Source organism: Henriciella algicola, from assembly GCF_003576245.1.
GTDB lineage: Bacteria > Pseudomonadota > Alphaproteobacteria > Caulobacterales > Hyphomonadaceae > Henriciella > Henriciella algicola.
The window spans coordinates 690,587-802,990 of the sequence record NZ_QWGA01000003.1 but is presented as its reverse complement, the minus strand read 5'-3'; the positions used below and the strand labels follow the sequence as shown (position 1 = coordinate 802,990).

103 protein-coding genes, 1 tRNA gene, 1 other RNA gene and 1 pseudogene (1 of these 106 running past the window's edge) are annotated in these 112,404 nt (G+C 61.0%); 39 read left to right on the top strand and 67 right to left on the bottom strand.

All coding sequences use genetic code 11. The features are described from left to right. Positions 1 to 286 carry the 5' portion of a P-II family nitrogen regulator gene (locus D1222_RS04325; protein WP_119452975.1) on the bottom strand. The gene continues 59 nt to the left of window position 1, outside the view, so only the first 286 of its 345 coding nucleotides appear in the window; the start codon lies at positions 284 to 286; its stop codon lies off the left edge, out of view. Between the two features lie 21 nt (positions 287 to 307). Further along, the gene (locus tag D1222_RS04320) at positions 308 to 1,126 is read right to left on the bottom strand and encodes a class I SAM-dependent methyltransferase (protein WP_119452974.1); all 819 of its coding nucleotides are present in this window, start codon (positions 1,124 to 1,126) and stop codon (positions 308 to 310) included. A gap of 43 nt (positions 1,127 to 1,169) precedes the next feature. On the opposite strand from D1222_RS04320, the gene gloB reads away from it, so the two are divergent. Beyond that, a complete protein-coding gene (gloB, locus tag D1222_RS04315; RefSeq protein ID WP_119452973.1) occupies positions 1,170 to 1,931 on the top strand; it encodes a hydroxyacylglutathione hydrolase in 762 nt (253 codons plus the stop codon). A 2-nt stretch (positions 1,932 to 1,933) separates the two neighbouring features. Next, positions 1,934 to 2,374 (top strand): cupin domain-containing protein, encoded by a 441-nt coding sequence (locus D1222_RS04310; protein WP_119452972.1) that lies wholly within the window; start codon positions 1,934 to 1,936, stop codon positions 2,372 to 2,374. A 154-nt stretch (positions 2,375 to 2,528) separates the two neighbouring features. Here D1222_RS04310 and D1222_RS04305 read toward each other — a convergent pair whose 3' ends face one another. Both D1222_RS04305 and D1222_RS04300 read right to left on the bottom strand, forming a co-directional pair. Further along, on the bottom strand, positions 2,529 to 3,323 hold the full coding sequence (locus D1222_RS04305) for an SDR family NAD(P)-dependent oxidoreductase (RefSeq protein WP_119452971.1): 795 nt from the start codon (positions 3,321 to 3,323) through the stop codon (positions 2,529 to 2,531). Positions 3,324 to 3,578: 255 nt separating this feature from the next. Then, a complete protein-coding gene (locus D1222_RS04300) occupies positions 3,579 to 4,475 on the bottom strand; it encodes a hydroxymethylglutaryl-CoA lyase (protein WP_119452970.1) in 897 nt (298 codons plus the stop codon). Positions 4,476 to 4,504: 29 nt separating this feature from the next. Here D1222_RS04300 and D1222_RS04295 point away from each other — a divergent pair, with 29 nt between their 5' ends. Genes D1222_RS04295 through D1222_RS04285 form a run of 3 tightly spaced genes read left to right on the top strand, consistent with a single transcriptional unit; the run spans position 4,505 to position 7,074 of the window. Then, a complete protein-coding gene (locus D1222_RS04295; RefSeq protein ID WP_119452969.1) occupies positions 4,505 to 5,698 on the top strand; it encodes a CaiB/BaiF CoA transferase family protein in 1,194 nt (397 codons plus the stop codon). Further along, positions 5,698 to 6,087: a phosphoribosyl-AMP cyclohydrolase gene (gene hisI, locus D1222_RS04290; RefSeq protein ID WP_119452968.1), complete on the top strand. Its 390-nt coding sequence runs from the start codon at positions 5,698 to 5,700 to the stop codon at positions 6,085 to 6,087. Before D1222_RS04295 ends, hisI begins: the two co-directional genes overlap by 1 nt. A 45-nt stretch (positions 6,088 to 6,132) precedes the next feature. After that, positions 6,133 to 7,074: an N-acyl homoserine lactonase family protein gene (locus D1222_RS04285; protein WP_119452967.1), complete on the top strand. Its 942-nt coding sequence runs from the start codon at positions 6,133 to 6,135 to the stop codon at positions 7,072 to 7,074. Positions 7,075 to 7,100: 26 nt separating this feature from the next. Here the strand turns inward: D1222_RS04285 and D1222_RS04280 are convergent, their stop codons facing one another. Beyond that, positions 7,101 to 7,958 carry an alpha/beta hydrolase family protein gene (locus tag D1222_RS04280; RefSeq protein WP_119453726.1) on the bottom strand — a complete coding sequence of 286 codons (858 nt, stop codon included), beginning with the start codon at positions 7,956 to 7,958 and terminating at the stop codon, positions 7,101 to 7,103. Between the two features lie 222 nt (positions 7,959 to 8,180). On the opposite strand from D1222_RS04280, the gene D1222_RS04275 reads away from it, so the two are divergent. After that, positions 8,181 to 9,416, top strand: a complete 1,236-nt coding sequence (locus D1222_RS04275; RefSeq protein WP_119452966.1) for an aminotransferase class V-fold PLP-dependent enzyme — start codon at positions 8,181 to 8,183, stop codon at positions 9,414 to 9,416. Positions 9,417 to 9,459: 43 nt separating this feature from the next. Here the strand turns inward: D1222_RS04275 and D1222_RS04270 are convergent. Next, positions 9,460 to 9,536 (bottom strand) — tRNA-Arg (locus tag D1222_RS04270). A 50-nt stretch (positions 9,537 to 9,586) separates the two neighbouring features. Here D1222_RS04270 and D1222_RS04265 point away from each other — a divergent pair. Further along, on the top strand, positions 9,587 to 10,366 hold the full coding sequence (locus tag D1222_RS04265) for a thermonuclease family protein (RefSeq protein WP_119452965.1): 780 nt from the start codon (positions 9,587 to 9,589) through the stop codon (positions 10,364 to 10,366). On the opposite strand, the gene phbB is transcribed toward D1222_RS04265, so the two are convergent. Then, positions 10,363 to 11,088, bottom strand: a complete 726-nt coding sequence (gene phbB / locus D1222_RS04260; RefSeq protein ID WP_119452964.1) for an acetoacetyl-CoA reductase — start codon at positions 11,086 to 11,088, stop codon at positions 10,363 to 10,365. The two genes, D1222_RS04265 and phbB, sit on opposite strands and share 4 nt — an antisense overlap. Before the next feature lie 173 nt (positions 11,089 to 11,261). Between phbB and phaR the strand changes: the two genes are divergently transcribed. Continuing rightward, complete coding sequence (gene phaR, locus D1222_RS04255) at positions 11,262 to 11,876, top strand: polyhydroxyalkanoate synthesis repressor PhaR (protein ID WP_119452963.1); 615 nt, start codon at positions 11,262 to 11,264, stop codon at positions 11,874 to 11,876. Between the two features lie 26 nt (positions 11,877 to 11,902). Here phaR and D1222_RS04250 read toward each other — a convergent pair whose 3' ends face one another. Next, complete coding sequence (locus D1222_RS04250; RefSeq protein ID WP_119452962.1) at positions 11,903 to 12,577, bottom strand: DUF1223 domain-containing protein; 675 nt, start codon at positions 12,575 to 12,577, stop codon at positions 11,903 to 11,905. A gap of 115 nt (positions 12,578 to 12,692) precedes the next feature. Continuing rightward, positions 12,693 to 15,461 (bottom strand): aconitate hydratase AcnA, encoded by a 2,769-nt coding sequence (acnA, locus tag D1222_RS04245; RefSeq protein WP_119452961.1) that lies wholly within the window; start codon positions 15,459 to 15,461, stop codon positions 12,693 to 12,695. Positions 15,462 to 15,578: 117 nt separating this feature from the next. Between acnA and ccmA the strand changes: the two genes are divergently transcribed. The 5 genes from ccmA to D1222_RS04220 all read left to right on the top strand — a co-directional run bounded on the left by ccmA (position 15,579) and on the right by D1222_RS04220 (position 18,444). After that, positions 15,579 to 16,172 carry a heme ABC exporter ATP-binding protein CcmA gene (ccmA, locus tag D1222_RS04240; protein ID WP_233348509.1) on the top strand — a complete coding sequence of 198 codons (594 nt, stop codon included), beginning with the start codon at positions 15,579 to 15,581 and terminating at the stop codon, positions 16,170 to 16,172. 175 nt (positions 16,173 to 16,347) lie between these two features. Continuing rightward, positions 16,348 to 17,010 carry a heme exporter protein CcmB gene (locus D1222_RS04235; RefSeq protein WP_119452960.1) on the top strand — a complete coding sequence of 221 codons (663 nt, stop codon included), beginning with the start codon at positions 16,348 to 16,350 and terminating at the stop codon, positions 17,008 to 17,010. 22 nt (positions 17,011 to 17,032) lie between these two features. Continuing rightward, positions 17,033 to 17,764: a heme ABC transporter permease CcmC gene (gene ccmC / locus D1222_RS04230; protein ID WP_119452959.1), complete on the top strand. Its 732-nt coding sequence runs from the start codon at positions 17,033 to 17,035 to the stop codon at positions 17,762 to 17,764. Between the two features lie 3 nt (positions 17,765 to 17,767). Then, positions 17,768 to 17,923, top strand: a complete 156-nt coding sequence (locus D1222_RS04225) for a heme exporter protein CcmD (protein WP_119452958.1) — start codon at positions 17,768 to 17,770, stop codon at positions 17,921 to 17,923. Continuing rightward, positions 17,923 to 18,444 carry a redoxin family protein gene (locus D1222_RS04220; protein ID WP_119452957.1) on the top strand — a complete coding sequence of 174 codons (522 nt, stop codon included), beginning with the start codon at positions 17,923 to 17,925 and terminating at the stop codon, positions 18,442 to 18,444. Before D1222_RS04225 ends, D1222_RS04220 begins: the two co-directional genes overlap by 1 nt. A gap of 7 nt (positions 18,445 to 18,451) precedes the next feature. On the opposite strand, the gene D1222_RS04215 is transcribed toward D1222_RS04220, so the two are convergent. After that, positions 18,452 to 19,051 (bottom strand): MarR family winged helix-turn-helix transcriptional regulator, encoded by a 600-nt coding sequence (locus D1222_RS04215; RefSeq protein ID WP_119452956.1) that lies wholly within the window; start codon positions 19,049 to 19,051, stop codon positions 18,452 to 18,454. 112 nt (positions 19,052 to 19,163) lie between these two features. Here D1222_RS04215 and D1222_RS04210 point away from each other — a divergent pair, with 112 nt between their 5' ends. Further along, a complete protein-coding gene (locus D1222_RS04210) occupies positions 19,164 to 19,700 on the top strand; it encodes an NUDIX hydrolase (RefSeq protein ID WP_119452955.1) in 537 nt (178 codons plus the stop codon). On the opposite strand, the gene D1222_RS04205 is transcribed toward D1222_RS04210, so the two are convergent. From D1222_RS04205 to ssrS, 4 genes are all read right to left on the bottom strand, one after another. Beyond that, positions 19,690 to 20,463: an inner membrane-spanning protein YciB gene (locus D1222_RS04205; protein WP_119452954.1), complete on the bottom strand. Its 774-nt coding sequence runs from the start codon at positions 20,461 to 20,463 to the stop codon at positions 19,690 to 19,692. The two genes, D1222_RS04210 and D1222_RS04205, sit on opposite strands and share 11 nt — an antisense overlap. Before the next feature lie 8 nt (positions 20,464 to 20,471). Further along, on the bottom strand, positions 20,472 to 21,932 hold the full coding sequence (locus D1222_RS04200; RefSeq protein ID WP_119452953.1) for a lipopolysaccharide biosynthesis protein: 1,461 nt from the start codon (positions 21,930 to 21,932) through the stop codon (positions 20,472 to 20,474). Between the two features lie 35 nt (positions 21,933 to 21,967). Further along, complete coding sequence (locus tag D1222_RS04195; RefSeq protein ID WP_119452952.1) at positions 21,968 to 22,828, bottom strand: DMT family transporter; 861 nt, start codon at positions 22,826 to 22,828, stop codon at positions 21,968 to 21,970. A 62-nt stretch (positions 22,829 to 22,890) separates the two neighbouring features. Then, a non-coding RNA gene (gene ssrS, locus D1222_RS04190) (6S RNA) lies at positions 22,891 to 23,047 on the bottom strand. A 206-nt stretch (positions 23,048 to 23,253) separates the two neighbouring features. Here ssrS and D1222_RS04185 point away from each other — a divergent pair. Then, positions 23,254 to 23,646, top strand: coding sequence for a DUF4168 domain-containing protein (locus tag D1222_RS04185; RefSeq protein WP_119452951.1), 393 nt, complete (start codon positions 23,254 to 23,256; stop codon positions 23,644 to 23,646). Positions 23,647 to 23,817: 171 nt separating this feature from the next. Beyond that, on the top strand, positions 23,818 to 24,345 hold the full coding sequence (locus D1222_RS04180) for a hypothetical protein (RefSeq protein WP_119452950.1): 528 nt from the start codon (positions 23,818 to 23,820) through the stop codon (positions 24,343 to 24,345). Between the two features lie 74 nt (positions 24,346 to 24,419). Here D1222_RS04180 and D1222_RS04175 read toward each other — a convergent pair whose 3' ends face one another. Further along, complete coding sequence (locus D1222_RS04175; protein ID WP_119452949.1) at positions 24,420 to 24,806, bottom strand: RcnB family protein; 387 nt, start codon at positions 24,804 to 24,806, stop codon at positions 24,420 to 24,422. A gap of 99 nt (positions 24,807 to 24,905) precedes the next feature. Beyond that, complete coding sequence (locus D1222_RS04170) at positions 24,906 to 25,316, bottom strand: VOC family protein (RefSeq protein WP_119453724.1); 411 nt, start codon at positions 25,314 to 25,316, stop codon at positions 24,906 to 24,908. 191 nt (positions 25,317 to 25,507) lie between these two features. Between D1222_RS04170 and D1222_RS04165 the strand changes: the two genes are divergently transcribed. Continuing rightward, positions 25,508 to 26,035 carry a DinB family protein gene (locus D1222_RS04165; RefSeq protein ID WP_119453723.1) on the top strand — a complete coding sequence of 176 codons (528 nt, stop codon included), beginning with the start codon at positions 25,508 to 25,510 and terminating at the stop codon, positions 26,033 to 26,035. A gap of 257 nt (positions 26,036 to 26,292) precedes the next feature. Here D1222_RS04165 and D1222_RS04160 read toward each other — a convergent pair whose 3' ends face one another. From D1222_RS04160 to rpsT, 9 genes are all read right to left on the bottom strand, one after another. Further along, positions 26,293 to 26,649, bottom strand: a complete 357-nt coding sequence (locus D1222_RS04160) for an endonuclease domain-containing protein (RefSeq protein ID WP_119452948.1) — start codon at positions 26,647 to 26,649, stop codon at positions 26,293 to 26,295. Between the two features lie 435 nt (positions 26,650 to 27,084). After that, entirely contained in the window at positions 27,085 to 27,999 is a 915-nt protein-coding gene (locus D1222_RS04155) for an AbiTii domain-containing protein (protein WP_119452947.1), read from the bottom strand. Positions 28,000 to 28,002: 3 nt separating this feature from the next. Then, positions 28,003 to 30,426, bottom strand: a complete 2,424-nt coding sequence (gyrB, locus tag D1222_RS04150) for a DNA topoisomerase (ATP-hydrolyzing) subunit B (RefSeq protein ID WP_119452946.1) — start codon at positions 30,424 to 30,426, stop codon at positions 28,003 to 28,005. Between the two features lie 195 nt (positions 30,427 to 30,621). After that, positions 30,622 to 31,386 (bottom strand): enoyl-CoA hydratase, encoded by a 765-nt coding sequence (locus tag D1222_RS04145; protein ID WP_119452945.1) that lies wholly within the window; start codon positions 31,384 to 31,386, stop codon positions 30,622 to 30,624. A gap of 99 nt (positions 31,387 to 31,485) precedes the next feature. Then, positions 31,486 to 32,586: a sensor histidine kinase gene (locus tag D1222_RS04140; protein ID WP_147371814.1), complete on the bottom strand. Its 1,101-nt coding sequence runs from the start codon at positions 32,584 to 32,586 to the stop codon at positions 31,486 to 31,488. A gap of 141 nt (positions 32,587 to 32,727) precedes the next feature. Next, on the bottom strand, positions 32,728 to 33,840 hold the full coding sequence (gene recF / locus D1222_RS04135; protein WP_119452943.1) for a DNA replication/repair protein RecF: 1,113 nt from the start codon (positions 33,838 to 33,840) through the stop codon (positions 32,728 to 32,730). Positions 33,841 to 33,849: 9 nt separating this feature from the next. Then, positions 33,850 to 34,968 (bottom strand): DNA polymerase III subunit beta, encoded by a 1,119-nt coding sequence (dnaN, locus tag D1222_RS04130; protein ID WP_119452942.1) that lies wholly within the window; start codon positions 34,966 to 34,968, stop codon positions 33,850 to 33,852. Between the two features lie 185 nt (positions 34,969 to 35,153). Then, a complete protein-coding gene (locus tag D1222_RS04125) occupies positions 35,154 to 36,545 on the bottom strand; it encodes a DnaA ATPase domain-containing protein (protein WP_182481862.1) in 1,392 nt (463 codons plus the stop codon). Between the two features lie 543 nt (positions 36,546 to 37,088). Beyond that, entirely contained in the window at positions 37,089 to 37,352 is a 264-nt protein-coding gene (rpsT, locus tag D1222_RS04120) for a 30S ribosomal protein S20 (RefSeq protein ID WP_119452940.1), read from the bottom strand. A gap of 185 nt (positions 37,353 to 37,537) precedes the next feature. On the opposite strand from rpsT, the gene D1222_RS04115 reads away from it, so the two are divergent. Then, the gene (locus tag D1222_RS04115; protein WP_119452939.1) at positions 37,538 to 38,647 is read left to right on the top strand and encodes an NAD(P)-dependent alcohol dehydrogenase; all 1,110 of its coding nucleotides are present in this window, start codon (positions 37,538 to 37,540) and stop codon (positions 38,645 to 38,647) included. 66 nt (positions 38,648 to 38,713) lie between these two features. Here the strand turns inward: D1222_RS04115 and D1222_RS04110 are convergent, their stop codons facing one another. After that, a complete protein-coding gene (locus tag D1222_RS04110) occupies positions 38,714 to 39,490 on the bottom strand; it encodes an enoyl-CoA hydratase (RefSeq protein WP_119452938.1) in 777 nt (258 codons plus the stop codon). Positions 39,491 to 39,595: 105 nt separating this feature from the next. Between D1222_RS04110 and D1222_RS04105 the strand changes: the two genes are divergently transcribed. Beyond that, positions 39,596 to 41,479, top strand: a complete 1,884-nt coding sequence (locus D1222_RS04105) for a gamma-glutamyltransferase family protein (RefSeq protein WP_182481910.1) — start codon at positions 39,596 to 39,598, stop codon at positions 41,477 to 41,479. 78 nt (positions 41,480 to 41,557) lie between these two features. On the opposite strand, the gene D1222_RS04100 is transcribed toward D1222_RS04105, so the two are convergent. Then, positions 41,558 to 43,369, bottom strand: a complete 1,812-nt coding sequence (locus D1222_RS04100; protein WP_119452937.1) for an SLC13 family permease — start codon at positions 43,367 to 43,369, stop codon at positions 41,558 to 41,560. A gap of 131 nt (positions 43,370 to 43,500) precedes the next feature. Beyond that, positions 43,501 to 46,182 carry a DNA mismatch repair protein MutS gene (gene mutS, locus D1222_RS04095; RefSeq protein WP_233348506.1) on the bottom strand — a complete coding sequence of 894 codons (2,682 nt, stop codon included), beginning with the start codon at positions 46,180 to 46,182 and terminating at the stop codon, positions 43,501 to 43,503. Positions 46,183 to 46,311: 129 nt separating this feature from the next. On the opposite strand from mutS, the gene D1222_RS04090 reads away from it, so the two are divergent. Then, on the top strand, positions 46,312 to 48,600 hold the full coding sequence (locus D1222_RS04090) for an NADP-dependent malic enzyme (protein WP_119452936.1): 2,289 nt from the start codon (positions 46,312 to 46,314) through the stop codon (positions 48,598 to 48,600). Positions 48,601 to 48,677: 77 nt separating this feature from the next. On the opposite strand, the gene D1222_RS04085 is transcribed toward D1222_RS04090, so the two are convergent. The 6 genes from D1222_RS04085 to D1222_RS04060 all read right to left on the bottom strand — a co-directional run bounded on the left by D1222_RS04085 (position 48,678) and on the right by D1222_RS04060 (position 55,713). Next, positions 48,678 to 50,498, bottom strand: a complete 1,821-nt coding sequence (locus D1222_RS04085) for an AmpG family muropeptide MFS transporter (RefSeq protein ID WP_119452935.1) — start codon at positions 50,496 to 50,498, stop codon at positions 48,678 to 48,680. Further along, the gene (locus D1222_RS04080) at positions 50,495 to 51,967 is read right to left on the bottom strand and encodes an ATP-binding protein (protein ID WP_119452934.1); all 1,473 of its coding nucleotides are present in this window, start codon (positions 51,965 to 51,967) and stop codon (positions 50,495 to 50,497) included. Before D1222_RS04080 ends, D1222_RS04085 begins: the two co-directional genes overlap by 4 nt. Before the next feature lie 52 nt (positions 51,968 to 52,019). Next, positions 52,020 to 53,570: a YifB family Mg chelatase-like AAA ATPase gene (locus D1222_RS04075; protein WP_119452933.1), complete on the bottom strand. Its 1,551-nt coding sequence runs from the start codon at positions 53,568 to 53,570 to the stop codon at positions 52,020 to 52,022. A gap of 86 nt (positions 53,571 to 53,656) precedes the next feature. Next, entirely contained in the window at positions 53,657 to 54,070 is a 414-nt protein-coding gene (locus D1222_RS04070; RefSeq protein ID WP_147371813.1) for a hypothetical protein, read from the bottom strand. 27 nt (positions 54,071 to 54,097) lie between these two features. Continuing rightward, positions 54,098 to 55,048 carry a glutathione synthase gene (gene gshB, locus D1222_RS04065; protein WP_182481861.1) on the bottom strand — a complete coding sequence of 317 codons (951 nt, stop codon included), beginning with the start codon at positions 55,046 to 55,048 and terminating at the stop codon, positions 54,098 to 54,100. Between the two features lie 158 nt (positions 55,049 to 55,206). Further along, on the bottom strand, positions 55,207 to 55,713 hold the full coding sequence (locus tag D1222_RS04060; protein ID WP_119452931.1) for a fasciclin domain-containing protein: 507 nt from the start codon (positions 55,711 to 55,713) through the stop codon (positions 55,207 to 55,209). Between the two features lie 261 nt (positions 55,714 to 55,974). On the opposite strand from D1222_RS04060, the gene D1222_RS04055 reads away from it, so the two are divergent. Next, positions 55,975 to 56,784 (top strand): META domain-containing protein, encoded by an 810-nt coding sequence (locus tag D1222_RS04055; RefSeq protein WP_119452930.1) that lies wholly within the window; start codon positions 55,975 to 55,977, stop codon positions 56,782 to 56,784. A 12-nt stretch (positions 56,785 to 56,796) separates the two neighbouring features. On the opposite strand, the gene D1222_RS04050 is transcribed toward D1222_RS04055, so the two are convergent. The 3 genes from D1222_RS04050 to rsmI are packed head-to-tail and all read right to left on the bottom strand — an operon-like array spanning position 56,797 to position 58,773. Next, entirely contained in the window at positions 56,797 to 57,432 is a 636-nt protein-coding gene (locus tag D1222_RS04050) for a BON domain-containing protein (RefSeq protein ID WP_119452929.1), read from the bottom strand. A 38-nt stretch (positions 57,433 to 57,470) separates the two neighbouring features. Further along, positions 57,471 to 57,857 carry a YraN family protein gene (locus D1222_RS04045; RefSeq protein ID WP_119453718.1) on the bottom strand — a complete coding sequence of 129 codons (387 nt, stop codon included), beginning with the start codon at positions 57,855 to 57,857 and terminating at the stop codon, positions 57,471 to 57,473. Beyond that, positions 57,850 to 58,773, bottom strand: coding sequence for a 16S rRNA (cytidine(1402)-2'-O)-methyltransferase (rsmI, locus tag D1222_RS04040; protein ID WP_119453719.1), 924 nt, complete (start codon positions 58,771 to 58,773; stop codon positions 57,850 to 57,852). Before rsmI ends, D1222_RS04045 begins: the two co-directional genes overlap by 8 nt. Between rsmI and D1222_RS04035 the strand changes: the two genes are divergently transcribed. Next, positions 58,767 to 60,098 (top strand): penicillin-binding protein activator, encoded by a 1,332-nt coding sequence (locus tag D1222_RS04035; RefSeq protein ID WP_119452928.1) that lies wholly within the window; start codon positions 58,767 to 58,769, stop codon positions 60,096 to 60,098. The two genes, rsmI and D1222_RS04035, sit on opposite strands and share 7 nt — an antisense overlap. A gap of 15 nt (positions 60,099 to 60,113) precedes the next feature. Here D1222_RS04035 and D1222_RS04030 read toward each other — a convergent pair whose 3' ends face one another. Beyond that, entirely contained in the window at positions 60,114 to 60,518 is a 405-nt protein-coding gene (locus D1222_RS04030; RefSeq protein ID WP_119452927.1) for a YkvA family protein, read from the bottom strand. A 68-nt stretch (positions 60,519 to 60,586) separates the two neighbouring features. Here D1222_RS04030 and D1222_RS04025 point away from each other — a divergent pair, with 68 nt between their 5' ends. Further along, a complete protein-coding gene (locus D1222_RS04025; protein WP_119452926.1) occupies positions 60,587 to 61,366 on the top strand; it encodes an SDR family NAD(P)-dependent oxidoreductase in 780 nt (259 codons plus the stop codon). 58 nt (positions 61,367 to 61,424) lie between these two features. Here D1222_RS04025 and D1222_RS04020 read toward each other — a convergent pair whose 3' ends face one another. The 3 genes from D1222_RS04020 to D1222_RS04010 all read right to left on the bottom strand — a co-directional run bounded on the left by D1222_RS04020 (position 61,425) and on the right by D1222_RS04010 (position 63,136). Continuing rightward, positions 61,425 to 61,967 carry a DUF4199 domain-containing protein gene (locus tag D1222_RS04020; RefSeq protein WP_119453717.1) on the bottom strand — a complete coding sequence of 181 codons (543 nt, stop codon included), beginning with the start codon at positions 61,965 to 61,967 and terminating at the stop codon, positions 61,425 to 61,427. 104 nt (positions 61,968 to 62,071) lie between these two features. Next, positions 62,072 to 62,518, bottom strand: a complete 447-nt coding sequence (locus tag D1222_RS04015; protein ID WP_119452925.1) for a response regulator transcription factor — start codon at positions 62,516 to 62,518, stop codon at positions 62,072 to 62,074. Between the two features lie 63 nt (positions 62,519 to 62,581). Continuing rightward, positions 62,582 to 63,136 (bottom strand): CC0125/CC1285 family lipoprotein, encoded by a 555-nt coding sequence (locus D1222_RS04010; protein ID WP_119452924.1) that lies wholly within the window; start codon positions 63,134 to 63,136, stop codon positions 62,582 to 62,584. Between the two features lie 183 nt (positions 63,137 to 63,319). Between D1222_RS04010 and D1222_RS04005 the strand changes: the two genes are divergently transcribed. Beyond that, positions 63,320 to 64,867: a PQQ-dependent sugar dehydrogenase gene (locus D1222_RS04005; RefSeq protein WP_233348504.1), complete on the top strand. Its 1,548-nt coding sequence runs from the start codon at positions 63,320 to 63,322 to the stop codon at positions 64,865 to 64,867. Between the two features lie 46 nt (positions 64,868 to 64,913). Here the strand turns inward: D1222_RS04005 and D1222_RS04000 are convergent, their stop codons facing one another. The 6 genes from D1222_RS04000 to D1222_RS03975 all read right to left on the bottom strand — a co-directional run bounded on the left by D1222_RS04000 (position 64,914) and on the right by D1222_RS03975 (position 73,969). Further along, positions 64,914 to 65,432: a redoxin domain-containing protein gene (locus D1222_RS04000; protein WP_119452922.1), complete on the bottom strand. Its 519-nt coding sequence runs from the start codon at positions 65,430 to 65,432 to the stop codon at positions 64,914 to 64,916. A 137-nt stretch (positions 65,433 to 65,569) separates the two neighbouring features. Next, on the bottom strand, positions 65,570 to 67,006 hold the full coding sequence (locus D1222_RS03995; RefSeq protein ID WP_119452921.1) for an aldehyde dehydrogenase family protein: 1,437 nt from the start codon (positions 67,004 to 67,006) through the stop codon (positions 65,570 to 65,572). A 108-nt stretch (positions 67,007 to 67,114) separates the two neighbouring features. Further along, positions 67,115 to 68,257, bottom strand: coding sequence for a DUF2891 domain-containing protein (locus D1222_RS03990; protein WP_233348503.1), 1,143 nt, complete (start codon positions 68,255 to 68,257; stop codon positions 67,115 to 67,117). Between the two features lie 117 nt (positions 68,258 to 68,374). Next, positions 68,375 to 69,409, bottom strand: a complete 1,035-nt coding sequence (locus D1222_RS03985; RefSeq protein WP_119452920.1) for a phytase — start codon at positions 69,407 to 69,409, stop codon at positions 68,375 to 68,377. 92 nt (positions 69,410 to 69,501) lie between these two features. After that, entirely contained in the window at positions 69,502 to 72,339 is a 2,838-nt protein-coding gene (locus D1222_RS03980) for a TonB-dependent receptor (RefSeq protein ID WP_119452919.1), read from the bottom strand. Between the two features lie 124 nt (positions 72,340 to 72,463). Beyond that, on the bottom strand, positions 72,464 to 73,969 hold the full coding sequence (locus D1222_RS03975) for a helicase HerA-like domain-containing protein (RefSeq protein ID WP_119452918.1): 1,506 nt from the start codon (positions 73,967 to 73,969) through the stop codon (positions 72,464 to 72,466). Positions 73,970 to 74,130: 161 nt separating this feature from the next. Between D1222_RS03975 and D1222_RS03970 the strand changes: the two genes are divergently transcribed. Next, positions 74,131 to 74,406, top strand: coding sequence for a YrhK family protein (locus D1222_RS03970; protein ID WP_119452917.1), 276 nt, complete (start codon positions 74,131 to 74,133; stop codon positions 74,404 to 74,406). Positions 74,407 to 74,412: 6 nt separating this feature from the next. Continuing rightward, the gene (locus D1222_RS03965; protein WP_119452916.1) at positions 74,413 to 75,534 is read left to right on the top strand and encodes an AI-2E family transporter; all 1,122 of its coding nucleotides are present in this window, start codon (positions 74,413 to 74,415) and stop codon (positions 75,532 to 75,534) included. A 178-nt stretch (positions 75,535 to 75,712) separates the two neighbouring features. On the opposite strand, the gene D1222_RS03960 is transcribed toward D1222_RS03965, so the two are convergent. After that, complete coding sequence (locus D1222_RS03960; RefSeq protein ID WP_119452915.1) at positions 75,713 to 80,467, bottom strand: NAD-glutamate dehydrogenase; 4,755 nt, start codon at positions 80,465 to 80,467, stop codon at positions 75,713 to 75,715. Positions 80,468 to 80,570: 103 nt separating this feature from the next. Continuing rightward, positions 80,571 to 83,306: a M1 family metallopeptidase gene (locus D1222_RS03955; RefSeq protein ID WP_182481860.1), complete on the bottom strand. Its 2,736-nt coding sequence runs from the start codon at positions 83,304 to 83,306 to the stop codon at positions 80,571 to 80,573. A 112-nt stretch (positions 83,307 to 83,418) separates the two neighbouring features. On the opposite strand from D1222_RS03955, the gene D1222_RS03950 reads away from it, so the two are divergent. From D1222_RS03950 to mtgA, 3 genes are read left to right on the top strand one after another with little or no spacing between them, the layout of a single operon-like run. Beyond that, on the top strand, positions 83,419 to 84,093 hold the full coding sequence (locus tag D1222_RS03950; RefSeq protein WP_233348502.1) for a glutathione S-transferase family protein: 675 nt from the start codon (positions 83,419 to 83,421) through the stop codon (positions 84,091 to 84,093). Further along, positions 84,094 to 85,224, top strand: coding sequence for a tRNA epoxyqueuosine(34) reductase QueG (queG, locus tag D1222_RS03945; protein ID WP_119452912.1), 1,131 nt, complete (start codon positions 84,094 to 84,096; stop codon positions 85,222 to 85,224). Beyond that, positions 85,203 to 85,919: a monofunctional biosynthetic peptidoglycan transglycosylase gene (gene mtgA / locus D1222_RS03940; RefSeq protein WP_119452911.1), complete on the top strand. Its 717-nt coding sequence runs from the start codon at positions 85,203 to 85,205 to the stop codon at positions 85,917 to 85,919. The genes queG and mtgA overlap by 22 nt, the downstream gene beginning before the upstream one ends. Before the next feature lie 6 nt (positions 85,920 to 85,925). Here mtgA and D1222_RS03935 read toward each other — a convergent pair whose 3' ends face one another. Continuing rightward, on the bottom strand, positions 85,926 to 86,621 hold the full coding sequence (locus tag D1222_RS03935; protein ID WP_147371812.1) for a hypothetical protein: 696 nt from the start codon (positions 86,619 to 86,621) through the stop codon (positions 85,926 to 85,928). A 17-nt stretch (positions 86,622 to 86,638) separates the two neighbouring features. Continuing rightward, the gene (locus tag D1222_RS03930; protein WP_119452909.1) at positions 86,639 to 87,295 is read right to left on the bottom strand and encodes a tetratricopeptide repeat protein; all 657 of its coding nucleotides are present in this window, start codon (positions 87,293 to 87,295) and stop codon (positions 86,639 to 86,641) included. 65 nt (positions 87,296 to 87,360) lie between these two features. Here D1222_RS03930 and D1222_RS03925 point away from each other — a divergent pair, with 65 nt between their 5' ends. After that, a complete protein-coding gene (locus tag D1222_RS03925) occupies positions 87,361 to 88,215 on the top strand; it encodes a Rossmann-fold NAD(P)-binding domain-containing protein (protein WP_233348501.1) in 855 nt (284 codons plus the stop codon). Between the two features lie 97 nt (positions 88,216 to 88,312). After that, positions 88,313 to 89,179, top strand: coding sequence for a glutathione-dependent disulfide-bond oxidoreductase (gene yghU, locus D1222_RS03920; RefSeq protein WP_119452908.1), 867 nt, complete (start codon positions 88,313 to 88,315; stop codon positions 89,177 to 89,179). Between the two features lie 345 nt (positions 89,180 to 89,524). On the opposite strand, the gene D1222_RS03915 is transcribed toward yghU, so the two are convergent. Then, positions 89,525 to 90,334 carry a sulfotransferase family protein gene (locus D1222_RS03915; protein ID WP_119452907.1) on the bottom strand — a complete coding sequence of 270 codons (810 nt, stop codon included), beginning with the start codon at positions 90,332 to 90,334 and terminating at the stop codon, positions 89,525 to 89,527. Between the two features lie 199 nt (positions 90,335 to 90,533). Here D1222_RS03915 and D1222_RS03910 point away from each other — a divergent pair, with 199 nt between their 5' ends. Beyond that, on the top strand, positions 90,534 to 90,881 hold the full coding sequence (locus tag D1222_RS03910) for a hypothetical protein (protein ID WP_147371811.1): 348 nt from the start codon (positions 90,534 to 90,536) through the stop codon (positions 90,879 to 90,881). Positions 90,882 to 90,947: 66 nt separating this feature from the next. Here the strand turns inward: D1222_RS03910 and D1222_RS03905 are convergent, their stop codons facing one another. From D1222_RS03905 to D1222_RS03875, 7 genes and pseudogenes are all read right to left on the bottom strand, one after another. Further along, positions 90,948 to 91,364, bottom strand: a complete 417-nt coding sequence (locus D1222_RS03905; protein ID WP_182481859.1) for a VOC family protein — start codon at positions 91,362 to 91,364, stop codon at positions 90,948 to 90,950. After that, positions 91,361 to 94,078, bottom strand: a pseudogene (metH, locus tag D1222_RS03900) (methionine synthase); the annotation flags it as partial. The pseudogene metH and the gene D1222_RS03905, both read right to left, overlap by 4 nt. After that, positions 94,056 to 94,427 (bottom strand): gamma-glutamylcyclotransferase family protein, encoded by a 372-nt coding sequence (locus D1222_RS03895; RefSeq protein ID WP_407646735.1) that lies wholly within the window; start codon positions 94,425 to 94,427, stop codon positions 94,056 to 94,058. The gene D1222_RS03895 and the pseudogene metH, both read right to left, overlap by 23 nt. Before the next feature lie 59 nt (positions 94,428 to 94,486). Beyond that, the gene (locus tag D1222_RS03890; RefSeq protein WP_119452903.1) at positions 94,487 to 95,053 is read right to left on the bottom strand and encodes a pyridoxamine 5'-phosphate oxidase family protein; all 567 of its coding nucleotides are present in this window, start codon (positions 95,051 to 95,053) and stop codon (positions 94,487 to 94,489) included. An 11-nt stretch (positions 95,054 to 95,064) separates the two neighbouring features. Beyond that, positions 95,065 to 96,111, bottom strand: coding sequence for a homocysteine S-methyltransferase family protein (locus D1222_RS03885; RefSeq protein ID WP_119452902.1), 1,047 nt, complete (start codon positions 96,109 to 96,111; stop codon positions 95,065 to 95,067). Beyond that, positions 96,111 to 97,025 carry a methylenetetrahydrofolate reductase [NAD(P)H] gene (gene metF / locus D1222_RS03880; protein ID WP_119379735.1) on the bottom strand — a complete coding sequence of 305 codons (915 nt, stop codon included), beginning with the start codon at positions 97,023 to 97,025 and terminating at the stop codon, positions 96,111 to 96,113. The genes D1222_RS03885 and metF overlap by 1 nt, the downstream gene beginning before the upstream one ends. Next, positions 97,022 to 97,999, bottom strand: a complete 978-nt coding sequence (locus D1222_RS03875; RefSeq protein ID WP_119452901.1) for an ArsR/SmtB family transcription factor — start codon at positions 97,997 to 97,999, stop codon at positions 97,022 to 97,024. Before D1222_RS03875 ends, metF begins: the two co-directional genes overlap by 4 nt. A 159-nt stretch (positions 98,000 to 98,158) precedes the next feature. Between D1222_RS03875 and D1222_RS03870 the strand changes: the two genes are divergently transcribed. Both D1222_RS03870 and D1222_RS03865 read left to right on the top strand, forming a co-directional pair. After that, positions 98,159 to 98,953: an MlaA family lipoprotein gene (locus D1222_RS03870; protein WP_119452900.1), complete on the top strand. Its 795-nt coding sequence runs from the start codon at positions 98,159 to 98,161 to the stop codon at positions 98,951 to 98,953. A gap of 4 nt (positions 98,954 to 98,957) precedes the next feature. Next, on the top strand, positions 98,958 to 99,578 hold the full coding sequence (locus D1222_RS03865; protein ID WP_119452899.1) for an MlaC/ttg2D family ABC transporter substrate-binding protein: 621 nt from the start codon (positions 98,958 to 98,960) through the stop codon (positions 99,576 to 99,578). Between the two features lie 79 nt (positions 99,579 to 99,657). On the opposite strand, the gene D1222_RS03860 is transcribed toward D1222_RS03865, so the two are convergent. Further along, a complete protein-coding gene (locus tag D1222_RS03860; RefSeq protein WP_119452898.1) occupies positions 99,658 to 100,488 on the bottom strand; it encodes a PRC-barrel domain-containing protein in 831 nt (276 codons plus the stop codon). A 171-nt stretch (positions 100,489 to 100,659) separates the two neighbouring features. On the opposite strand from D1222_RS03860, the gene D1222_RS03855 reads away from it, so the two are divergent. Then, the gene (locus D1222_RS03855; protein WP_119452897.1) at positions 100,660 to 101,766 is read left to right on the top strand and encodes an S-(hydroxymethyl)glutathione dehydrogenase/class III alcohol dehydrogenase; all 1,107 of its coding nucleotides are present in this window, start codon (positions 100,660 to 100,662) and stop codon (positions 101,764 to 101,766) included. Between the two features lie 564 nt (positions 101,767 to 102,330). Next, on the top strand, positions 102,331 to 102,708 hold the full coding sequence (locus tag D1222_RS03850) for a VOC family protein (protein WP_119452896.1): 378 nt from the start codon (positions 102,331 to 102,333) through the stop codon (positions 102,706 to 102,708). A gap of 85 nt (positions 102,709 to 102,793) precedes the next feature. Here the strand turns inward: D1222_RS03850 and D1222_RS03845 are convergent, their stop codons facing one another. Further along, positions 102,794 to 103,888 (bottom strand): glutathione S-transferase family protein, encoded by a 1,095-nt coding sequence (locus tag D1222_RS03845; protein WP_119452895.1) that lies wholly within the window; start codon positions 103,886 to 103,888, stop codon positions 102,794 to 102,796. Positions 103,889 to 103,945: 57 nt separating this feature from the next. On the opposite strand from D1222_RS03845, the gene D1222_RS03840 reads away from it, so the two are divergent. From D1222_RS03840 to fghA, 3 genes are all read left to right on the top strand, one after another. Next, positions 103,946 to 104,266, top strand: coding sequence for a hypothetical protein (locus D1222_RS03840; protein ID WP_119452894.1), 321 nt, complete (start codon positions 103,946 to 103,948; stop codon positions 104,264 to 104,266). Positions 104,267 to 104,364: 98 nt separating this feature from the next. Then, on the top strand, positions 104,365 to 104,712 hold the full coding sequence (locus tag D1222_RS03835; RefSeq protein ID WP_119452893.1) for a hypothetical protein: 348 nt from the start codon (positions 104,365 to 104,367) through the stop codon (positions 104,710 to 104,712). 135 nt (positions 104,713 to 104,847) lie between these two features. Continuing rightward, positions 104,848 to 105,681 (top strand): S-formylglutathione hydrolase, encoded by an 834-nt coding sequence (gene fghA, locus D1222_RS03830; protein ID WP_119452892.1) that lies wholly within the window; start codon positions 104,848 to 104,850, stop codon positions 105,679 to 105,681. Between the two features lie 78 nt (positions 105,682 to 105,759). On the opposite strand, the gene D1222_RS03825 is transcribed toward fghA, so the two are convergent. From D1222_RS03825 to ectA, 6 genes are all read right to left on the bottom strand, one after another. Then, complete coding sequence (locus D1222_RS03825; RefSeq protein WP_119452891.1) at positions 105,760 to 107,214, bottom strand: sodium/proline symporter; 1,455 nt, start codon at positions 107,212 to 107,214, stop codon at positions 105,760 to 105,762. After that, positions 107,211 to 108,551: an MFS transporter gene (locus D1222_RS03820; protein WP_119452890.1), complete on the bottom strand. Its 1,341-nt coding sequence runs from the start codon at positions 108,549 to 108,551 to the stop codon at positions 107,211 to 107,213. The genes D1222_RS03825 and D1222_RS03820 overlap by 4 nt, the downstream gene beginning before the upstream one ends. Further along, positions 108,551 to 110,002: an aspartate kinase gene (locus tag D1222_RS03815; protein ID WP_119452889.1), complete on the bottom strand. Its 1,452-nt coding sequence runs from the start codon at positions 110,000 to 110,002 to the stop codon at positions 108,551 to 108,553. Before D1222_RS03815 ends, D1222_RS03820 begins: the two co-directional genes overlap by 1 nt. Positions 110,003 to 110,095: 93 nt before the next feature. Further along, positions 110,096 to 110,497, bottom strand: a complete 402-nt coding sequence (locus tag D1222_RS03810; protein ID WP_119452888.1) for an ectoine synthase — start codon at positions 110,495 to 110,497, stop codon at positions 110,096 to 110,098. Between the two features lie 6 nt (positions 110,498 to 110,503). Further along, positions 110,504 to 111,802, bottom strand: coding sequence for a diaminobutyrate--2-oxoglutarate transaminase (ectB, locus tag D1222_RS03805; protein ID WP_182481858.1), 1,299 nt, complete (start codon positions 111,800 to 111,802; stop codon positions 110,504 to 110,506). Positions 111,803 to 111,856: 54 nt separating this feature from the next. Further along, positions 111,857 to 112,363, bottom strand: coding sequence for a diaminobutyrate acetyltransferase (gene ectA, locus D1222_RS03800; RefSeq protein ID WP_119452887.1), 507 nt, complete (start codon positions 112,361 to 112,363; stop codon positions 111,857 to 111,859). Between the last annotated feature and the right edge of the window lie 41 nt (positions 112,364 to 112,404).

Here is a 112,404-nt window from a genome sequence, read left to right as displayed (position 1 = left end):
GGCCGGAGACGAAGATCTTGCCGTCACCGATCGTGCCGGTGTTTGCCGCGCTGATGACAGCTTCGACCAGACGGTCGACGTCGCCGCTCGCGCAGGCCACTTCGACTTTGACCTTTGGCAGGAGGCGGACTTCGTACTCAGCGCCGCGATAGACTTCGGTCTTGCCTTGCTGGCGACCATAGCCCCGCACTTCGGAGACTGTCAGACCGGCAACGCCAGCTTCGCTCAGCGCATCGATCACTGCGTCGAGCCTGCTTGGTTTGAAGATCGCGGTAATAAGTTTCATGGCCCCAGAGCCTCCCATTGTTCAACGTGTTTGATGAAAGCGCGGCGTGACTGGCCGGTCAACGTGAGAAATTTCGACTTTCCGGCCGTCGGAACGTGCTGCCTCATTTCTAGGCAATTGTGCCACACCTTTGCGCCCGGTTGCCAGCCCTGTCACAGGCGCAGCGGCCCCGCTGCCGGGTTTTGCGTAGAGGTGCTTGATCGCCTCGACCATGACTGCGCCGCCAAGACCGGGCACGGCAAGACTGCCAAAATTCTCAAATCCATCAGCGGCATGGGTCAGGAAACGCCAGTTGATGGGCGGCAGGTGCAGCGCGGTCGTGCTGGCCGTGACCTGAAAGAGATGATCGTTCAGCCACTGGATCAGCTGCCGGCGTGTCCAGGGGCGCCCATGCCCGAAAGGTGTGCCTTCGCTCAGCGACCAGAGGCCCTTGCGGTTCGCGACGATGATGAGCGCGCGGCCTTCAGGTGCCAGTACCCGCCAGGCTTCACGCATGACGGCGCGGGGGCTTTCAGCTTCTTCGACGGCGTGCAGCAGGATGACCCGGTCGAACGAGCCATCCGCGAAGGGCAGCCGGTCTTCTTCTGAAATACACGCGGAAACGCCCCGGTCAGTGCCAGCCCAATAGCTCGCTGCGCCAAGATGCGGGGTCACAGCGACGGCAGATTTCGCCGTCAGCGACAGTCCTGCGAGCAGCGGATGGGCATAACCCATGCCGAGAACAGTCTGGTTTGCGCAGTCGCCCCAGAGATCATTCAGCCGCCGCAGCAACAGATAGCAGGCCGTCTCCCCCAGGCTGGAGGCGTAGAAATTCTCAAGATCGCTCGCGCGCTGTCTCATACAGGCCTTGTTTCACAATCTGCCTTTGGTCTTAAATGGGGGCATGATCGAAATTCACCAGTTTCCATGCCTGAAAGACAATTACGGCTTTCTTGCGCACGACACCAAATCCGGCATGACCGTGGCTATCGACACGCCGGATGGAGAGAAATACCTCGCTGAGGCCGAGAGCCTTGGCTGGACCATTGACGAGATCTGGAACACGCACTGGCATCCAGATCATGCCGGCGGCAATGAGCTGATCAAGAAAGCGACCGGCTGCCGCATCCTTGCCCCGGCAGGTGAGGCGGAAAAGATCCCCGGCATCGACCAGCCCCTGGCCGGCGGCGACAAGGCCCGTCTCGGCAACATGGAAGTCGTGATCGTCGACGTGCCCGGCCACACGCTTGGTCACATTGCCTATCATATCCCTGAAGCGCGGACCGCCTTTGTCGGCGATGCGCTTTTCGCGCTCGGTTGTGGGCGCGTCTTTGAGGGCGATGCGAAGATGATGTGGGCGAGCCTGTCGCGCCTCAAATCGCTTCCGGCAGAAACCGTCATCTATTGCGCACATGAGTATACGCAGGCGAATGCCCGCTTTGCACTCAGCGTTGATCCGTCCAACCCGGCGCTGACTTCCTATGCGCAGGAAGTCGAGATGAAGCGCCAGCGCGGTGAATGGACGGTGCCGACCGTGCTTTCGCGAGAGCTTGAGGCCAATCCGTTCCTGCGGGCAGACGACGCGGCGCTGCAGGCCGCCATGGGCCATGCGGGTGACCCTGTCGCGACCTTTGCGGAAATCCGCGCACGCAAGGACAGTTTCTGACCATGTCAGCGCTGTCCGGCGACCTTGGCGCCAATGAGATCATCCGGCTTCTTGGCCTGAAGCCGCATCCTGAGGGCGGCCACTATGCAGAGATGTACCGCTCTGAAGGCGAGGGGCGCGCGGCCTGCACCACGATCTATTACCTGCTGCAGGCGGATGAAGTTTCGGCTTGGCACCGCGTCGATGCAGACGAGGTCTGGGCCTGGCATGCGGGCGGCCCGCTTGCGCTGACGCTGTCACCGCCGGACGGTGTGGGTGCGACACCTCACAAGCTCGGCCCTGACCTTCGCGCAGGCCAGCGCCCGCAACTCGTCGTGCCGAAGGATCACTGGCAGACGGCCGAAACGCTCGGGGCGTGGACGCTGGTCAGTTGTTTCGTCGCGCCCGGCTTCGACTTTGCAGGCTTCGAAATGGCACCGGAGAACTGGCGCCCGAAGGTTTAGTGGGAGCCTTCTGTTTCTTTCCTCCCCCGCCTGCGGGGGAGGTGGGCCGCGAAGCGGCTCGGAGGGGGGCTCTTTATAGATGGGGGGTGCCCCCTCCGCCTGCCGGCACCTCCCCCGTGAACGGGGGAGGGGGCTCCCCAGCGCCGTTAGTCTATTATCCGGCCGTCAGGCCGCCATCCAGAACCAGTTCAGCGCCGTGCATATAGCTGCTTTCGTCAGAGGCGAGGAACAGCATGCCGTTGACGATTTCCTGAATGGTGCCGGTACGCCCGAAAGGTACGGCCTCACCGGTCATGCCAGCCAGCGTTGCATCGCGCGGCATATTGCTCGACGTGCTCTCCTCGGTGCCGATCAGCGTGTCCCAGATCGCTGTCGAGATGATGCCCGGATGGATTGAGTTGACGCGGATGCCGTCCTTGGCTTCGGCGCACTCCAGCGCGACAGATTTGGTAAAGCTCTTCACCGCAGCCTTTGTCGCGCAGTAGCAGGAGAAGTTCGCCGTTGAGCGGATGCCTGCCACAGATGAGACATTGATGATGTTGCCGCTGCCAACTTCGCGCATTAGCGGCAGGGCGTGTTTCACGCCAAGAAAGACGCCATCGACATTCACCGCCATCATCTTGCGCCAGAGGTCGAAATCCATCTCATGGACGAGCCCCGTCATGCCGATACCTGCATTGTTGATGAGGACATCTAGCTTGCCGTGATTGGTTCGGACAGCAGCGATGACATCGACCCAGGCGTCTTCGCTCGTCACGTCATGTTCGATGAAGCTCGCCTTGCCGCCAGAGCCCTCGATCTCGGCGACGAGCGCCTTGCCAGCCTCTGCCTCGATATCGGTGGCGACGATGATCGCCCCTTCTTCAGCAAAGCTGAGCGCCGCCTGACGGCCAATGCCCTTCGCCGCGCCAGTGATACAGACCACACGGCCTTCAAACCTGTTTGCCATACTGTTTATCCCTCATCTGCCGCGTTTCATGAGGCGGCCTTGAGGCGAGACTGCTCAGCGAATGCGGCGCACCGCAAGTCTGACGCAGCGGTAGTCGATGCGGCAACTTTCAGGCGTCACCCTCGACCGCGGAACGCGGTCTGAGGGTCCATCACCTGCCATTCCTGCAAGTGCCAGGTGCGGGCGATCCGAGATAGGCTCCCAGATGAGCTGACGCTCATCGGGAGTGACGCCACATTCAGGCTGTCGAATGGATCAAGCCGGGAAACCACCCGCCTTCGACAAGCTGGAACTCACCTCATGTCCGAGCACCGTTTCCAGCCATTTCGCGGTCTCGATCAGCTTGCCGAGGTCGAGGCCTGTCTCGAACCCCGCGCGCTCCAGCATGTAGACGACATCTTCGGTGGCGACATTTCCGGTCGCCGCCGGTGCGAATGGACAGCCGCCAATCCCGCCGCAGCTAGCATCAATAACATCGACACCGGCATCGACGGCAGCCGCCACATTGGCAAGCGCCGCGCCGCGCGTGTCATGGAAGTGCATGCGCAGGAAGACGTCCGGGGCTTCCATACTGACGCGCTCGATCAGCGACCTCACCTGCCAGGGCGTTGCGACCCCGATCGTATCGCCAAGGGCAAGCTCGCCGACGCCAGCGCGTTGCGCACGGGCCGCAAGGTTGCCGACGACCAGCGGGTCGACTTCGCCGTCATAGGGGTCACCGAATGCCACGGAGATGGTGGCAGAAAGCGGAATGCCGGCCTCGTGGATGAGCGGCGCGCACTGCATCAGCATGTCGGCGCTTTCCGACGGGCTCATGCCCTGATTGCGTTTGCCGAAACCTTCGCCAGCTACCAGCACGAAATTGATCTCGTCGGCTTTCGCGTCGATGGCGCGGCGGACACCCTTCTCATTGAGGGCGAGCGCGATGTGACGGGTTGGCTTTGATCGGTCGACACCAGCGAAGACCTCTGTCGAATCTGCCATTTTGGGGACGGCCTTGGGCGAAACGAAGCTGCCGGACTCCATCCGCCTGATGCCGGCCTCTTCCAGCCGCTCGATGAATTCAAGCTTCTGCTGCGTGGTCAGATTGCCGGGATCGTTCTGCAGCCCGTCGCGTGGGCCGACCTCAACTATATCGATACGTCTTGTCATGAGGTGGTTCTAGAGCGCATGGAGGGGACATGACAGATCAAAAATCACCCCTTGCCGGCCTTCGCGTGATCGAGCTTGGCCAGCTGATCGCCGGACCGTTCTGTGCGCAGCTGCTCGGCGACTTTGGTACGGAGGTCATCAAGATCGAGGCGCCGGACGCGCCCGACCCGGCCCGCGGCTGGGGCGCGGCCAAGAAGGACGGCCACAGCCTGTTCTGGCCAATCATTGCCCGCAACAAGAAATCCCTGACGCTGAACCTGCGCGAACCGGAAGGGCAGGCACTCCTGAAGCAGCTCGCCGCGACCGCAGACGTGCTGGTCGAGAACTTCCGCCCCGGTACGCTGGAGCGCTGGGGGCTTGGTCCGGATGTCCTGCACGCACTCAATCCGCGCCTCGTGATTGCGCGCATCTCTGGCTATGGCCAGACGGGCCCTGAAAGCGCCAAGGCTGGCTATGCGAGTGTCGGTGAGGCCAAGGGTGGCCTCCGCTATATGATCGGGGAGCCGGATCGGCTACCAGCGCGCGCAGGTGTCTCTCTCGGCGATACGATGACAGGCACCTTTGCGGCGCTTGGCACGATGATGGCGCTGTTCGCGCGAGAGCGGACGGGCAGGGGGCAAGTCGTCGATGCGGCGATCTATGAAAGCGTGATGGCCTTCATTGAAAGCATCATTCCAGAATACGCATTGGCGGGCCAGATACGTGAGCGGACGGGTCCGATCCTGCCGCGCGTTGCCCCGTCAGGTGTCTATCCCTGCGCCGACGGCATGGTCATCATTGGGGCCAATCAGGACACACTGTTCAGGCGGCTTGCGAGCATGATCGGCGCCGACTGGGCCGATGATCCCCGGTTCGCGACCCATGATGGTCGCGGCGACAATCAGCATGAGCTTGATGAGAAAATCGCGGCCTGGACCGGTGAGCGCACGGTGGACGATGTGCTCTCACAGTGCGAGGCAAACGGCGTCCCGTGCGGGCCTGTGAATACTGCGCGCGAGATGCTGGAAGATGCCCACATCAAGGCGCGTGAAGCGATCATCCGTGTCGCACATCCAATGCTGGGTGAAGTCCCGATGCAGGGCGTCTTTCCCAAACTCTCCGATACGCCCGGCAGGGTAGATCATGCCGGTCCGGCGCTCGGTGCCGACACGGCCCGCATTCTGACGTCCATCGGCGTCGACGCATCCGAACAGGCGCGCCTTCGCGAAAAAGGAATTATCTGATGACGGACTTCCAACCCCCGCTTTCCGGCTCTGCGCAGGACGAAGCAAAGGAGCTGCGGCCCAAATTCAATTCTGATGGCCTCATCCCCGCCGTGGCGCAGGATAGCGCGACGGGCGACGTGCTGATGATGGCCTGGATGAATGAGGAAGCGCTGCGCCAGACCATCGAGACAGGCGAAGCGACCTATTTCTCCCGCTCGCGCGGCAAGCTGTGGCGCAAGGGGGAGACCTCCGGCAATACGCAGACCGTGAACGACATTCTCATCGACTGTGATCAGGATACGCTCCTCCTGAAAGTGACCCAGAAGGGGCCTGCATGTCACACTGACCGGAAATCTTGCTTCTACCGTACGGTCACTTCGGGCGGCGCGCTATCTTTCGCTGAATAGGCCGGCTAGATTGGCGACAGGGCTGATCTCAGGGGACTTCGATCAATGAAAATACTGCCACTCGTTTCACTCGGCGCGCTCGCACTGGCGATCAGCGCCTGTTCTCCGACAGACACATCGGCCGACGACACGGCGGCGACCGCACCGGCCGAAGGCGACGTTTCTGGCGATATGGACACGGCTGCTGGCGAGACACCTGCTTACACAATGGCATCCGAGCCGGCTGAAGAGCTGCAGCTGATCAAGCTCGATTGCGGCACGATCTATGTGTCCGATCTCAACATCTTCTCGGTCGAAGGCGATTATGCGGGCCAGACGGACACCTTCACCGATACGTGCTGGCTGCTGCGCCACCCGGACGGCGATCTCCTTTGGGATCTCGGCCTTCCAGGCGAACTGGTCGAGGCTGGAGAGCAGACACAGGACGTCTTCTCCGTATCGCTTGATAAAACAATTTCCGACCAGCTCATCGAAATGGGCCTTGGCATGTCGGACGTGGAGATGGTCGCCATCTCTCACAGCCACTTCGACCATGTCGGTCAGGCTGGCGACCTTGATCCCGCGACGACCTGGCTCGTCAATGAAGCGGAATACGGTTTCATGTTTCCCGAAGCGGGCGCCGAGGGCGACGACCAAGCAGAAAGCCAGTTCCCTGCCTTTGAAGGGCTGACTCGTGAAACAATCGGCGACAATCACGACGTGTTCGGGGATGGCTCTGTCATCATTATCGAAACGCCGGGCCATACGCCGGGCCATTCCTCACTTCTGGTGAACCTGCCGGAAACCGGCCCCGTCCTGTTGACCGGCGACCTCTATCACCGCGAAGAAAGCCGCGAGGGAGAGCGCGTGCCAGCCTTCAACTTTGATGTTGAACAGACACGCGCATCCATCGCTGAGTTTGAAGCCAGAGCCGAAGAGCTTGGCGCCCGCGTGATCATCCAGCATGAGCCAGCCGACACGAATGACCTTCCAGACGTGATGCGCTGACGGCCTGTTTTGTGCCGGGGTGCGCCCTAGTCGGTGTCTTCGGCATCAAGGCCCAGCAGGCTTTTGAGGATTTCGATTTGCCGGTCAAAAGCGGGCGTGCCGGGGGCGACCAGTTCCACATGGCCGCCGGGGACCTCAACATACTCAGCGCTGTCACCGGCTTCAGCCGCTTTCGCGGTATAGCCCTGCCCAAGCTCTGGCGGCGCGATCCGGTCGCGCGTGCCGTTCACGCTGATCTGCGGGACGCCGAGCGGTAGCAGTACAGCTGGTGAGGTGTCAGAAAAGACGTCCGGACGGTCATCTGAAGGCGCTCCGGTCAGCACGTCCATGATGTCGGCGAGGCAGCCCGCCTGCGTGACCGGGGCAGAGGTTTGGAGGTCTGCAAGCCCGCCGACATTCACCACCGCTTTCGGAACGAAGGGGGCCTCACTAACGAGCGGGCTATCCTCAGAGATATTCTGACGCGCAGCTGCCCAGAGAGCGAGGTGCCCACCGGCAGAATGGCCCGTCGCGACGACATTGGACGTATCCAGTCCAAGCTCTGGGCCTCGCTCTGCCAAGGCATCCACGGCCCGCGCCACATCTAGGAATGTCCCCGGATAGCCACCGCCAGCCTCATCGACGCCGCGATACTCAATATTCCAGACGGCCATGCCTTCATCGCGCAGCGCGCTGGCGGCATAGTTCATCAGCGTCCTGTCCGCGATTTCCTTCTGCCAGCAGCCGCCATGGATCATCAGGACCGTCGGGAAGGGCCCTTCGCCCTCTGGCAGCCAGACATCGACGAGGTCAGTTGCGCCGGGGCCTGTTGTCACAGTCATGTCAGGCTGCGGGAGCGGGCGGCCAAGCAGGTCGCCCCAGTTCATCAGTGCATCTTCTGCCATCTCGGCCTCTGCAGTGTCTGTTGCAGCGCCGTCGCCTGCGACTACTGACCCTGTGTCAGTCGAGTGTGTTTCGCCAGCGCAAGCGGCAAGAAAGAGCGCAGCTGCGCAAAGCTGGGATTGAATACGCAAAGGCTTGCTCCAACAGCTGAATCTCCATTGATCTGCCCGCCAAGCCGCGCAATGGCAAGAGAACCGAATGCGCCCATAAGGGTTAATGCCTTGATGATCTACAATTGCCCCTCCAGCCGCGATAGCGCCATTGCCATCGACCGGCACGACATCCTCGCCCATGCGCGTGAGGCTTTCGACTTGGAGGGCGGCCTCATCTATCTCGTCGGCCATTCGCTCGGCCCGGCCACGCACAACGCGCTCGATGCGCTTAACCAGTCAGCAAAATATGACTGGCGCCGGGGGCTGGTGCGCTCATGGAACAGCGCTGGATGGTTCACACTCGCCAAGACCACCGGCGCACGACTTGCGCGTCTCGTTGGTGCGCGCCAGCAGGAAGTCATGATCGCCGACAGCGTTTCGGCCAACATCTTCAAGCTTGCCTCGGCGGCGCTTTCAGCGGGCCTTTCTGCGTCCACCACCCTCATCATCGAGGAAGACGAGTTTCCGACCGACCAGTACATCACCGAAGCCCTGTCGACGCTTCAGGGCGCTGCTTTCCAGCGGGTCGAGGCGGGCACGGGCGTCGCCGCGATGCAGGAAACGGGCGGCATCCTGATCCGCAGCCTCGTGAACTACCGCAATGCCGAGCGCCGCGACATGGCCGCTGAAGAGAAGCTCGCGAGGAAAGCAGGCGGTCTCATCATCTGGGATCTCAGCCACGCGACTGGCGTCATCGAAGTCGCGCTGAACAAGGCCGGTGCCAAGCTCGCTACGGGGTGCACCTACAAATATCTCAATGGCGGGCCGGGTGCGCCGTCATTCCTCTATGTCGAAAAAGACCTGATCGAGAAACTCGAAAGCCCAATGCCAGGCTGGATGGGCCATGCGAGCCCCTTCACTTTCGACCCTGAATACACCCCGGCTGGCGACATTACCCGCTTTGCCAATGGCACGCCGCCCATCCTGTCGCTTGCCGCTCTGTCAGGTGCTCTGGAAGCGTTTGAAGCGCTCGACATTTCGCTGGTAGCGGCCAAGGCACGGGTGCTGGGCGATCTTGTCACGTCGCGGGCGCGCGATATCGGCCTGACGGTCGGCTCGCCGCTGCAGGGCAAGGATCGCGGCGGCCATGTCAGCTTCAGCCATCCCCATGCGCACGAAATCGTCCGCGCGCTCGCGGCCCGCAATATTCTCGCTGACTTCCGCGCGCCGGACACGATCCGCTTCGGCCTCTCGCCGCTCTTCCTGCGCTTCATCGACGTCTGGGACGCAATGGACGCGCTGGCAGACATCCTGGAGACCGAAAGCTGGGACAAGGAAGAATACCGCGAACGCGCCGCCGTCACCTGAGGCGGCTCGACGTGGCAAATACCTCAAATTTCGCGCGCTAAATTGGCGACCCCGACAGGATTTGAACCTGTGACCTACAGATTAGGAATCTGTTGCTCTATCCTGCTGAGCTACGGGGTCGCGCGAGTTCTGGCGATAACGCGTTTTTGGATGGGTTAGAAGGGGTGGCGATGCGGAAGGGAGTGGCGGCGTGGGCGTTTGCCTTCATCATTGTCACGGGCTGCGGCAAGGCGGGCCCGCTATCTGAGATGGAGCCCGGAGAGCGCGGCCGCGTGGTGCGTATCATTGACGGCGATGCACTCGTCCTCGACACCGGCCAGAGCGTCCGGCTGGTCGGTCTCGAAGCCCCGGCGATGAACTGGCGTGATAATGACCCGGACCCCTTCGCAGAAAAGGCCTCGCGCATGCTCGAAGACATGGTCATGGGGCGTGAGGTTCGCCTCTACTTTCCGGGCCTGACGCGAGACCGCTATGACCGCGCGCTGGCCCATGTCGAAACCGCCGATGCTAAAGGGCCGGACTTCTGGGTGAACGAGGAAATGCTGCGCCGGGGCGGCGCGCGCCTTCGCATCTATCCGGACACGTCTGCTGGTAGCGAAGCTTTAGTGGAGGCTGAACGCGAAGCGCGTAGCGCGCGTGCAGGCTTGTGGGAAGAGGCGGCGTACCTGCCTCTAAGGGCCTCAGCGATAGACCGCGACACCCGCGGCTTTCTCATCGTTCTGGCAGAGCTTGGCGGCGAGGCCCCGATCCCCGCAGAGACCTATGGTGACAGCCCGGCCTGCGCCCGCTCAACCGTGGGCCGCGCGCTGGTCATCGACATCGCAAGGGGCGCTGAACGCCTTTGTGACCTGCCAGCTGGAACAATGGGGGAATTTCGGGGCTGGGTGTCGGGTGGACGCCTTGATCTCGTCCACCCGCTCCATTTCGAGAGCCAGTCTTCGGCTGACTAGCCAGCGATGTACTGCGCGCCGTTTACCGTCATGGTAGCGCCGGTAATGAAGGCGGCTTCATCCTTGGAGAGGTAAGAGCACATGGATGCGATCTCCTCTGCCTTGCCGAGACGGCCAACCGGAATGGTGCCGATAATGCTTTCCAGCACCTTTTCCGGCACAGCGCGGACCATGTCCGTGTCGATATAGCCAGGGGCGACCACGTTGACGGTGATGCCCTTCTTGGCGCCTTCCTGCGCCAGCGCCTTGGTAAAGCCGATCAGGCCCGCCTTGGCAGCTGAATAGTTCGCCTGACCGAACTGACCCTTCTGGCCGTTGATCGACGAGATGTTGATGATGCGGCCCCAGTTGCGCTCACGCATGCCGTCCCAGACCTGACGGGTCACGTTGAAAGCGGAGGTCAGGTCGACGCTGATGACCTCATTCCATTGCTCGAGCGTCATCTTATGGAACGGCGCATCGCGCGTGATGCCTGCATTGTTGACGACGACATCGACAGGTCCAAGTTCGCTCTCGATCTGCTTGAGGCCTTCTTGCGTGCTCTCAAAGCTTGCGACGTCGAACTTGTAGCATTTGATGCCGAGGTCTGCCTCGCATTGGCGGGCAGCTTCCTCATTGCCAGCAAAGTTTGCTGCGACTGCGAAGCCGTCGGCTTTCAACCGCTCGCTGATCGCGCGTCCAATCCCCCTCGTGCCACCGGTAACCAGTGCGACTTTTGCCATATCTCTCCTCCAGGCGTGTTGCGCAGCAAAAAATTTTGTTGCGTCTGCTCAACTTGTTGTAAGCTGGCCCTGTATAAGCCGGACGTATGATTTTGAAAGTCTCGCTATTTCATGCCATTCTTGGCTGAAATCACGATAAGAATCGCTCCCAAGGGCGAATTGAAGGGCATGAAATGACCAAGGCAAACGGGACTGGTGAAACAGTCATCATCAAGAAGTACGCCAACCGGCGTCTCTATGACACATCAACCTCATCCTATGTGACGCTCGACCACCTCGCAGATCTTGTGCGGCGCGAAGTCGACTTCGAAGTCCGCGACGCAAAATCGGGCGAAGACCTCACCCGTTCGGTCCTGACCCAGATCATTTTCGAGAAAGAGAACAAGGGCGACGGCGCCTTGCCACTGTCCTTCCTGCGCCAGCTGATCGGCTTCTATGGGGGCGGTGCACAAAACATGCTGCCAGCCTGGCTGGACATGAGCATGAACAGCTTTGCAGAGAGCCAGGAGCGCTGGAAAAAGGCGATGGGCGGTGCCCATCCGATGGCCTTCTTCGAGACCCAGACCCGCCGCAACATGGAAATGTTCGAGCAGGCGATGAAGATGTTTGCCGTGCCGGGCGCTGCGGGCGCATCAGCTGCGCCGCGTCAGAGCGAAGCTGAGAAGGCTCCTCGGTCCAGCGCAGGTAAGCAGGAATCATCCGAGGCCCGCGACGATGCCATGTCCGCGCTCAAGGCGCAGATGGAGCTGATGCAGAAGCAGCTCGATTCACTGTCGTCTAAATCTTGAAATAGGCTTGTTTGAGGGGCGCAGGCCTAACCCGCGCTCTCATCCAGCGCCTGCGCTGCATAGACATGCCCGAAATCACGCGCCTGAACAATCAGGGCGCAGTCGCTTTCGCATGTATAAGCGTAGGTGACGCTTCCACCTGACCAGAGACCGAGCGAGCGCGCTTCGATCACCGGGTTGACCATGTCGCCGCTCCGCGCCTCATCGCGCGCATACTCGACAAGCTGGACCTGCGCAGGCGACGGGACGCTTCCGCTTAGCGTGAAGCGGTCTTCGGAAACCGCTCTGATTTCGATCTCGTACGGTGTGTTGACCGATTGCTGGCTGTCGATGTTTGCCTCGACTGTCGCCTTGCGCGTCGCTGGGCATTCCTTTTCGCCATTGTAGACCGATTGCGGGGTGTAGGGCGCACGCAGGCCGAAGCGCTCGGCATAGGCCGTCTGTCTCGCTGCCGCCACTGGCAGCGCGAGCGGGTCAGGCTCTCCGAGATAGTCCCAATAATCGACCGCCCAGGTCAGGATGAGAACATCGTCTCCGCGCTCGTTCTCAATTTCGCGAAGCGTATCATAGGCCTTCGGGCAGACCTTGCAATTATGCGAGGCAAATAGCTCCACCAGCACCGGCGTCTCGGCGGATGCCGCGCCAGCGTGGCAGCTGAAGATCAGGGCCGGAACGGCGAGAATCTTGTTGATTGGTCTCATGGAAAGCGCACTTACCGCCAGACGGGATGAAATTGAATTCACTAAGGCGTGAAATGAAGGTGCCGCCCTTTTTGAAAAGAGCGGCACCTTGTTTTTACGCGATTTCTACGCGCGGCTACGCAGCTTCGCGTGCGAGGTTACGCAGCACGTAGTGCAGGATGCCGCCATTGCGGTAGTAGTCGAGCTCGTTCTCGGTATCGATGCGCACCAGCGTGGAGACGGTCTGCGTGGAACCGTCTGCCTTCTTGATGGTGACGTCGATGTCCTGACGCGGGCTGATCGAGCTGATGCCCGAAATGCTGACTTCCTCAGAGCCATCAAGGCCGAGGCCCTGCCAGGACTGACCGTCCTTGAACTGCAGTGGGAGGACGCCCATGCCGATGAGGTTGGAGCGGTGAATACGCTCGAAGCTCTCGGCGACAACCGCCTGAACGCCGAGAAGGATCGTGCCCTTAGCGGCCCAGTCACGCGAGGAGCCCGTGCCGTATTCCTTGCCAGCGAAGACGACCAGTTGCTTGTCGTCCTTCTGGTACTTCATGGCAGCATCATAGATGGCCATCTGCTCGCCGGACGGATGATGGATCGTCACACCGCCTTCGACGCCCGGCACCATCTGGTTCTTGATGCGGATATTGGCGAAGGTGCCGCGCATCATGACTTCGTGGTTGCCGCGGCGCGAGCCGTAGGAGTTGAAGTCCATGACTTCCACGCCGTGCTCCTGCAGGTAACGGCCAGCCGGGCTGGACGGCTTGATCGCGCCAGCTGGCGAGATGTGGTCGGTCGTGATGGAGTCAGCGAAGAGACCGAGGATGCGGGCATCCTTGACGTCCTCGGCCGTGTCGAGGTCGACGGTCATACCTTCGAAGTATGGCGGGTTCTGCACATAGGTCGATTCAGGCCAGGAATAGGTCTTCGAACCGGTGACAGAGATGTTCTGCCAGTGCTCGTCGCCTTCAAAGACGTTGCCATAGCGCTCAGCGAACATCTCAGGCGTCACAGCTTCGCGCATGACTTCGGCGATCTCTTTCGAGGATGGCCAGATGTCCTTCAGGTAGACATCATTGCCGTCCTTGTCCTTGCCGAGCGGATCCTTGGTCAGGTTCACGTGCAGCGAGCCAGCGATTGCATAGGCGACGACCAGAGGCGGCGAAGCGAGATAGTTCGCCCGCACGTCCTGACTGATGCGGCCTTCAAAGTTACGGTTACCCGACAGGACAGAGCCGACGACGAGGTCGTTCTCGTTCACCGCCTTGGAAATGGCTGGCGGTAGTGGACCGGAGTTACCGATACACGTGGTGCAGCCATAGCCGACGAGGTTGAAGCCCATCGCATCGAGATCGTCTTGCAGGCCTGCACGCTCAAGATAGTCGGTCACCACCTTGGAGCCCGGTGCGAGAGAGGTCTTCACCCAAGGCTTGCGGCCAAGGCCCTTCTCAAGCGCGTTGCGGGCCAGAAGGCCAGCTGCCAGCATGACGGATGGGTTGGACGTGTTGGTACAGGACGTGATGGCCGCAATGACGACAGAGCCATCATGGATGTGGAAGTCTGTGCCTTCGACCGAGTGCATGGACACGCCATAAGCTTCAGGATCGGTGTAGACGTTCTGCGCGCCCTCATCGACGAAGCGGGCTTCGCCCTTCGAGGTTGGCGTGGTGTCAGGGTCTTTCTTGCCGCCGCGGATCTCGCTCAGCGCATCGCGGAAGGCATTGTCGGCCTCGGTCAGCAGGACACGGTCCTGTGGGCGCTTTGGACCGGCCAGCGATGGAACAACGCTGCCCAGGTCAAGCTCAAGCGTAGAGGTGTAGACCGGGTCGGCCTGTTCTGGACGCCAGTAGCCTTGTGCCTTTGCATAGGCTTCGACCAACTTCACGCGTTCTGGGTCGCGGCCCGTGTCAGAGAGGTACTGGATCGTCTCTTCGTCGACCGGGAAGAAGCCGCACGTCGCACCATATTCTGGCGCCATGTTGGAAATGGTGGCTTCGTCTTCGAGGGTCAGGTTTGCGAGGCCCGGGCCGTAAAACTCGACGAACTTGCCGACAACGCCGTGCTTGCGCAGCATCTGGGTGACGGTCAGCACGAGGTCGGTCGCGGTCGCGCCCTCTGCGAGCTTGCCGGTCAGCTTGAAGCCGACGACTTCCGGGATCAGCATGGACACGGGCTGGCCGAGCATCGCTGCTTCAGCCTCGATACCGCCAACGCCCCAGCCGAGAACGGCGAGGCCGTTGATCATGGTGGTGTGGGAGTCGGTACCGACGCAGGTGTCGAAATAGGCAACTGTCTCGCCGTCTTCTTCCTTGGTCCAGACGGTCTGGCCAAGATATTCGAGGTTCACCTGGTGGCAGATGCCGGTGCCTGGCGGGACAACGCGGAAGTTGCGAAATGCCTTGGAGCCCCAGCGCAGGAACTCATAACGCTCCAGATTGCGCTCATACTCGACCTTTACGTTCTTCTCGAAGCTGTCGGGGCCGGCGAAGAAGTCGACCATGACCGAGTGGTCGATGACGAGGTCGACAGGAACGAGCGGGTTGATGGCCTCCGCATCGGCGCCGAGCTTCTCGGCCGCGTCGCGCATGGCAGCAAGGTCAACAACAGCCGGAACGCCAGTAAAGTCCTGCATCAGGACGCGGGCCGGGCGATAGGCGATCTCGTGGCTCATGTCGCCTTTGGTTTCGAGCCATTCCTTGAAGGCGAGGATGTCGGCTTTGGTAACCGTCTTGCCATCTTCATTGCGCAGCATGTTTTCCAGCAGCACCTTGAGCGAGGCAGGCAGGCGTGACACATCGCCCAGACCGTTTTCGCCAGCGGCGGAAAGCGAGTAGTAGACGTATGACTTGCCGTCGACATCGAGTGTGCGGCGTGAATTAAAACTGTCGAGGGATGGCATCGTGGGAGTGACCTCTTCTTGCATGTGTCCGGTGGGCGCGCGCCGGTGCGCTGCGCTGGTTTGCCTGTCTCATATAGTCGATGTGCGGCATACGCAATTGCATGGGGATGAGACTTCTTGGCAGAAAACGCAGCCATGACGCCTGAGTTTCTGATCAAGGCAGCTGGCCTCGGCGCAATCCGGGGTGAACGCGTCCTGTTTTCGGACCTTTCCCTTGAGGTGAAAGCCGGTGAGGCGCTTGTGCTGCGCGGGGCAAACGGCGCCGGGAAATCGACCCTTCTTCGTATGCTGGGCGGCTTGTCGCGCCCGGATGCCGGGGCGGTGGAGCGCCCGGTTCGTCACCACTGGATCGGCCATCGCAATGGGCTGAAGCCGCATGAAACGCCGCGCGCGCACCTGTCGCACTGGGGCCGGGTCTGGGGCAGTAGCGCAGATACAAAAGAGATCGCAGGCCAGATGGGGATTGAGCGACCCTTCGATGTCGCGGGCCGTCTTCTGTCGGCGGGGCAGAAGCGCCGCACCGCCATTGCACGCCTGCTGCTCGCAGATCGCCCGCTCTGGCTGCTGGATGAGCCTTTCTCTGCACTGGATACGCAAGGCAAGACGCTCGTCACCGGTCTCATCGACAAGCACCGCGCCTCTGGAGGGGCGGTGATCGCAGCCCTGCATGGCGAAGCGCCCTTCGAGGCGAGCGGCGAGGTGCAGCTATGACACCTTGGACCGTTTCAGTGCGGCGTTTGAGAATTGACCCTCCCCCGTTCACGGGGGAGATGCCCGAAGGGCGGAGGGGGCGAGCAGCATACTCTGCGCCTCGAAATTCCCCCCTCCGAGCCGCTTCGCGGCCCACCTCCCCCGCGCGCGGGGGAGGTGAAAGAGAGCTGCACCAATGACCGCCCAATCTCCCCTTCGAGCCGCTTTTCGTCAGGCGCTTGGTGAGGCGTGGGCGGGCGGGGCAGGCGTGCTGCTCCCCATCGGCTTCTTCGCTGGCGCCGCCATGCTGGTGCCCTTCACAGTGGGCAGCGAGTCCAGCCAGCTGTCCTCCATCGGCACCGGCATTCTCTGGGTCGCGCTTGCGCTTGCTTCTCTCGTTTCGATGGAGCGGGTCTTTCAGGCCGATCTTGAAGACGGCGTGCTGGAACTTTGGGCGCAGGAGGAGACGCCGCTCTTTCTCGTCGCCGCAGCAAAGATCATTGCGCACTGGCTGGTATCCGGTCTGCCGCTCGTCCTGCTGACCCCGCCCATCGGTATCGCACTTCAGGTCGACCCGGGCGCGCTTGTGCCTGCCATGCTGGCCTATGGGCTTGGCGGTCTGGCCTTTTTCCTATGGGGCGGCGTTGCGGGGGCCCTGGCTGCGAGCGTCGCACGCGGCGGGCTTCTCATTTCGCTGCTTGCGCTGCCGCTCTTCGTGCCGACGGCGATCTTCGGGGCGCTCGCGACAATTGAAGGGCCGGGCGGGCCGAGCCTGCTTTTCCTCGGCGCGACAACGCTATTTGCGCTCTCGATTGCACCTTTCGCCGCATCTGCGGCACTGCGCTTGGCGGTCGATTGAGAGACCTTTATCAGGGGGAGCCATGATCAGGGCTTTTGCCAATCCGCATCGTTTCATGGCGCTTTCGCGCTGGCTCGCGCCTGCCTGTCTGGGCGTTGGCGCGCTGCTGATGGTGTGGAGCGTCTGGCAGGGCCTCTGGGTCGTGCCACAGGATGATTATCAGGGCGGCGACATCATGCGCGCCATGTTCGTCCATGTCCCATCCGCCTGGCTCGCCATGGCAAGCTATATGGGCCTCGCCGCGACCAGCCTGATCTGGTTCGTCTGGCGACATGAACTCGCCGACATGGCGGCCAAATCCATCGCCCCGCTGGGCGCTGCCTATACGGCGATGTGCCTCGCAACAGGAAGCATCTGGGGCAAGCCGACCTGGGGCACATGGTGGCTCTGGGATGATGCCCGCATGATGTCGGTGCTGGTGATGTTCTTCCTGTTCCTTGGCTATATGGCACTGCGTGCAGCCATGGAGACGCGCCAGAAGGCCGCGCGCGCCGGCGCAATCCTCGCCATGGTCGGCGCCGTCAACGTGCCGCTTATCAAGTTCTCGGTCGATATCTGGTCGTCCATCCATCAGGACGCGAGCGTGCTGCGCCTCGATGGACCGGCCATGCCGCCAGTCTATCTGACACCGCTCCTGATTGGCGGGCTGGCGCACATGATCTTCTTTGCAGGCCTCACTATGATGTTGATGCGCGCTGAGGTCTGGGGCCGCCGCGGCGACGTTCTCATCGCACGCAAGCTGTCGGGGTCCTGATCCATGCTTCCAGTCTTTGAGCAGAACGCGGCCTTCATCTGGACCATCTACGCAATCGGCGCGGTCGTGCCGGTGGGGCTGTTTGTCTATGCGCTCATCCGCGCGCGGATGGCCAAGCGCCGTCTGGACCGTCTGCAGGCCGAACGGGAGCAGGGCTGATGAAACGCTGGCTGCTCGTCATTCCGGTTGCGCTCCTGCTGGGGCTGGGCGTGCTTGGCGCCTACCAATTGATGCAGCCAGATGATGAGAGCTTTGTCGCCAAGGCCGACCGCAGCGCCCCTGAGCGCGCTTTCCCATTGCTGGATGCGCCAGAGCAGGAGATCAGCTTCGCCACGCCGCCAGGTGATGGCCCGGTCATGGTGAATTTGTTTGCCAGCTGGTGCGCGCCCTGCCGGGCTGAGCATGGCGACATCACGTCGCTCGCTGAAGAGTTTCCCGGGCAGGTCTACGGCCTTGCCTATAAGGATGCGCCTGAAGCAACGCGCGCTTTCCTGGAAGAGCTTGGAAACCCGTTTGAGCAGATCGGCGTCGACCCGTCAGGGCAGGGCGGTCTCGACTTTGGCCTCACAGGCGTGCCCGAGACCTTCGTGATCAGCGAAGATGGGCAGATCATCCTGCATGTGCGCGGCCCGCTGGACGTCGAGCGTAGCCAGCAGGTCGCAGAAGCGCTCGGCGGCTAGGCCGCGCCTACTTCTTCTTTTTCTTTTTCTTCTTCTTGTCGGACTTCGATTTGTCCGCCTTCGCCGCTTTGTCCTTCTTGGACTTCTTCGGCTTTTCCTTCTTGGACGTGTCGGCGTCAGCATCGGCAGCGTCTTCGGCCACCACTTCTTCGATCTCTGGCTCTTCTTCCGGTGCGCCGATAGCCGCAAGCGACAGGATGAAGCCTGCGCGGCGGTTGGAGCGGATCATGGCGAGCAGCGCCTTGTCTGCCGCTTCGACGCCGGGCAGCGCCGCCTCATAGACTTCGCGTCCTTTCGTGAGGAGAGAGACCGCCTTGGCACGGGCATCTTCTGGAGATGTGGTGCGCTCGATATAGCCCGAGGCTTCCATGCGGCGGACCATCTCGGCCAGCGTGGAGCGGTCGATGCCCGTGCGGTCGACAAGGCTCGACTGGCTCTGGCCTTCTTCAGCGGCAAGCGCGGCCAGAACCGCAAACTGGCGAAGGGTCAGGCCCTGAGAGGACAGCGCCTCAGTTGAAAGATTGACCGCAGCCTGTTGCGCCCGGTGCAGCAAATGGCTGGTGGATTTGGACAGATCAAAGCTCTGCGTGTCTTGTTGGTCAGCCATCTCGATCTATCCTTGCAGTTCACTTTGCGTAGGGCGTTACCAGACAGTATCTGGAAACAAACCGTGTGCGGATCAATGTGAATCCGCAATAAACCAACACAATAACAGGCTGATGACACAAACAGTGGACGAGAATTTTGAGCTTGGCGTTCCAGACGGCGATGACCGCGAACGCCGGATCTGCCAGACCTGCGGCTTCGTCGATTACCGCAATCCACGCATCGTGGCCGGATCGGTTGTGACCAAGGGCGACCAGATCCTGCTCTGCAAGCGGGCCATCGAACCGCGCAAGGGCTTCTGGACGTTGCCAGCCGGATATATGGAGCTTGGCGAAACGATCGAGGAGGCCGCCCAGCGAGAGGCCCGTGAGGAAGCCTGCGCGACCATCGACATCGACCGTATGCTGGCGACCTATTCCATTCCGCGCATCGGGCAGGTGCAGGTTATGTTCCGCGCCCGTCTCGTGTCAGACTTCAAGGCTGGCCCGGAGAGCATCGATGTGCAGCTTTTCGACTGGAAGGATATTCCCTGGTCAGAGCTTGCTTTCCCGACAGTCGTCTGGGCTCTGACACACTATGCTGAAACGCGCGGCAAGGCGGATTTCGTGCCCTATGGCAACCCGCCCAATACCGACAAGGTTACGCGCTAGCTTCGCTTTCGCCCTTGGCGTCGTTATCATCACCGTCGCGAAGATGCTTCATCGTATAGGGGACATTCGCCGCGCCGAAGGCCAGCGTGATGACCCAGGTGCCAAGCTTCCACCAGGTCGCCCAGGCATCCTCGAAATTGCGCGCGCCGAATGTGATCCCGAGGAAGTCATACTCCCCAGCCGGGGCCCAGAGCAGGCCTGCAATATAGAGCGGCTCTTCCAGCGGCGGCACGAAATAGCGCCACACGAATTCATTCGCGGCCGCCATGAAGACAAAATAACCGCCCCAACGGATGGCAAGCTGTGTCCAGGCATGGTCTGGCAGGTCGAACACAGTCTTGAACATCACTTTCCAGATATTCGTGCCGAAGGCGAGCGAGCCGAAGATGAAGGCGGCCAGGATCAGCTGCTGGATGGTCGGCTTCGCATAGATGAAGCCCTTGTCCTGCAGAACGATGCCGATGATCCCGAATGACCCGACGATCCCAGCGCTGAGCAGTGTGAACAGCGGCACGCGCCCGCCGGTCATCAGCCTGCGGGCGATAAACCCGACCGTCAGGACGATCAGCACGCCGGTCGCCCAGTAAAGCGCCGTATCGGAGTTGATGGCCATATTGACGCCGCCGATCGAGGTCTCGATGTCGATGCCGAGCAACCGGATCAGATTGTAGACCGCCACAAAAGCGATCACGGGCAGCAGTTCACCCCAGATCTGGTTGGCTTTGTTGGCGGCAGTGTCCAGGTCGGAGCTTTTGTCTGTCATGAAGCCTGTTACGTAGCTGGGGGCTCGGTGGATGCGTTGAGCCTGTCTTGCACGAATGACCGGGCACCTCCAGCATCAATCGCAAGCGCTGCTGCCGCATAGACGATGGCGCCCGCAATGGCTTTCGCAATGAGCTCCGGCCACCCGCCAAACTCGGGAATAATCGCGATGGCGGGCCACATGGCGAGAGAGGCGACAAGGATTTTGAGGACTGGCAGAACCGGGAACGGGAAAGCGATGTAACGCCTGCCGCGCCCGGCAATCACCAGAATGCCAATCACATAGCTCGCAATCGTGGCCGCAACGGCGCCGATAATGCCGAATTGCGGGATCAGGATCAGATTGGCGACGATGTTCACGCCAGCCGGGATCAACATGAGCAGCGCCTGCTCGCCCGTCTTCTGCGCGAGCTGAAACGCTTCGACGTAATAATGCATCAGGAGGCCGTTCATCAGGCCGGCAAAGGCGATCCACGGAATGATCCGCGCCGCCTGTTCCCGAAGGTCCTCGCCGATCAGCGCTTCGGAGAGTGGCTCTGCGACAAGCGCCAGACCCATGGCGGCAGGCAGTCCGATGAGCATCATGGTGGAGACCAGACCGCTTGCCTCACGACGCGCGGCCTCAGGGCCTTCTTCTTCAAAGGCAGCGAGGACCAATGGCTGACCTGCCATGGCCGCCCAGGCACAGAGCAGCAGGATGGTCTTGTCCGCGACGCCATAGCCCGCCGCATACGCCCCGACAGCGGCCTCCCCGATGAAGAGTGAGATGAGAAAGCGGTCTGCAACGGACAGTAACAGGTCGAGCGACAGGGCTGCCGCAATCGGCAATCCATAAGCGTAATAGGCGCGAATCTTGTCGGCGCGCGGAGAAGCGCCCTTCGCCTGCTTCTGTAGCCAGAAGAGTTGAGGAATACCGACGATGAGACCGGCCACCACCAGACCCATGAATGGGGCTGCGGCTCCAGCATCCGTCAGCCAGGCGATCACGGCCCCGATCGCAAATCCGCCAAGCAGCTTGAACGAATATACGGCGACGTATCGCTGAACCTGCTGGCTCGCGCGATGGGCCTCCAGCGTGGCCTGAACCAGTGTTCCGATCGGCATGGAGAGCGCGATCCACGGCAATATCTGCAGGTAGCGCGGCATGTGCGAAACGGCCGCCGCAAGTGCCACCATGGCGAGCGCCGCAAGCAGGAGTGAACGCAGCAGCAACGCCCTGACCGTGGCAAAATGCTCGGCCAGTGCCCGTTCACTTTCAGCGCGCGCCTTGGCGGTGTAGCGATAGGCAGCCGCTTCACCCGGTGCCAGCGTCAGCGTGTGGATCAGCGCCATCACAGACAGCATCAGCGCATAGCGGCCATATTCCTCCGGCCCCAGCAGGCGCGTGAAGACATAGACCGCCCCGAAAGAGGCGAGTGCGCTGGCGAGGTTGGCCGGCAGGTAGCCTGCAAGATGGCGGGCGAGTTTCATGAGGCTGCCCCTAGCAGCTATATCCGAAAGGAGGATTAAAGGCTGGTCTCAAGCAGGAGGAGGCCCGCTGCGAGGACGCAGGCCGCCACGATTCGGCGCGGCCCAAACCCTTCCTTCAGGAAGACCGCCCCCAGGATCGCCCCGAACACGACAGAGGTTTCGCGCATCGCGGTCACGGTGGCCGCGTCCGTCATCGAAAAGGCGAGCAGCGCTGCGCCATAGGAGATGACCGATGAGACCCCGCCGACAGCGCCGCCAATCAGCTGTGGGCGCAGGCGCTTGAAAAGCTCGCCGCGCCGCGTCCAGACGGTCACGGCTGTGGTGCCGAGCCAGTCGAGCATGAAGAGCCAGACGATGAAGGTGAACCGGTTCTCTGCGAGCCGCACACCGTAAGCGTCCGTCACAGAATAGAGCCCGATGCCGAGCGCGGTCAGGCCTGCCCACATCAGCGCGACCCGGTCGAGTGAGGCCTGATCCAGAGATTTTCCGGCAGGCAGGGCGAACACGATCAGCGCCAGTGTCGCAAGCGCCAGACCCGCCCAGCCCAGCAGTGTCGGCATTTCCTGGAGCGCAAAGACCGCAATGATCGCGGTGGCCAGCGGCGCAAGCCCGCGCATGACCGGAAAGACGAGCGACAGGTCGCCCCGGTGAAGGGCGCGGATCATGAAGAACTGGTAGACCCAGTGCGCGCCGATCGCCATCGCGATCGCCGGCCAGAGCGCGGCTTCTGGAAACGGCACGAAGAAGGCAAAAGGCAGAACGCAGAGTGCCGAGGTGATCGACAGCACCATACGCGCGCTGAGCACGTCTCCGCCGCGTTTTACCGCAAAATTGGCAAGCGCGACTGTCACAGCGGACAAGAGGCAGAGCAGTAGGGGAAGCGTGGTCGCTGACATGGCCTGCCCTGTCAGGCTGGAGCGGCCTGATTGTCAAGCTGGATGCGCGCGAAAAGGAATGCACAAGGACCACATGCGCCGTCTTAGCGCTCGTGTCCCGTCGACCTAGTAACTAGGTGGGTGCCGGTTAGGATAGGCCACGGCCAGTCCCAGCGCCAGCTCCCTTGACGGAACGTAAGGTCGGCGGACAGCTGGCTTCCTCGAACGCCGCAGCCCTTGTGCTATCCCATGAGATAATGCGCCGGCTGGGGTTTGAACAGGGGCAATGCGCGTTCGCCAGCTGTCGCGCGGTCGGCGTGTCATAAATGACAGTGCCTTCATGAAAAACCATTAAATTACAAAGCGCTCACATCCGCGTCCTACGGGTTGAACCGTCGCTTTCGATCTGATTGGCTCCTCCGCGCAAACAAGGAAAGGAGACCTCCATGTCTCTCAACAGATTTCGTTTCGGTGCTGGCGCCGCGCTCGCAGCAGCCATGACCCTTGCGGGCGGCGCAGCCGTCGCACAGCAAAGCATGCCGCAAGCGGCCCAGCCGCAGATGCAGCAGCCTGAGATCGACCCGGTCAGCGATGCAGAGATCGAGCAGTTTGTCGCCGCAAATGGTGCGCTGACAGAGATTGCCGAAGAAGCAACGCCGAAGCTGCAGGCCGCAGAAGATCAGGCCGCCGCTCAGGAGATCGAGGCCGAAGCACAAGCCGACATGATCGCAGCCATCAAGGCTGAAGGCCTGACCGCGCAGCGCTTCACGCAGATCGTACAGCTGGCACAGGTCGATGCTGAGCTTGCCACCAAGATCCGCACGGAAATGAACAGCTAGAACGCTGTTAATGCGTGATTATTCAAGACGGGGCCCTGCCGGTACGGTGGGGCCCTGTTCTTTGGCAGAAAGAATGTCCGCCCCCTGCTCGTCCGGTTTAGGGCTTGTCTTGGTCACCCTGTGGTGAGACGTTTCCCTTAGGTGCAGGCATCAGGCCTGCGGGAGGTCCGGATGATGAGATACTTTCTGCTAGCTGGCGCGCTTGCGCTTTCCGCCTGCGGAGGCGATGCGCCTGACGAAGAGACCGAGACCACGCCTGTTGAGGCAGGCCCGATGACGGGCGATGAAGTCCCGATTGAGCAGCAACCCCTGCCAGAGATCGTTTCGCCGTTGGCAGATGCTGAGCCACTGACACCCGGCACCTATTGCTATTTCCGTGACGACGAGAACGTCACCGAAGGCCTCGAAGTCATGGTCAATGATGACGGCACGGTAAGCGGCGACAATTGGGGCATCATCCACCAGGAGGCGGCTGGCTATTACGCGGCCTTCGCAACAGTCCTGACCAGCGGCATGATCGATGACACAGCGGCCGTGATGTTCGACACACAGACAGATGTTGACGGCGACAGCCAGCGGGGCAGCGCCATCTGGTATCTCGCCGCCGAAGGCGCCGTCCCGGACGGGCTCGACATCATGCTGGAGCCTGCCGAGTGCGAAGGCCTCGAAGAGCGGGTTCAGGAGGCAGGCGCGCCTTAGCCCCTCGTCAGAACGGCATGAAAAAGCCCCGGCTTTTCAAGGCCGGGGCTCTCTTCTGTCTGGCTAGCGGCTGACTAGTTGAGCAGCTGCGTCACAAGCTGAGTCGCCAGCTGGACCATGACGATGTCGCCATCGACTTCGGCATAGTAATAGCCGTCGCGCGGGGCGCGCAGGCCATAGCGGTCATAGTCACGGATCACGCGGTAATCGCTATAGGTGCGGCCATTATACCGGATGGCGTCGCGGCGGCCCTCTTCATAACCTTCGCGGTAGGCGCGTTGCTCGTCGCGGCGGTCATCCCAGCGGTCGCGGTAGTCGCCGCGATCAACACCTGGGGTGCACCAACCCTTTTTAGCGTGGCCTGGCGGGCAGTGCTGCGGATCAGCAAAGGCTGGGGTTGCAGTGGCTGCAAAAGCAGCGGCGGCAGCGCCATAAGCGCCGAATTTAATGAGCTTTTTCATGGCTTCTTGTCCTTTCGATGCGTTCTGCACAACATCTAAACGGACATGCGAATAGAGCAGTTCCCGGGCCGACCTTGTTATCTCGCGTTCAGCTTGGCTCTATTTGGCAAAGAGGCGGGACATATCGGCGAATGCCTTGATTTCTATGGCATTACCTGACGGGTCGGTGAAAAACATAGTCGCCTGCTCGCCCGGTTCGCCCTTGAAGCGTATATAAGGCTCGATCAGGAAATCCACTTTGCCTTCAAGGCGTTGGCGAAGTGCCTCCCAGCTCTCCATGTCGAGAACCAGCCCGAAATGGCGCACTGGCACCCCTTTTCCATCCACCTCATTGGTTTGCGCCGTTCCGCACAGCTCTGGGGCGAGATGGGCGACGATCTGGTGGCCATAGAAGTCAAAATCGACCCATTCCGGGCTCGACCGGCCTTCCGGGCAGCCCAGAAGCTCCCCGTAAAAGCTGCGCGCGGCGGAAAGGTCGTGGACCGGAAAGGCAAGATGAAAGGGATGCATGAGGCGGAAACTCGCGTGGAAGCCCCGGCGGGTCAATCTCGATTTTCCGGTCGGATGGTGTGGGGGAAACGTGAGCGTCTGGACGGTGCAGTGACGGTGCACTGGCGGTGTATGGGCGGTGTTTTTTGGCGGTTCAAGATTTTCGCAGGTTTTTCGTCCCACCCGGTCGTTGAGCCGCTATGGTGGTGGCCATGTCCAGTGACCTCAAAGCGGTGCTTCTGCGCCAATATGACATGGCGTGGCGGCTTGCCGAACTTCACCTTGACGCCCTCACCACCGAGGACTGCCTCTGGCGTCCGGGAGGCGAAGCGGGCCTGCATGTCTGGCGTGATGACGCGTCGGGTCGCTGGCACGCCGACTGGCCGGATCGCGAAGACTATGAGATCGGGCCAGCCAGTCTCGGCTGGATCACCTGGCATCTCATTTTCTGGTGGCAGACGGTACTCGACCAGAGTTTTGGAGATGGCCAACTGGCGCGAGAGAATGTGCTCTGGCCTGGATCTGCCGACGGCGTCCGAGAGGAGGTGCGCGCTCTTGCGTGCCGCTGGCGGGCTTTGGTCGAAGGGCTCGATGACGAAGCGCTTACGAGCTCGGGCCTGACACGTTGGCCTTTCAAGGAGCGGCCTTTTGCAGAGGTGGTGGCTTGGGCGAATGTAGAGCTCATGAAAAGCGCATCGGAGATGGGATACGTGCTCTTTCTGAAGCGCGGCGCGAAATAGGCCGGGGGGCGATGGACCCTCAGACGGGCTGGCGCCCGTCGAGGGTGACGCCTGATTGGAGCAATGGCGCGTGACGGCGCGCGTCCTTCGACTTCGCTCAGGATGAGCGCCTCTTCGCTATCGTCCCAGGAGGCTCATCCTGAGCGAAGTCGAAGGACGAGCCTGAGCGTTATGGCCTAGGGCTGCTCGGCGTTCGTTGCACCGAGCCCTTACAGCGCCGGAGCCTGCAGTGCTCATCCTTCCCGGCAGAGGGGAAGTCACCTGTTTTGAAGTTTGGCGATTTCATCTCTTACGACCGCAATAAGATGGTCGCCGCTCATCGCAGTCTCTGCTGGGACGCGCATCACATGCCAACCGGCCGAGCGAAGCCTGGCATCGCGTTCGGTATCGTTCTGGCGGATAGTTTCGAGGTCATGGATCGCACCGTCTATTTCGATCACCAGCCGCAGGGACCGGATCGCGAAATCGACGGTCAGCCCTTCGATGCTGACCTGACGCCTGACCGCATAGCCTTCCGCACGCAGCTGGCGAAGCGTCTCCCACGCCTTCTGCTCAGGCGCGTTCGCGCGTCGACGAAGCGACCGTGCGCACCGGGTCGATGGGTATTCGCTCATCAAGCGACTATCGCCTCGGTTGAGAGGACTCGAAAGCGGTTCCTCTATCGCCCCCTTCTCCCGGCCTCGGGAGAAGGGCCGGGGATGAGGGCCGAAAGGCTAGTTCTTGGCGCAACGTCGATGGACGTCTCCGGCGCCGGAGCCCTCACCCCTGAACCTTGTCGGGGTAAAAGGTCCACTGGACCTTTTACTGACCCCTCCAAGCCCGCAATCGGGAGAGGGGCGGCGTTTCGAATAAAAGGTGGGGCGTCTGTCCCATCTGTTCAGTCCCTCAAGGCCAAGCGGGTCCGCCGTGGCTCCGGTAGCCTTGACCGCCTGCAACGGACTGACAGAGGCTGGCTATGGCTGAATGGCAGGAACTGCATTCAGCCTAGTGCACCCAAGCATTAGCGTTCGACAGTATCTTCCAACCGCCTCTCGCCTAACACATGGGATTTATATCGCCTGCAACAATGACGCAATTAAAGCTGAAGCGCCCTGAGCCGCCAAATTTCCTGTCGCGCCTTCAAGGATGTTTTTAAGCGACTGAAGCGCTCCGAAAATGAAACTTTGATCGGGTTCAGTTTTTTTTATTTCGGCTCGAATTTGCTCTGAAAGCTTTTCGGTTGAAGCTATCAGTTCCGGCGGCAAACTGGCTTTGGCGGATTCAATCTGATCAAGGGTGTTCGAAACGTTCTTCAGGTTTATTTTCTGCGTAACAGTAACGGTGTTTGCCACATTGGAGCTACCATCGACGTTCCCGAGCATCCCCACATTTTGAATGAAGTATTGATTGCTGATGCTTGTGCCCTTTTCGACCTTGTCCTCGGTGAAGTCGCTGTCTTCATCTATGACTCCCTCGGTGGAAAGCTCCAAGGACCAATCAAGAACCAAGTTCTTGACGGCTTCAACAATCTTGGTCGGCAAGTTGGTGGGAATTACGAACCGGAGCTCTGTTTCAAAAAAGTCACCTGATGCGCGAAGCAAGCGTCGAATCGCTTCTTCCTTCGACGGCCCGCAACTGAGCGTAAGCGCAGAAGTAAGGTCCTTTTTGCTTAAGGCCCAGATAGTTGAAATTGACTCGGGTAAACGCGCTTCGCACGCAACTTTCGCCAATTCTTCTGGAAAGATTATCGGGCACCAACCGTTATATGGGTTCCAAAATTGCCACTTTCCCTGCGTCTCGCGGTATTCCGGGATTTCTTCCTCTGGAACGGACGTATAGCCATTCAGTTCATTGTTAATCCACTTCAAGGCTTCATTTGAGCCTAGATTGGCGGCTACCACCTTGCATTTACGCAGAAGTGCGACGAGGTCAGAGTCCGCCTTAATTGCATCCTTTTGAATGTCTTTGACCAGCGAAGTGGACATTGCCTAAACATCCACCTCAGCTTCCAGCGCATTCTCCTGGATGAACTCGCGGCGGGGTTCGACGACGTCGCCCATGAGGCGGGTGAACATGTCGTCGGCGTCGTCGGCGTGGGCGACTTTTACCTTGAGCAGGGTGCGGGCGTTGGCGTCGAGCGTGGTTTCCCAGAGCTGGTCGGCGTTCATTTCGCCAAGACCCTTATAGCGTTGGATCTTGAGGCCCTTGCGGCCTGAGGCGAGCACGGCTTCGAACAGGCCGACCGGGCCATGAACGATGACTTCGCCGGACTTGTCATTGCGCAGGATGGCCGGGTTCTCATAGAGGTGGCGAACATGCTGGGCGTGGCTGTTGAGGCGGATCGCGTCCTGGCTGGCGAGCAGTGAGCGGTCCAGTACGGCTTTCTCTTCAACCGAGCGCACTTCACGGCGGAGGGTCAGGTTGCCGTCCTCGAACGTGCCTTCCCATGTGTCCTCGCCTTCCTCAGCGATGAGGTTGAGGCGTTCGGCCGTTCTCTGAGCATTCGTCTCATCCGCGTCAGGGGCGAGCGCGCCTGCAATGGCGGCCTGCTCTACGATATGGCCCGGTGCGCGCAGCGAGAGGCGCCAGAGGGCGGTCTTGAAGGCGGCCGCGTCGCGTACATTGGCGCGAAGGTCTTCGCCTGCGATCTGCGTGCCGTCCTGCAGGACCAGCGCCTCGCCGGTTGTGCCCTCTTCGATGAGATAGTTATCCATCTCGATATCGTCTTTGAGATAGCGCTCAGAGCGGCCGCGGCTCACTTTGTAAAGCGGCGGCTGGGCGATGTAGAGATAGCCCTTTTCGATGATCTCCGGCATCTGACGATAGAAGAAGGTCAGAAGCAGGGTGCGGATGTGCGCGCCGTCGACGTCGGCGTCAGTCATGATGATGATCTTGTGATAGCGCAGCTTGTTGATGTCGAATTCATCGCGGCCAATGCCGGCGCCGAGCGCCATGATCAGCGTGCCGACCTGGTCAGAGCTCAGCATCTTGTCGAAGCGGGCGCGTTCCACGTTGAGGATCTTGCCGCGTAGGGGAAGGATGGCCTGATTGGAGCGGTCGCGGCCCTGTTTGGCCGAACCGCCTGCAGAGTCACCCTCGACGATGAAGATTTCGGACTTGGACGGGTCCTTTTCCTGACAGTCGGCAAGCTTGCCGGGCAGGGAAGTGATGTCGAGCGCGGTCTTGCGGCGGGTCAGCTCACGCGCCTTGCGGGCGGCCTCACGCGCGGCAGCGGCCTCGACGATCTTCTGCATGATGCCGAGCGCTTCCTTCGGGTTCTCCTCGAACCATTCAGAGAGCTTCTCGCCCATCAGGCTCTCGACCACGGGGCGCACTTCAGAGCTGACGAGCTTGTCCTTGGTCTGGGAGGAGAATTTCGGGTCAGGCACTTTGACAGAGAGGACGCAGGTCAGGCCTTCGCGCGCGTCATCGCCGGAGATGTCGACCTTTTCCTTTTTTGCGATGCCCGTTTCGGACGCGTACTTGTTGATGATGCGGGTCAGCGCGCCGCGGAAGCCGGCAAGGTGGGTGCCGCCATCGCGCTGCGGGATGTTGTTGGTGAAGCAGAGCACCTGCTCATGATAGCTGTCGGTCCAGGCAAGCGCTGCCTCCACCGTGATGCCGTCCTTCTCGCCGACTGCATAGATCGTGTCCGGGATCAGCGTCTGGCGCTGGCGGTTGAGGTGCTCGACAAAGGCTTTGACGCCGCCTTCATATTCAAGGACCGCCTCATAGGCTTCAGGCCCGCGCTCATCACGGAAGACGATCCGGACGCCGCTATTGAGGAAGGCGAGCTCACGCAGGCGGTGCTCCAGCGTCTTGCGGTCATATTCGGTCATGGTGAAGGTCGCCGGGCTCGCCATGAAGCGCACGGCCGTGCCGGTGAGGACACTGCCATTGGCGCGGTTCGGGCTGGTGCCAACCTCTTTCAGGGGCGCTTCCACTGCGCCGCCATCAATGAAGCGGACAAAGTGCTCCTTGCCATTGCGGTGAATGCGAAGCTCCAGCCAGTCCGATAGCGCGTTGACGACCGACACGCCGACGCCGTGAAGGCCGCCAGACACCTTGTAGGAGTTCTGGTCGAACTTACCGCCCGCATGGAGCTGGGTCATGATGACCTCGGCGGCAGACACGCCTTCGGTCTTGTGCATCTCGACCGGAATGCCGCGGCCATTGTCAGTGATCTCGGCAGAGCCATCGGCGTGCAGCGTGACGGTGACTTCGTCCGCATGGCCGGCAAGGGCTTCGTCGATCGCATTGTCGACGACTTCGTAGATCATGTGGTGAAGGCCGGACCCGTCATCGGTGTCACCGATATACATGCCAGGGCGCTTGCGGACCGCTTCGAGGCCTTTGAGGACCTTGATCGAGTCGGCGCCATATTCGGGCATGTTGTCTGTCGGTTCAGCCATGGGAGCGTGTCGCTTTCTGATTCGTCACAATTGCCTGAAATTATAGAGGATTTGTGTCAGAAAGGGAAATGAGGGCGCCGTTTCGGCGCCCGGTATTCCGGTGTGTTTTCAGGGGCTTGCGAGGGGGCGCGACGAGGCCTGCAAAAATTTGCTGCAGGCCCTGTCGAGCAGAGCCTCTGAGAGGGCGAAAATCGCCTAGTCCTTGAAGACCGGTGCGCGCTTTTCGCGGAAGGCGGCAGCGGCTTCGGCAAACTCGGCGGACTGGAGCTGCTCGGCAAAAATGCGGCCCTCAGCCTGCATCTGATCGGCGATCTGTTCGCGCGAATGGTTGATCAGCGCCTTGGATTTCAGGACCGCATTTGGCGGCGACGCGGCAATCTTGCTGGCCGTGTCCATGGCGGTTTTCATAAGGTCGCTATCTGCCACCACGCGGGAGACAAGGCCGCAGGCGAGGGCTTCATCAGCGCTGAGGATACGGCCGGCCAGCAGGACTTCATTGGCCATGGAGCGGCCCACAACGGATGGCAGGGTGAGCGAGGAGCCCGCCTCTGGCACGAGGCCAAGCTGGGTGAAGGGTGCGCGGAAGTTGGCGCTCTCGGCGGCAAAGGAGATGTCGCAATGGAGCAGCATGGTGAGGCCGACGCCGATGGCCGGGCCGTTTACCGCAGCGATCAGCGGCTTTTCAGCGTCGCGGATGGCATTGAGGAAGCGGGTGACGGGCGGCGTGCCGCTCTCGCGCTCATCAATGGAGGCGAAGTCTGAGAGGTCATTGCCTGCGGTGAACATGTCGCCTTCGCCAGTGAAGACGATCGCGCGGATGGACTTGTCACTATTGGCACCATTCACCGCGTCGGCCATTGCGCCGTACATGGCCTGCGTCAGCGCATTCTTGCGCTCCGGGCGGGCGATGGTGATGGTCAGGACATAGTTCTCAAGGTGGGTCTTGATGTGCTCGCTCATGGCAGGCGGCTCCGCTTCTGGCTGTGTTTCAGGGATGCTTTTGGCGCAAGCCCCCCGCCTGAGGCAAGAGGTGCCTTGGGGGCGGGCAACGGGTGGGGCTCAGGCCTGCTCGACAGCCAGCACGCGCTCTGGCAGGGCAGAGACGGTGTAGCGGTAGCTGCCGGGCTGAATATCGACTTCGGCTTCGCCGCCAAACGTCTTCGGCGCGATACGCTTCAGGATGACGCTGCCGAAGCCGCCTTCGGCTTTCTTGACGCTCGCATCAACGCGCGGCGTTGCGAGGTTCTCTTCCCAGGAAAAGCTGAGACCAGCGCCGGACGACCAGCCGAAACGGGCCTGGCCACCTTCACCGCCGAGGGCGCCATGCTTGACTGAATTAATGCCAAGCTCGTGCAGCATCAGCGACATCGCAAAGGCCGCGCGCGGCGTGATGTCGAAATCACTTTCAGCCACGACCTGCACCACGGGTTCGCCCGCGCCGGCCTCGAACGCTGCGAGGGTCTTTTGTGCAAGCTCCCTCATGGAGACTGATTGGGTGCCGCTCGAAGCGATCAGCGACTGGGTGAGGGCAAGCGCATTCACCTTCTCGCGAAGGCGCGAGACGTATTCCTCATGCTCGAGATCTGCCTTGTCGAGCAGGGAGATGAGCGACGAGACGTGGGCATACATATTGCCCATGCGGTGCTGAAGCTCCCGGTTGATGACGGAAAGCTCGCTCATTTCGCGCAGCTTTTCATCCTTCTCGATGAGGCCAATCACGCTGTCGGCAATGTCGCGCAGGATCTCGCGGTCCGTATGGTCAAAGGTCTCCCGCGGCTCATAGTCGATCACGCAAAGCGTGCCGAGCGCATGCCCGTCCGACGTGATGAGCGGCGCGCCGGCATAGAAGCGGATATGAGGCTCACCCGTGACCAGCGGATTGGAGACAAAGCGCGGATCTTTCGTCGCATCCAGGACGACTGTGATGTCAGTCCGCTCAATCGCATGCGTGCAGAAGGAGATGTCGCGGCTGGTCTCCTTGCTGTTGAAGCCGTGACATGATTTGAACCATTGGCGATCACTATCGATGAGTGAAACCAGCGCGGTCTCGACTTCCAGCGAATTGGCAGCCAGACGGGTCAGCCGGTCAAAGCGCTCATCCTGCTCACTGTCGAGCAGGTTCGTATCTTCCAGCGCCCTCAGTCGCTCTGCTTCGCTCATATTCCCAATGCGCACCTACGCAATCGATGCGGGTGTGCCTCCATAAAACTCACCACAAAAGTGTTCAGTAAATGTCCTGATTACAAGGCCGCGTGGGCAGGCGAACACTTGCCCGAAGTTAAAAAAGGACGGGAAAAAGGTCTAGGCCAAAATCGCTGCGCCGCCTGCGTCAACTTCGATATGCTGGGCGCGGTCCCCAAAGGCATCGAAGAGGAAGCGTTCGGTGCCGGTCAGCCAGCTCTGGCCGGGCAGAGCGCTTAGCTCATCGAAGAGGGCGGCGCGCCGGTTTGCGTCGAGGTGGGCAGCTGCCTCATCCAGCAGAAGGAGCGGGGCGGGGCCGCCGCCGTCTCCGGCGAGTGCCGTCGCGGAGGCAAGGATGAGGCCGATGAGCAGAGCCTTCTGCTGCCCGGTCGAGGCATCGCCCGCAACCATGCCAGTCGGCCGGTGGATGACTTTGAGGTCGCTGCGGTGCGGGCCGGTCAGCGTGCGACCCGCAGCGGCGTCGCGCCGTCTCATGGAGCGATACGTCTCAGTGAGGCTTTCGAAGATGGTCTTGAAGTCTTCGCCAGCGGCAGCGGAGGTTTCAGCTTCGCCCTCCAGAGAGAGGTCACCCTTTGGGAAATAGCCTTCGGGCCGCGCATCGACCGCCGCTTGCAGGCTTTCAAGGACGCTCGCGCGGTTGATCGCAAGCTCGGCGCCCGCCTCGGCCATACGGGTCTCGATCGCGTCGGCCCATGCGGGGTCAACATGGCCGCGTTCGAGCAGGGCGTTGCGCTCTCGCATGGCGCGTTCATACCGGGCCGCCGCCGTGCCGTGAGAGGGAATGTGCGCCATGACCTGGCGGTCAAAGAAGCGCCGACGGTCAGACGCGCCGCCGCGAAAGATGGAGTCCATGGCAGGGGTCAGCCAGACGATGCGGACAAGCTCTGCGAGGTCACCGGCCTGTGACGGGGCGCCGTCGATGCGGATGACGCGCTTGGCAGAGCCGCCATCTGTTTCGAGGCCGACGCCAATGCGGCGGTCGTCAAGGTTGGCAGAGACGGTCCAGCCGCCTTCTGCGCCATGACGCGTCAGCTCAGAAAGTGATGCGCTGCGCAGCCCGCGGCCCGGCCCAAGCTGCGAGATGGCTTCCAGAAGATTAGTCTTGCCCGCGCCATTTGACCCGAACAGGCAGACATGCCGCCCGTCGAGATCAAGCGACAGGCTCTCATAATTACGGAAATCCTTGAGGCGCAGGCGGGTAAGGGCGGTCATCGCCCTCGCTTACACCCGAAGCGGCATCAGCACGTAACGTGCAGCCGGATCTGCAGGATCAAGGATGAGGGCAGGGGAAGCCGGGTCGTTCAGCATGAACTCTGCGTCTTCCGCCTCAATCTGCGCGGTCACGTCGAGCAGGTATTTGGCGTTAAAGCCGATTTCCATCGCGTCCGCGCTGTAGTCGCACTCAATCTCTTCATGACCCTGACCGGTCTCGGCCGAGTTCACGGCGAGCACAAGGCGGCCATCGTCGAGCGAGAGTTTGACCGAGCGCGAGCGTTCCGCCGAAACGGTCGAGACGCGGTCGACAGCGGACTCGAACGCCTTGTTATCAATGACGAGGCGCTTGTCATTGCCCTTCGGGATGACGCGCTGATAGTCCGGGAAGGCTCCGTCGATCAGCTTGGATGTCAGCACGGCGCGGCCTGCGCGGAAGACGATCTTCGTCTCTGAAACGGAGACCGATACATCGCCGTCAGCACTGTCGATCAGGCGGCGCACTTCGGCAACGGCCTTGCGCGGAACGATGACACCGTCGAGGCCTTCGGCGCCGGATGGCGCGTCACAATCGGCCAGCGCGAGACGGTGACCATCGGTTGCAACGGCGCGGAGCACCTTGCCCTTGTCGCCATCAGCTGTGTGAAGATAGACGCCGTTCAGATAGTAGCGCGTCTCTTCGGTGGAGATCGCAAACCGGGTCTTGTCGATAAGGCGGCGAAGATCGGCGGCCTCGACATCGAAGGTCACGGCACCATCATCGCCCGTCATGGTCTGGAAGTCGCTGGCCGGGAGCGTTGGCAGCGCGAAGTTTGCGCGGCCAGAGCGGATCGTCAGGCGGCGGTTTTCCGGGTTGAGCTCCAGCTCGACATCAGCGCCGGATGGCAGCTTGCGGACAACGTCGAACAGTGTGCCGGCTGGCGCGGTGACCGCGCCTTCGCTGGCAATGGTCGCGTCGGCGCTATCGACGGCCTCGATGTCGAGATCGGTCGCGACGAAGGTGACTTCGCCGCCCTTTGCTTCCATCAGGACGTTGGAGAGGATCGGAATGGTGTTGCGGCGCTCGACCACGTTCTGCACGTGCGACAGCGCGTTGAGCAGGTCACTTCGTTCAATCGTCAGCTTCATGCGTCAGCCCATTACAACGGCCCCGTTCAGGCCGCATCCTTTCCTGCCCGTCTGCACGGGCGTTAAACTCGAATCGGCCCGCCTCCTGCGGGGAGACGGGCCGAGTACACTTGTCAAAATCGCTGAAATTGCAAGCCCTGTGCGGCCAAACGCTGCGTAGAAATCCGGCCTCAGGTGGAATGCGTTCAGCCGTTACCTTCAGACTGGATGTCGAAGACCGCTTCGCGGACCTGTTCAACCTGCCGGACCATCTCCGGATCGGTCTGCAGCTGGCCTTTCACCTTGCGCCATGCATGGATGACGGTGGTGTGGTCCTTCTTGCAGAAAGAGCGGGCGATCTGCGGCAGCGATTTGTCGGTCATCTCGCGGCAGAGATACATAGCGACCTGGCGCGGCGCGCAGACATTGCGCGACTTGCTGGAGCTTTCGATCTCTGACTTCGACAGGTTATAGCTGCGCATGGCGGCCCGCTTGATATTGTCGAGCGATGGCGCCTGATACTCGCCCTGCTGGCGGCGAAGGACCGTGCACAGCATTTCGAAGGTCGGCGCGATCTCACCATAGCGGGTTTCCGACTGCAGCGAGTAGAGCACGCCGCAAAGGTCACGGCCTGGGCCGCGAACGGTGGCGACGATCTTCTCGCGCATCTCTTCGTCAATCTCGAAGTTTGGCTGACCCTGCTGGATGAGGTTCGCGTGAAGGCTGACGATCTGGCGGCGCATTTCCTGATCTGGAAGGCCGACCTCGACAGCAGCGGCGCCCATCAGCTCCCCGCGCATACGTGCGGAGAAACCCTTGAGGTCGCCCGGTGCTTCATCAGCGGTCAGGATGACCCGGCCACCTTCGGCGGTCACGGCGCGCAGGGACGCAAAGAAGGCCTCATCGGTCTTCTTCTTGTTCGCGATCCACTGCAGGTCGTCGATCAGCAGGAGGTCATTGTCGCGGACTTGCGATTTGAGGCGGCGGGTGTCGCCATCACGCGCGCCGTCAACAAAGGCGGTCATGAATTCTTCGGCAGACATATAGGTCACGCGGCGGCCATCGTCCTGACGGATGACGGCTTTCTCGATCGAGCGCAGGACGTGCGTCTTGCCAGTGCCCTGACGCCCATAGATGAGGGCGACGTCAGCGTGGACCTGCTTGTTCTCGACCGTGACTTCGGCGAGGCGGACAGCGGCGCGGTTGGTGTCACCGACGATCAGCGTCTCAAAGCTCATCGCGCTGCCATGACGTCCCGGGGTGGCGGAGGACGTTTCAGGCGTCGCGGCATCTACCTTGCTGACGGTTTCGGTGTTGCCGGTCCAAGGATAGCCGACGAGGTCACGAGTATCTTCTGGGATATCCTTCCAGCAGGTGATTTTCAGTGCGCGGCCGCGTGGGTCCGCCTTGCGCCATGCGCGGCGCAGCATCGGGCGGTGCTGACTGTTGATGCGCTCATAGGCGAGCTGGTCGCGTGCCGCGATCAGGACCGTGCCATTGTCGTCGGCGACGAAGCGCAAGTCTGAAATCCATTTGTCGAAATCGTGGGCAGACGACTCTTGGCGCGCGTCTTCAAGGACGGTGCGCCAAAGATCCATGCCCCGGTGATCATCGCCGCGCTGGGTGTCAGTGTTTTTCTCACTCTCGTGTCTGCCAGATTCTTCCTGCAGCCCCATAGGAACTTCCCCTTTTTTCTGTGTTTTGTCCTATTCTCTACGCGTCGACTCAGATCATAGCTCGAGTGTTCGGGCCTAATGGGGGCCCGTCCAAAAACCTGCCGTACAGAGATCAAATTCCGTCGATGGCTGAAGTTAACCACAGGGCTTCCAAACCTGTCTACAAGCCTTTTTGGGAATCTTCGGCACTTCTGGAGTTGACTCATTTCTGTCACCGAAAAAGCGGCGATGAATCAAACTCGTAAGCTTGTGTAAAAAAATATAGGTACGATTTGTGCCGCTTTTACACTGTGATGTTCTGATTATGTTCTGTCAACGGAAACGGCTTGGAATTGCTGTGTAAAACCCGTTTTTTGGCACCAAAAATCTGCAATTTTCGGCCAATGTTTAACCAACGAAAAAAGGCCCGCATGATTGCTCATGCAGGCCTTGCATATTTTCAAGGACAGCCCTTGGCGGGTTGTCTTAGCCCATCGCCTTGATGCGTGCGCTGAGGCGCGAAATTTTGCGCGAGGACGTATTCTTGTGAAGAATGCCCTTGCCAGCAGCGCGCATGATTTCCGGCTGGGCTGCCTGGAGAGCGGTCTGCGCAGCGGACTTGTCGCCCGATGCAATCGCTTCCTCGACCTTGCGGATAAAGCGGCGCATGCGCGAACGGCGTGCGGTGTTAATTTCCGTGCGGCGCGCGATCTTGCGCACCATCTTCTTGGCTGAGCGTGTGTTCGCCATCAAAAACTCCTGAGTGTCCCGTCGGACGCAAGCGGCGGACATACCCAAACGCCCCCGTGGCGTCAACTGCGATGGGCTGCATCGGCTGAAGAAAGCGCAGCGCCCAGCCCGGGTGCGTCTGTCGGGCGCAGGAACGCAGCGACCACCGCGCGCTTTCTATCTTCGTAGATACAAGGAATAACGCAATGACCCAATCCGCTCGCGCCGCCATCGTGGACAAGGCAGAAGCCGATTTTCGCCTGTCTGACGTAGAAATCGATGACCCGGGTCCACATGAGGTCCGCATCCGCATCGTCGCAACGGGCCTCTGTCATACCGACCTTGCCGTTCGCGATGGCATGCTGCCAACGAACTTCCCGGTTGTGCTGGGGCATGAGGGCGCCGGTGTGATCGAGGCTGCTGGCGCGCATGTCCATGACCTGAAGCCTGGCGACCGCGTCGTGCTGAGCTACGGCTCCTGCGGGGATTGCCGCCCCTGTATGGAGGGCGACCCGGCCTATTGCGACGACTTCACGGATCTCAACTTTCTGAACAAGCGCCTCGGCAGCGAGGACGGCGTGTTCAGGGATGATGTCAACGCGGCCTTCTTCCAGCAATCTTCCTTCGCAACCTATGCGATCGCCCATGAGCGCAATGTCGTGAAAGTGCCCGACGAAGCGCCGCTCAAGCTCCTCGGGCCGCTTGGCTGCGGGATCCAGACCGGTGCGGGGGCCGTGCTCAATACGCTCGCTCCGCGCGCCGGGACGTCGATCGCCGTCAGTGGGGTGGGCAGTGTCGGTCTGTCAGCGGTCATGGCGGCACAGCTCGCCGGGTGCCATCCGATCATCGCCATCGATATGCAGGAGGAGCGGTTGAAGCTCGCCAAAGAGCTTGGCGCGACCCATACGATCAAGGCTGATGAGGGCGATGTACCTGAGATGGTTCGCGAGATCGCAGCCGAGGGTGTAGATGCCGTTATAGAGTGTTCGGGTGCCAAACCTGCCGCCCGCGCTGGATGGGCATCGCTTGCCAATCGCGGCGCACTTCTCATTGTCGGCGCGCCGCCCGGCGGCACTGATTATGACTTCGATGCCAATGAGCACATTTTGAGCGGTCGCAAGATCATCGGCTGCGTCGAAGGTGACAGCGTGGTGAAAGTCTTCATACCGCGGCTGATCCAGCACTATCTGGACGGCAACTTCCCATTCGATCGGCTGATTAGCGAATATAGCTTTGAAGACATCAACAAGGCTGTCCACGACATGGAAGAGGGTAAGGCGATCAAACCAATCCTGACCATGTCCGAGGATACCTGATATAAAAAAGGCGCACCTGGCAAATCCGGGTGCGCCTTCTTTCCAATAGAACAGGTTCGTATCGACCTACCGGTTCTTGAAGTGCGGCTCGCGCTTCTCGACGAAGGCTTCCATGCCTTCCTTCTGGTCTTCGGTAGCGAAGAGGGAGTGGAAGAGGCGGCGCTCGAACATGACGCCCTGGCTGAGCGTGGTTTCATAGGCGGCGTTGACCATTTCCTTGGTCATCATCGCGGTCGCGCGCGGCAGGGACGCAATCTTGCGCGCCACAGAGCGGGCTTCGTCAACGAGATCATCGGTTGGCACGATGCGGGAAACGAGGCCGCAGCGCTCAGCTTCTTCTGCGTCCATCATGCGGCCGGTGAGGCACATTTCCATCGCCTTGGACTTGCCAGCGAAACGCGTCAGGCGCTGCGTGCCGCCTGCGCCCGGTGACACACCGATGGTTATTTCAGGCTGGCCGAATTTTGCGTTCTCTGCGGCCAGGATGAAGTCGCACATCATCGCAAGCTCACAGCCCCCGCCAAGTGCATAGCCGGAGACGGCCGCGATAACCGGCTTGCGCATGCGAGAGGCCCGCTCCCAGTTGCGGGTAATGAAGTCCGCATAATAGGCGTCGAGATAGGATTGCTCGCGCATTTCCTTGATGTCGGCGCCAGCAGCGAATGCCTTCTTGGAGCCGGTAATAACGATGCAACCGATTGAGGCGTCATTGTCGAACCGGTCGAGCGCTTCGGTGAGCTCATCCATGAGCGCATTATTGAATGCGTTGAGCGCGTCGGGACGGTTCAGCGTGATGATGGCGACTGCCTCATCCACCTCAGTCAAAAGCGTTTCATAGGCCATGATAAGATCTGGTTCCTGTGCTTGCTTGCCTTTCGCGGTCTGTGCCGCAAGTTGGGGAGGGATAGGGTAAGAACGACCGCGCGTCGATAGGGAGTGACCAGCATGATGATGACAAGCCTGAAGAGTTCTGTGGGTGGAGGCGCTTTCCTCCTGGCGGCAATGACGGCATTCAGCCCGGTAGCAACAGCCCAGTCCGAAGACGCTGACACAGCTGATGCCGCGTCTGCGCCAGCCCCGTTCGAGTATAGCGACCCGGCAGAAGGCGACCGGATGCCATCAGGCCGCGATATCGGCACGCGCTCCTCTGTTATTGCCCCGCATGCGGCGGCGGCGACGGCACATCCGCTGGCAACGCGCATCGCGCTCAATGTCATGGAAGATGGCGGCAATGCCGTTGATGCGGCGATCGCAGCGAATGCGATGCTGGGCCTTGTCGAGCCGACGGGCAATGGCATCGGCGGCGATCTCTTCGCCATCGTCTGGGACCCGGAAACAAGCACGCTCTATGGCTATAATGGCTCTGGCCGCTCTGCGATGGGCGCCACGCTTGAGGATATGCAGGCGGCGGCTGACGAGTTCATGGACGGCGAGGAAATCCCGCCTTATGGCGCCGCCCCAGTGACGGTGCCCGGCACGGTGGATGGCTGGTTCGCCCTGCATGGCAAGTTCGGCAGCGTCGGCATGGACGAGCTGCTCGCCCCAACCGTCAGCTATGCCCGCGAAGGCGCGCCGATCCCGGAAGTCATCGCTTATTATTGGGGCCGCAGCGCCGCCAATTTCCCGCGCCATGCAGAAAGCGGCATGATCGAGGAATTCGACAATGCGCGTGAGACGTTCTTCTCGCCCACGCCGCGCGAAGGCACTCTCTTTACCAATCCGGATCTTGCCAACACGCTCGAGACGATTGGCGACGAAGGCCGCTCTGCCTTCTATGAGGGCGACATTGCGCGCACCATGGGTGCCTATTTCGAGCGGATTGGCGGCTATCTTCGCTATGAAGATTTTGCTGCCCATGAGGGCGAGTGGACCGAGCCGCTTTGCGTCGATTACCGCGAGACTCGCCTCTGTGAGCTTGGGCCGAACACGCAGGGCGTCGCCGCGCTCCAGATGCTTGAGATGCTGGAAGGCTTTGACCTTCGCGGCATGGGCTTTGGTTCGCCCGACTCCATCATGGCGCAGGTCGAGGCCAAGCGTCTTGCCTTTGCGGACCGCGCCAAGGGCTATGCCGACCCGGCCTTCAGCGGAATCGATCCGGAGGTCTTCATCCGTGACGGCTATAATGTCGAACGTGCGCAGGCCATCAGCCTGACGGCGCCGTTGTCTCAGGTTGATGCGGGTATGGACTTTGCGGCAATGGCGGCCGACGAAACACTGGAAGATGGCGACACGACCTATCTGACGGTCGCTGACCAGAATGGCATGATGGTCTCGCTGATCCAGTCGAACTATCGCGGCATGGGCACGGGCCTCGTCGCGGATGGTCTCGGCTTCATGTTTCAGGATCGCGGCCAGCTCTTCAGTCTCGACCCGGAGCACCCGAACGCGTTCGAGCCGGGCAAGCGGCCCTTCCACACGATCATCCCAGCCTTTGCCTACAAGCAGGTCGAGGGTGAGTACAAGCCATGGATGAGCTTTGGCCTGATGGGCGGGGGCATGCAGCCACAGGGCCATGTCCAGATCATCCTGAATCTGATCGATTATGATATGGGCCTTCAGGAAGCAGGCGATGCGGCCCGCTGGGAGCATACGGGCGGCTGCGAGCCGACCGACGACTATGCGGGCGATACCTGCATCAACGATATCGGCACCGTGCATCTGGAAAGTGGCATCCCGCCTGAAACCCGCGCCGAACTGGAAGCACGCGGCTATACTGTGGAGTGCTGCAGTGCCAATGGCGGCGGCTATCAGGCGATCATGAAGGACTTTGAGTCCGGCGCCTGGATTGCTGCGACCGAGATGCGCAAGGACGGGACCGCAGGCGGGTTCTAGGCCCCGGCCCTACCGACTTCAGATTACAGACCCGCATGGTTCGACTTCGCTCACTATGCGGGTTTTCTCTGACGTTCGTCAAAGCGGCCAGAAGAGCGGGATGACGAACATCGCCACGGCGAAAAAGACGAGGTTCAGCGGTACTCCGATGCGGGCAAAGTCGCTGAATTTGTAGCCGCCTGCGGTGTAGACCAGCGTATTGGTCTGATAGCCGATGGGCGTTGCAAAACTGGCGCTCGCGGCAAACATGACGGCGACGACGAAGGCGCGTGGGTCAACGCCGAGGTTCTGGGCCAGTCCTATCGCAATCGGTGTCATCAGGATGGCCGTTGCGTTGTTCGACACGATTTCCGTCATGGTGGAGGTCAGCAGGTAAACAGCTGCGAGCGCGGCGAGCGGGCCGAAGACACCGACCGGGGCCGCGATCGAATTGACGAGCAGGGAGGCTGCGCCCGAATTTTCCATCGCCATGCCGAGCGCCAGCATGCCGAAGATAAGCATGAGAATGTCCCACTGGATCGCCTTGTAGGCTTCCTGGTGGTCGATACAGCCGAGCGCGATCACGAGGGCGGCGGCGATGAGGGCAAGCCCGGCAATCGGCATGATGCCAAGCGCGGCCAGCACCATGACGGCGATGACGGCGCCAATGGCGATCGGGGCCTTGTCACGGCGCAGCGGGCGTTCAGACGTTTCCGTCAGATTGCTCAGCATCAGATCGTCGAACATCTGGCGCATGCCGGCGGGTGGGCCTTCGACCAGAACCGTGTCCCCGAGATTGAAGCGAATGCCGCGACCTTCGAGACTGATATTCTCACCGCGCCGGTGAATGGCGAGCGCGTAGACGCCGTAGAGACGAACGAGGCCCGCGCCAACAATCGGGCGGCCAACGAGACGCGATTCAGGGCCGACGACACCTTCCATGAGGACGGTTTCACTCGCCTGAACCGGTTCGATGGCGTGGCGTTGGGTTTCGCTGCCAGACCCGATGGCAACATCGCCTGCCTCTCGCAGGCTGAGCATTTCGGAGACCGGAGAGCGCACCACGAGACGGTCGCCTGCTTCGAGGACAAGCGATGCCAGCTCCTCGCGGCGAGAGCGGTTGGCGCGCATCACGTCGATGACCGTGAAGCCCTTTTCGGGCGTGAAGCCGGTTTCCTTGATCGTCTTTCCGATGAGCACTGAGTCGACGGGGACGAGCACCTGCGCGATGAAACGGCGGTTCTTCGTGGTTGGCAGGAGGTCTGCCAGCGTGTCGCGGTAAGGCAGCAGCCAGCGGCTGGCGAGCGCCATATAGAGAACACCCGCGACCGCCATGATGAGGCCCGCGCCTGTGATCTCGAAAATGCCGAAGGCAGCAAGGCCTGCATTCTGGGCCACGCCATCGACGAGCAAATTGGTCGAGGTGCCGATCAGCGTCGTCATCCCGCCGAAGATAGAGGCGAAGGACAGCGGAATAAGAAGGCGTGAGGCCGAAGTGCCAATCGTCTGGGCAAGCCGGATCGCCACCGGGATCAGGATCACCACGATAGGCGTGTTGTTCATGAAAGCTGACAGCGCCACGACAATCGCCATCAAGGCAATCACGGCGACGAGCGGCGTCCAGTTCTTGGCAATCCGGATCACCCAGTTACCAGCCGCCGCGATGACCCCTGTGCGTTCGAGTGCGGCGGACAGGACAAACATGGCTGCGATAGTGATCGGCGCCGCATTGGAGAAAACGCCGAGAGTTTCCGGAACTGAAAGAATGCCAGTCAGCAGCAGGGCTGACATGGCGAGCAGGGCGACGACATCGGCTGGTATCTTCTCGCGCACGAAGCTGACGAAGACAGCGACCAGCAGCACAAAGACGAGCGCGATCTGTAATTCCTGCGGCAGGACAATGTCAGGCATAAAAGGCGGGGCCCCGGTCGTTTCTCTCTATCGATAGATGTCGAGAGGCGGGGTCAACGCAACCGTCAATTTAGAAGAACTCCTGATGCGGAGTATTCCTGAATGCATGGCTGGCGGATCTGCTCGTTGGGCTATCGCTCTGATTTGAGACGATAGAGAAGGTCGAGGGCCTCGCGCGGCGTCAGATCGTCTGGGCTGACCGCATCAAGCAGCTTGAGGGCGGGGTGATCGTCTGCCGGGGCGAAAGCTTCGGGCTCTTCCGCGACAGAGGCGAAAAGCGGCAGGGCATCGACCGCATCCGGCTTGGCTTCCAGCTTTTTCAGCACCTGCTCGGCGCGGCGTACGGCGCGGGCAGGGAGGCCTGCCAGACGTGCAACCTGCACCCCATAGGAGCGGTCAGCCGGGCCGCTTGCGATATCGTGCAAGAAGACAAGCTCATCCTTCCACTCCTTGGCGCGGAGGGAGAGGTTGGCGGCGCAGGCGAGTTCTTCAGCAAGGCCCGTCAGCTCATGATAGTGGGTGGCGAAAAGGGCGCGGCACTTATTGGTGTTGTGAAGGTGTTCGACCGCTGACCAGGCAATGGCGAGGCCGTCATAAGTCGACGTGCCCCGGCCCACCTCGTCCAGAATAACGAAGCTGCGTTCGGTCGCCTGGTTCAGGATGGCGGCGGTTTCGACCATCTCGACCATGAAGGTCGAGCGCCCGCGAGACAGGTCATCGGACGCACCGACCCGCGAGAAGATACGGTCTGCAATGCCGAGCCGGACTGACTTGGCCGGTACAAAGAGCCCTGCTTGCGCGAGGATCACGGCAAGGCAGCCCTGACGCAGATAGGTCGACTTACCTGCCATGTTCGGCCCGGTCACGAGCGCAAGACGCGGCGCGAACGCGCCGGACGCATCAAGGCTCAGATTGTTCGCGGTGAAGCCTTCGCCTGTCGCTTTCAGCGCCGCTTCGACCACCGGGTGGCGGAGGGCTTCGGCTTCAAACACCGGTTCCTCCGCGAGGACCGGGCGCACAGCATCATTGGCATTTGCCCAGTCAGCAGCGGCGGCAGCGACATCGATCTCTGCTAGCGCATGGGCGGCAGCAGAGATAGCGTCATTCACGCCTTCGACACGCAGGCAAAGCTCGCGGAAGAGTTCAATCTCACGCGTCTGGGCGGCTTCCTCGGCTCGGGAAATGCGCCCTGCGAGATCCGACAGCTCTGGTGTCGAGAAACGCATATTGGAGGCGAGCGTCTGGCGGTGGATGAACGTCTCGGCATGCGGCGGCTTCAGCAAAGCGTCGCCGTGGCGGGCCGGCACATCGATGAAATAGCCAAGCACATTGTTGAACTTGATCTTGAGCGCGCTGATGCCGGTCTCATCGCAATAGCGGGCCTGAAGCTCGGCGATGATCTTGCGGCTGTCGCGGCGCAGCGAGCGTGATTCGTCCAGCGCGGCGTCCCAGCCATCGGCGATAAAGCCGCCATCACGCGCGAGTGTCGGCAGGTCTTCAGCCAGCGCGTTTTCAAGGTCGCTGGCAAGCTGGGCGAGGTCTTCATGGCGCGCCGGGTCGAGGGCAGAGACCGCATCGCCAAGTAGCGCAGGCAGGCCCGTCTGCAGCGCCGCCAGCACGGACGCCAGCGATGCGCCTTCCTTGATGGCGACCGCGATGGATCTGAGATCACGTGGGCCGCCGCGCTCCAGCCGGATACGTGTGCGGGCGCGCTCAAGGTCCGGCGTAGCTTTCAGGCAAGCGCGGACATCGCTGCGCAGGTCGCCTTCCTGAAGGAAGAAAGAGACCGCGTCATAGCGCGCCTCAATCGTCTCACGCGCGCATTCGGGGCGTGACAGCCGGTCAGCAAAAAGCCGCGCGCCGGGGGCGGTCAGTGTTCGGTCGACTGTGGCGAGCAGCGTGCCTTTTCTGCCGCCATTCATGGCGGTGTCGATCTCAAGGCTCGCGCGGGTTGCCGGATCGATGGACAGGCTGGCAGATTGGCCACGCCGGTTTGGCGGATCGAGGCGGATGTCAGCGCCCGCCTGCGTAAGGCTGAGATAGTCGAGCAGGAGGCCGCAGGCGCAAAGCTCTGCCTTGTTGAAACTGCCAAACCCGTCCAGCGCAGCGAGCTTGTAGGCAGATTTCAGCGCGCTTTCTCCGGAGGAAACGCTAGCCGCACGCGACGGGCGACGCGTCACCGGCATCCGCAGGGATGCGAGCGCCTGCCGCATAAGCGGTCGGGCCTCATCATCCTCAGTCACCAACAGTTCGCTGATCGGCAGGCTGGCGGCTTTCTCGCCAAGCGTTTCGGGCGACACCTCAATGATCTCGAACGCGCCAGTGGACACATCACAGGCGGCAATAGCGGCTTCTGTACCACCCGCCGCGAGCGCGATGGCGGCCAGCACCTGCCCCTGACGTGAAGACAGGATCGTGTCTTCGGTAATCGTGCCGGGCGTGACGACCCGTACGACTTCGCGGTTCACGATGGATTTGGAGCCGCGCTTCTTGGCCTCAGCCGGGCTTTCGGTCTGTTCGCAGACGGCAACGCGCTCACCGGACTTGATGAGGCGCGCGAGATAGGCCTCTGACGCGTGATAGGGCACGCCCGCCATTGGGATCGGCTTGCCGTCATGCTCGCCGCGCGCGGTCAGCGTGATGTCGAGGATCTCTGCCGCGCGTACGGCATCCTCGAAGAAGAGCTCATAGAAGTCGCCCATACGAAAGAAGAGCAGGGCGTCCTGATGGCTCGACTTGATGTCGAGATATTGCGCCATGAAGGGCGTCGGTGCCTTTTTCTCAGGCGCGGGTCGGGTGGCGGTGTCTGGCATCGAAAGAAATCTAACGGATTCGCATGGGAGGTGTGCAACCCAAATAACCAGTGTTACGCGGGTTGTCGGCAATTCCGCAGCGCCTTAGAGACGAAGACACGTTGTAGTCTAAACCTGAAAGCCAATGCCATGACGTCCAAGCGTCCGACCTTTACCGACAAGGAAGCGCTAGACTTCCATAGTCACCCAACGCCAGGCAAGCTGTCGGTCACTCCGACAAAGCCTATGGCTACGCAGCGCGACCTGTCGCTCGCCTACAGCCCTGGCGTTGCTGTGCCGGTGAAGGCGATCGCAGAAGACAAGGACCTTGCCTACGAGTACACCTCGAAGGGCAATATGGTCGCCGTTATCTCGAACGGGACCGCGATTCTTGGCCTTGGTGACCTTGGCGCGATGGCATCGAAGCCGGTCATGGAAGGCAAGTCCGTCCTCTTCAAACGCTTTGCTGACGTCGACTCCGTCGATGTCGAAGTGTTCTCCAAAGACACTGAAGAGCTGATCACCACGATCCGTAACATTGGTGAGACCTGGGGCGGCATCAATCTCGAGGACATTGCGAGCCCTGAGTGCTTCATCATCGAGAGCCGCCTTCGCGAAGAACTCGACATTCCGGTCTTCCACGATGACCAGCACGGCACCGCGATCATCGCAGCTGCTGGCCTGATCAACGCGTGCAACATTACGGGCCGCGAACTGAAAGACGTGAAAGTCGCCATCTCTGGCGCAGGCGCGGCGGGTCTCTCCTGTGCAGGCCTGATCCGTCACCTTGGCGTGAAGGCAGAAAACATCCTTATGTGCGACTCCACTGGCGTCGTCTATGAGGGCCGCACCGAACGGATGGACCAGTTCAAGTCGGCCTTCGCGGTTAAAACTGAGAAGCGCACCCTGACCGAAGCCATGGAAGGCGCAGACGTCTTCCTCGGCCTCTCGATCGCAGGTGCCGTCAGCAAGGAAATGGTCGCCAGCATGGCGCCAAACCCGATCATCTTTGCCATGGCGAACCCTGATCCGGAGATCACGCCAGAAGAGATCAAGCAGGTGCGCGACGATGCGATCATCGCGACGGGCCGCTCCGACTATCCAAACCAGGTCAACAACGTCCTCGGCTTTCCTTACATCTTCCGCGGCGCGCTCGACGTGCGCGCCCGCTCGATCAATGAGGAAATGAAGGTGGCCGCGGCGCAGGCACTTGCGGAACTCGCACGCGAAGACGTGCCGGACGAAGTGGCCGCCGCATATCACGGCTCGCGCCCGCAATTCGGCCGCGACTATATCATCCCGACGCCGTTCGACCCGCGTCTCATCAGCTTTGTGCCGCCCTTCGTGGCGCAGGCCGCGATGGATACGGGCGTTGCGCGCAAGGAAATTCCGGACATGGACGAGTATCGCCGCTCACTGGCGCGCCGTCTCGATCCGACCGCGTCCTTTGTGCAGAGCGTCCAAGCCGCCGTCCGCGAGAAAAAGGCCCGCATCGTGTTTGCGGAGGGCGAAGAGCCATCCGTCGTTCGCGCCGCCTTCTCGTTCAAGAACCAGGGTCTTGGCGAGCCGGTCCTGATCGGCCGCGAAGAGCAGGTTACGCGCACCATGCAGCAGATGGGCGTGCCGGAAGGCTCGCTCGAGATCATCAATGCGCGCCTGTCGGACCGGAATCCGGAATATACCGACTATCTCTATGACCGCCTGAAGCGTCAGGGCTTCCTGCGCCGCGACGCCCAGCGTCTCGTCAACCAAGACCGCAACGTGTTCGGCTCCTGCATGCTGAAATTCGGCGATGCAGACGGCATGATCACGGGTGTGACGCGTAACTATGACGTCGCCCTGAAAGACGTGCAGACTGTGCTCGACCCGATCCCGGGCAAGCAGGTCATCGGCATGTCCATGGTTATCAACCGTGGCAAGACGATCTTCATCGCCGACACCTCGATCACCGAACTGCCTGTGGCAGAAGACCTGGTTGGCATCGCCTGCGAGGCGGCAAGCTCCGTGAAAAGCCTCGGCTTTACCCCGCGCGTCGCCTTCGTGTCCTATTCGACCTTCGGCAACCCGATGGGTGAGCGCGCCGAGAAAGTCCGCGAAGCCGTCGCCATGCTCGATGCGCGCGATGACATCGACTTCGAATATGAAGGCGATATCTCGGTCGACGTCGCGATGAACCCGGGCCACAAGCTGGTCTATCCGTTCTCGCGCCTCACCGATGCGGCCAACGTGCTTGTCATGCCAGCCATCCACTCCGCGGCGATCGCGACGAAGATCCTGACCTCGATGAGTCGCGCAACCGTGATCGGTCCGATCCTGCTCGGCTTTGAGAAGCCGGTCCAGATCGCCTCACTCGGCGCCACGGTGAACGATATCGTGAACCTTGCGACCTTCGCCGCCTTCGACATCGACAAGCTCGGCCACATAAAGGCTGCCGAATAGGGCCCACGCTCAACTGAAATAGAAAGCCCGGCCCATCAGTGCGATGCGGCCGGGCCTTTTTGTTTGGGGTGCGGGGATCAGGCGCGTTCGGCGGCGTCCGATGAGCTGCCTGTGCCCGTATCCACGCCTGGAGGCGGCGCATTCTGCAGGACGGCTTCGCGGTCTGGCTTCATCTTGTGCGCAAACCAGGAGAGCAGGATCGCTGGCACGCCGAGCACGGCGGCAAACAGGAAGAACTTCGAATAGCCCTCGACGGTCGCTGCCGCATCGACGCCGCCGCTGAAGGTCTGCACCATCACGCCGGACGTGCCCGCCACCAGTTTGGGCCCGAGCGAGTAGACCGAGCTGAAAATGGCGTACTGCGTCCCCGCAAAGGATTTGGCGACCATGGTCGACATGAAGGCCACGAACACGGTGCCGGCATAGCCGCCCGCAATATTGTCCGCTGTCACCGCGATGAACAGCGGGACAAGACTGCTGGAGGGCTGGTTGACCAGCCACGCAAAGGTGAGATTGCCGAGCACCGAAACGATCGCGCCGATGATGAGCGAGGTGCGAAGCCCGAACTTCACCGCTGAAAAGCCCGCCATTGCGACACCGACAAAGATGATCCACGGGCCATAGGTACCGCTGACGATGCCGATGGCTTCAGCGTCATAGCCCATATGGGTGTAGGCGGGCTTTGCCATGATGCCCATGACGATGTCGCTGAGCCTGTAGGAGGATACGAAAAGCAGGATCAGCAGGGCGATCCAGCCATGACGCCAGAAGAAATCAAGAAAGGGCGCCATGGTCGGGTTGCGCAGCTGCGGGGCGTCCGGCTTCAGGCGGCGAATGAAGGGGATGGCGATGGCGCATGCGATGATCGGCGCCGCTGCGATATAGATGGCGGCTTGCGCGACTGTGCTGCGTTCCAGCTCAATGCCAAGCGCGCCGAATGCCGCTGGCAGGCCCGCACCGAGCAGGGCAGCGATAACGGCCACCACGAGGAAAGCGCCAACGGCAAAACCAATACCGAGAAACAGGCTGCTGGCGGAAAACTCCACACCGTCCGGCGGGCTTTTCAGGGCGAGCGTCGCAGCAATGACAAAGCCAACAGCGGCAGCGGCAGCAACGAGGTAGCAGAGCCATGAAATGCCGACCATCAGCGTGTGGCCGATCGTGCCGTCTTCCAGAACGCCAGCGAAAGAGCCGAAGGCGGAGGCAAAACCGACTGTTAGAAGGATCAGGCCCGCGGCAGCGGCGGCATGGATTCCATAGCGCCGGTCCCAGATCGCGAACACGAAGGCGGCTAGGCCCATCGTGGCGGCCATGACCCAATAGGCGACGGGGAAGCTGGCGACGCCTGCGATCACAAGCGCCACGCCGCCCGAGATCACCATGCCAACCTTGTAGCCATACTGGTAGGCGGCGGCGAGGGTCGCCTGTTCGTCATCATTGGCGGCAGCTTCGATCCGCCATGCGTCGATGCCGATGTCCTGCGTCGCGGAGCTGAAAGCGATCAGGAATGAGAAGAGCGCGGTGACAGCGAGGCTCGACGTCGGATTGGAAAAGCCGAGGCCGACCATGGAGAGCGCGATGCCGATCTGCGCGACAAAGATCCAGGCGCGGCGGCGACCGAACAATTTGGCAAGGCCGGGCGGGTCGAACCGGTCGACGAGCGGCGCCCACACAAACTTGAAGGAATAGGCGAGGCCAAACCAGGAGAAGAAACCGATCAGGGCTTCTTCAATGCCGCTCTCTTTCAGCCAGACCGAGAGCGTCGAAAAATAGAGAAGGAATGGCAGGCCGGCGGTGAAGCCGAGCACCAGCATCATCGCCATCTTCGGCTGGGCGAACTGCTTCAGCGTTTCGCCGACAGTGCGGTTGCCCGCCGTCGGTAGGGCGGTGTTGCTCATGCGGCTCCTTGCCGGCGTGCGGTCCAGTCAGTGGCGAGACGGCGGAGCGCTTCAGCATCGAGCGGTTTGGCGGCGACGCCATCGGCGCCGGATTTGCGCGCCCGGCGCTCGATTTCAGGGTTGATTTCTGCAGAGATCGCAATGATCGGCATGGTCTGTCCGGCCTCTCTAAGGGCTTTCATTGCTTCATAGCCGTCCATGATCGGCATACGCAAATCCATAAACACCAGGGCGGGCGAAATCGTCTTCGCTACATCGACGGCCTCGCGCCCGGTTGAGGCAACCGTGACGCTGAATCCGGCCGATTCCAAGGCACGCCGTGCAATCAGCGCATTCACCGGATTATCGTCTGCGATGAGGACGCGGCCGCCCGCGGATGCGGCGGGTTCTTCTTCACCGCCTTTGCCGCCTTGGGAGACCAACAAGACACGCTCGACGAGAGAGGAGCCGCGAAGCGGACGCACGAGCCAGCCGGTGACGCCCATCTTGTGAAAGCGGCTGATCAGACCGCGATCTGCGGGGCGTACCACAACAAGCACAGGGGCAATTCCGGTTAACGCCTTCAGGCTGCGTTCGGGAAGCTCTGCGGCGGCGATGACCAGTGTGGGACGCGCGCGGCGCGCCTCTTCTGCCGAATGGACAATTGAGACGCGCGCGCCGCTTTCTTCCAGCGCCCCCCAGGCCGACAGTGACGTCGAAGTCGGAAGGCCGGCAAAGGCGACGTGGATACCAGACAGCTTGTCGGAGCGGATCGTCTCTGCGTCGGCGATGATCTCAGCGGGCGCTTCTGCGCGAAAGCACGTGCCGTCGCCCGGCGCACTTTGCAGCGTGATCGAGCCGCCCATCGCCTCACTGAGGCGTTTCACGATGGCGAGGCCAAGCCCGACGCCGCCATCCTTGCGGGCATCATCGGGAGAGGTCTGCCGGAAGGCGTCGAAAAGGCGGGTCTGGTCTGCGGCAGCAATGCCCGGGCCTGTGTCGCGGACATTGAAGATGAGCTTGCCGTGCTGAAAATCCATGTCGACCAGGACACCGCCGCTTTCAGTAAATTTGAGCGCATTGCCGACGAGGTTGAACAGGATCTGGCGGAGCTTGCCTGCATCGGCCTTCATGCTGGCGGGCACGCCGGGACGGCAGAGCACGCCAAGGTCGAGGCCTGCTGCATGGGCTCGCGGGGACAGAAGCTCTGTGACTTCGCGGGCAAGGTCGCGCACGCAAAAGACTTCTGGCTCAAGCTCCGGCGCGGCCGTATCGAGGCGGGCATAGTCGAGAATGTTGTTAAGCAGATCGAGAAGACGCGAGCCAGACGCGCGGATCGCTTCGGCATATTCTTTCTGGGCCGGGTCGAGCTCAGTTTCCAGAAGCAGCGAGACCGTGCCGAGAATGCCGTTCAGGGGTGTGCGGATTTCGTGGCTGGTCGTTGCCAGAAAGGCCTGCTCGGCCGACGAAGCGTCATTCTTCTCTGTCATGGCGCCCAGTCCTACCGCCAAAGATTGAGCAATGACTTAACTGGCGCGGGGCTTAATGGGCGAGCGAGCGGGCAGTGCTGAGCGTCTCGCCCTCGGGCGGACGGCGGCGATAGGACAGCGCTTCGGCGACATGGGCGCGCCGCACCCCGCCCGCGCCATCAAGGTCTGCAATCGTGCGCGCGACTTTCAGGACCCGGTGATAGGCCCGCGCCGACAGGGCGAGCTTTGCGGCCGCATCCGCAAGGAGGGCGTTGGCCGACTCATCCGGTGAGGCGATATCCGTCAGGCTGTGGGTCGGGGCGTCTGCATTAATGGGGCGGCGACCATCGCCCGCGCCGAATTGTTCGAACCGGTCGGTCTGGATGTCACGTGCCTGCTGTACCCGTGCAGAGGCTTCAGCCGTGCCTTCGGTCGGGGCAGGCAGGGTAAGGTCGATCGCGGTGACGGGCGGGGTGTCGAAGAACAGGTCGATCCGGTCAAAGAAAGGCCCGGAGATGCGGGACTGGTACTGGCGCGCGCAGGCAGGTCCGCGCCTGCAGGCGCCGTCACCCGGCCCACCGCCGCAGCGGCAGGGGTTCATGGCCGCAACAAGCTGGAAGCGGGCCGGGTATTTCACATGGCGGTTGGCGCGCGAGATCACGACAGCGCCGTCTTCCAGCGGCTGGCGCAGGCTATCGAGCACCTGCGCCGGAAACTCCGGTAGCTCATCAAGGAAAAGGACGCCGTGATGGGCGAGAGAGACCTCGCCCGGCCTTGCCTTGATACCGCCGCCAACAAGGGCCGCCATGGAGGCCGAATGGTGCGGCGCGCGGAATGGGCGCTGGCGCGAAAGCTTGCCGCGCTCCAGCATTCCGGCAACTGATTGAATTTGCGAAACCTCAAGAAGCTCGGTCGCGGAAAGAGGTGGCAGCAGGCCTGGCAGCCGCTGGGCCAGCATCGATTTGCCTGAGCCGGGCGGCCCGCAGAAAAGCAAGTTATGTCCACCGGCAGCGGCAATCTCCAGCACGCGCTTGGCGCCGTCCTGCCCTTTCACGTCAGCTAAGTTCGGCACGGCCTGCGGCGGCGCGAGTTCTCCGGCGACAGGCGCAGGCAGGCTGACCCGGCCTGCGAAATGATTGATCATGGCAATGAGGCTCGGCACGGCGAGCGTCCCCTCGCCAGCCCAGGCAGCTTCCGGGCCGCAAACTTCGGGGCAGATGAGGCGCAGATCCATGGCCTGCGCAGCCATGGCTGCTGGAAGGACCCCCAGCGTCGGACCCAGCGCGCCGTCGAGTGACAGCTCTCCAATCGCGGCATGCCCGTCCAGTGCATCAGGCGCGATAACGCCCATTGCCGCCAGCATGGCGAGCGCGATTGCAAGGTCATAATGGCTGCCTTCCTTGGGAAGGTCAGCGGGCGCAAGGTTGACGGTGATCCGCTTGGGCGGCGTGGCGAGACCTATGGCGGAGAAGGCGGCGCGCACGCGCTCCTTGCTCTCGCCAACGGCCTTGTCTGGCAGGCCGACTATGGTGAAGAACGGATTGCCTGAACTGATCTGCACCTGAACGTCGACAGGCTTGGCCTCGATACCCTCAAAGGCAAAAGTCGTGACGCGGCAGACCATGGCAATATCCTTTCACTGTCCGGCCTAGCATGAGGCGCGGAACAAAGAAAGAACAATATCGCCCGAAGGTTTAATCGGGTGTCGGCCTAGTCGAGACGGATGACGTCGTCATCATCCTCAGTATTCACTTCCGGGGCTTCTCTCCGGCTGCGGGTCGCGATGTCAGCGGCCGGATTGTTGAGGCCCGGAACAGTGACTTCAGGCACATCACTCAGACGCGCGGCACTGGAGCCGGCTGGCATCGGAATATCCTCAGCCGGGGCAGGCGCATCCGGCGTGCGAAGATTGAAACCGCCGGAAGATTGCGGAGCAGCGACAGGTTCGCCCCCCGGTATCCGTAGATTGAAGCGCGAACTGGACGAGGTCGCGGCTGGTGCCTCGACAGCAGCAGGTGCGGCCGTCTGCGCCGACACGTTCTCCGGTTCGGCGGGCGCCTGCTCAGAACAGGCAGTTCCTGCCAGAGCGATTGCAAGGCCAGCGGCGAGCGAGAAAGCTTTCATATTCATTCCTCCAGAGTGTGCGCGACCTCAGGATTTGGCAACTCTATCTTGCACACAATCCCAGAAAATGGCGGCCGCATCGATACCGGAAAAGCGCTTCAGCTCCTGTATGCCGGTCGGCGAGGTCACATTTACTTCGGTCAGCTTGTCGCCAATCACATCAATACCGACAAAAAGCTGGTCGCGCCGGCGCAGCTCCGGGCCAATGATATCACAGATGCGTCGATCGATGTCGGAAAGCTCTGTCGGTTCTGCCGTCCCGCCGACATGCATGTTGGAGCGTGTCTCGCCCTTTTTGGGGCGTCGGTTGATCGCGCCAACCGCTTCACCGTTCACGAGGATGACGCGCTTGTCGCCATTGCTGACAGCCGGCAGGAAAGCCTGTGCGATCAGCGGTTCGCGGGTACGCTCAAGGAACATCTCCATTAGGGAAGAGAAGTTGCTGTCATCTTCCTTCATCCGGAAGACGCCCGCACCGCCATTGCCATAAAGCGGCTTGATGATGATGTCGCGGTGGTGGTCGCGGAAGGCTTCGATCGCCTTCAGGTCGCGTGAGATAAGCGTGTCAGGGATGATTTCCGGGAAGAGGAGCGGGAAAAGCTTTTCCGGGCCGGAGCGGACGAACTCTGGATCATTCAGCACCAGCGTCTGCCCCTTGAGTAGCTCGAGCAGGTGGCAGGCAGTGATGTAGGACATGTCGAAGGGCGGATCCTGACGCATCAGGACGACATCAATGTCGTCCGCCAAATCAAGCACCGTCTCATCGCCGAAAACGCCCGGCGTCTCTTTCACGCGCTGGACTGTTGCCGGGCGCGCGCGTGCGAGCAGCCTGCCCGTGTCAAAGCTTAGATGCTGCGGGCCATATACGAACAGCTTGTGGCCACGTGCCTGCGCTTCTTCAGCCAGGGCGAAAGTGGTGTCGGCGTTGATATTGACCTCTTCCAGCGGGTCCATCTGGATCGCGATCCGCAAGCTCATGGCGCCTTGCCCTCCATCAAATCTCTTCTGACTGGCTATATGAAGATGATTGCCTGCTTTGATAAGCGCCTAGCGGGCATTGCTTTGGCGGCAGGCACAAAAAAACGCCCCCTCCGTGGTGGAGAGGGCGCTTTCGCAATCCCTGGGAGGAAGGGGATTTATTCTGGCAGGATGACGCCGTCGATGGCGTGGATCACACCATTGGAGGTGTAGACGTCTGCCATGATGACTTCCGCGCCGCCGACAGTGATGGAATGGCCATCATTCACGACTTCGATCGTCTCGCCGCCAAGGGTTTCAACTTCGGTCGTACCTTCAGCGATGTCCTTGGACTTGATCTTGCCGGCCACGACGTGAAGCTTCAGGATCGCCTGCAGCTGGTCGATATTCTCGTCCATCAGCAGGGTCTCGACCGTGCCGTCCGGCAGCGCTGCGAACGCGTCATTGGTCGGTGCGAAGACCGTGAACGGGCCATCGCCTTGCAGCGCTTCGACCAGACCGGCTTCAGACACTGCGGTGACGAGGGTCGAGAAGTCTTCCTTGGAAGATGCGGTCTCAACGATGTCCTTTTTGTCGGACATTTCCGAATGGCTGTCAGCAAAAGCGACGCCAGCGCCGCCAACGAAGAGGGCGGTGGCTGCGACGGATGCAAAGAACTTTTTCATGGGGGAGGCTCCTTCTTGTTTGTGGAGCCATGTCTACGGCCGGTAAATCCGGCTGGATCATTAAAAAATGTATAATAAACAAGGTGGTGTAACAGAATAAATCGCCCCTGTTCTATCGTTACGACCAGAGACTGGTAGTGGATCACTCAACCGTGAATTTCTGAAATCAGAAGCGCTATTAGTCTAGGCGACGCCCTGCAGAACTTGCTGAATGGCGGTGCGTGGCGATAAGGATCGATAACGCCAGACAAGAGGTCTTTCATGAAACAAATGTCGCTCGCCTGCTGCGGACTGGTCCTACTGACCGCCTGCGCTCAGACCAATCTGGCAGAAACGGCCCCAGCGCCCGCACCGACAGGCGAGGTTGCTGCGCCGGAAGCGGAAACGACCATGCAAGAGAAAAGCGTCTTCGGATCGCTGACCTATCGCCAGCGTATTGCGCTGCCTCAGGACGCGGTCGCAAACCTTTCGGTGATGCGCGTCGAGGCCACCGGCGAGACCACGCTGGCCGAGCAGAGCTTCGCGCTGAATGGCCGCCAGGTACCAATTCCGTTCGAGATTACTGTCACTGAGGATGGCGAAGCGTCTGGCACCGAAAGCCTGAATTTCACGGCCACCATCCTCGACAATGCAGGTGAACTTCTCTGGCAGACCGAGGATGCGCTAAGTTTCGTGGCAGACGCGGCGCGCAACGATCTTGGCATGGTCATGCTGTCGCCAGCCGGGCGCGATGAGGTGACCCTGTCTGATGTTGCTGGTCGTGACTGGATGATTGCCCGCCTCAACGGAGAGCCGGTGATGACCTCTGCGCCGATCGTGCTGCGCTTTGATGCGAACGGTCAGATCAGCGGCAATGCGTCGTGCAATGCCTACACGGCGAGCGGTACGATTGAGGACAGCATCCTATCCATTGGGCCAATCGCCCTGACGCGCAAGGCCTGCATGCCTGAAGTCATGGAGCAGGAAGCCTTCTTCCTCGACCTTATGGAGAATGTCTCACAGATGCAGATCGATGAGACCGGCCTTCTCACCATGACGTCGGACTGGGGCGAGACGCTGACGGCCCGCTAGGGGCGCTGCCTTCTAGTAGACAGCTCCGCCAAGCAGCTCGTCGTCCGGTGCACGGGTGACGGCGCCGGCGCGGCGAGGCGTTTCGCGCACGCGGACATAGGAGACGACCCGGTTCACGCCGCCAACGAGGCTCGCCTTCTCGGCAGCGGCCTCAAGTTCAGCGTCCGAACGGGCAAGCCCCATCAGATAGACGACGCCATTATACGTCTCGATGTTGAAGTTGACGCTCTTGATGTCACGGGCGGCGATTAGGGACGAGCGGACCCGCGCCGTGATCAGCTCATCGGAGGCATTGGCGAAAAAGCCGCCGGGCGCTTCGATCTGGATCTCATTGGCGACATCTGTCACGCGGGTCGAGCTCCAGGCGATATCTTCGGCCTTCACCCGCATCTCCGGGCTGGCGACGCGGCCTGACAGTAGGGCGAGGCCGTTGGAAACCTCGACATCCACTTCGCCATAACCGCCTTCTGCCAGCAGCTTGGCCTTGATCTCATTCGAAGCAGATGCGTCGTCGACCGCCTCTCCGACTGTGCGGTCCTGAACGGCGGCGACACCTACGGCGCCTGCGGTACCAACAGCGGCGGCAACGCAGCCGCCCAGCGCAAACGTGCTCAGAAGGAGCGGGGCCATGAGACGTGTAATAGCCATGTGAGCCTCTTCGGTTCTTAGTCTAGTCTGTAACCGCCCTAGCGTCCGCTTGGGGCGAAATCTGGGCGCCACTGGTCAGCCAGGTGCACGGGCCTGCTGCGCGGCTGGATCACCATCAGGTCAAAGCGCCAGCTGAGCGCGCGAAGGTCGGGCCGGCGCGCAGTCCAGCTGTCAGCCGCGCGGTTGATGCGTTTCCAGGAAGAAGCAGTGACCGCATTCGCTGCGGTTGTGAAGTCAGCGCGTGCCTTCACCTCAACGAAGGCGAGGACGCCGCCCTTGCGTGCAATCAGATCAATTTCGCCAACAGGCAGGCGTACGCGCTTCGCAAGGATGCGATAGCCCTTCAGGCGAAGCCAGAGCGCGGCCAGTGTTTCGGCGCGGCGGCCGCGCGTTTCTGCTGCCTGGCGCCGTCCCTTCCTAGCCATTCTTGAGCTGCAGCGCGCGCTGATAGAGATCACGCTTCGAAAGGCCGAACACATCGGCCACCTCATTGGCGGCCGCCTTCATCGGCAGGCGCTGCATGGCGTCGATAAGCGCGGTATCGATATCGCCCGCCTCAGCCGCCCGTACCTCTGGCGGGCCGATCAGAACGACGATCTCGCCCTTCGGTGCGCCATTGGTTTCATAGTGAGCCGCCAGTTCTTCCAGCGTGCCGCTGCGCACTTCCTCGAACAGCTTGGTCAGCTCGCGCGCGACAACACAGTCGCGCCGCGGTCCAAGCGTTTCTGCAAGGTCGGCCAGCGACGCGGCGAGCCGTGAGCCGCCTTCATAGAAGATGAGGGTCGACGGCACCACCTTCAGTTCTTCTGCGGCGCGCTTGCGCGGGCCCGTCTTTGGCGGAAGGAAGCCGCAGAACATGAACCGGTCGCTCGCAAGACCCGACGCGACAAGACCCGCAAGCATCGCCGATGCGCCCGGGACGGGAATGATCCGCACACCCGCTTCGCGTGCTTCATGCACCAGCTTCCAGCCCGGATCGGACACAAGCGGCGTGCCAGCATCCGAGATCAGCGCCAGGCGCGCGCCGTCTGCGAGCCGCTCAATCAGGCCGGGGCGGCGCTCGGCCCCATTATGGTCATGATAGGGGCTCAGTTTCGCGTGAATGCCATGGGCATCAAGCAGCTTGCGGGCAACGCGCGTATCCTCTGCGAGGATTTCATCCACAGCGGCGAGCGTGTCCAAAGCGCGAAGTGTAATATCTCTGAGGTTGCCGATTGGCGTCGACACAATGTAGAGCCCGGGATCAAGACGCGCGACTTCATGTTGCGCGGGCCTCGGCCCGGCACTAGTCTCGCCAGACCTCTGGTCGCTCGATCGAGAAGAAGGAAAACTTGATGACATCTGGTCTACCATCGCGCTTTGCGCGTCTTGCGCCAAGCCTTGTGCTGGCAAGTTTTCTGCTGGTGGCCGCCTGCGCGACCGATCCGATGCGTCCGCCTGCGCCGATCGAGACCGGGCAAAGCCGCGGCGACCGCGGAAATGACCGCACGGATCGCGCTGACCAGGGCGTCGAGGAAGAAGGCCTCGATGGCCTCCACGACGATGAAGGCATCACGCCAGCCGACAATGTGCCCGAAGCTGACAATGGCTATTTCACGCCGGACTTCATGGGCGACCGCGATCTGTTCCGTATTGGCGTGCTTCTTCCATTCTCGCACCCCAATTCCGGCGTGCGTGCCGAAGCCGAAGGCATGCTGGCCGGTATCGAAATGGCGCTCTTCGACCATGCAGGCGAGAACATGCTGGTCCTTCCGAAAGACACGGCAGGCTCCCAAAGCCAGGCCATCGCCATGGCGCAGGAAGTGCTTGATGAGGGCGCAGATGTCATCCTTGGTCCGCTCTTCGGCACCAATATCGAGGCGCTGAACCGTGAGGGCCTTGGGGCTGAGACCCAGATCATCGGCTTCTCCAATGACAGCAGCGTTGCAGGCGGCAACACCTGGCTCGCCTCAATCACGCCGGAGCAGGAAGTCGCTGCGCTGGTCAGCTATGCTGTGTCACAAGGCTATCGCCAGTTCGCCTATTTCGGGCCGCAGAGCGCTCTTGGCCAACGCATCGAAACCGCCCTCCAGCGTGAAGCGAGCCGTGTCGGTGGCCGCGTGGCCGCAAGCGGTTTCTATCCAGAAAGCACGCAGTCCCCGGATTCCGAGGCGCGCTATATCGCGAATGCGGTGAACAACGCCCAGCAGGGCGGCGGCAAGGTCGCCATCCTCATCCCGGAGCGCGGCACACAGCTTCGCCGCGTCGGCCCGCTTCTCAGCTATTACGGCATGAGCCGCAATGTGCAGATGATGGGTCTTTCCGGTTGGGACGACCGCGCGATCTGGCGTGAGCCGTCACTGCGGGGTGGCTGGTTCGTTGCGCCATCGCGTGATGACGTTCAGGCCTTCAACACCAAGTTCCAGCGCATCTATGGCACCGGCCCAAGCTCGCTCGCCTCCACCGCCTATGACGCAGCCGCTCTCGTCAGCCAGCTTGGCGCAGACGGCGAAGTCACCCGTGACGAAATCGCCTCGCAGGACGGATATCTTGGCGTGAACGGTGTCTTCCGTTTTGACCGCTCCGGCACGACGGAGCGCCGCCTCTCGATCTATGAGGTTGCAGGCTCGCAGGGCGCCGTTGAGATCAACAAGGCCGCGCAGACCTTTGACCCGGGCACCAGCTAGGCGGCTAAGCCGCTTTTAGGCGTCGTCATTCTGGGGTTCTGGAAGGTCGAGTAGCCTGCGGGCGGCCCGGCGGTGGCGTTCGCGCACTTGCGCCCCGACAATCGACAGCGCCGTCGCGAGAACCGTCGCATCGTCTGCAAAGCCGAAGCCGACAACAAAGTCCGGCACCCAGTCAGTCGGCAGCACGAAATAGCCCAGCGCGGCGAACAGCACGGCCTTCGCCTTGCGCGGTGTTGCTGGGTCCACTGCTGCGTAATACGCAGCCGCCAGATCATCCGCGAACGGGACACGTCCAGCGACCCGCAAAAGCTTCGGCATGAAGCCTTTCCGGGTGCGCCTGCGGTCGCGTTCAAGCGATAGCGGCAGGGCGCGTGGCCCATCCTCTCCGTTCTCGATCACAATTTCCGTTGGGTGACGCATTGGCACAGCCTTTCTTGCCTCTATAGATCGCTCGCATCAGCCGAACGTTCAAGGGAGACCTATCAGACATGAAACTCAGCTCAGACATCAGCGCGGTTATCACAGGCGGCGCATCGGGCCTCGGCGCGGCCACTGCAAGACAACTCGCCTCGCACGGCGTGAAGGTCGCTCTGTTCGACCTCAACGAAGAAAAGGGCGAAGCCCTCGCCAAGGAACTCGGCGGCGTTTTCTGCAAGGTGAACGTCACCGATGAAGCGTCTGTCGACGCAGGCTTCAAGAAGTCGCGCGAAGCCATCGGCCAGGAGCGTATCCTCGTGAACTGCGCCGGTACGGGCAACGCGATCAAGACCGCAAGCCGTGACAAGAACAGCGGCGAGATCAGCCACTTCCCACTCGACAAGTTCGACCTCATTATCCAGATCAACCTCGTCGGCACCTTCCGCTGCATCGCGAAGTCTGCCGCTGGCATGATGACGCTGGACCCGATCGACGGTGAGCGCGGTGCGATCGTCAACACCGCTTCGGTTGCGGCTGAAGACGGCCAGATCGGTCAGGCAGCTTACTCCGCTTCCAAGGGCGGCGTTGTTGGCATGACGCTTCCAATCGCACGTGACCTCTCGCGCGAAATGATCCGCGTCAACACGATCCTGCCAGGTATCTTCAACACCCCGCTGCTGCAGGGCGCCCCGGAGAACGTCAAGCAGGCGCTCGGCGCGCAGGTGCCGAACCCGGCCCGCCTCGGCAACCCGGAAGAGTATGCATCGCTCGCAGAGCAGATGATCACCAACGCCTACTTCAACGGCGAAGATGTCCGCCTCGACGGCGCCATCCGGATGGCACCGCGCTAAGCGTCGGCCATACCCACGATCTGATGAAGCCCGCTCAGAAATGAGCGGGCTTTTTCATTCAGGCCTCTCGCGCCGGAAGAAACTTCCTGTTGCGCAACAATAGCGCGCTCACCAGCGATACGAGAACGCCTATGGGGAGGATCTCGGTGATCGTGATCGGGATGCGGAACAGCGGATTGGCGTACATCTCGGCGAAGCCGCGCATCCTTTCTGCGTAAGCTGCAAGCTCTGCGCCTGACATGCCTTTCGCCTCGGCAGCCTCAATCGAGGCATTGGCATAGTCGCTCCCGAAATCGAGACCGGTGATCACCAGCGTCACTTCCCAGGCGAACGCATAGATCACGGCCGCCAGGGCGCTGATGGCGAGGCCCATGCCAAAGGCGGGCAGGAATTTGATCACGCCCCCCTGCGCAATGTCCCGCTGGCGCTTGACGGCGATGAAGATGAAGCTCATCGCGACCAGCATGGACGCATAACCGATGAGCGCGCCAATGCCGTTCTCCTCCATCGGCACGTCCCTGAAGGCCATCATCATGACCAGCAACGTCCCACCCGCGATCAGGCCTGCAATCACCCCGGCCCAGCCAATTCGTTTCAGCATCTGATAGTCTCCCTGTTTCAGAGGCATCTCTCTGGCGCCTGAACTGCCCGGTCGCCTATCGCCCAAAAGGGTGATTTTCGTGAAATCACCCGAATGTGCATCGACTAGCTGACAATGTGCAGCTCCCGCGCCTTCTGGATGGCTTCGGTCCGGCGGCGCGCGTCGAGCTTCTCAAGCAGGCGCGAGACATGCGTCTTGACCGTATTGGGCGAGACACCCAGCGTGCGCGCGATTTCCTTGTTGGACTGACCTGCCGCGAGAAGCTCCAGCACCTCGAACTCGCGGTCACTGATGCCGAGTGTCGCCCGCGCCTGCGGGTTGCCGGCCGAAGCGCTCGGCGCGGTCTTGCGAAACAGCTGCGCCCCGACCCAGACGCCAAGGATGAGAAAGAGGGCAGCGAGGAGCGAGACCAGCAGGCCCCCCGGCTGGAAGCGCGCAAACTGCGCATACTCAATCCATTGCAGCACCAGCACACCTCCGGCGAGCAGCAGCCCATAGGCCACGAGGCTCAGAACTGAAACTGCCGGTTTGCCTGTCTTTCGTGCGGCCATGAAAAATCCCCCGGCCTTCACTTAAGACCGGGAGACTGAATTTGGCCAGCGCTGCTTGCGTGCTTAGCGCGGCTGCGGCCGCATGATCGTGCCGGACAGGTTCGCCAGCACGTCACGCGCGTCGAAATAGGCCGGATCATCCGGGGATGGCCCACGGCCCATCAGGATTTCAGCGGACGCTTCAAACCGTGTCACTTCGCGGTAATCTGGCGCGCGTGAGAAAAACGGGTCGTTAAAGCCGCCCCAATGGTGCGGGTAATAGGCGATCGCACGCCCCCGCGGGCCGTAGAAGCGGTAATGCGGGCTGAAATGGCTGTAAGTGCCCCCAACGGGGACAAAGCTGCGGTCTGCGTCCGTGGTGCGACGGACCATGCGGAAATTGTCATAGCCGGTCTGCACCGTCAGCTCTGCTGCGCGATAGAGGAGATAGGTCTCCACCGTCTGGCGGTCGGTCAGGCTGTTGCCCGAGAAGTTCACGACCCAGCGGTTCTGCTCGATCTGTTGCTCGGTGTAACCGCGGTCGGATGGCGACGCGGCCTGATAAGGCGTGGCTGTCGCGCAAGCGCCTAGCAGCGCAAGCGAAGCGAGGGCCGGGATAAGATATGTCTTGGTCATCATGTCAGAATGTCCTGGAGATGCTGTCCCCATTATATTGGGTGAAGCTGAACGCGAGGCAACGTCAGCACCGCGATCTGTAATGGTTGCAGCAGGCGGCGGGTTCTGCAAAAGACTGGATATGAACTTTCCTTAAGATTGAGGCATCGCGCCAAAGTCTAGTCAGACACGAAACTGGAGCCCCTCATGAGGCGTATGCTTTGCACCGTATCCACACTGCTTCTCGCCGCAGCTTGCGGTGGCGGTGACAGTAGCGGAGGGCCATCGGCGCCGCCGCCTCCACCTCCTCCCCCGCCACCGCCGTCGAATAACGCGCCAGAGTTCACCTCTGCGTCGAGCATCAGCGTTGAGGAGAACACGACCGGTGTACTCTTTACCTTCGAGGCGACGGATGCGGACGGCGATGACATCAGTTTTGCGTTCACCGGCCCGGGTGACTCGCAGCTCTTCGATCTCGATAGCGACACAGGAGAGCTTTCGGCGCGCTCACCTATCGACTTCGAACGCCCGGCGGATGCCGATAGCGACAACGTCTACGAGATCGACGTCGAGGCGAGCGACGGTAAGGGAGGGACGACAAGCACGACACTCTCCCTCACGGTTGCCGACGTCGCTGAAAACGGCACGATCGTCACCATAAGTGGGACCTTCTTCGAGCCGGTTTTTGTAGCCCCGATACCTGGCACTGAATTGCTTGCAGTTGTTGAAAAGGCGGGTGAGGTCTACGCCTACAACCCTGCGACAGGCGCGCTTGCAAGCCCGCTCTTCCTGAATCTTGCGGGCGATCTCTCCTACTCCGGAGAGCAGGGCCTGCTCGGACTTGCTTTCTCTCCGGACTACGAGACAGACGGCACGATCTACATTAACGTGACCAACACGTCCGGCGATACCGAGATCCGGCGCTACACCGCGTTTAGCGGATCAAGAACCCAGATCGACCCATCCACCAAGGATGTCATCCTGCGCGTTGCCCAACCTGCGAGTAACCACAATGCGGGCTGGATCGGCTTTTCCAATGACGGTCTTCTATACGTGCCGCTTGGTGATGGAGGCGGTTCGGGTGACCCGAACGAGAATGCGCAAGATCCGGATGAACTGCTCGGAAAGGTCCTGCGCATCGACGTGAATGGCGACGATTTCCCGGGTGATGATCTGCGCGACTATGCCATTCCGGCTGGCAATGCATTTGAGGGCGGTGGCGGGCGTCCCGAGATCTTCGCACTCGGCGTGCGCAATCCCTACCGGGGCAGCGTAGACCCCGTAACGGGTGACCTGTTCTTCGGCGATGTCGGTCAGGACGCGATCGAGGAGATCAATCGGCTTCCGGCAGATGGAGCGGGGACGAACTTTGGTTGGGATACCCGCGAAGGTACCCAACAATTCGAAGGCCCGGACGATGCCGCTTTCACGCCCCCTGTCGCCGAATATGCGCACGGCAATGGGCCGTTTGAAGGCAGCTCAGTTGTGGGCGGATATGTCTATCGCGGCAGCATTGAGGCGGTTCAGGACCACTATGTCTTTGGCGATTTTATCACAAACAATTTCTGGTCTGTGCCGGAAAGCGATCTCGTCATTGGCCGGACGGTGCCTTCAAGCGATTTTCAGCGGCTGAATGACGTGTTTGAGGGGGCAAACCTCGTCGGTTCGATGTCGAGCTTTGGACTCGATCAGGAAGGGCGGCTGCTCATCCTGAACTATTCAGGCAACCTGAACCGCCTCGAAGACCAGCAATAAAAGAAAAGCCCGCCTTCGAGGCGGGCTTTTTAATTCAGGGTCGGGTCTACCGAGTGCCGCGTGGCGGGTAGTCTTTCTTCTCGACAAACTCAATGCTGCTGACGACATCATCGAGGGCGGGGCGGGCGAATGGGACGGACTGCACCCACCCCATATGATAGTCCGTGCCCTTGAAGACGAGCAGGGCTGGTTCAGCGAAAACGTCCGGCTCATCATCATTGATTGCTTCAGACGTGTAGAGGCCGAACTTTTCGATAAAGTCCTCGCCAATCTCGTAGGCGATCGGAAGCTGGTCCAGCTCCCACTCCTTATGGGCTTTCTCCGCGCGCGACTTGTCTTCCATCGTTGCGGCGACAACGCTGATGCCTTTGCCGGCAATATCCTTCAGCTTGCCGCTTAGCTCTTTCAGCTGTTTCTTGCAGAGCGGGCAATGCAAGCCGCGATAGACAACGATCATCCGCCATGGATGCGCGTCATCATCCTGCTCACCGAGCGACCAATTGGTCCCGTTGATGAGGTTCAGGGAGAGAGGGGCTGCGTTGTGGCCGGGTTTGATCTCAGTCATGTGTGCTCCTGTGAATGCGGTACGCTGAGCTAACAGACAGGGTGCCGACGCGTTCCGCGGACAGCTGGCGCCCGCGACAAAAAAGCCCGCGGGTTTGACGCCGCGGGCTTTGATTTGGTTGCCTTTAAAGGCGGGGTTTAGGCTGGCGCGTTACCGAAGACCGTTTTCACTTCGAGGAATTCCTCAAAGCCGTAGTCGCCCCACTCGCGGCCGATACCCGACTGCTTGTAGCCGCCGAATGCGCCGGTCGCGAAGTCCGGACCTGCGCCATTGATGTGGACGTTACCTGCGCGGATCTGGTTGCCGACCTTGCGGGCATGGTTGAGGTCGGACGACTGCACATAGGACGACAGGCCGTAGACTGTGTCGTTTGCGATGCGGATCGCGTCTTCTTCAGTCTCGTAAGGCAGGATGCAGAGAACCGGGCCGAAGATTTCTTCGCGGGCAATCGTCATGTCGTTGGTGACGTTCGCAAAGACGGTCGGCTTGGTGAAGTAGCCCTTGTTGAAGCCTTCTGGACGGCCGGTACCACCGGTGACGAGGGTTGCGCCTTCGTCGATGCCCTTCTGGATCAGGTCCTGCACCTTGTTCCACTGGTTGCCATTGGCGATCGGGCCCATCGCGCCACGAGGGGCTTCGTCACCTGCACCAACCTTGACCTGCTCAGCGGTTGCCTTGGCAATCGCAATCGCCTCTTCCTGCTGGTCCTTCTGGACAAGCATACGCGACGGCGCATTACAGGACTGGCCGGTATTGGTCATCATCTGCATGACGCCGCCAGCGACAGCCTTTTTCAGGTCCGCATCCGGCAGGACGATGTTCGGGGACTTGCCGCCGAGTTCCAGCGCGACGCGCTTGACGGTCGGGGCAGCAGCCTGGCTGACGAGAACGCCTGCGCGGGTCGAACCGGTGAAGCTCATCATGTCGATGCCAGGGTGCTGTGACATGTAGGCGCCAACGCCTGGGCCATCGCCATTGACGAGGTTGAAGACGCCCGGTGGCACGCCTGCATCGTGGAAGATTTCTGCGACGATCATCGCGTCGAGCGGTGCAATCTCAGACGGCTTCAGCACCATGGTGCAACCCGTCGCGATTGCAGGCGCAACCTTACAGGCGATCTGGTTTTGCGGCCAGTTCCACGGAGTGATGAAACCGCAGACGCCGATCGGCTCCTTGCGGATCAGGGTCGCGCCGCGCTCTTCTTCCCACTGATACTCGCGCAGGATCTTGGCAGCGGTCATGTAGTGACCCATGCCGGCTGGCACCTGGGCGGCGTTCGCTAGCCACATTGGCGCGCCCATTTCATCAGAGATGGCCTTGGCCATGTCGCCAGCGCGTTCCTGGATGCCGGCAGCGATCTTTTCCAGAAGCTCTGCGCGGAACTCGATGGAGGTCTGCGAGAAGGACTCGAAAGCGGCTTTCGCGGCTGCGACAGCCTTGTCTACGTCGGCTTCAGAGCCGAGTGAGATGCGCGCAAACGGCTCTTCAGTGGCCGGGTTTTCAACTTCGAGGGTGCGCGGCGTTTCCGGGTCGACCCATTCGCCATTGATATAGAATTTGAGATAGTCCTGCATGGTCCCGTTCCTCTCACTTGGTTCTTGTCTGTTGCCACGTATCTAAGGGGCGCGGCGGGCAATTAAAAGCGCTATCGCCCCGTCACCCTTGTGAATTCGAATTAAGGCTCAGTCGGCCCTGCCCGCGCCAGTGAGGCCGCGGCGGGTTTCAAGATAGGTCGCAAAGCTCGCCAGCCAGTGGCTGCCTGAATAGTGCTCGTCCGAAACGGCGGCGATGCCGGCTTCCTTATGAACCTCGGCGGCGGCCAGCAGACCAGCGCGTCTTGGGTCATCGTCCGGTAGGCCAGCCGCCATGCCCTCCAGCGCCCAAGCGCGTGACAGGTTCACCCCGTCCAGATGCACCAGCTTGCCATCGGACGGGTCAAGCACGACGCCAGGCGCAAGCCAGTTTGCGCTGCCATCTTCTGGCAGGTCCGGCAGGAAGCCTGAAAGCCATGCGGCAAACTCCTGCGGCTCCAGAATGCGGCGCATCAGGTCAGCTTCCATAAGGCATGGTGACAGGAAGTCCTCGCCAGAAGGCTCATAGCCGATGGGGCAGTTTACATCCTCAAGGTGGAAGCCGCGGATCTTGTCCGTCAGCGCCGCTTCCAGCGCCTCGTCGCCGACTGTGCGGGCGTAATCCAGCATCAGGCCAAAGGCGAAAGCGGTCTGGTTATGCGTGCCGAGGCGGATCGGGTAGGAGAGCTTTGGAAGCCAGTCCATCGTATTGGCGACGATCTCGGCTTCGAGCGGGCGCAGCGTTTCGCGCCATTCAGCAAGCTGCGGGTCGTTGCTCTCTTCCAGCTCCGCGATCAGCTGCAGGAACCACGCAATGCCGTAGGGCCGCTCGAATGAGGCCCGGTCCTCACGTTGATAATAGGCAAGCTCGCCTTCAATGTTCTCTGGCGTGAAGCTCTGCGCCAGCCTGGTGCGGATCTCGTCTTCGAGCGTGCTGTCCGGGGCGGTGTTCAGCGTGCGCACCAGAAGCCAGTGGCCATGCACCGACGAGTGCCAGTCGAAGCAGCCATAGAAGGCAGGCGTCAGTTCGCGCGGCGCGCGGGCGTCCTCATCGGACTGCATGACGTGACTGATCTTGTTCGGGTATTCGCGGTGCACGCAGTCCAGCGCGAGGCGGGCAAAGCGGTCGGACAGCGACAGCGCCGCGTCTGTGGTCTCGCTCATGCCGGTCTCGCTCTCTTCGGGCATGGCGTGGGCAGGCAGGGCGCAGAGCGCCGCAGCGGCGAGAAATGTCTTGAGAGAAGGTTTAAGCACGACGTCGGATATCCTCCTGCTGGCAACTGCGTCACGCTAGTCGTGACCCTTCGGCGGCGCAAGAAAAAGGGCCGACCTCGCGGCCAGCCCTCTCATTCCTCGCAGGACGCAAGCAGATCAGTCGTTGAGACCAAGTGCCACTTCAATGTCGGCCCAGTCGGCGATCTTGAAGTTCTGATCGATCTCCGATGTCGGGTTTGCATCGTCCTGAACGATGACGATACCGCGCGGATAGCCGGGCAGGGCGGCTGACGACACATGAAGGCCGTCCGTATGGGTGACGGCATCGACGCTGCCGTCCTCGCTTTCGGTAACCGTAAATACTCCGCGCACTGCATGCGGAGCGGCGCGGTCATAGACGACGAAGCGGTCTGCTGCCTGCGCTGAGGCGACGAGATAGCCATCCGTGCCCTCGCCAACCCAGAGCGACAGGCCCTCGACATCGGCGACGAGGCCGTTGCCCGCCTCGATCGTATCGACGATTTCTGGCGTGCTGTCTGACTGGCGCAGGTCCAGCTTCCAGATGCCATGCTCTTCCTCGCCAATGAAGGCGATACCTGCGGCGTCGTCTACCACGCAGCCTTCCAGCTGAAGCTGGCCGAACTGGCCGACCTGCAAGCTCCGCTGGAGCGTGACGCCAGCATCCGTGCTCTCCCAGATCTGGATGGAGCCGTCCTTGTAGGTCGGGATGATCAGCACAGTATCGTCAACCTCGCCCATACAGATGCCGTAAGGCTCTGCCTTGCCGGTCTGCACATCGCCGGTATGCGTGACCTCGCCGGTGTCGGCGTCGATGCTGAACATGGTAATGGTGTTGAATTCATCATTCGACGCGGCAGCCACATTGCCGCGAACATCGACATTGTTGACCTGACCGACATCGAGGAACTGAAGCTCTGCGCCCGAAAGGTCATAGACGTGCAGGCCCTCATCCTTGTTCGTGCCGAGGATCAGGCTTTTCGAGACGTCGCCTGCATGCACCCACAGCGCCGGGTCGTCGGCGCGGTCGCCTGTGCCGGGCATCGGGTCGGTTTCGAAGGCGGCGGCAATGGGCTGGGCCACGATGCCGTCATCGACCCAGACATCATCGGTTGCGCAGGCAGCAAGCGTCGCAGCAGCCGCGCCGGCGAGCAGAAGGATACGGAAAGTCATGCGGAAATTCTCCTGAAGGGTACCGTTTGAAATAGCAGCGGGCCGAGGCGCGTTTTGCGCTCCGGCCCGCCTTCTGGCCATGCTGCCAGTGACTAGTACGTCAGGCGGGCGCCGAAGACGACTGTCGTGCCGAACTCGTCATATTGCGAGAGGCGGCGCTCGTCGCCGAAATAATAGTATTCCGGCTCATCGGTGAGGTTCTTGCCTTCCAGATAGATCTGGAGGTTGTCGTTCACGTCGTACTTGGCAGAAGCCTCGACGAGGAGTCGATCGTCGGTCGTCCGGTCCAGATTGGCTTCGACCAGCTCATCGAGATAGTCGCCGCGATAGTTCGCCGAGACGCGAAGGTCCCATGGGCCACGATCATAGCCGAGCGCGACGTTCCAGATCATGTCCGACTGTTTGAGGAAGCGAACATCACGGCCATCCGGCAGCGTCGCCTCGCTCTCGGTCAGCGTCAGGTTTGCCGAGACGAGAAAGCCCTGAAGCGCACCTGCAAGGTCGCCAAGGTCCTGCACATAATTCAGCTCAAGGCCGTAGATTTCGCTCGAGCCGACATTGATGAAGGTCGAAACCTCCTCGACTTCGCCGCCGTCCGTGTCGTCGCCATTGAGGTACTCAGCCGGAATGGCAGAGAGGTCCACATTGCCCGGCACGTCGCCAATGTCGAAGGTGGCCGGGAATATGGCGTTCGAGATGTCCTTGTAGAACACGCCCGCAGAGAGAACCGATAGCTGGGTCGGGTAGAACTCGATGCCGAGGTCGAAATTGTTCGCTTCGAGCGCGTCGAGGTTTGGGTTGCCGATCTCTGCTTCGTCGCGGTCATCATTGATGAACACGAACGGCGCCATCTCACCGAAGGCCGGACGGACCACGGCGGCGTAGTAAGCCGCGCGGCCAATCAGGCGGTCGCTGAACTCATACTTCGCGTTCACGCTCGGCAGGACGTTCGTATAGTCATTGCTGAAGTTCGTGACGGAGGCGGTGAGGTCATCTTCCAGCACGACGCGGCCGCGCAGGTCGATCTTCGATTGCTCGATCCGCACACCCGGCACCAACGTCAGGGCGCCCAGGTCGAACGTCCCCATGACATAGCCAGCATAGATCTGCTCATCGATCTCATAGTCTTCGCCATTGGAGTCGAAGAAGCTGCCTTCCTCATCGAGGTCGCCCGCGCCAAACGCGTTGCGCAGCGTGCGGGTCAGGGCCGGGTCCGGCCAGGTCGGCTGCTGATTGCCGAGACGCCAATTGCCGATGAAGCTGTCGCGAGCATAGTTCAGCAGATTGATGGAGCTGTCCTCATAGATGAGGATGTTCACATCACGGATCTTTTCGCGGTCACGAACTTTCAGGCCCGCTTTCCAGGTGACAGGCGTGTCGCCGATCAGGCTGTCGCGGGAGATGTTGAACTGGCCAGCAAACTCGGTGTCCTCATTGACCGTGAACTCACGCTCATAGGAATCGAGATTGTAGTTCGCCGGATCGTAGATCGCGTCGAGGATGGCCGCGCCGGACCAGACAGGGCGTTCCGGCTTGAAAAAGTCGACCGTTGCATTCTCCGGCACATCGTCCTGGATGTCCTCATAGCGGAAGGTCGCGTCATGGTTGTCGCTGTCGTCTTCCTCGGCATAGGCGTAGGACAGCTCATAGTCGGCTTCCCAGTCGCCCCAGATGGACTGGCCGCCAAGCGCCACAGTCTGGATCTGGCGAACCTCACGGCGCACGCGAACTTCTGCGCCCATCTCATTGAGCGGCAGCGATGCGGTGAAACGCGTGACCTGCGAGCCGTCAGCAACGACATCGTCGCCATTATCATCTTCATCCGTGACGTCATTCAGGTCGCGGAACTGGAGGACGTTGCGGACCTCATCGTCTTCGTAATTGTTGAACAGTGTGCGCAGGTAGAGGTCGGTCGTCTCATTGAGGCGCCAGTCAAAGTTGGCGACGAGGCCCATGCGCTCACGGTTGAGGCCGTACCAGCGATGCTCATAGCCATCGCTGAGATAGTAGTCGCCATTCGCGAGCTGGGACCACTCATCGGCCTCGTTATTGTGGGTCTCGATGCGCAGGTCCTGATAGTTCAGCGACACGGCCACGCCGAGCTTGTCGCCGAACACGTCTGAATAGGTCAGCGTAGCTTTCGGTGAGAGGTCCTGCGAAATCTCATTATAGGCGCCTTCCAGCTTGGCGCGGATAAAGCGGCCATCACGGTCGAAGGCAGAGATGGTGGTGAGGTTGATGACGCCGCCCAGGCTGTCGGCATCGACATCAGGGGTTAGCGACTTCTGGACTTCGATGCCGTCAAGCAGGTCGGATGGCACACCATCGAGGAGGACGCCGCGGCGGTCTTCAGGGGACGGGGCTCGCACGCCGTTGATCGAGGCAGAGATGAGGTCGGTATTGATACCGCGGATGGAGACATAGCGGCCTTCACCCTGGTCGGTCTCGATGGAGAGACCGGGAACGCGCGCCAGCGAGTCAGCGACCGTCGTATCAGGGAAGTTACCAAGGCCATCTGAGTCGATCACATTGATGATCGCGTTGGAGGCACGCTGCTGGTTGATCGCGCCGGCCTGCGCGGCGGCCGAGCCAACCACGAGCACGTTATCGAGATAGCGCACGTCACCGCCGAGCTGGATGTCGAGCTGGGTGTCGTTCACGACGCTGACTGTTTCGGTAACTGGCGCGGCGCCGATATAGCTGACCGACAGCGAATAGTCGCCTGCCGGGATATTCGTGAAGCGATAGTCGCCATACCGATCGGTTGTGGTTGAGCGGTCGAGGCCCTCAATGCGGACAATGGCACCTTCGAGTGGCGCCTCGCCTGTCGCGTCAGTGACCTGACCGCGCAGGATGTCTGCCGACGCGATCTGCGCAATACCCGCGCTGACCAGCGCTGTCGTGACTAGCTTGCTGTACCGGAATTTCATGTGAACACACCCCTCTTGAACAAGAGTGGGCGGTTAGCATTCATCGACGTCAGTACGGCGACGGTTTCGTATCAGATTGATAACGCTACCAAGACGCTTCTGTGACGACCTGTTGCGGGCGCGGTCAACGGCGCTTCATGCCGCCCAGAATGCCGCGCAGGACATAGCGGGCGACATCTCGTGCAATCGTGCGTGTCGCGGTTTTCATCGCCGCTTCACCAACTGACTGGCGGCGGGAAGAGCGGCGACGGGTCTTCTTCTTTTCCAGCTCGCGCTTGGCTTTTTCCTCTTGTTCAGCAAGACGCTCTGCCTCCTTGGCAGCGGCTTCTTCCTTGGCGTTCAGGATTTCGTATGCCGACTCCCTGTCAGCCACCTTGTCATACTGACGGGCGACGGGGCTGGCCGACATGATGCCTGCGCGCTCATCATCACTTATCGGGCCCAGTTGCGAGGAAGGCGGGCGGATCAGCGTGCGCTGGACCACGCCTGGGGTCGATTTCGCATCAAGCGTGGAAACCAGCGCTTCGCCGGTGCCGAGCGCGGTAATCACTTCCTCGGTGTCGAAGGCAGGGTTCGGACGGAAGCTTTCTGCGGCGGCGCGCACGCCTTTTCTCTCGGTCGGTGTGTAGGCGCGCAGGGCATGCTGGATACGGTTGCCAAGCTGGGCGAGGACGCTGTCAGGCAGGTCGCGCGGGTTCTGTGTCACGAAATAGATGCCGACCCCTTTGGAGCGGATGAGGCGCACCACCTGCTCGATCTTTTCGACGAGCGCCTTCGGAGCGTCCTTGAAGAGGAGGTGGGCCTCATCAAAGAAGAAGACGAGCTTCGGCTTGTCCGGGTCGCCCACTTCAGGAAGCTGCTCGAACAGCTCAGACAGGAGCCAGAGCAGGAAGGTTGAATAGAGCTTCGGCGAATTGATGAGGCGCGTTGCGTCCAGCACGTTCACAATGCCGCGCCCGTCATCTGCGTTGCGCATGATATGGGAGAGGTCGAGGGCAGGCTCTCCAAAGAACAGCTCCGCGCCCTCACGTTCCAGTCGCAACAGGTTGCGCTGGATCGCGCTCAGCGAGGCCGTCGCGACATTGCCATAACGAAGCGAGACCTCTTCGCGCACTTCCTTGTCGCCGAGATGGATCAGCAGCTTCTGAAGATCTTTGAGGTCCAGCAGAAGCAGGCCCTCATCATCGGCATATTCGAACGCGACGGTCAGGACACCTTCCTGCGTCTCGCTGAGGTCCATGAGGCGGGACAGGAGCGTCGGGCCCATCTCCGCGATCGTGGAGCGGACGGCATGGCCTTTCTCGGCGAACACGTCCCAGAAGACGGCTGGGACATCGTGATAGCTATAGTCCTCGAAACCAATCTTGGAGGCGCGGGACGTGAAGGCCTCGTGCAGCTTGAACGTCTCGCTGCCAGACTTGGCGATGCCGGAGAGGTCGCCCTTCACATCGGCGCAGAAGACAGGCACGCCTTCACTGGAAAAACCTTCAGCCATAATCTGCAGGGTGACGGTCTTGCCCGTGCCCGTCGCGCCAGCCACGATACCGTGTCGGTTCGCCTGCTTCAGCAGAAGCCGTTGGGCTTCATTCTGATTTTCGCCGCCGCCACCGATATAGATGCTGTCGCCCATCCGCTCGCTCCTTGATCTCACGGGGGCGGAAGCTAGCCGTAAACGCCGCCGCCGCAAAGGCTTGGACGTCGCCGAAAAGTCGCGCCCCGAATTTTGACCTCAGCGCGTGCCGGAGCCAATCTGAAAACCACGCATTCTGACACAGCACGAGGAGCCGGAGCATGAGCAAGCGATCCCATCAATGGATGAACTTTCACACCGACAAGCACGGTGAAGTCTTTGGCAATTACCAGAAACTCTACGATGCAGTGGACGCCGCTGCCGCTGTCGCTTTTGTCGTTGGATCGGCGCTCTTTTTCAGTGACCGGACACAGCTGGCGGCGACCTGGCTATTCCTGATCGGATCGGTCTTTTTTGCAATCAGGCCTTGCGTCCACCTCGCGCGTGATTTCCACATGGCGCGTCTGCCGAACGGCGAGACGGAACAGCGAAAGTAGGACAGAATGAGCATGCGGTCGGGCGTCACTGCCCTCTGGATCATTGCAATCGGGGTTATCATTGCCCTGCTATATCTGGGGCGGGCCATTCTCGCGCCTTTCGCGCTGGCGGTGTTCCTGTTCCTCATCATGGAAGGGTTCACGCGCCTTATCCGCGACCGCGTCGGATTCATGTCTGAGAATATGAGCCGGGCCGTCGCCATTCTAGGGACGCTCATTGGCTTCGGCATCTTCATTGGCCTGCTGGCACAGGGCATCGCCCAGTTCAGCGATCAGGCTGGCGAGTATGAGGAGAAGATCAACACGCTGATCGCGGACGTCTACCAGACAGTGAATATGGGACAGGCGCCAACGCTGACGGAAATTCTCTTCGATGAGCGGGGGCAGCGCTTCTTTGCAACGATCGCTGGCGCGATGGGGGACCTTTCAGGCGACCTTGTCATCATCCTGATCTATGTCGCCTTCCTGTTCCTCGCCCAGAGTGCGTGGGCGCCCAAGCTGGACCGGATTTTCCACGACGACGCAACGCGCGCGCAGGTCAGCAAGATCGGCCATGCCGCCCGCCGCGGGATCGAGACCTATCTTTGGACGCAGACGGTCATCTCCGTGATGATCACTGTTCTGACCTACATCACGCTCATCGCGCTTGGCGTAGAGAATGCGATCTTCCTGTCGGGGCTTATCTTTGTTCTGAACTACATCCCGACCATCGGCTCCATCGTAGCCGCTTTCGTGCCCATGCTGTTCGCGCTGGTACAACCGGAAGTGCCGGAATGGATCCCCGGCGGCGCTCAGGATGGCTATGTCTTCGCCGCCATCGTCTTTGCTGCCGTCAGCTTCTGGCAATTCATGATCGGCAATTTCGTCCAGCCGCGTATCATGGGGGAGTCGCTTAATATCTCGGCGCTGGTCGTGCTTCTGTCGCTGGCGATCTGGGGTGCGATCTGGGGCATACCAGGCATGTTCCTGTCTGCGCCGCTGACGGTTCTCATCATGATCCTCTGCGCGCAGTCGGCAACGACCCGGTGGATTTCGATCCTGCTATCTGCGGATGGTGACCCTGGAGGCACACTCACCGGAGAACCAGATAGCATCGCTCAGAATTCTGCAGAGACGACTGCCAACTGACCTTGGCAGAAATGAACGGCACTCACATATATCGCGTGTGCCAGAACACGGGTACGATCTCATAGCTCGTGCTAGTTAATCGGGCCTCCGCGTGCGTCCCCCCACCCAGCCTGCGGAGTTGCCCGTAGGGCCCGCCGGACACGTCCCCGTCTGGCGGGTCCGCCTGGGCCCCTCATCCTCAATCCTGCTTTGCTGCGCCTGACATAAAGCCGCGCACGGCGTCTGCAGCCAGCGTGAACTGGGCAAAGTTTGCGTTCGCTGAAGATAGCGTCGACAGCTGGCTGACCAGCGCCCGTTTCTCGCTATCATGCTCGCGCAGCCAGCTTTCCAGACCACCTTCTTCCAGCGCCATTGCGGTCGCCTGCGCCTGATGGCGGCGGATGTCCTCAACAAGACGGCGCGTCGCGAGGCGCTCCCAGTAATTGGCACCTTCCATGCCGCTCAGCGCATCATGGCGCAGCCGGTCGAGCCGCAGGGCTTCGCCCAGTTTGAGATAAGTGGTCAGCGCCTCGTCGATGGAGGTATCCGGACCGCTCGCAAGCGTGTGAAGCTCCACCGCTGCCGGGCGAAGCGGCATCAACGCCGCGCGATTGGCAAACGCCTTGTCGAGCCCGGCATTGGCAAGGGCCGTCGCCCGCTTACGTGCCTGCTGCGCCTCGAACCCTTCGAGTGAGCCCTCAAGCGTCTCATCCAGCGACTGGAACGCGCCCTGATACCGCTTGACCGTCTCGTCGACGGCTGCGCCCGGCTCCAACCGGATCAGCGCCGCAGCGGTGTCTGCTACAGCCTCAGCCCCGATCTGCATCAGCTCTGTCTGAAGGCTGGCGCGCACCTCATTGTCGAGGCGGTGAACTTCCTGCTGGAAACCCGGCAGGCCGATCAGCACGGCCGCCGTCTCGAAAGCGCGGCAAATCTCGGCGTTCTCTGCGCCGGTCCGCTCCCGCAGGCGCATCAGCATGAGCGGCCCGCCTGCATCGATCAGGCGGTTGGCGAGCACCGTCGCGATGATCTCACGGCGCAGCCTGTGCGCGGACATCGCATCATCGAACTGGTGTAGCTCGCTCGGGAAATAGCCTTCCAGCGTGCGCACGAAGTAAGGATCATCCGGCACGTCGGATGCCACGATGTCATCAAACAGCGTGATCTTCGACCAGGCCAGCAGCACGGCAAGCTCTGGCCGTGTCAGCCACTGCTTGTTCTGCGCGCGCTCGGTCATGTCGGATGTTGCAGGTAGCCCCTCGACGCGGCGATCGAGGACGTTGCGGCCTTCAAGATAGCACATCAGCCGCTCATTGGCCTCGTGGTCCCGTGCGGCAGTTGCCTCGGCAAGGCTCAGCGCACCGGTCTGCGAATAGTTATGGGCTAGGACATGCGCCGCCACATCGTCGGTCATCGACGCCAGCAGATGGTTGCGCTGCCCGCGTGGCAGTGCCCCGCGCCGCATCGCTTCAGAGCAGAGGATCTTGATGTTGACCTCATGGTCAGAGCTGTCGACGCCGGCCGAATTGTCGATGGCGTCAGTATTGATCCGCCCACCGCGCAGCGCGAACTCGATCCGCCCCGCCTGCGTCAGGCCAAGGTTCGCGCCCTCGCCAATGACTTTGGCCTTCAGGTCGCGGCCATTCACGCGGATCGCGTCATTCGCCCGGTCGCCCGCATCGCCCTGGGTCTCATGCGAGGCCTTCACATAGGTGCCGATGCCGCCAAACCAGAGAAGCTCACACTCGCTCTTCAGTAGCGCATGCAGCAGCTCATCCGGCGTCGCCTCATCGGATTTGAGGCCGGTCATCTTCTTCATCGGAGCGCTCAGCGGGATGGACTTCGCGCTGCGCTCGAATATGCCGCCGCCTTCGGAGATCAGCGACTGGTCGTAATCCATCCAGGAAGAACGCGGCAGGTCGAACATCCGCTTGCGCTCGTCCCACAGGCGCTCAAGGTCCTGCGGGTCCGGATCGATGAAGATGTGCATGTGGTTGAACGCGGCCGTCAGCCTGATCTGCTTCGACAGCAGCATGCCATTGCCGAACACGTCACCCGACATGTCGCCGCAACCGATGACCGTGAACGGCTCGGTCTGGATGTCCTTGCCCATCTCGCGGAAGTGGCGTTTGACCGCTTCCCATGCGCCGCGCGCGGTGATGCCCATCTTCTTGTGGTCATAGCCAGCTGAGCCACCAGAGGCGAACGCGTCGCCCAGCCAGAAGCCATGCTCGAGGCTGATCTCATTCGCAATGTCAGAGAAGGTCGCCGTGCCTTTATCGGCCGCGACAACGAGATATGGGTCATCCCCGTCCCAGACGACCGTATCGGCAGGCTGTTGCACCTTGCCGTCGATCAGATTGCCGGTGAGGTCCAGAAGCGAGCTGATAAAGGTGCGATAGGCGGCGATGCCGCCCTGATTGCGTTCTTCGCGGCTGGCAGTGGCTGGGATCTGCTTCGGGAAGAACCCGCCCTTTGAGCCAACCGGCACAATCACCGCATTCTTCACCTGCTGGGCCTTCACCAGGCCGAGCACTTCGGTGCGGTAATCGTCGCGCCGGTCAGACCAGCGAAGGCCGCCGCGCGCCACCTTGCCAAACCGGCAGTGGACGCCCTCGACCTGCGGGCTCGCCATGAAAATCTCACGGAATGGCTTTGGCGCCGGGAGGTCTGAAATCTCCTGGCTCGCAATCTTGAAGCTGATGAACGGGTGCGAGGAGCCATCAGGCCGCGTCTGCCAGAAATTGGTGCGCTGGATCGCCATGATCAGCCGTGCGACGCGCCGGATCACCCGGTCCTCATCCAGCGACGAGACTTCATTCAGGCGCGCCTCGATGTCGAGCCGCTTGTCTTCGGCCCTTTTTGCACGCGTTATAAGATCTTCGCCCGTGCTCGGATCAAAGCGGATCTCGAAAAGCTCCAGCAAAGCGCGCGTCAGGCCGGGATGGCGCTGCAGGGCGTCGATCTGCGTGCCCCGCGCCGGGTCGAGACCTGTCTGGTGGCGATAGGCACACAGCGTGCGCAGCAGCGCCGCCTCGCGCCATGTCGCAGACGCGGTAAACACAAGACCATTGAAGCGGTCATTCTCTGCCCGCCCATCCCAGATCGCGACGAAGGCATCTTCAAATCGTGCCGCAATGTCTGCCGGGTCGAGCGCGGTGCGTCCGGCCGTGCGCATCTTCAGCGCGTGCACCCAATAGGTGTCTGGCCCATCGGCGGCAGGCTTCGGTTTCGGATTGACAGGATAGCCCGTCTCGAAATCAACGAAGAGGCCCATATTCTCAAAGATCGGCACACAGTCCGACAGCGCAATGGCGCCGTTGCGCGAATAGATCTTCGCGGAAATCTCTGACTCTGGCGCCCCTTCAGGCCGGAAGGCCCGCAGGCGGATTGGACGGGCTGGGCCAAGATCACGGATCGCCTCAACATCAATCAGCGCTTCTGCAGGCAAGAAAGCCTCGCGATAGGCCGCATTGAACGCGCCGCGGAAGGCGTTCGCCTTCTCGAACTCGCTTTCAGGCACACCAAGTCCGGCCAGCGCCTCACGGAAAGCATCGTCCCAGGTGCGCGCAAGATTGGCGACATCGGTCTCAAGCTGCCCGATATCGGGCTGCACCGACGCGTCCGGCAGCTCGATCAGCAGGTGCACACGCGCCAGCGGAGAGGCGTCAAAGCGCGGCTGGAAGGAAATCAGCTTGCCCTTGAACGCCTTGGTGACATGAGCGCTGATGCGCTCTCGCACACCAGAATCATAACCATCACGCGGCACGAAGACGAGCACGGAGACGAAGCGGTTGAACCGGTCACGGCGCACGAACAGGCGTGTGCGCGGGCGTCCGACAAGGTGCAGCGCGCCCTGCAGCAGCGGGATCAGCGTGTCCGCATCCGCTTGCAGCAGCTCATCGCGCGGCCAGGTCTCAAGGATGTTGGAAAGCGCCTTATAGTCGTGGCTGCCTTCAATGGCGCCGGTCGCCTCAAGTACGCGGGCGACACGCTGGCGCACCAGCGGGATGTCCCGCACGCTCTGATTATAGGCTTCAGCAGTGTACAGGCCGAGAAAGCGCGTCTCGCCGACGACATTGCCCTTCGCGTCGAAATGCTTGACCCCGACATAGTCGCAGAGGCCGCGCCGGTGCACCCGCGAATGCAGCGTCGATTTCGCAGCGATCAGCGGGTCCGGCTCTGAGAGGAACGCGCCGATGGCGGGCGTCAGCATCAGCGGCTCGGAGCCTCGCCGCAGCACGTTACGGTCCTCATCGCGCAGAAGGCCCAGATTGGAGCCGTCCACCATGAGGGGCTCTTCGGGCAGCACAGTGCCGTCCTCAGCGGTTTCAAAACGGTAGTCGCGCACGCCCAGAAAGACGAAATGCTCATCTGCAAGCCAGTTGAGGAAGGCGATTGCTTCCTTGCACGTCTCGTTCGCACAGGACGGATCATTTTCCAGCCGCTCGATCTCGCCCTGCATGCGCGCCTGCATCTCGCCAAAGTCGGCGACCGCCATGGCCACATCGCGCAGCGTCGCGTCCGCGCCATCCTTCAGCGTCTTGCATTCAGCGGCGCTGAGTGCCGGCACATGAATCTGGATCAGCGACAGGCGCACGCCCTCGCTCGTCGTCAGGATCGGGTGGAACAGCGCGCGGACCTCAAGGCCCTGTTCGGCGCAGAGGCCCAGCAGCGAGTCGACCAGAAATGGCGTGTCGCGGGTCACCGTTTCCAGCACGCTTGTGCCGGTCAGCCGGTCATCATTGCCGCGCCCGTCGCGGACCCGGATGCTCGCTGCCTCGCCGTCATAGCTCGCGGAGAGTTCTGCCAGGCTGGCGGCCTGCGCTTCGATGTCTTTGTCAGACAGGAAGGAAAGGTGTTCGGTCTCGGCAGTTTCGCGGAAGTTCTGAAGGATATCTTCCAGTCGCACCTCGCCAATGGGCGGGGTGGCGTTTTGACCGGCGTCCGACATGTCGAAGCTCCTGATTGGCTCGTTCAAAGCCCGCTTCTATCTGCGTCGGAAGGCCGGGGCCAGTGCCCTTCGCACGCTGCAGGTGCGAAGGGCAGGGCCGTTTTTACTCCTCGCTATCGCCGCTGAGCGCTGCGGAAAGCTCGCTGACCTTCTCGCTGCGGAAGGCTGAGCAGAGGTTTGCCGCTTCCTCAGCCTGCGCGAGAGAGCGCTCATAGCCCGGAATGAGGTCTGCATTCGTCACGAAGAAATTCTTCGCTTCGGCAATCGCCTCAGCTTCACAGAAGGACGCCACAGCACCGGCTGACTGCGCCTTTCTGATTTCAGGCGTGCGGGTGATGAAGTCGTTGAAGTTCGCCTGGTAAAGCGCCCAGGCCTGTTCGCGGTTGGCATCATTACCCAGCGATTGCTGCATCACAGACCACGCTTCCTGGCCCTGCCAGTCATCACCGCCGACTTCCTCATAGAGGGCTTCTAGCTCAGCCTCGCTGACATTCTGCGCCAGCACAGCCAGAACGATGCGACGTTCACGCTGATCATTCGTGTTACGGGCATAGTCGAGGGCGGCCTCATAGAAGGCTTCGCCGCCATTGATGGCGCCATACTTCATCGCAGCTGCGAACTCTTCAGGCGAAACGGCAGACGGATCTGCCTCGCCCTCGACGCCGACAAGGCGGGCCGCGCGGTCTGCGAGTTCGCTGCGCTCTTCATCCATGTCGCCCATCTCGAGAAGGCCGACATAGAGATCAGAGAGAAGCAGCGTCTCGTCCTGACCGAGGCTGTCTTCACGGGCCTTAAGCGCCTCATAGACAGGACGGTAGGTCTCTTCGACCCAATCTGTCATATCTCCACGGTCGTCTTCAGGCAGGCTGCCATAGAGGCCCTGCGCAATGCTGATCGACTGAAGGGCGACATCCCATTCGCCTTGCGCGCCAGCTGCCAGCGCATCCAGCAGGGCCGGTGCGGGCGCGTCGCCTGCACGGAAAGCGGCCGAGACGCTATCTAGTAGGGAAAGCTGTTCCTGCGCCGTCAGCGTGTCGAAATTCTCCGTCAGCGCGCTCCAGTTCTCGTCAGAGAGGTTGAAGCGCCAATAGCCGCCCGCCGCATTCGGCATGACCCATTCGGCGCAGCCTGCTTCAAGCGGGAACTCCGTTGTCTTGCCGGTCAGCATGCGGCGAACCGTCTGGTCGCCTGCCGGGCCTTCGACACGCATCGAGAAAGGCACCTGCCAGGTCTGGCCATCCGGATTGATCTCGGAGCCGAGCGGCGCATAGCGCTGCTGGGTCACAGTGATGAGGCCGGTCTCGTCCTCGTTACAGGTGGTCTCGACGTTGAGGTAAGGGATGCCCGGCTGGAAGATGAAAGAGCGGAAGCTCTCAACCACGCCATTGTCGCCGCTGCCTTCGGCAACCGATTGCATGAAGTCATCGACATCGGCGGCGTCGTCTTCAAAGCGCTTCATGTGCAGGCGGATGCCTTCACGAAATTCTTCAACGCCCAGATAGGATTCGAACATCGAAAGGACGTGGCCGCCCTTTGAATATGTGATGCCGTCGAAGGCGTCATTGATGTCCGCATTGCGCTCGATCGGGTTACGGATCTGGCGCGCATTCTTCAGGCTGTCTGCGCCCATTGCTGCAATGCCGCGGCGCTGGGTGGCGCGGTCAAAACCCTGGTCCGGATAGATCTCGTCCATGGTCTTGTAGCTCATCCATGTGGCGAACGCCTCATTGAGCCAGATATCATTCCACCATTCCGGGGTGACGAGGTTGCCGAACCACTGGTGGGCAAGCTCGTGCGCATGCGTGGTCAGGATACCGCGCTGGCGGTCGACCGGCGTGCGGTCAGAGATAAGCAGCGCGCTCTCGCGGTAGATGATCGCGCCGGCATTCTCCATGGCGCCATAGGCAAAGTCCGGCACCGCGATGAGGTCCAGTTTTGCGTACGGGTATGGATAGTTGAAATAGGTTTCCTGCTGGTCGACCATCTCATCGGTGATGTTCATGGCGACCTGAAGTTGGTCGCCCTTGCCTGCCGGGGCAAAGCCGCGGAATGGCACCTGCTTGGCGCGCAGGGAATTGGCCGGAAGCGGCGCGCCTTCGCGCATGTCGTATGGGCCAACGGCTAGCGCGACGAGGTAGGACTGGATTTCGCGGGTCGTGGCAAAGGAATGGCGAACCATACCGCCATCAAGCTGCGTCGTGCCGGTCAGCGGCGCATTGGTGATGACCTGATTGCCCGTTGGGGCGGTCACCGTCAGCGTCCACGGCGTCTTGAAGCGCGGCTCGTCGAAGCCCGGGAACATGCGGCGCGCATCGATAGGCTCCATCTGGGTCGCAAGATATGGGCGCCCGTTCTGCGTCGCCTTGTAGAGGCCTGCGAGACCGAAATTGTAAGGCGCGCGATAGTCGAGGATCAGCGTCGAATTGCCAGCCGGGACAGGCTCGGCAAAGTCGATCTTGGACACGCCGCCATCAGCAAGGCTGCCCTCAAACGTTCCTTCGATTTCGGTGCCATCATCAAGGCGCACGATGGCGCTGTTGATCGTCTGGTCCAGCGAGTGCAGCCAGATGCGGGCATGCGGCTCATCGAGGCGGATGTCGATTTCTGCCGTGCCGGTGAAGCCATCCTGCGCCGGGTCGGTGACAAGGTTCAGGCGATAGGCCGTCGGGCGAACGCCTTCTGGCAGCTGGCCGGCAGGCGGGGTTTCAAGCCGAACGGGCTCATTCTCGGCGGTGGTGGTCTCGCCCGATTGGCCACGCTCGCCCGGTCCACATGCGGCAAGCAGCGCAAGGCTGGCGGCAGTTACTAGGATGGACGTTTTGAACCTGTTAAGCGACATGCACGATTCTCCGGGCAGAATTAAAAGGGCGTTGGTCGGCGCTACTGATCGCGCAAAGTCGTTGCAGAGAAAAGGTCTGAACTGGAATGAACGTATCCAGAAAGGAAACTTCATGAAACGTCTCTGGCACTGGCCGCTCGATCCGGGGTGCAGAACCGTTCGGCTGGCCCTTGAAGAAAAGAAGATTACTTTCGACGCCAAAATCACCTGGCCCGGCGCGACGATCAGTGAGCTTGCGAACCTCCCGCCCGGCAGCGACCTGCCTGTCTTTCTCGATGCTGCGGGAGAGCAGAAGATCATCGCCTCCGGCACGCATGCCATTCTCGAATATATCGAGGACACGGACGCTGCACCGCGCCTGATGCCGCTGCTGGCGAGGGACCGCGCCGAAGTGCGCCGCCTCTGGCAGTGGAGCGAGACGTCTTTTGCCGAAGTGAACCGCTCCCTTCTGGCAGAGCGTGAGAACCAGTGGGTACGCCGCTCCAAACAGTCTGACACCACAAAGCTGCGCGAAGGCATCCATGCGCTCAAAAGCAAGCTTGGCTTCCTCGAAGGTCTTGCCGGTGTGCGCACCTATATGGCGGGCCGCACGCTCAGCCTTGCTGACCTCTCCATGGCCGCGCACCTCTCGGCCTACGACTATTTCGGCGATGTCCCGTGGGATCTCACGCCTGACCTTAAACAGTGGTACGCCCGGATGAAGTCGCGTCCGTCCTTCCGGCCGCTTCTTGCTGACAAGGTGGAGGGAACGCGCCCGCCGCGCCACTATGCCGACCTAGACTTCTAGATGGCAGGCGCCGCCACCACGCTCGAAGCCTGGCTGAAGGATGAGGCGCTGGCGCTTGGCTTCTCAGACTGCCGCATCTGCCGCGCCGATGAAGACTGGCCGGTCGGGGACCGCCTCGCTGAATGGGTGGAGGATGGCCGCCACGGCGACATGGCGTGGATGGAAGCCACCCTTGAGCGGCGCAAGCACCCGACAAACATGTGGGAGAATGCCCGCTCCGGCATCATGCTGTCGGTCAATTACGGCCCCGAAACCGATCCGATGAAGGCGCTGGAGCAGACCTCCAACGGCAACATCTCTGTCTATGCGCGCGGCGGCGACTATCACGACCTCATCAAGAAGCGCCTGAAACAGCTCGCCCGCGCCTTCGTCGAGAAGGCTGGCGCCGAAGTGAAAGTCTTCGTCGACACCGCACCGCTGATGGAGAAGCCGCTGGCCGCGCGCGCCGGTCTTGGCTGGCAGGGCAAGCACACCAACCTCCTCAGCCGCGAGTTCGGCAACTGGCTCTTCCTCGGCTCCATCCTGACCGACGCAGACCTGACGCCGGACGCCCCCGAGGCCGACCATTGCGGCTCATGCCGCTCCTGCATCGATGTCTGCCCGACGCAGGCGATCACCGCGCCTTACCAGCTCGATGCGCGCCGCTGCATCTCCTACCTCACCATCGAGAACGCGGGCCACATCCCGGTCGAGTTTCGCGCCGCGATGGGCAATCGCATCTATGGCTGCGACGACTGTCTCGCCATCTGCCCGTGGAACAAGTTCGCCAGCCGCTCGGCTGAGACCAAGCTCTGGGCCCGGCCAGAGCTGAAGCTGCCAGAGCTTTCAGACCTCGCCGCGCTGGACGACGCGGCCTTCCGCGAGGTCTTCTCCGGCTCACCGATCAAGCGCATCGGGCGGAACCGTATGCTCCGCAACGTCCTTATAGCCATCGGAAACAGCAACGACGCCGCGCTGGTGGAGCCGTCCGTCATCCCGCACCTTGATGACGAGGCGGCGATTGTGCGCGGCGCGGCGATCTGGGCGCTCGCCTGCCTTGATACCGCCCGCTTTGCAGCGGAAAAGGCCGCGCGCGAGGCAACAGAGATGGATGAGGAAGTGAGCGCCGAATGGCAAAAGACACCGGCATGAGCCAATCCTCGCGCGGGCCCGTCCTTCGCTGGACGCTGCGCATCCTCAAAATCCTCGCCGCCCTCTTCGTGCTGGTACACCTCTACACCCTCGCGCTGAAATGGGCGCCTGTGCCGGGCACCATTCTGATGGGCCAGCGCATCATCGAGGGTGAGGATTTCCGGCGCGTCATCGTTCCGCTTGAAGAGATTTCGCCAAACCTCGTCTACGCCGTCATCGCCGCTGAGGATGCCCGCTTCTGTGAGCATGACGGGATCGACTTCGAAGCGGTCGGCCAGGCCCTGGAAGAGCGCCGTCGGGGCCGCTCCCAGCGCGGCGCCTCGACCATCACCCAGCAGACCGCCAAGAACACCTTCTTCTGGAATGGCGGCGGCTTTGTCCGCAAGGGCGGCGAAGCATGGTTTGCCATCTTCATCGACGGAATCTGGGGCAAGCGCCGCGTGATGGAGCAATACCTCAACACGATTGAATGGGGCGACGGCATCTTCGGCGCTGAAGCTGCCGCCCGCGTACGCTTCGGCAAACATGCGAGCGAGCTGACAGAGCGCGAGGCTGCCCTGCTGGCCGCCGTCCTCCCCAACCCGCATGAATGGCGCGTCGACCCGCCCGGCAACTATGTCAGCGGCCGCGCAGGCACCCTTCAATCGCGCCTGCGTGTGGTTGCCAATGACGGGCTGGCGAACTGCGTCCTCTAGGACGCCCTAGCAGCGCTCTGCCGAACTGATGGCAAGTGACCCGGCCATCGACCCCGCTCCCTGAAGGAACGGGCTGTCATTCTCCACCACGACGTCTGTAATGACGCCATCAGCGTCCGAACACCAGCGTTCCCGCACCGGTATATCCAGATCGGCCCATTCCTTCGGCGCAATCTGCGGCCTCTCGGCAAAGCCGGGAGGCGCCGCTACTTCGATCACATCACTGCCCGCACCTTCGTCGCACCATGCAGGCCTCTCCCGCCCCAGGCGCGCGCAGGCAAGCGCCTGCAGCGCGGTTTCTGCCCGCGCGGCTGGCGGCGCAAAAACCGGAAGGTCCATCTCCGGCGCATCGCTTGCCCCTGTCCCTGTCATGGCATCGGCCTCGACCGCCTCATCAGCCCGCGCGATGATCGGGGACTGGACGGCGCTACGGGGAGCCGTCTGCGGTAAGGGCGCAGGGCTCGGCGCAGGGGGCGCCAGGTCTTCGGCCTCAACCGCCGCTGGGGCATCTGGAAGGGGTTCGGGCTCGGCTTTAGCCAGCTCAGGCGGTAGCCCGACCAGCTCAACCGGAATGAAGTCCGGCGCGCCATCATCGCCTTCGAATGTCTCGGTCGGGAAGCTGAGAAGCACGGCGATCAGCGCCGCATTGACGCCCACCGATGCCAGCACTGGCCAGCTGCGCCCGACCAGATGCAATGGCAAGGCCCCCACCAAGCTGCCTATCCTTCAGCGGCTAGCCGTTTGGCCTCGCGGATATCGCCCCGCAGGACCAGCGTGTTGATATTCTCCCGGTCGAGCAGAAGCGCGCGGTTGATGTCGTCCTCCGCCGCGTCGTAGTCGCCATTCTCGAGGAAAAGCTGCGCGCGCATCTGCAGCGCATCGACAGAGTTCGGCACCAGCGCCAGCGCCTCATCAAGATCGGCCTGCGCCAGCTCATACTGGTCAGTGCCAAGATAGGCAGCCGCCCTGTCGGTCAGGACGCCGGGGTCCTGAGGTTCAATCTTCAGCGAATTGGTCAGCGCAACAATGGCGGCGTCCGGATAGCCAGCGACCAGCCAGGCATTGCCCGACTGGGCCAGATACACCGCGCGGTCACCCAGCCCGCCTGCGTCCGGCGCATTGGCCAGCTCTTCAAGTCGGACTGCCGCATCGCGGTACTCCCCAAGGCCAATCAGCGCTATGGCGTTGCAATAACGCGCCGCCGGGCGCGCGCCTTCTCCAATCCAGGCAAGGCTTTCCTCCAGCGCCAATTCGGCGTCGTCGTCAGCGAGTGCGAGACACTCATTCAGGCGTTCGCGCTCTGCGCGCACAATGTCTGCAGTCGATGATTGCGCCACCGGAAGCGCGGCGATGAGAAGGGCAATGAAGGCTGACAATTGGAATCTGGTCCCCGAACTCTAATCTGAGGCTCTTGAGTAATGGGCAGGACGACAGGCCGCAAATGACAGTTGTTTCACGCAAGCTTTTCCTGATCGGGCCGGGCTATTCAGCGCGCGAACTCGCCGCGATCTGCAAGGCGGAAGGTGGCTGGACGGTCCTCGGCACCGCCCGCAGCGCCGACAAAGCCGATGCCCTGCGCAAGGACGGCATAGAGCCGGTCATGACCGATGATGCCGATGCCATCGAGGCGGCTGCAAAGGATGCGCACCTCCTCATCTCTACCCCGCCGGGCGACGAAGGCTGCCCCGGCTTTGATCTCGCAGGCGCGTATGCGTCAAGCGCCGCCTCCGTCACCTACCTCTCCACCACCGGCGTCTATGGCGACCTTGATGGCGGATGGGCCTTTGAATGGCTGCCCGCCAATCCGGGCTCAAAGCGCGGTGAGAGAAGAGAGCTTGCAGAGAGCCAATGGCTCAACGTGCGCCCTGATGCCCGCCTCATCCGCCTGCCGGGCATCTATGGGCCGGGCCGCTCACCGATAGACCGCCTGCGCTCTGGCAAGGACGAACAGATGGTCAAACCCGGCCAGATCTTTTCACGTATCCATGTGGAGGATCTTGCAAGCGGCCTCATGGCTCTCATCGAACACCCGCACCTCGCTGGCGTCTTCAATCTCTGTGACGATGAACCGGCCCCGCCTGAAACCGTCATGGATTTCGCTGCAGATCTGATCGGCGTGAAACGGCCAGAACACGTCACCCTGGATGAGGCTGATGCCAGCGCCATGGCCCGCAGCTTCTATTCCGAATGCAAGCGCGTGCCGAACGCAAAGCTGAAAGCGGCAACTGGCTGGCGCCCGCAATACCCGACCTATCGCGAAGGCCTCACCGCCATTCTCAACGCTGAGAAAAGCTGAACAGTCCGATTACAATCGCGTGTTCTGATTGAACGGGCCATGGCGCCTCCTACCTCCCTGTGCGACAAGTTCGCATAAAGCGAGGAAGGAACAGCCAATGAGCGACAACACCTACACCCCCCCGAAAGTCTGGACCTGGGACAAGGAAAGCGGCGGTCGTTTTGCCAAGATCAACCGCCCGATTGCTGGCCCAACGCATGACAAGACCCTGCCTGTCGGCAAGCACCCGATCCAGCTCTATTCGCTCGGCACGCCGAACGGCGTCAAAGTCACGATCATGCTGGAAGAGCTGCTGGCCGCCGGTCACACGGGCGCAGAATATGATGCCTGGCTGATCAATATCGGTGAGGGTGACCAGTTCAGCTCTGGCTATGTCGACCTCAACCCGAACTCCAAGATCCCGGTCATGGCCGACCATACGACCGACCCGGTCACGCGCGTCTTCGAAAGCGGCTCGATCCTGCTGTATCTCGCCAACAAGTTTGGCGCCTTCCTGCCCGAAGATCACCACAAGCGCACAGAAGCGATGAACTGGCTGTTCTGGCAGATGGGCTCAGCGCCTTATCTCGGCGGCGGCTTTGGCCACTTCTACGCCTATGCGCCGTTCAAGATCGAATACGCCATTGACCGTTTTGCGATGGAGGCAAAGCGCCAGATGGACGTGCTCGACCGCAACCTCGCGGACCGCGAATTCATGGCGGGCGACGAATACTCCATCGCCGACATGGCCATCTGGCCATGGTATGGCGCCCTCGCCAAGGGTATCATCTATGAGGCTGGCGAGTTCCTGCAGGTCCACGAATACAAGAACGTCATCCGCTGGACCGACCAGCTCGCCGAACGCGAAGCCGTCAAACGCGGCCGCATGGTCAACCGCACCTTCGGCGACCCAAGCTCACAACTGCGCGAACGCCACGACGCCAGCGACTTCGACACGAAGACGCAGGACAAGCTGGAAGGGTAGCGCAAGCCCCACCCTGACCCTCCCCGCACGCGGGGAGGGGACATGTCCCACATCATCCACCCCATCCGACCTCATCCTGAGCCTGTCGAAGGATGAAGCAACGAGTCATCAAACCTGCGTGGTCCGACGTCGCTTCCTTCGACAGGCTCAGGAGGAGGCCATGCGGGCCTTCTCTGACGTCTCACGCGGCCGCATGGTGAGCGAAGTCGAACCACAGGCCGAGGCGGAACGCATCAGGCCAGTGAAGCTTCAACCCTCGGCGACCCCATCACGACGATACTTCTCACAGCCCGCGACCAGCGCCGCCTCCCCGCACGCGGGGTGGGGCCCGGCTCGCCGGGCGCTCTATCGAAAGAGGCGCCGCCACTTCGATAGGGGCCGTTCATCCTGTTCCTGTGAATTGTCTTCCTCGTCCGCTGCAGGCGCAGCAGGGATAAGCTCACGATAGCCATACCGGGAGGCGGTCTCACCCAGTTCCGCCCAGACCTGGCGTACCTCATCGTCAGTCAGGATGTCGCGCCAGCCATCCAGCAGCAGGCCCGGATTGCGGTCAGGGTTCTTCTCCTTGCTCGCCTCCATGGGCATGTCTTGGATGATATCGGGGGCAGGGCGGTCAATGAGTTTGCTGACCGGCCGTATGAGGAGGGCCGGATCGGTGATGACGTCCTCATAGCGCACTGTGACATTGGGCAGGTCAGATGCCTCCCATGCCTTGTGCCAATCATCATAGCGCCCGCCAGCATAGGCGCCTTCAATCACCGAATTCAGATCATGACCGGGGCGGAGCTTCAGGAACGATGCCACAGCGCGGACCGGGTGCCGCGTCATGCAGATATAGGCTTCGCCGTCAATCGGGTCCTCGGGTGGATGCTCATGGGTTTTGACGAAGAAAACCTCGCTGAGAGCAGCGCAATCGCGGCGCAGGTCCGGATTGTCTTTCAGCCGCTCAAGCGCATCGTCCTGCAAGCCAAGATAGGGCGGGCGGTGGTCCTGATAGTACCGGACGAAATCACCGAAATACTCGGGCCGGAACCGGTCGGGCCGCGGCTTGTCCGAAGCGTAGCCGTTTGCCGTCAACAGGCGGAAGTTCAGGAATAACAAACTGCGAGTGAGGGCATTTCCACAGCGCGGCCATGTGGCGACATAGACAAGCATCGCGGCTCCTTTGAAGGGCTTGTTTTCGTAGGACAGCCCGCGCGCTGCGCCAATATCTGAAGTGGAAAATTCCTGTACCCTATCGTCGCATGCAACAGACAGGTCTGCAGTTGGAAGTCAGGGAAGGAAGCGATGTATCCGCCCCATTCAGATCGCGCGGTAAGCTTGCGCCATGATCAGCCGCGAGCAGATACGCTTCATGCATGCCCATGTGCCACCAGTCTTCTGGCCAGTGCTGTGGGTCTACATCTTGCGGCTCTGGCTAACGCTGTACGAGGCCGCGCTCGAAGGGCGCGAGACCGTGCTCTATACGGTCGGGCGCTCCGGCATCATCTATGTCACGCATATGGCCGACAGCGAGGCGGAGCGCCGTGCGCGCTGCCCGCTCGGCAAGGGTTTCGACCGCACGCCTTGGATACGGCTTCTCCCGCTCGATCTGGGTAGGCTTGCTGCGCTCTTCCAGCCGCAGTTTCGCGAAACACCGCCGCTGCACCCTCCATGCACCGCCAATACACCGTCACTGCACCATCTGGCTGCACCGCCCTAGGCGCGCTGTTCCCCGAATCTGGAGTTCTCGCCGCTGAGCAACCGCTTCAGCGGTCGCAGGTTCTGCCTAGTCGGAGTTAGACGATGGTTTGGATGCGCGCGACTGGATGAGATCCCAACGATTGCCGAACGGGTCGCGGAAAACCGCGACGGAGCCATAATCCTCATGGCGAGGGGCTTCGAGGAATTCGACGCCTTTTTCGAGCATCGCCTGGTGGGCCGCATCAAAGTCGCTGACTTCAAGGAAGAAGCCGACCCGCCCTCCGGTCTGCTGGCCAATCGCCCGGGCCTGCTCTGGCCCATCCGCCTTTGCAAGAAGTAGCGCCGTTTGGGCGCCCGGCGGCGCGACGCGGACCCAACGTTTGCCCGCGCCTCTTGGCGTGTCTTCCAGCAGATCGAAGCCGAGGGCGCCGACATAGAAAGCAATCGCCTCATCATAGTCCGGCACGACAAGCGTGACTTGTGAAATGAAACTCGCGGTCACGCAGCTTCGTCGCTTGTTGCGTAAGGGTCGTAGTTCAGGATCGGGGCCAGCCACCGCTCGGCGGTCCGTGTGTCCCAACCCTTGCGGCGCGCATAGTCTTCAACCTGGTCTTTCTCAATGCGGCCAACGGCGAAGTAGGCGCTTTCAGGGTGGGCAAAGTAGAGACCCGAAACCGATGGTGCAGGGCTCATCGCAAAGCTGGTCGTCAGCGAGACGCCGATCCGTTCTTCGGCTTCCAGAAGCTTGAAGATCAGCTCTTTTTCGGTGTGGTCGGGCTGGGCCGGATAGCCCGGGGCAGGGCGGATGCCGCGATACTTTTCCTTGATGAGCTCATCATTTTCGAGCTTCTCATCGGCGGCATAGCCCCAGAGCTCTTTCCTGACTTTCTCGTGCATATATTCGGCCATCGCTTCAGCGAAGCGGTCGGCCAGTGCCTGGACCATGATCGCAGAGTAGTCGTCGCCATTGGCCTTGAACTCTTTTGCCATCTCGTCGGCCTCATTGCCTGACGTGACGCAGAAGGCACCGATATGGTCGTTGGACTCTGCCAGGAAATCAGAGAGGGCGAAGTTCGGCTTCTGGTTGTTCTTCACCATCTGCTGGCGGATCGTGTGAAGCGTCTCGCCGGTCGAGAGCCTGATGTCATCGCCAGCTCTGTGCGCTTCCCAGAAGCCAATGACCGCTTTCGGCTTGAACCAGTTCTCGCCCAGCAGGCGCTGCATCATGACCTGCGTATCGCGCCAGAGATCACTCGCCGCTTCGCCGACGACATCGTCTTCGAGAATGGCGGGAAAACGCCCGGCAAGGTCCCAGCTCATGAAGTATGGCGTCCAGTCAATATACTCGACGAGTTCTGAGAGATCGAAATCCTCAAAGGTCCGCACGCCCGTAAAGGTCGGGGCGGGGGCCGACGGCGTTTCGGTGTTAAAGGCAAGCTTGCGCGCCTCGCCGATTGGCAGGCGCGGGGTTGGCGGGCCGCCAGCGCGGCTCTCCCGGATGCGATCATAGCGCGCCTTTGTCGTGCCCCACATCGTGGTGCGCTCTTCAGCATTCATCATGGCGCTGACAACACCAACCGCGCGGCTCGCATCGCTGACATGGATTACCGGCGCGGACGGGAAGGCGGGGTCAATTTTTACCGCTGTATGGGCCGGAGACGTCGTCGCCCCGCCGATCAGAAGCGGAAGATGAATACCCTGACGCTGCATCTCTGCAGCGACGAACACCATTTCATCAAGTGATGGCGTAATCAGGCCGGACAGGCCGATCATGTCGGCTTTTTCGGAGATCGCCGTCTCAAGGATTTTCTCGGCCGGGACCATCACGCCGAGATCTACAATGTCGTAGCCGTTACAGCCAAGAACGACGCCGACGATGTTCTTGCCGATATCGTGGACGTCGCCTTTCACAGTGGCGAGGACGACCTTGCCATTGGATATCTTGTCGAGGCCGAGCTCTTTCTGCTCCTTCTCGATGAAGGGCGTCAGGTGGGCCACGGCGGCTTTCATGACGCGGGCTGACTTCACCACTTGTGGCAGGAACATCTTGCCTGCGCCGAAAAGGTCACCGACGACATTCATGCCGTCCATCAGCGGGCCTTCAATGACGTGGAGCGGGCGCTCTGCCTTCTGGCGGGCCTCTTCAGTGTCCTCGACGACGAATTCGGTAATCCCCTGTACGAGCGCATGTTCGAGACGTTTCTCGACCGGCTGCTCGCGCCAGCTCATATCCTTCTTCTGGACCTCGCCCTTCTGGCCGCGATACTTTTCGGCAAGCTCCAGCAGGCGTTCTGTGGCGTCATCGCGGCGATTGAGGATCACATCCTCAACGGCATCGCGAAGCTCGGGGTCGATATTGTCGTAGATGTCGAGCTGACCGGCATTGACGATGGCCATGTCGAGGCCGGCGGGGATCGCATGATAGAGAAAGACCGAGTGCATCGCCCGGCGCACGATCTCATTGCCGCGGAACGAGAATGAGACGTTCGAAAGCCCGCCGGAGATGTGGCAGTGCGGCAGGGTCGAGCGGATCGCCTTGCAGGCCTCGATAAAGTCGACGGCGTAATTATTGTGCTCTTCGATGCCGGTCGCGACGGCGAAGATGTTCGGGTCAAAGATGATGTCTTCTGGCGGAAAGCCGACCTCTTCGGTGAGGAGCTTATAGGCGCGGGTACAGATCTCGATCTTGCGCGCCGCCGTATCTGCTTGGCCTTCCTCATCGAAAGCCATGACGACGGTCGCGGCGCCATAAGCGCGGATCTTGCGGGCGTGCTCAAAGAACTGGGCTTCGCCTTCCTTGAGCGAGATGGAGTTCACGACCGCCTTGCCCTGCACGCATTTTAGGCCTGCCTCGATCACTTCCCATTTGGAGCTGTCGATCATCACCGGAACGCGCGCGATATCAGGCTCGGCAGCGATGAGGTTGAGAAAGGTCGTCATCGCCTCGACGCCGTCCAGCATGCCCTCATCCATGTTCACATCGATGATCTGTGCCCCATTCTCGACCTGCTGGCGCGCGACATCGACGGCGGCGTCATAGTCGCCCGCCTTGATGAGATTGCGGAATTTCGCCGAGCCGGTGACGTTCGTGCGCTCACCGATATTGATGAAGGTTTGGGAGGCGGATGAATTTGTCATGATTGATCCTTCGAGGACCCTCTTCTCGTCGTCGTCTTGTCTTTTCGGGAAACCGTCAGGCGGTTCGGGCGGTGCTCTTGCGGCCCGCTGACCAGAAGCCGGATCTTACCATGGGCCTGCCTGCGACGGGATTATTGTACACGTAGGCCCATGCCTTGGCGCAGGGGCGACCGAAGTCATCGAGGATCGAGACCTTCTCACGCCGGTAAAGGGCTTTCGAGGGTGCATCAGTGCGCACGCCTTCAAAGGCATCGAGTTTGCGGGCAATGCGCGGATGATCGAGCCGGTAAAGCATGCCGTGGCAGATGCCTTTCTGGCGCACGACGCCCGGATAGGCGCCCATATCGAACATTGCGCCCGTGAAGCGGCAAGGGCCCAGAAACTGGCCGTGGCGTTCAAGGTCTACGCCCTTGGGGCCGCCCTGCATGCCTTGCTTGAGCAGGCCGTAGAAAACGAAGTGATCTCCGGCGGAAACGGGGGGTGCGATCATTGTGACTTCTCCGCTTTGCGGGTCATGCCGGGCAGGCCGTCAATGCTGGTCGCATTCTTGGCGAGACGGCTCTCATGCCATTCCTCAACCGGCTTGTTCTCAATGTAGCGCTGGAGCTGGTCGCGCTGGCCCTTGAATTCATAGAAGGGTACGCCCCAGCCGCAGCTGTCGGAAACGCTGCTTATATCCACGTAGATGATGTTGCGCGCGCGCTCATGGCCCGCCGGGAAGCGGCCGATCTCTGCCTCGAAATCCGGATGGTTGAACTGCAGGGTCCGGCCCTTGCCAAAGATGCGGACGATATTTGCCGGGCCTTCAAAGGCGCAGAACATGATGGTGATACGCGCATTCTCATTGACGTGGGCAAGCGTCTCGATGCCTGAGCCGCCAAGGTCGGCATAGGCGACGGTGTTCTCATCAATGACGATGAAGCTGTCATAGCCCTTGGGCGAGACATTCACATGGCCGTCGCAGGCCAGCGGCGCCGTCGCGACGAAGAACATCTTCTGCGCCTTGATGAAGGCGATCAGCTTGTCATCGAGTTTTTCGTACGTCTTGCCCATGAATTTTCCCGTCAGCTTGCCAGCTGGAAGGGTTCTAGCCCGGAGAGCCGCATGGCGCGAGGTGGCTCGGGGATAATTCGGGGCGCTTTGCCTTCAACTGCCTTGGAAATGGCCGCGATATGCGGCGGAGTTGTGCCGCAGCAGCCACCAAGCACGTTGACGAGGCCAGATTTCGCCCATTCCTCAAGCTGTGAGGCGGTCTGTTCGGGCAGTTCGTCATACTCGCCGAACTCATTCGGCAGGCCGGCATTCGGATAGGCGATGACTTTTGTATCAGCGACCTTGGAATTAGCCGCGATGTGCGGACGCATCATCTTGGCGCCGAGGGCGCAGTTGAGGCCGATGGCCCAGGGCTGGGCGTGACGGACCGAATGCCAGAAGGCTTCAGCGGTCTGGCCAGACAGGGTGCGGCCAGACGCATCCGTGATCGTGCCCGAAATGATGACCGGCGTGTCGTCGCCGCTCTCGGCGCGGTAGTCCATGACGGCCTTGATCGCCGCCTTGGCGTTCAGCGTGTCGAACACCGTTTCGATCAGGAAGAAGTCGATATAGGGCGCCATGGCGCGGGCCTGTTCGAGATAGGCGTCGCGGACATCATCGAAGGTGACTTCGCGGTAGCCCGGATTGTTCACATCAGGCGACAGGGAAAGTGTCTTGTTCGTCGGCCCGATAGCGCCGAGCACACCGACCGGCTTGCCAGCCGCATCGGCCGCTTCGCGGGCAAGGCGTGCACCGGCGGCGGCGATTTCGGCCGCGATGTCCTGCATGTGATAGTCGCCCTGCGCGATCGTGGTCGCGCTGAACGTGTTGGTTTCAATGAGGTCTGCGCCAGCTTCAATGAACTTGGTGTGGATGGTACGGACCGCGTCCGGCTGGGTGAGGTTCAACAGGTCGTTATTGCCCTGAACCGGGCTTTGCCAGTCAGCGAACCGGTCCCCGCGGAACTGCTCCTCGGAGAAGGTGTACTTCTGGAGCATGGTGCCCATTGCCCCATCAAGGATGAGAATGGCGCCCTGCGCCTTCTTTTCGAGATCTGCGATCAGTGCTTCGCTTCTCATCAGGCTGCCTCCGCCGTTGCAGGTTTAAGGCCGAGCAGGTGGCAGGTGGAAAGTGCGAGGTTTGCCCTGTTCAGCGTGTAGAAGTGAAATTGCGTCACGCCGCCATCGGCCAGCTTGTGGCAAAGCTCGGCAGCGATATTTGCGGTGATGAGGTCGCGCGTGTCGGCGTCATCATCGAGACCTTCGTAAAGTTTGTGCAGCCAGTCAGGCACGCTCGCCCCGCAAAGACCTGCGATACGTTTCAGGCCGTTGAAGTTTGGCTGGAGCATGATGCCCGGCACGATTGGCATGGTAATGCCTGCATTGCGGGCCCGGTCCAGAAACTCGAAATAGATGTCCGGCTCAAAGAAGAATTGCGTGATGGCCCGGTCTGCGCCTGCATCCTGTTTGGCCTTGAGGTGAGCAAGGTCAAACTCCCAGCCGCGCGTGTCCGGGTGGGGTTCGGGATAGCAGGCGACGGAAACTTCAAACACTTTGCCGAGGTCAGGGCGGTGTGCACGAAGGCTCTCAATCAACTCGATCACATTCTGGAAGCCGCCGGGCGCCTGTTTCCATTCGGCGCCCATGCCGTCCGGGGAATCGCCGCGCAGGGCCACGATGTGGCGCACGCCTGCCTCCCAATAGTCTTCTGCGGTCTGCAGTACGTCTTCCTTGGTCGCGCTGACGCAGGTGAGGTGAGCGGCAGGAATGAGAGAGGTTTCGCTGGCAATGCGCGCAACCGTATCGTGGGTGCGCTCACGCGTGGAGCCGCCTGCGCCATAGGTTACCGAGACGAAGTCAGGCTGCATAGGCTCAAGCCGGCGCACACACTCCCAAAGGCGCTCATCCATGGTTTCGTTCTTCGGCGGGAAGAATTCGAAGGAGACACGCGGCCTCTCCTCGGCCTGACGGGTGGCAACAGACAGATGGCTCATGCTGCGACGTCCTTTTTCTCTTCAGATTTACGTGCCGACCAGATGAGGACCGCAATCCCCTGGTCGAGATCTTTGGGTGGCTCAAAGCGCGTCACATCGTCTAGCTTGAGGCCGGATTGGCTGGTCCAGTAGCTCATCGCATCTTCCCGGATACCGAGACGTCGATGCCCGAAGGCTTCGCGCATGAATTCATGATTGTGCGAGGCAAAGTCCACAATGATGAGCTTGCCGCCCGGTTTCAGGATGCGGCTGGCTTCGCGCACCACTTTCTCAGGCTCTTCGAGGTAGTGCAGCACCTGGTGGACGATGACGATGTCGGCGCTGGCCGTATCGAACGGGGTTGCGGTGACATCGCCCTGGCGCACGCGGGCCTGCGTAATGCCGGCCTCGGAAAGCTGTGAGCGGGCGAGGGTCAGCATCTGGTGCGACAGGTCGAGGCCCTCAGCCTCCCGCGCGCGATCACTGAGAAGGGTGAGCATCCGACCGGTTCCGGTGCCGAGGTCAACAATGCGCTGGAATGGGCCAGTGCCGACGGCTTTCAGGATGGCGGCTTCGATCAGTTCCTCTGGATAGTGCATCGCACGAATGCGGTCCCAGTCTGGCGCGATTGAGCTAAAATAGGTGTCGGCTGACGACTGTCGGGTGCGGCGCACCGCTTCCAGGCGGGCGCGGTCATTGGGAAAGTCGCCGCTTGCCTCGTCGACCAGTTCAAACAGGCGGTCCAGAAGCGCGCGTGCCCAGTCCGTGCCGGGAAGGCGGTAGAAGACCCATGCGCCTTCGGGCAGGCGTTCAGTCAGCCCGGCGGAGGTCAGCGCCTTCAGATGGTGGGAGAGGCGTGGCTGGCTCTGGCCGAGAACGGTGACGAGTTCGCCGACCGACAGCTCTCCGTGCTGCAAGAGCGCAAGAATGCGCAGGCGCGTCGGCTCACCTGCCGCGCGCAAGGCTTCTACGATGGAGGACGCTGCCTGTTTCATATCAGCATATAAACATGTCTTTATATGTCTGACAATACGGGGGAGCGTCGTGGTGTTGCTGCAACGCTTGACGCTCTAGTTGCTCATCTTCCTCTAGGCCAACATTGAAAGCGGAGCGTGTTCAACTCATATGCTGCGGCCATAAGACGGAAAATATCAATGAAGACTGCAGCCCTCGCCTCCCTCGCACTTCTCACCGTGACCGCTTGCGCATCGACCCAGTCGGCGAGCGATGCCTCGTCCGGTGTGAATGATCCGTTCGAGGGTGTGAACCGCAACATCTACGCGTTCAACGAAGCGGTGGACAAGGCCGCGATCGAACCAGTCGCGCGCGGATACCGCGCCGTCGTGCCTGAGCCGGGGCGCGAAGGCGTGCACAATGTGCTGACCAATCTTCGCCAGCCGATTGTTTTCACGAACTCGGTTCTTCAAGGCAATGCGAACGCTTCCGGCGAGACGCTGAGCCGGTTCCTGATCAACTCGACGATTGGTGTGGCAGGCATCTTTGATGTCGCCAGCACGCTGGGCATCGAAGAGCACGACGAGGATTTCGGTCAGACGCTGGGTGTCTGGGGTGCAGAGCCCGGCCCGTTCATCGTTCTGCCGCTGCTCGGCCCAAGCAATGTGCGCGACACAATCGGTATTGCGACCGACCGGGTATTCGACCCGCTGACCTGGACCGAATTCGAAGACGCTGATCTCGATGATGATATCGCGGTGACCCGCACGGTGATTGGCGTAATCGATACACGCGCAAGACTTATTGAGGTGATCGAAACGCTTCGGTCCCAGCCAGAGCCATACGTCGCGCTGCGCCGCAATTACATGGCTCAACGTGAGGCTGCGATCAGAAATGGGCAAACTGAGGCGGATCCGTACAAAGATTTGCCTGATTTCGATGTATACGATGGTGATGGCGCCCAGGGGACGGGTGTCGAGGACGAACAGGACTAAACAAATGAAGTTTGCCAGACATGCAGTGGCTGCGCTGGTTATGGCGGCAGCCGCCAGCCCCGTATTTGCCGATGCAAAAACGGAAGCCTTCGTGGAAGAGAATGCCAATGAGGTGCTCGAAGCGCTCAACGACCCAACGCTGAGCAGCGAAGAGAGAACCGAACTCTTCAGCGGCTATATGGAAGAATTCGCTGACTTTAACGCTGTCAGCCGTTTCGTGATCGGACGCTATGCGAACCGGTTCACGCCGCAGGAGCTGACGCGCTTCCAGGGCGTGTTCCGCAACTATGCGCTGGCTGTTTATGAGAATGAGCTCGATGCCTATCGCGGTGAGAAAGTGGTCGTTGACCGCTCCATCGACCGCACGGCAAGCGACTCGATCGTCGATACGCGCATCCCGCGCGCTGACGGGCAGGAGATGAATGTCCGCTGGCGGGTGCTGAAGCGGAATGGTGAGTACCAGGTCGTCGATGTCGCGCTGAACGTGAACGGCAATCTGATTTGGCTCGCCATTGAACAGCAGGCGCAGTTCCTGTCTCTTCTGGACCGCACGAATGGCTCTGCCGATGCACTGATCCGCAAGATCGAGCAGATGACACGGGAGGTCAGGGCGGGGCGGCGCTAGTTCGCCGACCTATCCGGAGAGCACAAAAAAGCCCTGCCAGTGATGGCAGGGCTTTTCTGTTCGGTGATGGCGGCAGCGATTAGCCGTTATCGTTCATCGCGCCGTAGGTGTCGTCTTCAGACGTATCTTCCCATTCGGTCGAGCTTTCACGCTCGCTGTCCATATCCATGTCTTCCTGCTCATAGCGGAAGACCGGCATCATCTCGAGGTCTTCTGAAGAGGCGTTGATCATGATGGTGTCATTATCGTCGGCATCCTGCTCGACCATGATCATGTCAAAACCGATCTGGCGATCTTCACCAAGGATTGGGTCACCAATGATCGCATAGAGCGCTTCGCCGTCTTCTGACACGATCACATCGTTGATGCGAGCGGAGTCATCTGAATTGACGAAGTCAGCCGTCGTGCCGATCATCTCAGAAACCAGGCGATAGTCGTTCAGGCCGTCCTGATCGAATTCGGCGACGTTCTGAATGTCTTCTTCAGTCATCGAAATCGTGAAGGCTGGCTCGCCCTCTTCCACCATCGTCACGTCAAGGTCGGCATAGGGCAGGGAGCCCTTCATGCCAGCGAGGTCAATGAAGTCGCCGCTGCGGAAAACGACCGTTTCGATCTGGCCGTTCTCACCAATCAGGAGGTCGTCGACGGTCGCGATGTCTTCACCATCCGCCCCGATGACCTTTGCCCCGACGATCTCTCCAGCGCTGAGATTGCCAGCGACCAGATAAACCGTCTCATAATCCGGCGTTTCAGCGTCGACCTCGGCGTACTCGCCATTGGTTTCGTCGGTTTGCGCCATTTCGGCGGTGTCTGTGTCATAAGCCGCCTCATTCATTTCAGTTTCGTTCGAGCATGCGGCTGCCCCAAACATGAGGGCCGATGCTGCTGCAGTAATCATGAGTTTCTTCATGATAAAAAGTCTCCTTCTGAACTAGTGGATGTAAAACGACAGGTGCGCTCACCTTGTTCCAAGGCCGCTATATTTCGATGTGCGGAGTCGAGAGCGAAATTCTGGGAAAGCCGACTTGTGTCTCCCGACCGGTCTCGCCATTGTGCGGTCAGTTCAAAGGAGTGCCCCACCATGAAAACTCGCGCCGCTGTTGCTTTCGAAGCCAAGAAGCCCCTCGAAATCGTGGAAGTCGACCTGGAAGGGCCAAAGGATGGCGAAGTCCTCGTCGAGATCATGGCGACGGGCATCTGCCATACGGACGCCTACACGCTCGATGGCCTCGATAGCGAAGGCCTGTTCCCAAGCATTCTTGGCCATGAAGGCGCAGGGGTCGTGCGCGAGGTGGGCAAGGGCGTGACCAGCGTGAAGCCTGGCGACCATGTGATCCCGCTCTACACGCCGGAATGTCGCCAGTGCAAAAGCTGCCTGTCGGGCAAGACCAATCTCTGCACCGCGATCCGTGCGACGCAGGGCAAGGGCGTCATGCCGGACGGCACCAGCCGTTTCTCCTATAAAGGCCAGAAGCTGCACCACTATATGGGCTGTTCGACCTTCTCCAACTTCACGGTCCTGCCTGAGATTGCGGTCGCGAAAATCGATCCGGAAGCACCGTTCGACAAGACCTGCTATATCGGCTGCGGCGTGACGACGGGCGTCGGCGCGGTGACTAATACGGCCAAAGTGACGCCGGGCTCAAATGTCGTTGTTTTCGGCCTTGGCGGTATCGGCCTCAACGTCATTCAGGGCGCCAAGATGGTCGGCGCTGACATGATCGTTGGCGTCGACATCAACCCGGCCAAGGAAGAGTGGGGCCGCCGCTTTGGCATGACCCACTTCGTCAACCCGAAGGACGTAAAGGACGTTGTTGCTCATCTGGTCGAGCTGACCGGCGGCGGCGCCGATTACTCTTTCGACTGCACCGGTAATACAGAAGTGATGCGTCAGGCGCTCGAATGCGGTCACCGCGGCTGGGGCGAAAGCATCATCATCGGTGTTGCCGAAGCTGGTAAGGAAATCGCGACCCGTCCGTTCCAGCTGGTAACCGGCCGGGTCTGGAAGGGCTCTGCCTTTGGCGGCGCACGCGGACGCACCGATGTGCCGAAGATCGTCGAATGGTACATGAAGGGCAAGATCGAGATCGATCCGATGATCACGCACGTCCTGAAACTGGAAGACATCAATAAAGGCTTTGACCTGATGCATTCCGGCGAGAGCATCCGTTCGGTTGTGGTCTTCTAGTGCGAGCAGCGGCGGCTTTTGCAGGTCTGACATTATTCGCAGCCTGTGCTCTGCCGGGCGACCCTCCTCCAATGCTCGCTAGATATTGTGAAGTGTTCGATGAATGGGTCGCGGCGGGTCCGAAGTCGCCGCAAGGCATGCGCACAATAAGACTGTTTAGAGGCAATTGCCCTGAGGGCTCGGTCTGCACGTACTCGCTTGGATGGACGACCGAGTGTCCCGACTGTTCGGATGAGGACGACAGCTCATTTGCACAGGCGGTTGCGCCGATGTCTCATTATCTATGGATGGATGAGATCGCGGAGTATTCAGCTATATGCGCGGGTGCGACAACCTTCGATGTAGAAGCTTCAGAGGAAAACGTATCACCGCAATCTAAGTCGGTCAGCTATAAGAATGCACAACTGACAGTACGCTGGACCGGAGAAAATTGCGGCTATGATGGCTGTACCGAGCTGGAGCTAGTTTATTGAGCGAGTGGATAGGCTGAGGGCGAGAAGTATACGGGTTCCCGCTCTCTAGATTTCGAGATTTTCGATCTCTTTGTTAGAAAAGGCATTCAAAATGTACAGTCACATGATGGTCGGATCGAATGATCTCGACAAAGCCAAGACGTTCTATGACGCGACCTTTCAGGCCATTGGCGGCAAGCCGGGCGTGATGGATCCGAAGGGGCGTCTCGTCTACCTGCACAATGGCGCGGTGTTTCTTGTCACCAAGCCGATCGATGGCGAACCAGCGACGCAGGGCAATGGCATGACGATTGGCTTTGCCATGAAGTCGACCGATGAGGCCGATGCCTGGCATAAGGCAGGCGCAGCGGCTGGCGGGAAGGAAATCGAGGACCCGCCAGGCTGGCGCGAAAGCGGCGGCCAGAAGCTGTACCTCGCCTATCTGCGTGACCCGGATGGCAACAAGCTCTGTGCGCTCTGCCGCGGCTAAAGGATTTCTGACTGAGTAATTGAGCGCCGCTCTACCCAGCTTGGGTAGGGCGGCGCTTTGCTTTGCGGCGGGCTGACCCGTCTAATCAGGCGAGCACGACCTGACATTTCTCTCGCTTCAGGCGGGCAGGTAGCCGGAATGTTTTGAGCTCTTTGCCGTCAACCCGTCCGAGCAGCGTATCGGCTCGCGTACGGTCCTCTGGGCTCATGGTATCGTAGACATCGAGTGCAGCCTGAAGGCGCCAGAGCGGGAAGCTGCGTGCTTTGGCCGGCCCGCTGTGGCTTTCGATTTCAATATCTACGTCGCCCAGTGCGCGTGGGACGCGGTCGCCGCTGGCGGCGTTCGCTGCCCAGTCGCTAAACAGGGTGGAGGTGGCCTTGATGGCTGGGAGCTGCTCGCGCATCTGACGGCGCAGGATTGGCTCCAGCGTTTCAGGAACTGCGTCGTCGCTGAGCAATTCACCACTGCCATGGCAGCCGCCGGCTTTCATTCGCTCTACCCAGTCAGCGATTTTGGGGGCGAGCCGCTGCATGATCTCGCCTGAGGCCGGGTCACGGTAGAGGTGCGCATAGAGCGGCCCATAGAAGGCAAAGTCAGCCAGTGAGGGCCGGGCGCCAAGAATATAAGGGTGCTGATCCAGGTGAGCCGAGAATTCGGAGAGGAAGGCCTCATAGCTTTTCTCAATTCCGGGGACGGTATCTGCACTGATGCCGAGAATTGGCAGTGCGCCCTTGAACCTCGCGCCATTCTTGCGGCCAAGCGCATATTGCTGGTCCGGTGTGAGGTCAGGGGCTGAGAGGGCGCCAAACTCGCCATAAGCCCAGTCCTCATTATAGTTCCAGCGATAGTGCATGGCCGGTAACATCAGCCATTCATCACCGTATAGTTGCAAAAGTTCGCTTACGAATCGCTGAAGTGGAGACGCCGGCCAGGCTGGCGGATGAGCGTTTTCGCGCGCCTCGACGGCCTGCATGATGTCCGCCGTGTCCTGAATGACAGTTCCATCCGGCATGGTTGCGACGGGGATCACTGGCCAGCCGACATTGGGCAGGATGACGTCGCGGTAGACGGCTTGTGTGGCCGGTTTCTCATCATAATCGACCCCGCGCCAGTCCAGATAAGCGCGTGCCTTTCCGGTGAAGTAGCTGACTTCGGCGCCGTATAATGTGTAGCTCGTCATATGATTTATGATTTCCCGTGCCTATCGTGAGCCTGTGGGACACAAAAAGGCGATCTGATGTCGGAGTTCAAGCATTTCTGCCTCGTGGCAGGGGGCGAGACCATGGAGGGGCATGCCATCCCCGATGGCCGCGTCGGCCCATCCGTTATGTCACTGAAGGTCTGGGCAGCCTCAGTCGAAGAGGCCGTCGAGGTGATCATCTCAATCGGCAATGAAATCGGCTTCAAGATTGAGCAGAATGTCGAGGTCATCCGCTCCAAGGCGACGCAGATGGCGAGAGACGAAGCGTTCGCTTATGCTGTCCGGGTGACGCCCTGCATCGATGATGATCTGGCCCTGTGTGTGGCCGAAGAGGCCGAGCGTATCCAGAACGAATAGGCTGGAGGCGGGAACCGCTTTCACTCACATCCCGTTTTCTTTCCATTGGCGCTGGCGCTGCTGCGCTGGGGTACCTGCCAGAATGGAAGGAAACGCAAATGAAGAATTTCACGATGATTGCAGGCGCGATTGGCGCGCTGAGTATGGCCGCATGCGCGGCAAATCCACCGCCAGGACCGGGATCCGGCGGTCCGGGTTATTACGGCAATGCGGGCTATGATGACGGGTATCGTGGTCCGCCGCGCGCAGACCGGGGATATGGCGATCCGCGCTATGACGACCGATATGGCGATGGTCGCTACAATGACCGGTATGATCGCTATGACCCATATGATGCCCGCTATCATGGCCAGCGATATTACGATGATCGGGCACGGCGATATTACTATATCGATGCACGCACGGGTGCGACGATCTGGGTGAATGGTGACCTCAGAGGCCGCTAAACGCACAAGACAAATCACTTCGCGAAAGGGCGCATCTGCAAGGCTGCGCCCTTTTTGCGTTATGACGCGCGGTGGGAAGTGCGACCGTCTGTGTTACATTGAGTAAGAACAGCAACCACAGGAGACCCTCAGGTTTTGGAAACAGTATCAGACTGGACGAGTTTTGGCGGCGATCTCAGCGTTCACGACCATGAAAGCGAGACGCTTGGCTGCACGATGCGGTTTGCCGTATTCGAGCCACCGCAGACCGATGAGGAGCCTGTCCCCGTTCTCTGGTATCTTTCGGGCCTGACCTGCAACTGGTCGAACGTGATGGAGAAGGGCGGCCTGCAGCGCAAAGCCGCTGAACTGGGCGTGATGATCGTCGCGCCTGACACCAGCCCGCGCGGGCAAGATGTCGCCGATGACGAGGCCTATGACTTCGGGCAGGGCGCAGGCTTTTACCTCACAGCGACGCAGGACCCTTGGGCGAAACACTACAAGATGGACCAGTACATCATGGAAGAGCTTCCTTCCGTGATCCGGTCAAACTTTGCCGCCGATATGCGCCGTCAGTCCATTTTCGGTCATTCCATGGGTGGGCATGGCGCGCTGGTTCTGGCGCTCCGCAATCCCGGACATTTCCGCAGCGTATCTGCATTCTCGCCGATCGTCGCACCGACGCAGGTGCCTTGGGGTGAGAAAGCTTTCTCGACCTATCTCGGCGACGACAAGGAAGCTTGGAAGGAATGGGACGCGTGCGAGCTGGTCAAGAAGACGCAGCTTGATACGACCATCCTGATCGACCAGGGCGAGGATGACCAGTTTCTGGAAGAGCAACTGAAGCCGGGCCTGTTCGAGCAGGCATGCCGAGAAGCTGGCCAGCCGCTCGCGATCCGTCTGCGGCCGGGCTATGATCACTCCTATTATTTCATCTCGACCTTCATGGATGATCACATCATGCACCATGCCAAGGCGCTCTACGGCTAAAGCGCTGGCATTCAGAAAATGAAAAGCCCGCCTGGAGAGATCCGGGCGGGCTTTTGTTTGTGGAGGTGGGCGGGCGCGCTAGTCTGTGGTCGCGTCCACCGGGGACTGCTTCAACTCTGTTCGCGTGGCCGGGCGCGACATGATCCAGCCGACGATGATCGGGATCAGGATGCCGGGGAAGCCTTCATAGATGCCGCCCTGCCAGCCAAGACCGAAGCGCCAGACCAGCGTGATGCCGATACCAAGGAGCATCAGGAGGATTGCGGTCGGCTCGCTGACGCGGCGGTTCAGCGCGTAGAGCGTCAGGAGCGGCGCGAAGGCTGCGGCCAGCGCCGACCAGGCGATGATGACGAGGCTGAAGACGCTCTGGCTGTCCATGAGCGCAAGTGCGAGGGCGAGCAGGGTGACCGAGCCTGTCGCCGCCTTCAGCATCCACGGATGCTCAAGCCTCTGGGGGACGAGGTCGTGCGTAATCGCTGCCGAGCAGGACAGCACGACAGAGTCAGCGGTCGACATGGTCGCCGCGAAGATGCCCGCCAGGATGAGGCCAACCAAAATGTCTGGAAGCAGGCCTTCGGCCATACGGGGCAGGGCGAGCTCAACATCGATATTGGCCGCGTCCGGCATGTAGACGCGGGCGAGAAGGGAGAGACCTGCGGCGAGGATGTAGAAGACAACGAAGAAGCCGTAATACCAGGCGCGCGTGCGCTGCATGTTCCGGTCATCGTCCAGTGCCATGAAACGGACCATGATGTGCGGCTGGCCCACGACAGAAAATCCGGCGAACAGCCAGCCCAGCACGAAGAGGCCGATGCCCAGTGCGCCGGTCAGAAGCAGCTCATCTGATTCCGGCAAGAGGTTGAGATAGGTGCCATTGTCCATCGTGCTCAACTGTTCGAACATGCTGCCAAAACCGCCTGCCCAGCTGACGCCGACAAAGAAAAGCGTGAAGAGCGCGCCGAGCATACAGACCGACTGGATGGCGTCCGTCCAGATAGAGGCACGGATACCGCCAGCAATCGAATAGGCAAGGATGATGACGGCAGAGCCGATCGCGCCGATGCGCCAGTCGAAGCCTTCAAAGACCCCTTCCAGCGCCTTTGCGCCTGCCGTGATCTGGGCGGCGCCATAGACGATGAGCAGCACAACCATGATGACGGCCGCCATTCTGCGCCAGATAGCAAAATCATCGCCGTGCCAGCGAGAGAGGACAGACGCGAAAGAGGCTTCGTTCGTGACGCCGGTGGCGGTTCGCAATTTGCGGTGAATGAATGTGGAGCCGATGAAGTCGCCGACGATCCAGCCGAACATCAGCCAGATGGCTGAGAGGCCCGTGGCGTAGCCGTAGCCGATGACGCCGATAAAGAGATAGCCCGAATTGTTTGTTGCGACCGCTGAAAGACCGGCCAGCCAGGGGGAAACTGTCTGACCGGCAATGTAATAGTCTTTTCGCTCGCCTGTCGCCTGCCGGGCAGAGGCAAGCCCCACGCCAAGGAAGATGATCAGGATAACGATGAAGCTCGCAAGTATCATTCTGTGTCTGTCTCTTGTGATGCCATCCAGGCGAGAAACAGATCGAACTGTTCATTCGTCGCTTCGCCACGTGGGTCGATTTCAGAAATCGCAAGGCTGGTTGCCTGCGTTGCGTTGAAGGGTTCCTTCTCTTCGCCGGTGACTTCGGGCGTACGCACCATCCGTGTGAACATAAGCGCCGCCATGATTGCAAGGGCGAGGGCGGAGAAAGCAAAGAGGCCGCCTGGCCCGATTGCCGACATGGACACGCCTGCGATGAGCGGCCCGACGATGGATCCAATGCCCCAGATGATCAGGATGCCCGCCATCATGGAGGTCGCCTGTTCGGGCTTGGCGCGGTCTGCCGCGTGTGCGACAGCGACGGCGTAGTAGGACAGCGCCCCCATGCCGAAGAGGAAGGCGAGGGCGAGGATTAGGGGTTCTGCTGCGAACGTGCTGAATGCGGTGAGCGCGACAGCTGCGACCGCGCCGATGATGCCTGCGGCGGCAATAACGAGGCGTCGGTCCACCCGGTCAGAAATGTAACCGGCCGGCCAGAGGCCGAGCATGGCGCCGGCAAGAAGCGCCCCGTTGAAGCGTGCAGAAAAGGCCGCTGCACTCTCTGGTGAAACGGCCTGGGCGAAGATTGGATAAAGCTGGGCAACGGAATTGTTCACGGCGCCCGCGCAGAAAGCTGCGAAGGCGGCGGCTGGGGCATATTTCAGGATTTTGCGTGGCCCGAAGGGCGAAGCGGCGTGGATGTCCGGCTGAATTTGCCGCGTTGCCGTGATCGGCATGATGGTGACGGCGAAGAGCGCGGCGACCATCAGGAAGCCCATCATACCATTAGCGCCAGCCATGACGGCGAAGGGGCCACCAATTGCGCCAAGCTTTGCCACGACATGGTAGAAACCGAGAATGGCGCCGCGTTTTTCAGGCGGCGAAGCGTCGGCAATCCAGCTCTCGCCTGCGGTAAATAGGGCGGCCGTGCTTGCGCCGATAACGGCTTGAACGATGGCCCAGAAGAAAACGCTCGGCCCGATTGTCAGGCTGAGCGAGGCAACGATGGCGATGGCTGCAAAAAAGGAAAAGGAGCGGATGTGCCCTATCCGGGCGATCTGGATAGGCGATAAAATCGCGCCAGTCAGGAACCCGCCAGCGTAGAATGCCGCAACCAGACCAAGGGCAGCATTCGATGTGCCGGCGGCCTGAAGGCCCAGAGCGATCATCACGGATAGGGCAGCCGCTGCACCCTGCAAGAGGGTGAGGGAGAGCACGATGGCGAGAACGTTGCGGTATTGACCGAACGCGTCTCGCCATCCTGCTTTTTGCGATTCAGGCGAAGCTGAATAAGGCATCAGGCGGCGGTACGGATTTCCGCTGGGTCGCCGTCACGATGCGCAGTCTCGTCCTCGACGAGCGCCTTGTGAAGTACGCGCACCGCCTCGTCATAGTCCTCTTTAGCGACGAAGAGCTGGAGGTCCGTGCTGCGTGTCAGCTTCTGAAGGCCGAGCATGTTGATGCCAGCGTCGTAAAGCGCGGACGTGGCCTTGGCGGTCATGCCTGGCACGTCGAGGTTTGCGCCGATCACCGATACTATCGCGAGTTCTCGCGTCGTGACCTCTGCATTCTCATACAGGGCTTCAAGATCAGCTGCGGCGCGGTTCAGCGACTCACGCGTGCAGTCGACATAGTGTGTTATTGTATTGGCGTTTGAGCTTTTCGACACGATCCAGACCTTGTGACGGGTGAGCGCCTTCAGCGCCTCGGCATCATAGCCTTTCACGCCGACCATGTCCTGCTCGAACAGTTCGAAGGCGTATAGATTCTTGATGCCTGTCACGATCTCGGCGCGCGCTTCCTCAGGGTGGAAGTCATCGGTGATGATCGTGCCCGCATCTGTCGGGTCAAACGTGTTCTTCACGCGAAGTGGCACGCCAGCCTGGCGAAGGCCTTTTGCGGCTTTCGGGTGCACCGCTTCCATGCCCATATTCGAGAGCTGGTCGGCGACATCGTAATTGGTCTTGCCGATCTTGAGCACCTTGTCATTGCCGACCAGTTTCGGGTCAGCGCTGGAAAGGTGGAATTCCTTATGAATGATGGCTTCGGACGCGTTTGTCAGTGCGCCAATGCGCGAGAAGGTAACTTCAGTGTAGCCGCGGTCATAGAGCTTCACCATGCCTTCGACGCAACCGGCATAACCGGTGCAGATTGGTAGTTCCTTGGAGAAGTCGATGCCCTTCAATGAGGTACGAATACGCTCATCAAGGGACATTTTTTCATCATCGCGCCAGCCTGTCAGATCGACAAAGACTGAGTTGATGTCGCGTTGGCGAAGCAGCAGCGTCGTATTGTGAGCTGAGTGCGCCTCACCGAGTGCAGCGAGCATTTCGCGCACGGTCATCAGGTGTTCGTCCAGGCGGAACTGGCCATAGGAGCAAAGGCGGTGCAGGTCGATCAGGCAGTTGCGTACGCCCTCGACGCGCTCCATCACGAAATTGTCGGCAACCTTGCGATCTGGGTGATCGCCAAAGATTTCCTGGTTTTTCTCGCGCATGGCTTCTGACAGCTCAGTCAGTGCCTCGCTCCATTGCCATTTGTTCTCGGCTTTGGCGAAAAGTGCGTAGACACCCGGCTTGCCGGACTTCTTGTGTTCCAGAAGGAGGTTGGTCATGCCGGCATAGGCCGAAACGACGAATATGCGGTTGTAGAGGTCGGCGCCTTCGCGGCCGTTGATCAGGACATTGTCCAGGATAACGGGTGTGTTCGCGATGGACGTGCCACCAATCTTTTCAACAGTATGGGTCATGGGATTTCGCCCCGGAATTTTTGGTCTGGTCTGGTGTGTGGGCTAGCAGCCCGGTAATGGACCGGGCTGCCAGCAAATTTTCGGATTTGGCGCTTAGCCTGCGTCCTCGAGATCTTCTGCGGCGGCGTAGGAGCCGTCTGGCAGGTGCACTTCCTTGCCCGTCACCGGTGGATTGAAGCAGCATGCCATGTGCAGCTCTTCTTCGGCGCGCAGGGTGTGCTTGTCATGGAGGTTCAGGCCGTACATCACGCCCGGCTTGATTTCGTGGGTCTCGCCGGTCGCGTGATCGGTGATCGAACCCTTACCCTTCATGCAGTACACGCTCTCGAAGTGGTTCTTGTAGTGAAAGGTGTGCTCGGAGCCGGCTTCCAGCACGGTGATGTGGAAGCTGAAGCCCATCTTGTCGTCGGCAAGAAGCATCCGATAGGACGTCCATTGCGCGTCTGACACGGCACGGTCCGTGCCTTTCATCTCATTCATATCGCGTACGATCATTGTAATTTACTCCGCTGCGACTTTGTGGCTGGCGACGGTTTCTTCCGCTGCCTCGAACAGGATATCGAGACCCTTCTGGAGCATCTCTTCAGAGATGGTCAGGGCTGCGAGAACCTTCACGACTTCATCATCGGCGCCAGACGTCTCAATGATGAGGCCTTTCTCGAATGCGCGGCTGCACATGTCGGATGCGATGTCACCGGAGGTGACGTCGACACCTTTCATCATGCCGCGGCCTTTCAGCTTCGCGCCGGGGATGAGGTCAGCAATCTTCTGCAGGCCGGCCTCGAGAATGTCCGACTTCTTGCGGACCTCCTTCATGAAGGCGTCGTCCTTCCAGAATTTGTCGAGGGCGACTTTTGCTGTGACAAATGCGTGGTTGTTGCCGCGGAAGGTGCCGTTGTGTTCGGCTGGCTTCCAGATGTCGTGTTCCTTCTTGAGAAGGACGCAGGCGAAGGGAAGGCCCATACCCGAAAGCGATTTCGCCTGGGTAATGATGTCAGGCTTGATGCCTGCAATCTCGAAGCCGAAATAGTCGCCTGAGCGTCCCACGCCGGCCTGGATGTCATCGACGATGAGGAGAGCGCCGGTTTTCTTGGCGAGCTCGGCAATGCCCTTCATCCACTTCGCGGACGCGGCATTGAGGCCACCTTCGCCCTGAATTGGTTCGAAGATAAAGGCTGCGGGCGCGTCGACACCGGACGAGCTGTTCTCGATCATCATCTCGATCTGGTCGAGCGTGTCGACATCCTCACCAAACGCATTGGCGTAAGGAAGGTGCGTGGTGCCGCAGATGCCGTTGCAGCCTGCGCCAGCACCGGCACGCTTGCCAGCATTACCCGTCAGCGCGAGTGCGCCAAGCGTCATGCCGTGGAAGCCATTCGTGAAGGCAATCACATTGCTGCGGCCAGTGACCTTGCGAGCCAGCTTGACGGCGGCTTCGACGGCATTGGTGCCGGTCGGGCCGGTCATCATGATCTTGTATTCACCCATGCCACGCGGCTCGAGGATGTTGTCCTCAAAAGCCTTCAGCCATTCGGCCTTTGCGTCGGTGTACATGTCGAGGCCATGGGCGATGCCATCACGTTCGATATGCTCAATGAGTGCCTTCTTCATGTCCGGATCATTGTGCCCGTAATTGAGGGTCGAGCACCCGGCGAGAAAGTCGATGTATGTCTTGCCATTGGCGTCGGTCATCTCCGAGCCTTTGGCGCTTACGAAGAGCGTATCGAAGTTGCGGCAATAGCTGCGCACAACTGACTCGCGTCTTTCGAAAATGTCTTCTTGAATGTCTGTGAACGGCATGCGTCCTGCTCCTGTTTTGGTCTGGTTTGAGCGTCTAGGCGCGAGATAGGCGGCTCAGCTTGCGGCCGGCCGACCGAAAGGCCCAATTGTCACGAGAATCTCGCTGTCGTGACGGCCCTTGAAGTGTTTGTCTTCGTCGAAGAAGGGGCTTTCCTGCAGCGGGGCATCGAGCCAGCGCGCAAGACTTTTGAAGAGGCCCCAGGACGCCTCATTATCAGGCGTGATCGTCGTCTTCAGATAGCGCACATCCTTGCAGGACGGGCGCGAGAAGATGTCGGCGACGAGGCGCTTGGGAATGCGCTTCCCGCGTGCCTTTTCACCGATCGCGACCTGCCAGAGGAAGAATACCTCCGGCTCCTCCGGTGGAATATGACCGCTGACCCAACCGATGACTTCGCCGTCCTCGCGCGCGAGCGCGCACGTCTCAGCAAAGTGCGTCGTCTGGATCAGGTTCATATAGAGCGAATTGGTATCCAGAGGCGGACACGCGGCAATGAGATCGTGAACGGCGGCGCCGTCCTCGCTCATTGGTGCTTCGATTGTCACTGCGTCTTTCGTCATGTCTCTAAGCCCGCTTCCATTGCAATAATGGCCAACGCCGC

Excerpts from the sequence above, each read along its gene's own strand:
- D1222_RS04320 (WP_119452974.1), bottom strand. The coding sequence starts at position 1,126 with ATGAGACAGCGCGCGAGCGATCTTGAGAATTTCTACGCCTCCAGCCTG.
- gloB (WP_119452973.1), top strand. The coding sequence starts at position 1,170 with ATGATCGAAATTCACCAGTTTCCATGCCTGAAAGACAATTACGGCTTT.
- D1222_RS04310 (WP_119452972.1), top strand. The coding sequence starts at position 1,934 with ATGTCAGCGCTGTCCGGCGACCTTGGCGCCAATGAGATCATCCGGCTT.
- D1222_RS04305 (WP_119452971.1), bottom strand. The coding sequence starts at position 3,323 with ATGGCAAACAGGTTTGAAGGCCGTGTGGTCTGTATCACTGGCGCGGCG.
- D1222_RS04300 (WP_119452970.1), bottom strand. The coding sequence starts at position 4,475 with ATGACAAGACGTATCGATATAGTTGAGGTCGGCCCACGCGACGGGCTG.
- D1222_RS04295 (WP_119452969.1), top strand. The coding sequence starts at position 4,505 with ATGACAGATCAAAAATCACCCCTTGCCGGCCTTCGCGTGATCGAGCTT.
- hisI (WP_119452968.1), top strand. The coding sequence starts at position 5,698 with ATGACGGACTTCCAACCCCCGCTTTCCGGCTCTGCGCAGGACGAAGCA.
- D1222_RS04285 (WP_119452967.1), top strand. The coding sequence starts at position 6,133 with ATGAAAATACTGCCACTCGTTTCACTCGGCGCGCTCGCACTGGCGATC.
- D1222_RS04280 (WP_119453726.1), bottom strand. The coding sequence starts at position 7,958 with ATGGCAGAAGATGCACTGATGAACTGGGGCGACCTGCTTGGCCGCCCG.
- D1222_RS04275 (WP_119452966.1), top strand. The coding sequence starts at position 8,181 with ATGATCTACAATTGCCCCTCCAGCCGCGATAGCGCCATTGCCATCGAC.
- D1222_RS04265 (WP_119452965.1), top strand. The coding sequence starts at position 9,587 with ATGCGGAAGGGAGTGGCGGCGTGGGCGTTTGCCTTCATCATTGTCACG.
- phbB (WP_119452964.1), bottom strand. The coding sequence starts at position 11,088 with ATGGCAAAAGTCGCACTGGTTACCGGTGGCACGAGGGGGATTGGACGC.
- phaR (WP_119452963.1), top strand. The coding sequence starts at position 11,262 with ATGACCAAGGCAAACGGGACTGGTGAAACAGTCATCATCAAGAAGTAC.
- D1222_RS04250 (WP_119452962.1), bottom strand. The coding sequence starts at position 12,577 with ATGAGACCAATCAACAAGATTCTCGCCGTTCCGGCCCTGATCTTCAGC.
- acnA (WP_119452961.1), bottom strand. The coding sequence starts at position 15,461 with ATGCCATCCCTCGACAGTTTTAATTCACGCCGCACACTCGATGTCGAC.
- D1222_RS04235 (WP_119452960.1), top strand. The coding sequence starts at position 16,348 with ATGACCGCCCAATCTCCCCTTCGAGCCGCTTTTCGTCAGGCGCTTGGT.
- ccmC (WP_119452959.1), top strand. The coding sequence starts at position 17,033 with ATGATCAGGGCTTTTGCCAATCCGCATCGTTTCATGGCGCTTTCGCGC.
- D1222_RS04225 (WP_119452958.1), top strand. The coding sequence starts at position 17,768 with ATGCTTCCAGTCTTTGAGCAGAACGCGGCCTTCATCTGGACCATCTAC.
- D1222_RS04220 (WP_119452957.1), top strand. The coding sequence starts at position 17,923 with ATGAAACGCTGGCTGCTCGTCATTCCGGTTGCGCTCCTGCTGGGGCTG.
- D1222_RS04215 (WP_119452956.1), bottom strand. The coding sequence starts at position 19,051 with ATGGCTGACCAACAAGACACGCAGAGCTTTGATCTGTCCAAATCCACC.
- D1222_RS04210 (WP_119452955.1), top strand. The coding sequence starts at position 19,164 with ATGACACAAACAGTGGACGAGAATTTTGAGCTTGGCGTTCCAGACGGC.
- D1222_RS04205 (WP_119452954.1), bottom strand. The coding sequence starts at position 20,463 with ATGACAGACAAAAGCTCCGACCTGGACACTGCCGCCAACAAAGCCAAC.
- D1222_RS04200 (WP_119452953.1), bottom strand. The coding sequence starts at position 21,932 with ATGAAACTCGCCCGCCATCTTGCAGGCTACCTGCCGGCCAACCTCGCC.
- D1222_RS04195 (WP_119452952.1), bottom strand. The coding sequence starts at position 22,828 with ATGTCAGCGACCACGCTTCCCCTACTGCTCTGCCTCTTGTCCGCTGTG.
- D1222_RS04185 (WP_119452951.1), top strand. The coding sequence starts at position 23,254 with ATGTCTCTCAACAGATTTCGTTTCGGTGCTGGCGCCGCGCTCGCAGCA.
- D1222_RS04180 (WP_119452950.1), top strand. The coding sequence starts at position 23,818 with ATGATGAGATACTTTCTGCTAGCTGGCGCGCTTGCGCTTTCCGCCTGC.
- D1222_RS04175 (WP_119452949.1), bottom strand. The coding sequence starts at position 24,806 with ATGAAAAAGCTCATTAAATTCGGCGCTTATGGCGCTGCCGCCGCTGCT.
- D1222_RS04170 (WP_119453724.1), bottom strand. The coding sequence starts at position 25,316 with ATGCATCCCTTTCATCTTGCCTTTCCGGTCCACGACCTTTCCGCCGCG.
- D1222_RS04165 (WP_119453723.1), top strand. The coding sequence starts at position 25,508 with ATGTCCAGTGACCTCAAAGCGGTGCTTCTGCGCCAATATGACATGGCG.
- D1222_RS04160 (WP_119452948.1), bottom strand. The coding sequence starts at position 26,649 with ATGAGCGAATACCCATCGACCCGGTGCGCACGGTCGCTTCGTCGACGC.
- D1222_RS04155 (WP_119452947.1), bottom strand. The coding sequence starts at position 27,999 with ATGTCCACTTCGCTGGTCAAAGACATTCAAAAGGATGCAATTAAGGCG.
- gyrB (WP_119452946.1), bottom strand. The coding sequence starts at position 30,426 with ATGGCTGAACCGACAGACAACATGCCCGAATATGGCGCCGACTCGATC.
- D1222_RS04145 (WP_119452945.1), bottom strand. The coding sequence starts at position 31,386 with ATGAGCGAGCACATCAAGACCCACCTTGAGAACTATGTCCTGACCATC.
- D1222_RS04140 (WP_147371814.1), bottom strand. The coding sequence starts at position 32,586 with ATGAGCGAAGCAGAGCGACTGAGGGCGCTGGAAGATACGAACCTGCTC.
- recF (WP_119452943.1), bottom strand. The coding sequence starts at position 33,840 with ATGACCGCCCTTACCCGCCTGCGCCTCAAGGATTTCCGTAATTATGAG.
- dnaN (WP_119452942.1), bottom strand. The coding sequence starts at position 34,968 with ATGAAGCTGACGATTGAACGAAGTGACCTGCTCAACGCGCTGTCGCAC.
- D1222_RS04125 (WP_182481862.1), bottom strand. The coding sequence starts at position 36,545 with ATGGATCTTTGGCGCACCGTCCTTGAAGACGCGCGCCAAGAGTCGTCT.
- rpsT (WP_119452940.1), bottom strand. The coding sequence starts at position 37,352 with ATGGCGAACACACGCTCAGCCAAGAAGATGGTGCGCAAGATCGCGCGC.
- D1222_RS04115 (WP_119452939.1), top strand. The coding sequence starts at position 37,538 with ATGACCCAATCCGCTCGCGCCGCCATCGTGGACAAGGCAGAAGCCGAT.
- D1222_RS04110 (WP_119452938.1), bottom strand. The coding sequence starts at position 39,490 with ATGGCCTATGAAACGCTTTTGACTGAGGTGGATGAGGCAGTCGCCATC.
- D1222_RS04105 (WP_182481910.1), top strand. The coding sequence starts at position 39,596 with ATGATGACAAGCCTGAAGAGTTCTGTGGGTGGAGGCGCTTTCCTCCTG.
- D1222_RS04100 (WP_119452937.1), bottom strand. The coding sequence starts at position 43,369 with ATGCCTGACATTGTCCTGCCGCAGGAATTACAGATCGCGCTCGTCTTT.
- mutS (WP_233348506.1), bottom strand. The coding sequence starts at position 46,182 with ATGCCAGACACCGCCACCCGACCCGCGCCTGAGAAAAAGGCACCGACG.
- D1222_RS04090 (WP_119452936.1), top strand. The coding sequence starts at position 46,312 with ATGACGTCCAAGCGTCCGACCTTTACCGACAAGGAAGCGCTAGACTTC.
- D1222_RS04085 (WP_119452935.1), bottom strand. The coding sequence starts at position 50,498 with ATGAGCAACACCGCCCTACCGACGGCGGGCAACCGCACTGTCGGCGAA.
- D1222_RS04080 (WP_119452934.1), bottom strand. The coding sequence starts at position 51,967 with ATGACAGAGAAGAATGACGCTTCGTCGGCCGAGCAGGCCTTTCTGGCA.
- D1222_RS04075 (WP_119452933.1), bottom strand. The coding sequence starts at position 53,570 with ATGGTCTGCCGCGTCACGACTTTTGCCTTTGAGGGTATCGAGGCCAAG.
- D1222_RS04070 (WP_147371813.1), bottom strand. The coding sequence starts at position 54,070 with ATGAAAGCTTTCTCGCTCGCCGCTGGCCTTGCAATCGCTCTGGCAGGA.
- gshB (WP_182481861.1), bottom strand. The coding sequence starts at position 55,048 with ATGAGCTTGCGGATCGCGATCCAGATGGACCCGCTGGAAGAGGTCAAT.
- D1222_RS04060 (WP_119452931.1), bottom strand. The coding sequence starts at position 55,713 with ATGAAAAAGTTCTTTGCATCCGTCGCAGCCACCGCCCTCTTCGTTGGC.
- D1222_RS04055 (WP_119452930.1), top strand. The coding sequence starts at position 55,975 with ATGAAACAAATGTCGCTCGCCTGCTGCGGACTGGTCCTACTGACCGCC.
- D1222_RS04050 (WP_119452929.1), bottom strand. The coding sequence starts at position 57,432 with ATGGCTATTACACGTCTCATGGCCCCGCTCCTTCTGAGCACGTTTGCG.
- D1222_RS04045 (WP_119453718.1), bottom strand. The coding sequence starts at position 57,857 with ATGGCTAGGAAGGGACGGCGCCAGGCAGCAGAAACGCGCGGCCGCCGC.
- D1222_RS04035 (WP_119452928.1), top strand. The coding sequence starts at position 58,767 with ATGACATCTGGTCTACCATCGCGCTTTGCGCGTCTTGCGCCAAGCCTT.
- rsmI (WP_119453719.1), bottom strand. The coding sequence starts at position 58,773 with ATGTCATCAAGTTTTCCTTCTTCTCGATCGAGCGACCAGAGGTCTGGC.
- D1222_RS04030 (WP_119452927.1), bottom strand. The coding sequence starts at position 60,518 with ATGCGTCACCCAACGGAAATTGTGATCGAGAACGGAGAGGATGGGCCA.
- D1222_RS04025 (WP_119452926.1), top strand. The coding sequence starts at position 60,587 with ATGAAACTCAGCTCAGACATCAGCGCGGTTATCACAGGCGGCGCATCG.
- D1222_RS04020 (WP_119453717.1), bottom strand. The coding sequence starts at position 61,967 with ATGCTGAAACGAATTGGCTGGGCCGGGGTGATTGCAGGCCTGATCGCG.
- D1222_RS04015 (WP_119452925.1), bottom strand. The coding sequence starts at position 62,518 with ATGGCCGCACGAAAGACAGGCAAACCGGCAGTTTCAGTTCTGAGCCTC.
- D1222_RS04010 (WP_119452924.1), bottom strand. The coding sequence starts at position 63,136 with ATGATGACCAAGACATATCTTATCCCGGCCCTCGCTTCGCTTGCGCTG.
- D1222_RS04005 (WP_233348504.1), top strand. The coding sequence starts at position 63,320 with ATGAGGCGTATGCTTTGCACCGTATCCACACTGCTTCTCGCCGCAGCT.
- D1222_RS04000 (WP_119452922.1), bottom strand. The coding sequence starts at position 65,432 with ATGACTGAGATCAAACCCGGCCACAACGCAGCCCCTCTCTCCCTGAAC.
- D1222_RS03995 (WP_119452921.1), bottom strand. The coding sequence starts at position 67,006 with ATGCAGGACTATCTCAAATTCTATATCAATGGCGAATGGGTCGACCCG.
- D1222_RS03985 (WP_119452920.1), bottom strand. The coding sequence starts at position 69,409 with ATGACTTTCCGTATCCTTCTGCTCGCCGGCGCGGCTGCTGCGACGCTT.
- D1222_RS03980 (WP_119452919.1), bottom strand. The coding sequence starts at position 72,339 with ATGAAATTCCGGTACAGCAAGCTAGTCACGACAGCGCTGGTCAGCGCG.
- D1222_RS03975 (WP_119452918.1), bottom strand. The coding sequence starts at position 73,969 with ATGGGCGACAGCATCTATATCGGTGGCGGCGGCGAAAATCAGAATGAA.
- D1222_RS03970 (WP_119452917.1), top strand. The coding sequence starts at position 74,131 with ATGAGCAAGCGATCCCATCAATGGATGAACTTTCACACCGACAAGCAC.
- D1222_RS03965 (WP_119452916.1), top strand. The coding sequence starts at position 74,413 with ATGAGCATGCGGTCGGGCGTCACTGCCCTCTGGATCATTGCAATCGGG.
- D1222_RS03960 (WP_119452915.1), bottom strand. The coding sequence starts at position 80,467 with ATGTCGGACGCCGGTCAAAACGCCACCCCGCCCATTGGCGAGGTGCGA.
- D1222_RS03955 (WP_182481860.1), bottom strand. The coding sequence starts at position 83,306 with ATGTCGCTTAACAGGTTCAAAACGTCCATCCTAGTAACTGCCGCCAGC.
- D1222_RS03950 (WP_233348502.1), top strand. The coding sequence starts at position 83,419 with ATGAAACGTCTCTGGCACTGGCCGCTCGATCCGGGGTGCAGAACCGTT.
- queG (WP_119452912.1), top strand. The coding sequence starts at position 84,094 with ATGGCAGGCGCCGCCACCACGCTCGAAGCCTGGCTGAAGGATGAGGCG.
- mtgA (WP_119452911.1), top strand. The coding sequence starts at position 85,203 with ATGGCAAAAGACACCGGCATGAGCCAATCCTCGCGCGGGCCCGTCCTT.
- D1222_RS03925 (WP_233348501.1), top strand. The coding sequence starts at position 87,361 with ATGACAGTTGTTTCACGCAAGCTTTTCCTGATCGGGCCGGGCTATTCA.
- yghU (WP_119452908.1), top strand. The coding sequence starts at position 88,313 with ATGAGCGACAACACCTACACCCCCCCGAAAGTCTGGACCTGGGACAAG.
- D1222_RS03915 (WP_119452907.1), bottom strand. The coding sequence starts at position 90,334 with ATGCTTGTCTATGTCGCCACATGGCCGCGCTGTGGAAATGCCCTCACT.
- D1222_RS03910 (WP_147371811.1), top strand. The coding sequence starts at position 90,534 with ATGCATGCCCATGTGCCACCAGTCTTCTGGCCAGTGCTGTGGGTCTAC.
- D1222_RS03895 (WP_407646735.1), bottom strand. The coding sequence starts at position 94,427 with ATGCAGGGCGGCCCCAAGGGCGTAGACCTTGAACGCCACGGCCAGTTT.
- D1222_RS03890 (WP_119452903.1), bottom strand. The coding sequence starts at position 95,053 with ATGGGCAAGACGTACGAAAAACTCGATGACAAGCTGATCGCCTTCATC.
- D1222_RS03885 (WP_119452902.1), bottom strand. The coding sequence starts at position 96,111 with ATGAGAAGCGAAGCACTGATCGCAGATCTCGAAAAGAAGGCGCAGGGC.
- metF (WP_119379735.1), bottom strand. The coding sequence starts at position 97,025 with ATGAGCCATCTGTCTGTTGCCACCCGTCAGGCCGAGGAGAGGCCGCGT.
- D1222_RS03875 (WP_119452901.1), bottom strand. The coding sequence starts at position 97,999 with ATGAAACAGGCAGCGTCCTCCATCGTAGAAGCCTTGCGCGCGGCAGGT.
- D1222_RS03870 (WP_119452900.1), top strand. The coding sequence starts at position 98,159 with ATGAAGACTGCAGCCCTCGCCTCCCTCGCACTTCTCACCGTGACCGCT.
- D1222_RS03865 (WP_119452899.1), top strand. The coding sequence starts at position 98,958 with ATGAAGTTTGCCAGACATGCAGTGGCTGCGCTGGTTATGGCGGCAGCC.
- D1222_RS03860 (WP_119452898.1), bottom strand. The coding sequence starts at position 100,488 with ATGAAGAAACTCATGATTACTGCAGCAGCATCGGCCCTCATGTTTGGG.
- D1222_RS03855 (WP_119452897.1), top strand. The coding sequence starts at position 100,660 with ATGAAAACTCGCGCCGCTGTTGCTTTCGAAGCCAAGAAGCCCCTCGAA.
- D1222_RS03850 (WP_119452896.1), top strand. The coding sequence starts at position 102,331 with ATGTACAGTCACATGATGGTCGGATCGAATGATCTCGACAAAGCCAAG.
- D1222_RS03845 (WP_119452895.1), bottom strand. The coding sequence starts at position 103,888 with ATGACGAGCTACACATTATACGGCGCCGAAGTCAGCTACTTCACCGGA.
- D1222_RS03840 (WP_119452894.1), top strand. The coding sequence starts at position 103,946 with ATGTCGGAGTTCAAGCATTTCTGCCTCGTGGCAGGGGGCGAGACCATG.
- D1222_RS03835 (WP_119452893.1), top strand. The coding sequence starts at position 104,365 with ATGAAGAATTTCACGATGATTGCAGGCGCGATTGGCGCGCTGAGTATG.
- D1222_RS03825 (WP_119452891.1), bottom strand. The coding sequence starts at position 107,214 with ATGATACTTGCGAGCTTCATCGTTATCCTGATCATCTTCCTTGGCGTG.
- D1222_RS03820 (WP_119452890.1), bottom strand. The coding sequence starts at position 108,551 with ATGCCTTATTCAGCTTCGCCTGAATCGCAAAAAGCAGGATGGCGAGAC.
- D1222_RS03815 (WP_119452889.1), bottom strand. The coding sequence starts at position 110,002 with ATGACCCATACTGTTGAAAAGATTGGTGGCACGTCCATCGCGAACACA.
- D1222_RS03810 (WP_119452888.1), bottom strand. The coding sequence starts at position 110,497 with ATGATCGTACGCGATATGAATGAGATGAAAGGCACGGACCGTGCCGTG.
- ectB (WP_182481858.1), bottom strand. The coding sequence starts at position 111,802 with ATGCCGTTCACAGACATTCAAGAAGACATTTTCGAAAGACGCGAGTCA.
- ectA (WP_119452887.1), bottom strand. The coding sequence starts at position 112,363 with ATGACGAAAGACGCAGTGACAATCGAAGCACCAATGAGCGAGGACGGC.